The sequence below is a fragment of the Bacteroides timonensis genome (assembly GCF_000513195.1).
Classification (GTDB): Bacteria; Bacteroidota; Bacteroidia; order Bacteroidales; family Bacteroidaceae; genus Bacteroides; species Bacteroides timonensis.
Genome location: NZ_CBVI010000016.1, coordinates 1 through 115,343 on the forward strand (window position 1 = coordinate 1; position 115,343 = coordinate 115,343).

Consider the following 115,343-nt stretch of genomic DNA (forward strand, 5'->3'; position numbering starts at 1 on the left):
ACTCTTAAAGGAAACATAAATATGGATGCTAAGTTCTTAATTAGAGCAAGAGAAAGCAGATGAAGCATTTGGTTATAAAGCAGGCTTATTTTACCTTTGCGGCAAAGAGACAATAGAATGAACACAACCAATGAAATAACCGCCACTTATCAGCGCATCGCTGAAGAAGGACGTTCGGAATTAAATAAAGTACAAAACAAGATTTACCGCATAGGCTCACTGCGATTATTGTTATTTGTTGCAGGAATTGCGGGAATTATATATTTCTGGTCATCAGGCTGGATAGTATTGATAGGGATCATTGCCGTTACACTTCTGCCTTTTATCCTGTTGATAAAGTATCACAACCGGCTGTTTCACCGGAAAGATTATCTGGAAAAAAAGATAGCAATCAATGAACAAGAACTTTCGGCGCAGAATTATGACACATCCTCTTTTGAAGACGGAACAGAATTTATCAATCCGGCACACCTGTACAGTTATGACCTGGATGTGTTTGGTCCACATTCTCTTTTTCAGTATATAAACCGTACCTGTACGCAACTTGGAAAAAGCTTGTTAGCCAATTGGCTGGGTACGCATCTGGTAAATAAGAAAGAGATAGAATCCCGACAGGAAGCCATTCGCGAACTGGCATCGGAATTGAACTTTCGACAAGAATTCCGTATTCTGGGACTGCTCTATAAAGGAAAAGCTGCTGATGAAGATGAATTAAAGGCATGGGCTAAGAGTCCCAGTGTCTTCCGGAAGAATATTTTCTTTCGCATGCTACCGCTATTGGCGGGTGGAATAAATATCTTATGTATAGCATTGGCTATTGCAGGCATTATTCCGCTCACAGTTTTCGGTATTCTATGGTTATGCTTTGTTTTTGCTAGCTTTTGCTTCACTAGTAAAATCACTAAAATGCAAGCTGTCTACGGAAAGAAGCTACAGATATTAGCAACGTATGCCAATCTGCTCCGACTTATAGAGAACCAACCCATGAAAAGTCCGATATTGAAGGAAGTGAGAGAGTGGATCGGTGATGAAAAACAGACGGCTTCTCACTCCATCCAGCGTCTAAGTAAGCTTATGAACGAACTCGATCAGCGAAACAACGCCTACATATATGCCACCCTCAACGGATTATTCTTCTGGGAAATCCGCAAAATCATACAAATTGAAGGATGGAAAGAGCAATATGCTTCTGAACTGCCACGCTGGCTGACAGCTATCGCTCACATGGATGCACTGTGTTCACTGGCCACATTCGCCTATAATCATCCAGATTACTCCTACCCTATTATTAGCACCCGGTCTTTCAGCCTCCGCGCCGCATCTATGGGACATCCACTGATGAACCGCGACAAATGTGTACGCAATGACATTGATATAGAAAAACGGCCTTTCTTCATTATTATCACCGGAGCAAATATGGCAGGCAAAAGTACGTATCTTCGTACGGTAGGCATCAACTATTTGCTAGCTTGCATCGGCACCCCCGTTTGTGCCCGGAGTATGGAACTGTATCCTGTTCAGCTCATCACCAGTCTGCGCACCAGCGACTCCCTGAATGATAACGAATCCTATTTCTTTGCAGAACTGAAACGTCTGAAACTTATCATCGACAAACTGCAAGCCGGTGAAGAGTTTTTCATCATCCTTGATGAGATTCTAAAAGGCACCAACTCCATGGATAAGCAAAAAGGCTCGCTCGCCCTTATCAAACAATTCATGACTTTACAGGCAAATGGTATCATCGCTACTCACGACCTGATGCTCGGCACGCTTGCCGACATTTATCCTGATGACATCCATAATTACCGATTCGAAGCCGACATCACAGGTAATGAACTGACCTTTTCTTATCGTCTGCGCGAAGGAGTAGCTCAGAATATGAATGCCTGTTTCCTGATGAAAAAAATGGGGATAGCCGTTACCGACTGATCCCCATAACTTCAAAGTTAAGTCCAGAAACCCTGAGGGTTAGTTCACTTTGCACTTCGCCAAGAAAGCCGATATGGTTGCTGCGTCATTCCCTGTATAATAATGTACAGAGGTTACTGGAGTGTATGTATAAGGCACAAACTGGAACAGCTGAACGGCTGCAAATTTATTATCTTGAGAAAGTATAACATCCAAACGTACATTACCGCTTCCTTCACTCTTTACACCTTCTTCAATAGAAAGTTGGCCTTTTTCAATCATCTCTTTCAACTTACCCATGTGTTTCAAATCGAAGAACACACTGCGTTCCTTAGTAATACTTCCTGTCGGAATATATACCACTTCTTTAGATTTCCAGAACAAACGGAATATTCCTAAGAGGAAAAATGCCGTACCTAACACCATCAACAACATACTAAGCGTAGATGAGCGGTCAGTTACTTCAAAAGTTGATACGAATACAAGGATACCTAACAGCAGCATTGCCACTGAAAGAATTAGTCCGGAGACACTTGTGCGTTTTGCGATATCGGGGTGTGTAGACGCAAAAATAGTTGCGTCAATTGCTTGAGTTGCCATAATTTAAATCGTTTAAAATGAATAAAAGTTTAACTGATAAAACATACCAATAATCACCTCGTACAGTCTATGACCATATAAGGCAAAAAAATCTAAATTCATTAAACGTCTAAATGATAATTCGCCTGAGCGTAAATACATAATATTCACACGCAGGATGGCAGCGATAAGAGGTACTGGTATCAAATAACTTCGAGCGATGCAATGACAATACATCGTCACGATGAGCCAGCCGCTCTATCATGTCTTTTAACGAAAGGATATATTCTGTTGTATACGAACGTTGCGCACGTGAAAAGGTGAGCAACTGAGTAGTTCCAGCGGAACTTGCAAGTTCTGCATCTGACAAGTATGGCAGTTTAGGAGCCGGAATATAACTTCCTTGCCGAACATCATTTCGCTGTGTATTCCCCTCTTCTCCTAAACTAACTTGAGCGGCAATAACCATTTCATCTACCGTCTGTACGGTAAATGCATCACTCACACTTCCACAAAAGGCAGTAGCAAGGACCAGGAATAATATCACCTTTAGAAACTTTGCCATATCTATCTGCAAAGATAACAGTTTGTTTCATTTAATTGTTTAATAGTAGAACCTTTTAATGAATGTTTAGGAAAGATATATCTTCTTTCCTCCCAAAATATCCGAATGCAGAGTAAAAAAAGCCGTCCCTTTCACAAGAGACGGCTTTTATATTGAAAAGAATAGTCGATTTATTCAGCTTTAGCTTCTTCAGCTTTTGCCTCTTCAACTGCCGGTGCTTCAGCAACCGGAGCTTCTGCCGGAGCAGCAGCTTCAGTAGCTGCTTTCTTAGAACGGCGGGTACGAGTAGCTTTCTTAGCAACCTTTTCCTTAGCCATGTTTTCGTTGTAATCAACGAGTTCAATAAAGCACATTTCAGCATTGTCACCTAGACGGTGTCCTGTCTTGATGATACGAGTATAACCACCCGGACGGTCAGCAATCTTCACAGAGATTTCCTTGAACAGTTCCGTTACAACTTGCTTGTCTTGCAGATTGCTGAATACAACACGACGAGAGTTAGTCGTGTCATCCTTTGACTTTGTAATCAAAGGCTCAACAAACTTCTTCAGAGCTTTAGCCTTTGCAACAGTCGTAGTGATTCTTTTGTGCTTAATCAAAGAACATGCCATGTTAGATAACATCGCGTTTCTGTGAGAAGCAGTACGACCTAAATGATTGAATTTCTTATTATGTCTCATTTTTTATTCTTTATCTAATTTATATTTAGAAATATCGGTTCCAAACGAAAGATTCAGACTTTCCAGCAAATCATCAAGCTCAGTAAGCGATTTCTTTCCGAAGTTTCTGAATTTCAGCAAATCCGTCTTATTGAATTGTACCAAATCACCCAATGTTTCTACATCGGCAGCTTTCAAGCAGTTGAGGGCACGAACCGATAAGTCCATATCAACAAGTTTAGTTTTCAACAATTGACGCATGTGCAATACTTCTTCATCAAATTCTTCATTGCCATCCACATCATTGCTTTCCAATGTAATCTTCTCGTCAGAGAAGAGCATGAAGTGATAAATCAGAATCTTTGCAGCTTCTTTCAGCGCTTCCTTCGGATGAATAGAACCGTCGGTAGTAATCTCAAGTACCAATTTGTCGTAGTCCGTCTTTTGTTCAACACGGAACGGTTCAATCTGATACTTCACATTACGTATCGGTGTATAAATGGAATCGATAGGAATTACGTTAACATCCGTGCAATATTCGCGGTTTTCATCAGCCGGAACATATCCACGACCTTTGTTAATCGTAATATCGATTTGCATAGTTGCTTTAGAATCTAAATGACAAATAACTAATTCAGGATTTAACACTTCAAATCCAGTCAAATACTTACCTATGTCACCTGCTTTAAATTCACTAGAATTTTCGATTGTAATACTTACTTTCTCACTTTCGAATTCTTCAACTACTTGCTTGAATCTCACCTGTTTCAGATTCAAGATAATGTTAGTAACATCCTCTTTAACTCCCGGTACGCTAGAGAACTCATGCTCAACACCATCTATTTTGATAGTAGTGATAGCAAAACCCTCTAATGACGAAAGCAGGATGCGGCGTAGCGCATTACCAACGGTAATACCAAAACCGGGCTCCAACGGACGAAATTCGAATTTACCGAATCTAGAATCCGCTTCCAACATTAATACTTTATCAGGTTTTTGAAATGCTAATATCGCCATGAAATTAATTATTTTATTTAGAATACAATTCTACGATCAAATGCTCTTTAATGTTTTCAGGAATGTCTGCTCTTTCAGGTACATGCAACAATTTACCAACCTTAGAGTTATCATCCCATTCCAACCAAGGATATTTGCTGTGGTTAAAGCCAGCCAGTGAATTAGCAATTACTTCCAAAGATTTAGATCTTTCACGAACACCAATTACCTGACCCGGTTTTACTGCAAATGAAGGAATATTTACCACTTCACCATCCACAGTAATATGCTTGTGACCCACCAACTGACGAGCAGCTGCACGAGTAGGAGCAATACCTAAACGGAATACAATGTTATCAAGACGACCTTCGAGCAACTGAAGCAGAATTTCACCGGTAATACCTTTAGCTGTTTCTGCCTTTTCAAACAGGTTGCGGAATTGTTTCTCTAAAACTCCATAGGTGTATTTGGCCTTCTGTTTCTCACGAAGTTGAACACCATACTCAGAAGTTTTTCTTTTTCTGGAATTACCGTGTTGTCCGGGGGGATAGTTCTTCTTTGACAATACTTTATCTGCTCCGAAGATACCTTCACCGAATTTACGGGCTATTCTTGATTTTGGTCCAGTATATCTAGCCATTTCTTTTAAATTTTAATTGTTTTATTCATGAACTCAATTTGTTGCAGCCGCGATTACAGAGAGAAATTAATGTAATCCAAAAACAAAATCAAGATCATTTTTATTAAAGGTAAATCTTAAACTCTACGTCTTTTCGGAGGACGACAACCATTATGTGGAAGCGGAGTTACATCAACGATTTCAGTAACTTCGATACCTGCACCGTGAATAGTTCTAATAGCAGACTCACGTCCGTTACCTGGACCCTTCACATATGCTTTTACCTTTCTCAGGCCAAGATCAAATGCTATCTTCGCACAATCCTGGGCAGCCATCTGTGCTGCATAAGGAGTGTTCTTCTTAGAACCTCTAAATCCCATTTTACCAGCAGATGACCAAGAAATAATCTGCCCTTCACTGTTTGCAAGAGAAACAATAATATTGTTGAAAGATGAATGAACATGCAACTGTCCATTAGCGTCAACTTTCACATTTCTCTTCTTTGCTGCAACTGTTTTTTTTGCCATATCAACAATTATTATTTAGTAGCTTTTTTCTTATTTGCAACGGTTTTCTTTCTACCCTTACGAGTACGAGCATTATTCTTTGTGCTCTGTCCTCTTACAGGCAAACCGATACGATGACGTACACCACGGTAACAACCAATATCCATCAAACGTTTGATGTTCAATTGAACTTCCGAGCGAAGGTCACCTTCTACTTTAAATTCTGCACCAATGATCTCACGAATCTTGGCAGCTTGATCGTCCGTCCAGTCTTTCACCTTCAGGTCTTTATCTACACCAGCTTTATCCAAAATCTTTGCTGAACTACTACGACCTATTCCATAGATATAGGTCAACGCAACTTCACCTCTCTTATTCTGAGGCAAATCGACACCAACTATTCTTATAGCCATATACTAAATTATTTTTTTTGCAAAAATAATAATATTATCCTTGACGTTGTTTATACTTAGGATTTTTCTTGTTAATAACATACAAACGGCCATTGCGTCTAACGATCTTACATTCTGGCGTACGTTTCTTTAAAGATGCTCTTACTTTCATATCTTAATTTTATTTATATCTAAATACAATTCTTCCTTTCGATAAATCGTAAGGAGACATTTCGACTCTTACTTTATCCCCCGGCAGGATTTTAATGTAATGCATTCGCATCTTACCGGAAATATGTGCAGTAATCTCATGTCCGTTTTCTAATTCAACACGAAACATTGCATTAGACAATGCTTCAACAATAACTCCATCTTGTTCTATTGCAGATTGCTTAGCCATATTATTTTTTTAAATTGCTTTATCTCCTAATACTTCTTCTATGAACTCAAACGATGATAAGATATCAGCTTTACCAGTGCCAACAGCCACTGTATGCTCAAAATGAGCTGCATACTTCCAATCCTTAGTTCTCACCGTCCAACCATCACGCTCCATTACTATTTGGCGACTACCTTGCGTAATCATTGGTTCAATAGCAATACAAAGACCTTTCTTTAACATAGTTCCATAACCACGTTTTCCATAATTAGGAACCTGAGGATCTTCGTGCATCTCTTTACCTATACCATGACCAACAAACTCACGCACTACACCGAATGAATTGGACTCACAATGTTCTTGTATTGCATATCCAATATCACCCAACCGTTTTCCTTGAACGGCATTTTCTATTCCGATGTATAATGCCTCTTTAGTAACCTTCAGTAATTTGCGAACTTCCTCATCTACTTCTCCTACACAAAATGTATAGGCAGAATCACCACAAAACCCATTCATATAAGTACCACAATCAACCGATACAATATCACCTTCTTTCAGTACTATATCTCCAGGAATACCATGTACCACCTGTTCATTGACCGATGTACACAACGAAGCTGGAAATGGATCACCATATTGATTTGGAAAACCTTTGAAAGTAGGAACAGCACCATGATCTCTGATAAACTCTTCCGCTACTTTATCCAGTTCCTTTGTAGTAACTCCCGGCCCTACCAGTTTTGCAACTTCAGCCAATGTCCTCCCGACAAGCAAATTACTCTCACGGAGCAGCTCTATTTCATCTTCCGTTTTAAGAAATATCATCTTATAAAAAGATTAATATGCAGCTACATTACTACGTCCTTTAATACGACCAGATTTCAACAGACCGTCATAATGTCTCATCAACAAGTGACTTTCAATCTGCTGGAGTGTATCAAGAACCACACCTACAAGAATTAACAAAGATGTACCGCCGAAGAATTGAGCAAATTCAGCTTTCACACCAAAAATACCAGCAAACGCTGGCATAATAGCTACCAAAGCCAAGAAGAAAGAACCAGGCAATGTTATACGAGACATAATATCATCAATATATTCGGCTGTCTTCTTTCCCGGCTTGATACCCGGAATGAAACCATTATTTCTCTTCATATCCTCAGCCATCTGAGTCGGGTTAATCGTAATTGCAGTATAAAAATACGTAAACAGTATAATCATTATTGCAAATACGAAATTATACCAGAAGCTTGTATGATCAGTAAATGCACGTACAAAACCGCTCACATGATCTACATTTGAAAAACCAATAAAGGTGATAGGGATAAACATAATTGCCTGAGCAAAGATGATAGGCATTACACCAGCTGCATTCACTTTCAAAGGAATGTATTGTCTTGCACCACCATATTGTTTGTTTCCTACAATTCTTTTAGCATATTGTACAGGAATTTTTCTTGTACCTTGCACCAACAAAATTGCAGCTGCAATTACCAGCAACAGGAATACGATTTCAATTAAGAACATAACCAAACCACCTGTCTTATCAGTCATACGGGAAATTAATTCCTGGAATAAGGACTGAGGCAAACGGGCAATAATACCGATTAAGATGATAAATGAAATACCATTACCGATACCCTTATCAGTGATTCTCTCACCAAGCCACAAAATAAACATACTACCAGCTGCCAAGATAATGGTAGAGGTAATCATGAACAGAGTCCAATCTAATGAAGCATTTAAGGAAGGACCGGCCTGCATTTTAAGATTGAGCAAATAAGAAGGAGCCTGAACCAACAAAATAATAATCGTCAAATAACGAGTATACTGGTTCATTTTTCTTCTACCACTCTCACCTTCACGTTGAAGTTTCTGGAAATACGGAACCGCAATCCCCAACAACTGAATAACGATTGAAGCAGAGATATAAGGCATAATTCCTAACGCAAAAATAGATGCATTAGAGAATGCTCCTCCCGAAAACATGTTTAATAAGGCTAAGAGGCCCTCGCTTGTTTGTTGATGCAATTGTGTCAACATAGCCGGATTAATACCAGGCAGTACGACATACGAGCCAAAACGGTAGATTGCCACAAACAATATGGTAATGAGGATCCGTTGTCTCAGATCCTCAATTTTCCATATATTCTTTAATGTTTCAATAGCTTTTCTCATCGAATTAGAGTTTTACTACACTTCCACCAGCAGCTTCAATGGCAGCAATAGCAGTCTTAGAGAATGCATGAGCTTGCACATCCAACTTTGTAGTCAAAGTTCCATTACCTAATACTTTCACCAACTGATTTGAAGAAATAAAACCAGCAGCGATAAAGTCATTAATTCCAACTGATTCCAACTTCTTAGCTTCAGCAAGTTTCTGAATTGTATCCAAGTTGATAGCCTTATACTCTACACGATTAATGTTCTTAAAACCAAATTTAGGAACACGACGTTGGAGAGGCATCTGACCACCTTCAAAACCGATCTTCTTAGAATAACCAGATCTTGATTTAGCTCCCTTATGACCTCTGGTAGAAGTACCTCCCAAGCCAGAACCTGGACCGCGTCCAATTCTCTTTCTTGTTTTAGTAGATCCTTCTGCAGGTTTTAAATTACTTAAGTTCATATTGTAATTCGTTTTATATTCAACAAATAATTACTTAACAATGGTAACCAAGTGTTTAACCTTATCCACCATTCCAAGAATTGAAGGAGTACACTCGTGTTCAACCACACGATTCAACTTACGAAGTCCCAGTGCATCGAGAGTTCTTTTCTGATCAGCCGGAGCACCAATTCTACTTTTAACTTGTTTAATCTTTATAGTCGACATATATTCCTCCTTATCCTCTAAATACTTTTTCAATACTAATTCCTCTGTTTTGAGCAACCATACGTGCGTCACGCATTTCACCCAACGCCAGAATAGTAGCCTTCACCAAGTTGTGTGGATTAGAAGATCCTTTTGACTTAGCCAAAACGTCTGTAATACCAACACTTTCAAGTACTGCACGCATTGCACCACCGGCAACTACACCTGTACCATGAGAAGCAGGCTTGATGAATACTTCCGCGCCACCAAACTTAGCGGACTGTTCGTGAGGAACAGTACCTTTCAGTACAGGTACTTTCGTCAGATTCTTCTTAGCTGATTCAACACCCTTAGCAATAGCAGCGGTAACTTCACCAGCTTTACCAAGACCCCAACCGATGATACCTTCTTCGTTACCTACAACAACAATTGCAGAGAAACTAAAAGTTCTACCACCTTTGGTTACTTTGGTTACACGATTGATAGCAACCAAACGGTCTTTTAGTTCTATATCGTTTGTAATCTTAACTCTATTATTAATTGCCATAATGATTAAAATTTAAGTCCACCGTTACGAGCAGCATCAGCTACTTCTTTTACTCTCCCATGATACAAGTAACCATTACGGTCGAAAACAACAGTAGTAATACCTGCTTCCTGAGCTTTTTTAGCAATCAACTCTCCAACCTTTGCAGCTTGTTCTTTCTTTGGCAACTTCTCAGTTATACCCAAAGAAGAAGCAGCAGCCAAAGTCTTACCACCCAAATCGTCGATAAGCTGGACATAGATTTGCTTATTACTTCTAAATACACTCATACGCGGACGTTCAGCAGTACCTGAAATTTTATTGCGTACTCTATATTTGATTTTAATTCGTCTTTCTATTTTTGTTGTCATAACATTCTTATTTTATGTAAATTACTTAGCGCCGGCAGATTTACCTGACTTTCTACGAATTTCTTCACCAACAAACTTAACACCTTTACCTTTATACGGTTCGGGCTTACGGAAAGAACGTATCTTAGAGCAAACTTGACCCAGCAATTGTTTATCGCAAGACTCTAAAATAATAAGAGGGTTCTTATTTCTTTCAGATTTTGTCTCTACCTTAACTTCAGGAGGCAACTGTATGAAGATACTATGCGTATAACCTAAAGACAACTCAATAATATTGCCTTGATTAGAAGCACGATAACCTACACCTACAAGTTCCAATTCTTTTTTATATCCTTCAGATACACCAACAACCATGTTGTGAACCAAAGAGCGGTACAAACCATGGAATGCATGCTTTTGTTTGGGATTATCCAACATTGCATTTTCATTCTCACTCAAAGTCACATGACCATCTTCGATGGCAACATTGATAGCAGGATCTATATATTGGCTAAGTTCGCCTTTGGGTCCCTTCACGGTAACCACATTTTCTTTCAGAGTAATTGTTACTCCAGCGGGAATACTAATGGGTAATTTTCCTATTCTTGACATTGCTAATTCCTCCTATTAATATACATAACACAAAACTTCACCACCTATTTTCAGTTCAGCGGCTTCTTTGTTGGTCATTACACCTTTGGAAGTAGATATTATAGCAATACCCAAACCATTAATAACTCGCGGCATGTCCTTGTAGCCGGTGTACTGGCGCAAACCCGGAGAAGAAATTCTTTCCAGTTTCTTAATTGCGTTTACCTTATTAACCGGATCATACTTCAAGGCAACCTTAATTGTACCTTGAGGACCATCTTCTACAAACTTATAATTAAGGATGTAGCCTTTCTCAAAAAGAATCTTAGTGATTTCTTTTTTCAAATTTGAAGCGGGAACTTCTACAACTCTGTGCTTTGCTTGAATAGCGTTCCGCAACCTCGTCAAATAATCTGCTATTGGATCAGTCATATAATAAAAAATTAAATTAATCAGGCCTACCCTGACAATATTTAAAACAAAAATTACCAGCTTGCTTTCTTAATACCGGGAATAAGACCGTTAGAAGCCATCTCACGGAATTGAATTCTGGAGATACCGAATTGACGGATATATCCTTTAGGACGACCAGTCAACTTGCAACGGTTATGCATACGAATCGGATTAGAATTCTTAGGCAACTCCTGCAATTTCTGTGCAGCTTCAAAAGCTTCAGCAGGGTCACCAATTCTAACGATTTGCTTCAATGCAGCTCTCTTCTCGGCATATTTGGCTACTAATTTAGCACGTCTTACTTCACGTGCTTTCATTGATTCCTTTGCCATATTATCAATCTTTTTTAGCGTTTTTAAACGGTAAACCGAATTCTTTCAACAAGGCATAACCTTCTTCATCTGTTTGTGCAGAGGTTACAAAGGTAATATTCATTCCGAGAATTCTGGTAATACTATCGATATTAATTTCAGGGAAAATGATTTGCTCCTGAATACCAAGAGTATAGTTACCTTTTCCATCAAACTTACTTTCAATACCCTTGAAGTCACGGATACGGGGAAGAGCTACACGAACCAATTTTTCAAGAAATTCGTACATTCTCTCACGACGCAAAGTTACCATAACGCCAATCGGCATTTTCTTACGCAACTTAAAGTTAGCGATATCTTTACGAGAAATGGTTGCAACAGCTTTCTGACCTGTGATAGCAGTCATTTCATTAATTGCCACTTCGATAATCTTCTTATCAGCAACAGCCATACCCAAACCCTGATTGATAACAATCTTCTTAAGTACGGGTACCTGCATCGAAGAAGAATACTGGAACTGTGATTTCAATGCAGGCGCAATACGCTCTACATATTCTTTCTTAAGGCTTGCAGTATTACTCATTACTTAATCTCCTCTCCTGATTTTTTAGAAACACGTGCAATAGTCTTCTTACCGTTTTCACCAATAGTTACTTTACGACTGATACGCGTAGCTTTACCCGTCTTAGGATCTACGGGATTCAAGTTAGACAAATGGATAGAAGCTTCCTGCTTCACAATACCACCCTGAGGGTTCTTTGCATTAGGCTTAGTGCTCTTGGACACCATGTTGACACCTTCAACAATTGCACGATTTTTATCAACAAGAACCTTCAACACACGACCAGTTTTGCCTTTGTCTTCACCAGCATTTACGTAAACTGTATCGCCTTTTTTAATATGTAATTTACTCATTACTTAAATCTTTTACAAAATTAAAGTACTTCAGGAGCGAGTGACACAACTTTCATGTTGGTAGCACGAAGTTCACGAGCTACCGGACCGAAAATACGACTACCTCTAATCTCGCCTGCATTGTTCAACAATACGCAAGCATTATCATCAAAACGTATATAAGAGCCATCGGGACGACGGATTTCTTTCTTAGTACGTACGATCAAAGCTTTAGACACTGCACCTTTTTTAATATCACTTGAAGGAATGACGCTCTTTACAGAAACAACAATCACGTCCCCCACTGAAGCATAACGACGACCCGTACCGCCCAAAACGCGAATACAGAGGGCCTCTTTTGCTCCACTGTTATCACATACTGTAATTCTGGATTCTACTTGTATCATAATTACTTAGCTCTTTCAATTATTTCTACCAATCTCCATCTTTTAGTCTTGCTCAAAGGACGAGTCTCCATAATAAGTACAGTATCACCGATATTGCACTCATTATTTTCATCATGAGCATGGTACTTCTTAGTCTTGCTAACGAACTTACCATATATGGGGTGTTTTTCTTTAAACTTAGCTGCCACTGTAATGGTCTTCTCCATTTTATTGCTCAGCACAACCCCAGTTCTTTCTTTTCTTAAATTTCTTGCTTCCATCAAGCTCATCATTTATTGTTAAGTTCTCTTTGGCGTAATTCAGTTTTCATACGCGCAATAGTCCTGCGTAATTGTTTAATCTGAGCAGGATTGTCCAAAGGAGAAATAGAATGATTCAGAACCATTTGATTATAGTTTGTCACTTCTGCCTCTACTCTTTCTACCAGATCATTGGTAGGTATTTCTTTAATTTCTGCTATTTTCATATCCATTACGCATTTTGATTTTGAATATCATAATCACGTCTTACAACAAACTTAGTTGTAATAGGAAGCTTCTGTGCAGCTAAGCGCAAAGCTTCTTTTGCGATTTCATAAGATACCCCTTCGGCTTCGATAATAATTCTTCCCGGAGTAACAGGGGCAACAAAGCCCTCTGGAGCACCTTTACCTTTACCCATACGTACATCAGCTGGTTTTCTGGTAATAGGTTTATCCGGGAAAATACGAATCCAAATTTGTCCTTGACGTTGCATATATCTTGTCACTGCAATACGAGCAGCTTCGATCTGACGGCCTGTAATCCATTTTGTTTCCAAAGCCTTAATTCCAAAAGAACCGAAAGCCAACTGATTACCTCTCTGGGCAATACCTTTTTGACGGCCTTTTTGTTGTCTTCTGAATTTTGTCTTTTTCGGTTGTAACATAATTCCTAAAAATTCAAATTCGTTTAGCGATTATTTTTCTTTCTTTTGAAGTTCTTTCCGCCATTGTTTCCGCTATTGCTTCCACGACCGCTTTCTTTGCTTTGCGTAAAGTTCGGAGCTAATTCTCTCTTACCGAAAACTTCACCTCTACAGATCCAAACTTTAATACCGAGAAGACCAACCTTAGTCAATGCTTCTGCATGACAGTAGTCAATATCTGCTCTGAAAGTGTGCAACGGAGTTCTTCCTTCCTTATACATTTCAGAACGAGCCATTTCAGCTCCATTCAAACGTCCTGAAATCTGAATTTTGATACCTTCAGCACCCATACGCATTGTATTAGCGATAGCCATTTTAATGGCACGGCGATAGGCAATCTTTCCCTCTACCTGACGAGCGATGTTGTTTGCAACTATAACAGCATCCAACTCTGGCCTTTTCACTTCGAAGATATTGATCTGAATATCCTTATCGGTAACCTTCTTCAACTCTTCTTTCAACTTATCAACTTCTTGGCCACCTTTACCGATAATAATACCCGGACGTGCAGTACAAACGGTAATAGTCACGAGTTTCAGTGTACGTTCAATTACGATTCTTGAGACACTGGCTTTTGCAAGTCTAGCGTTCAAATATTTACGAATCTTGCTATCTTCCAGCAGAGAATCGCCGTAATTATTTCCACCATACCAATTGGAATCCCATCCTCTGATAATTCCTAAACGGTTGCTTATTGGATTAACTTTTTGTCCCATTTACCTTAATTTTGATCTTCGTTATTACTTTTAGAACCAACGAACAACGTTACGTGATTTGAACGCTTACGAATTCTGTAACCTCTACCCTGCGGAGCCGGTCTCATTCTTTTGAGTGTAGCACCACCATCAACAAAAATCTTCGTTACAAATAATTCGCCACTTTCAGCTTTACGTTCGTTTTTCTGCTCCCAGTTAGCAATTGCAGAGCGCAGTAATTTCTCAACTCTGGCAGCTGCTTCTTTTGAAGAAAACTTCAAAACGCCAAGTGCTCTATTCACTTCCATCCCGCGAATCATGTCAGCCACGAGACGCATTTTGCGAGGGGAAGTAGGAACATTCTGCAACTTTGCAAAATACATGGTCTTAAGGGCTTCTTTTCTTTTTTCAGCCGATATTTTTTTTCTTGCTCCCATTATATTTATACTTTATTATTTCAGATAAATCCTGTTATCTTTTCTTATTACCAGCGTGTCCTCTGAAAGTACGAGTTGGAGCAAATTCGCCCAACTTGTGCCCTACCATATTTTCGGTAACGTATACAGGAATAAATTTATTTCCGTTATGAACTGCAACTGTATGGCCTACGAAATCAGGCGAAATCATTGAAGCTCTGGCCCAAGTCTTAACAACAATTTTCTTGCCTGATTCATTCATAGCAAGAACTTTCTTCTCAAGCTTAACGTTAATATACGGACCTTTTTTTAATGAACGACTCATAGTTTACTCAATTAATCAGATTACTTCTTTCTTCTCTCAATAATATACTTAGACGATTGTTTCTTCGGAGCTCTAGTCTTAAGTCCCTTAGCATACAATCCCTTACGAGATCTTGGGTGTCCTCCTGAAGCACGTCCTTCACCACCACCCATTGGGTGATCAACCGGGTTCATCACAACACCACGGTTACGTGGGCGACGGCCCATCCAACGAGAACGTCCAGCTTTACCTGAACTTTCCAATCCATGATCTGAATTACCAACACTACCGATAGTAGCTTTACAAGTGCTAAGTATTTGTCTAACTTCACCTGAAGGCAACTTGATAACACAATATTTACCTTCTCTTGAAGTTAGCTGAGCAAAATTACCAGCCGAACGAACCAAAGCAGCGCCTTGACCCGGACGTAATTCAATGTTATGAATTACAGTACCAACCGGAATATTCTGAAGAGGAAGTGCATTACCAATTTCCGGAGCTGCATTTTCACCTGACATCAAAGTCGCACCTACTTGCAATCCATTGGGAGCAATTATATATCTTTTTTCTCCATCTGCATAAAACAACAAAGCAATACGAGCTGAACGATTCGGGTCATATTCTATTGTTTTAACCACTGCAGGCACACCGTCCTTATTTCTCTTGAAATCTACAATTCTGATAATCTTCTTATGACCGCCACCGATGTAGCGCATAGTCATCTTACCTTCGCTGTTACGACCACCTGAAGACTTCTTGCCATAAACAAGAGATTTTTCTGGTACCCGCGCAGTAATTCCCTCAAAGGTACCAATAATTTTATGTCTTTGCCCCGGTGTTGTGGGCTTAAATTTACGTACTGCCATTTCTTTTAAATATTGCTATAAAAATCAATAGTATCTCCTTCTTTCAACGTAACGATTGCTTTTTTATAAGCACTCGTACGACCATTGATGATACCAGCTTTTGTATAACGGCTTTTATTTTTGCCTGCATACTTAACCGTATTTACATCAACTACCGTAACGTTATATAAGGCTTCAACTTCACTCTTAATTTCCAGTTTGTTAGCATCAGGACGCACAATAAAGCCGAAACGGTTGTTCGCCTTATCAGTAATTGCTGTCATTTTCTCTGTTACTAACGGTTTAATAATAATTCCCATTATTTAAGCCTCCTTTTTACATTAAGATATTGTCAATAGCCGAAAGAGCGCTTTCAGTAAACACAACAACCCCCGCATTCAATACTCTGTAAGTATTTAATCCTGAGACCGTCTGTACATTTGCACTTTCCACGTTACGAGCCGACAAATATACGTTTTTATTTGCTTCTGGTAAAATTACAAGCAGCTTTTTGTCAGAAACTTTAAGTTTTTTTGTCATAGCAACAAAATCTTTCGTTTTCGGAGCTTCAAAATTAAAGTCTTCTACAATAACAACTGCATTGTTCTGAGCTTTATATGCCAAAGCTGACTTACGAGCTAATGTCTTTACTTTTTTATTCAACTTGAAGTAGTAATCTCTAGGTTTAGGACCGAAAGCACGAGCACCACCAACAAGTACCGGTGAATTCATGTCACCACGACGTGCACCGCCACCGCCTTTCTGACGACCGATTTTACGAGTAGAACCACTTATCTCACTTCTTTCTTTTGATTTGTGTGTACCCTGACGCTGATTAGCCATAAATTGTTTTACGTCTAAATAGATAGCATGGTCGTTGGGCTCAATTCCGAAGATAGACTCGTTTAACGTAATCTTTCTCCCAGTGTCTTCACCTTTAATGTTATATACGTTAACTTCCATTATTTTTCAATTATTACGATTGAACCTTTGCAACCGGGAACAGACCCCTTAATCAAAAGAAGGTTGTGATCCGGAAGAACCTTTAATACCTGTAAGTTTTGAACAGTCACTCTGTCGCCGCCAAGTTGACCACCCATACGCATTCCTTTGAATACTTTTGCAGGGTATGAACAGGCACCGATAGAACCCGGTTTACGAGCACGATTGTGTTGACCGTGAGTAGCTTGACCTACACCACCAAAACCATGTCTTTTAACTACACCTTGAAAACCCTTACCTTTAGAAGTTCCGATAACATCAACGAACGTTACATCATTGAACAATTCTACGGTAACAGTGTCACCCAGATTTAACTCTGTTTCAAATTCTTTGAACTCAGCCAAGTGTTTCTTGGGAGTTACTCCAGCCTTCTTAAAGTGCCCCATCAACGGTTTAGTCGTATGCTTCTCCTTCTTATCCTGGAAGCCCAACTGAACAGCTGCATAGCCATCTTTTTCGACACTTTTAACTTGAGTAACAACACAAGGACCTGCTTCGATAACAGTGCATGGTACATTCTTACCCTCGGCACTGAAAACGGATGTCATTCCGATTTTTTTTCCTAATAATCCTGGCATTTCACTTAAAATTTAAATACTAAACTTTGATTTCTACTTCCACACCACTCGGTAACTCCAACTTCATCAGAGCGTCTACAGTCTTAGCAGTTGAGCTATAGATGTCGATCAGTCTCTTATAAGAAGAGAGTTCAAACTGTTCACGCGACTTCTTGTTTACGAAAGTCGAACGGTTCACGGTAAAGATACGCTTGTGCGTAGGGAGAGGAATCGGACCGCTAACGATGGCACCCGTTGCCTTCACCGTTCTTACAATCTTCTCAGCTGATTTATCAACCAAGTTGTGGTCGTAAGATTTCAATTTAATTCTAATTTTCTGACTCATTAGTTTGATTAATTATTAATATTATAACAAGATAAAATTCCGTAGGCTAAGAGTCATTCGCTAGCCTACGGATTCTAAATATTTTAGATCAAATCAGCACGCCCTTTGACTTCTTCCAACACTGCCTTAGCAATAGAGTTAGAAACTTGAGCATGATGAGAATAAACCATTGATGAAGTAGCTCGACCAGAAGTAATTGTACGTAATGCAGTTACGTAACCAAACATTTCTGACAACGGTACCATTGCCTTCACGATACGAGCACCTGAACGACTGGACTCCATACCCTCTACCTGACCACGGCGCTTATTCAAGTCACCGATTACATCACCCATGTTTTCTTCCGGAGTTACAACTTCCAGTTTCATAATAGGCTCCATAAGCACAGGACCTGCCTTAGCGCAGGCACTTTTATATGCCTGGATAGCACAGATTTCGAATGATAACTGATCAGAGTCAACAGGGTGGAAAGAACCATCAAGCAAAGTAACCTTCAGTGAATCCAAAGGATAACCTGCCAACACACCATTCTTCATTGCAGTAGTAAAGCCTTTCTGAACAGACGGAATAAATTCTTTAGGAATATTACCACCTTTTACTTCATCTATAAACTGCAAGCCGCCTTGAGTAAAGTCTTCATCTACAGGGCCAATATTTACGATAATATCCGCAAATTTACCACGTCCACCAGATTGTTTCTTATAAACTTCACGCAAGTTAACTGTCTTCGTGATAGCCTCTTTGTAATTTACCTGAGGTTTACCCTGATTACATTCTACTTTAAACTCACGTTTCAAACGGTCAATAATGATATCCAAGTGAAGTTCACCCATACCAGAGATAACAGTCTGACCTGTTTGTTCGTCAGTCTTCACAGTAAACGTCGGATCTTCTTCAGCCAATTTAGCCAAACCGTTAGACAGTTTGTCCATATCCTTCTGAGTCTTCGGCTCTATTGCGATACCAATAACCGGTTCAGGGAAGTCCATAGACTCCAATACAATCGGTGCATCTTCATCACACAATGTATCACCAGTATGAATATCCTTGAATCCAACACCTGCACCAATATCACCAGCACCGATTACTTCAACAGGATTCTGTTTGTTTGAATGCATCTGGAACAGACGAGACACGCGTTCTTTCTTACCAGAACGAGAGTTATAAATATAAGAGCCTGCTTCAATCTTACCAGAGTAAACTCGGAAGAAAGTCAAACGACCTACATACGGGTCAGTAGCAATCTTAAATGCCAATGCAGAAGTCTTTTCATCATCACTGGGCTTACGATCTTCTTCAGCACCGGTATCAGGATTTGTTCCAACTACATTTTCAGTGTCCAATGGAGAAGGCAAGAATGCGCAAACATAGTCAAGCAGCGTCTGTACACCTTTATTCTTAAATGAAGAACCACACAGCATCGGAACTACAGCCATCTGTACAGTAGCCTTACGAAGAGCTCTCAATACTTCTTCTTCTGTAATAGTAGAAGGATCATCGAAATATTTCTCCATCAAAGCATCGTCAAACTCTGCCACCTTTTCGAGCATCTTATCTCTCCATTCGTTAGCTTCGTCAACCAAATTAGCAGGGATTTCCTCTGCAGTGTAGTCAGCACCCATAGTTTCGTCATGCCAATAGATAGCTTTCATCTTGATCAGATCAACCAGACCTTTGAAAGACTCTTCAGCGCCTATAGGAATAACAATCGGGCAAGGATTAGCACCCAAAACGGCCTTCATCTGGCGAACGACCTCAAAGAAGTCAGCTCCAGAACGGTCCATCTTGTTCACATAAGCAATACGCGGCACATTGTACTTATCAGCCTGGCGCCATACAGTCTCAGACTGCGGTTCAACACCACCCACTGCACAATATGCAGCAACAGCACCATCCAAGATACGCAAAGAACGCTCTACTTCAGCAGTAAAGTCAACGTGTCCCGGAGTATCAATCAAGTTGATCTTATAAGTATCACCTGCATATTTCCAACGAGTTGTAGTAGCAGCAGAAGTAATAGTAATACCACGTTCCTGTTCCTGCGCCATCCAGTCCATTGTAGCAGCACCATCATGTACTTCTCCAATTTTGTGAGTCAAACCCGTATAAAACAGGATACGTTCAGAGGTTGTTGTTTTTCCGGCATCAATGTGAGCCATGATACCAATATTACGCGTCAAATGTAAATCTTGCTTAGCCATTTTTAAATTCCTTTTACTTTAAGTTTTTAATCTATCGGTTATTCTTATAGTATTAGAATCTGAAATGAGCAAATGCACGGTTAGCTTCAGCCATTCTGTGCATATCTTCTTTACGTTTGAAAGCACCACCTTGTTCATTATACGCATCCATAATCTCAGCGGCCAATTTATCAGCCATTGATTTACCACCACGCTTGCGAGCAAAAAGGATCAAGTTCTTCATAGAAACTGACTCTTTACGATCCGGGCGGATTTCAGTAGGAACTTGGAATGTAGCACCACCTACACGACGAGACTTAACTTCAACCTGCGGAGTTACATTATCCAATGCCTTTTTCCAAATTTCAAGGGCTGATTTTTCTTCGTTAGGAAGTTTTGTTTTTACTGTTTCCAGAGCGGCGTAGAAGATTTCATAAGAGGTATTCTTCTTTCCGTCATACATCAGATGGTTTACGAATTTTGAAACCTTTTGATCATTAAACACGGGATCCGGCAGGATAACGCGTTTTTTGGGTTTTGCTTTTCTCATTTGTTTGAAAGAATAATGTTTTTCGTTCTTGGTTGTTTACTTCTTGACTTCTTCAACTCTCCCTCTGGAGAATTTACTCAACCTTTAGCATTTCCAATAAACTAAAACGTAAGTTATTACTTTTAATTTAACTGCTTACAGTGTAAGGCTACTATTTATTTTTTCTTCTTAGCCGGTGCAGCCTGTTGTCCCGGTTTCGGACGTTTAGATCCGTATTTAGAACGTCTTTGAGTACGACCTGCAACACCCGCAGTATCCAATGTACCACGAACAATGTGATAACGTACACCCGGAAGGTCTTTTACACGACCACCACGTACTAATACAATAGAGTGCTCCTGCAAGTTATGTCCTTCTCCCGGAATGTAAGAGTTCACCTCTTTGCCATTGGTCAAACGTACACGCGCAACTTTACGCATTGCAGAATTCGGTTTTTTCGGAGTGGTTGTATACACTCTCACGCAAACGCCACGTCTTTGAGGACATGAATCAAGAGCCGGTGACTTACTTTTCTCCACCAACACCTCGCGTCCTTTTCTTACTAATTGCTGAATTGTAGGCATTTTAATTGTTTTTAATTATATATTATTGTTATATTAATTTCGTAGCTATACACTTTTGGGCTGCAAAAATACGAATAATATTTGAATAATCAATGCACTACAAGTTTTTTTTTGATTTTATGCCTCCCCTTTGAGGTTCGTCATAGGTGGAATTGATTGTTCATCCAACAATCTGATGGAGCCAAATGTACGTTCATATTTACCTATATTTTCTTCCAAAGCACGCAATAATCTCTTTGCATGTTCCGGAGCCAGTACAATACGAGACTTCACACTGGCTTTAGGCATTCCCGGCATTACACGTACAAAATCTACTATAAATTCAGAACTGGAATGTGTGATCACAGCTAAATTAGCATACGTACCTTGCGCAACATCTTCTTTCAGTTCTATTTGTAACTGATTATTCATTTCTCTGTTTTCCATTTTCGTTTTACGATTAAGCTTTTGAGTATTCAAAGGTAAGAATAATATTTTATTCCAAAAACAAAAGAGGAGACATCCTAAAAAAGACACCTCCCCTTTCCTATTTAATAATCAACTGACTGTATTTATTACATTTTATTCTTCAACATCCATTGAATTGTAATCCAGTACCGTCTTCTTATTAGCAAGAATACGGTCATACTCTTCTTTGGAGCCAACAATAATCTTTTCAAACTCACGCTGACCAGTACCTGCGGGTATCAAATGACCACAAATAACGTTCTCCTTCATACCTTCCAATTTATCAACCTTACCGTTGATAGCTGCTTCGTTCAAGACCTTAGTAGTCTCCTGGAATGAAGCAGCAGACATAAAGCTTGAAGTTTGCAGAGCTGCACGCGTAATACCCTGAAGAATCTGAGTAGAAGTTGCAGGGACAGCATCACGTACTTCAACAGGTTTCAAGTCGCGACGTTTCAACATACTATTTTCATCACGCAACTTACGAGCGGTTACAATCTGACCTGGTTGCAGATTCTGGGAATCACCAGCATCAACCACAACTTTTTTACCCCAGATACGATCGTTTTCTTCCATGAACTCCAACTTGTCCACTACCTGTTGTTCCAAGAAGCGTGTATCGCCAGGCTCATCAATTTGAACTTTACGCATCATCTGACGAACAATGATCTCAAAGTGTTTATCATTAATCTTCACACCCTGCAAACGGTATACATCCTGCACTTCGTTCACGATATATTCCTGCACAGCCGTAGGCCCCTTAATAGCAAGAATATCAGCAGGAGTTATAGCACCATCAGACAACGGAGTACCGGCCCGCACATAGTCATTCTCTTGTACCAGAATCTGTTTAGATAACGGTACCAGATACTTCTTAACCTCACCAGTTTTAGAAGTTACAACAATTTCGCGGTTACCACGCTTCACCTTACCCATTGTAACCTCGCCATCGATTTCAGAAACAACAGCAGGATTAGACGGATTACGAGCTTCGAACAACTCAGTTACACGCGGAAGACCACCCGTGATATCACCGGCTTTACCAACGGCACGAGGTATCTTCACAATAACCTCACCAGCTTTCACTTTTTGTCCGTTTTCCACTACTACGTGACCACCCACAGGGAGATTATACGTACGAATCAGTTCGCCATCCTCTGTCATGATATGAGCAGTCGGAACTTTCGTCTTATCCTTGGACTCAATAATGATGATTTCACGCAAACCGGTAGACTCGTCAGACTCTACTTTATAAGTAATATTTTCAATTACGCCTTCAAACTCAATCTTACCTGTAGCTTCCGTTATAATAACAGCGTTAAACGGATCCCAACGGGCAATCATTTTACCTTTTTCTACGACTTCGCCATCAGCAGCATAAAGTGTAGAACCATAGGGCACATTATGAGTAGAAAGAACAATCCCAGTATTTACATCTACAAAACGTACTTCAGCCAAACGGCCTACCACAACTTTTGCAGGTTCACCAGCTTCGTCCACAACGTCTACAGTACGGAGTTCTTCAAATTCCAGGCGTGCCGGATTCTTAGCCATAATACTTGCATTGGCTGCGATATTGGCAGCCGTACCACCGGCATGGAAAGTACGCAACGTCAACTGTGTACCCGGCTCACCGATAGACTGTGCAGCAATTACCCCAACAGCCTCACCTCTTTGAACCATCTGGCTTGATGCAAGGTTACGTCCATAACATTTCGCACAAACACCCTTCTTCGATTCACAAGTCAATACCGAACGTATTTCAACACTTTCTATCGGAGAATCCTGTATCTTCTTAGCTACTTCTTCTGTTATTTCTTCACCACCGGCAACCAACAATTCACCTGTTGTAGGATGAACAATATCATGTACAGATACTCGACCAAGGATACGTTCATACAGCGTAGCAATGATTTCATCATTATTCTTCAAGTCTGTACAAACCAACCCACGGAGTGTGCCGCAGTCTTCTTCATTAATAATCACATCATGAGATACGTCAACCAGACGACGAGTTAAATATCCGGCATCAGCCGTCTTCAACGCTGTATCCGCCAAACCTTTACGGGCACCGTGGGTAGAGATAAAGTACTCCAACACCGAAAGCCCCTCTTTAAAGTTTGAAAGAATCGGGTTTTCAATAATCTGTCCACCTTCTGCACCTGCCTTCTGCGGTTTTGCCATCAAACCACGCATACCAGACAACTGACGGATCTGCTCTTTAGAACCACGGGCACCAGAATCCAGCATCATATATACAGCATTGAATCCTTGGTCATCACTCGAAATGGTCTTCATCAATATATTAGACAGCTCTGAGTTAACATGTGTCCAAATATCAATTACCTGATTATAACGTTCATTGTTGGTAATGAAACCCATGTTATAGTTGTTGATAACTTGCTCAACTTCATCATAACCTTTCTGTACCAATGCCTCTTTTTGTTCCGGGATGATAATATCACCCAAGTTAAATGACAAACCACCCTTAAAGGCCATCTGATAACCTAAGTTCTTGATGCCATCAAGGAAATCAGCAGCTTTAGCCACACCACATACCTTAATTACATCACTAATAATATCACGAAGTGATTTTTTAGAAATAATAGTATTGATATAGCCAGCTTCAGGGGGAACAATTTCGTTAACAATTACACGACCTACTGAAGTATCATGCATCATTACGTCAACTACATTGCCATTCTCATCCACATCCTTTACAACAACGCTGATCGGAGCATGAATATCAACCTTACCCTCATTGTAAGCAATCAAAGCTTCTTCCGGGCCATAGAATATCAAGCCTTCGCCTTTTGCACCCTTACGTAATTTAGTAATGTAGTACAAACCAAGAACCATATCCTGAGAAGGTACAGTAATAGGAGCACCATTCGCCGGATTCAAGATATTATGAGATTGAAGCATCAACATCTGAGCCTCCAAGACAGCTTCATTACTCAACGGCAAGTGAACAGCCATCTGGTCACCGTCAAAGTCGGCATTGAAAGCCGTACATGCCAACGGGTGCAACTGAATAGCTTTTCCTTCAATCATCTTAGGCTGGAATGCCTGAATACCCAAACGGTGCAATGTCGGTGCACGGTTCAACAGTACCGGATGACCTTTCATTACATGTTCCAGAATATCCCAGATAACAGCTTCTTTGCGATCTACAATCTTCTTGGCACTCTTCACGGTCTTTACAATACCACGTTCAATCAGCTTACGTATAATGAACGGTTTGTACAGTTCAGCTGCCATCAATTTAGGAATACCACACTCCCCCATTTTCAGTTCCGGACCTACAACGATAACCGAACGCGCAGAGTAGTCAACACGTTTACCCAATAAGTTCTGACGGAAACGCCCCTGCTTACCTTTCAAACTATCAGAAAGAGATTTCAAAGGACGGTTAGCATCCGTTTTTACTGCACTGGATTTACGTGAATTATCGAACAACGAGTCAACCGCTTCCTGTAACATACGCTTTTCATTACGCAAAATTACTTCAGGAGCCTTTATCTCAATCAATCTTTTCAGACGATTGTTACGAATAATTACGCGGCGATAAAGATCATTCAAGTCAGAAGTGGCAAAACGACCACCATCCAACGGAACCAATGGACGAAGTTCGGGCGGGATAACCGGTACGATACGTACAATCATCCATTCCGGCTTATTGCGTCCGCGAGATGCACGGAACGATTCAACAACCTGGAGACGCTTTAAAGCCTCATTCTTACGCTGTTGAGAAGCGTCGTTACCAGCACGGTGACGCAAATCATAAGACAATGCATCCAAATCTAGACGAGCCAGCAAGTCATAAATGGCTTCGGCACCCATCCTAGCTATGAACTTATTAGGATCTGAATCTTCCAGGAATTGATTGTCTTTCGGCAACTTCTCCATCAAATCCAGATATTCTTCTTCCGAGAGCAAGTCATATTCAGCAATCTCACCAGCCATCACACCAGCCTGGATTACCACATAACGCTCATAGTAAATAATAGAATCAAGTTTCTTTGTAGGCAGACCCAGCAAATAACCAATTTTATTAGGAAGTGAACGAAAATACCAAATATGAGCTACCGGCACAACCAGCTGGATGTGTCCCATACGCTCACGACGTACTTTTTTCTCTGTCACTTCCACACCACAACGGTCGCAGACAATACCTTTATAACGGATACGTTTATATTTACCGCAATGGCATTCATAATCCTTGATAGGACCAAAAATACGTTCACAGAACAAACCGTCACGTTCAGGCTTATACGTACGATAGTTGATAGTTTCAGGCTTTAAAACTTCACCACTCGAATTCTCAAGGATTTCTTCCGGAGAAGCCAAACCAATAGAGATCTTCGAGAAATTACTCTTTATCTTGTTATCTTTTCTAAAAGCCATACTTTATTATATATAATTGAAAATTGACAATTGAATATTGAGAATTAATAGCCGGGAGCAAATAGATTATCACTCCCAACTATCAATTTTAGATTTATTCCAGGTTGATGCTAAGGCCCAAACCTCTCAACTCATGCAACAATACATTAAGTGATTCAGGAATACCGGGTTGCGGCATCGGTTCACCCTTCACAATTGCTTCATAAGCTTTAGAACGACCTACAACGTCATCGGATTTGATAGTCAAAATTTCCTGCAGGATATGCGCGGCACCGAATGCCTCAAGCGCCCAAACCTCCATTTCTCCAAAACGCTGACCACCGAATTGTGCCTTACCACCCAACGGTTGTTGAGTAATCAGAGAGTACGGACCAATAGAACGTGCGTGCATCTTATCTTCAACCATGTGCCCCAACTTCAACATATAGGTAACACCAACCGTAGCATGTTGGTCAAACGGTTCACCCGTACCCCCATCATACAACTTAGTCTTGCCATAACGTGGCAAACCAGCCTTGTCAGTCCACTCATTCAAGTCATCCAATGTAGCACCGTCAAAAATAGGAGTCGCAAATTTAACACCCAGATTCTTACCGGCACGACCTAATACAGCTTCGAATATCTGACCGATGTTCATACGAGAAGGCACACCCAACGGATTCAATACAATATCTACCGGAGTACCATCAGCTAGGAATGGCATATCTTCCTGACGAACAACGCGTGAAACAATACCCTTATTACCATGGCGACCTGCCATCTTATCACCTACACCGATCTTACGTTTCTTAGCAATATAAACTTTCGCCATCTGAATGATACCAGCCGGAAGTTCATCACCAATGGTAATAGCAAACTTTTTACGTTTCAGTTCGGCATCCAGTTCTTTATATTTCTTGATGAAGTTCATCACCAAATCACGAATCATGCCGTTGATACGGTCATCATTCGTCCAGTTGCTCAATTGTATTGAAGTAAAGTCCAGATCACCAAAATCAGAAGGAGAGAATTTGGCACCTTTTGAAATAATATCAGCACCCATATAATCTTTTACACCCTCTGATACGTGATTTTCAGTCAACTTCAACAGTTTTCTAATTAAGACACCTCTTAAATCAGCAACCTTCGCATCAAACTCATCATCAATCTTCGGCAACAAAGCCTTATCAGCCAATTTGGAACTACGGCTCTTGATTACACGTGAGAACAAACGCTTATCGATAACAACACCTTTCAAAGAAGGAGAAGCTTTCAAAGAAGCATCTTTCACATCACCTGCCTTATCACCGAAAATTGCACGAAGCAATTTTTCTTCCGGTGAAGGATCAGACTCACCTTTCGGTGTAATCTTACCAATCAAGATATCACCCGGCTGAATGCGAGCACCCACACGTACAATACCATTTTCGTCCAAATCTTTAGTAGCTTCTTCACTCACATTCGGAATATCGGAAGTTAATTCTTCCATACCGCGTTTCGTTTCACGAACTTCCAGTGAATATTCTTCTACATGAATTGAAGTCAATATATCTTCACGAACCACACGTTCGTTCAATACGATAGCATCCTCATAGTTGTAACCCTTCCACGGCATGTAAGCAACCAACAAGTTTTTACCCAAAGCCAACTCACCTTTCTCCGTAGAATATCCTTCTGTCAAAATCTGGCCTTTCGTTACACGCTGACCAATTTCACAAATAGGACGAAGATCAATCGTCATATTTTGATTCGTACGACGCCACTTCGGAATACGGTATTCCTTCAATGCCGGTTCGAAGCTTACAAATTCTTCGTCCTCCGTACGATCATACAAAATACGGATAACAGTAGCGTCCACAAATTCGATTACACCATCACCTTCAGCGGTAATCTGCGTACGAGAGTCGCGAACCAACTGTCGTTCGATACCTGTACCTACAATAGGAGCTTCACTCTTCAACAAAGGAACTGCCTGGCGCATCATGTTTGACCCCATCAACGCACGGTTAGCATCGTCATGTTCCAAGAAAGGAATCAGAGATGCAGCGATTGAAGCAATCTGCTGGGGAGAAACGTCCATCAACTCTACTTCATCCGGAGTTACCACCGGATAGTCAGCATCCTGACGAGCTTTTACTTTATCGCGGATGAAAGTACCATCATCATTCAACGGTGCATTACCTTGAGCAATAATCTTAGCTTCTTCTTCTTCCGCAGTCAAATATGCCAAACCTTCATCAGAAAGGTCAACCTTACCGTTTTCAACCTTACGATATGGAGTTTCAATGAAACCAAGTACATTGATCTTAGCGAACACGCACAAAGAAGAAATCAAACCAATGTTCGGACCTTCCGGCGTTTCAATTGGACAAAGACGACCATAGTGAGTGTAGTGAACGTCACGTACCTCAAATCCGGCACGCTCACGAGACAAACCACCAGGACCGAGGGCAGACATACGACGTTTGTGCGTAATTTCAGCCAACGGATTCGTCTGGTCCATAAACTGCGACAAAGCATTCGTTCCGAAGAATGAATTGATTACGGAAGAAATAGTCTTGGCGTTGATCAAATCAATCGGAGTAAACACTTCATTATCGCGTACGTTCATACGTTCACGAATCGTACGTGACATACGGGCCAAACCAACAGCAAACTGATTAGACAATTGCTCTCCTACAGTACGTACACGACGGTTACTCAAGTGGTCAATATCATCCACATCAGCCTTCGAGTTAATCAACTCTATCAAGTACTTAATGATTTCAATAATATCTTCCTTCGTCAGAACACGCACATCCATATCAGTCGTCAGATTCAACTTCTTGTTAATTCTGTAGCGACCTACATTACCCAAGTCATATCTCTTTTCAGAGAAGAACAGGTTATTGATAACCTCACGTGCACTGGCATCATCGGCAGGGTCTGCATTACGCAACTGGCGATAGATATACAATACAGCTTCCTTCTCCGAGTTACTCGGGTCTTTCTGGAGCGTGTTATATATAATAGAATAGTCGGACTGATTCGGCTCTTCCTTGTGTACAAGAATGTTCTGAACACCCGACTCTAAGATAATATCAACATGTTCCGGTTCGATCACAGTTTCACGATCGATCACAACTTCGTTACGTTCAATAGAAACTACTTCACCGGTATCTTCGTCTACAAAATCCTCAATCCATGTTTTCAAAACACGAGCCGCCAATTTACGTCCCAACACTCTCTTAAGATTAGTCTTATTGACTTTAATATCTTCGGCCAGATTGAAAATTTCAAGAATATCCTTATCATTCTCAAAACCGATAGCTCTCAACAAAGTAGTAACGGGCAACTTCTTTTTACGGTCGATGTACGCATACATGACATTGTTAATATCAGTAGCAAACTCAATCCAAGAACCTTTGAACGGGATGATACGGGCAGAATAAAGTTTGGTACCATTAGCATGTACGCTCTGACCGAAGAATACGCCTGGAGAACGGTGAAGTTGGGATACAACAACACGTTCCGCACCGTTGATGACGAAAGTCGCCTTATCCGTCATATAAGGAATAGGGCCAAGGAATACGTCCTGAATAACTGTATCAAAATCCTCATGATCGGGATCTGTACAGTATAATTTCAATTTTGCTTTCAAAGGCACACTATAAGTAAGCCCTCGCTCTATACAATCATCAATAGTATAACGCGGCGGATCAATATAGTAGTCCAAAAACTCAAGAACAAAATTGTTTCTTGTATCGGCAATGGGGAAGTTTTCAGCAAATACTTTATACAGTCCCTCGTTCTTACGCTTTTCGGGTGGGGTATCCAGTTGTAAAAAGTCTTTGAATGACTTCAATTGTACTTCCAAAAAATCCGGATATTCAAGTGGATTTTTAGTCGAAGCAAAATTAATTCTTTGGTTTACAGTATTTGAAGACATCTGTTAATGGATTTGTAGAACTTAATTTTAAATATATACACAAAAAGGTTAAGAACCCTCTTCAGAAGGGTTCTTAACCGAATTACCTGATTTACAGGCTAATGTTATTTAAGTTCAACTTCAGCTCCAGCTTCTTCCAATGTTTTCTTCAATGATTCTGCTTCGTCTTTAGCCAAACCTTCTTTTACTACGCTAGGAGCACCGTCTACCAAGTCCTTAGCTTCTTTCAAGCCAAGACCACAAGCTTCCTTCACGGCTTTAACAACCTGAAGTTTAGCTGATCCAGCGCTCTTCAATACTACATCAAAAGAAGTTTTTTCTTCAGCGGCAGCAGCACCACCAGCTGCAGGACCAGCAGCAACAGCTACAGCTGCAGCAGCAGGTTCAATACCATATTCTTCTTTAAGGATAGTTGCAAGTTCATTAACTTCTTTTACTGTCAAGTTAACTAATTGTTCTGCAAAAGCTTTCAAATCTGCCATTTTTGTATGATTTTAATTGTTTAATTACTAATTTGTTTATGAAAAATTGATTCGGGACGTTACTCCCAAGGTCGTGACACCTTTCCCATTTTTACGCTTCGGTACGTTCACCAAGAGTTTTGAGAACTCCGTGAAGAGTGTTTCCACCTGATTGGAGAGCAGAAATAACATTCTTGGCCGGTGATTGCAACAAAGCAACGATATCGGCAATAACTTCATTCTTACTCTTAATACTAACGAGAGCATCCAACTGGTCAGCACCAACATAGAAGCTTTCTTCTGCATATGCAGCTTTCAGTCCGGGAATACCGTCTTTAGCTTTTGCTTTAATCAACTTAGCTGGTAAGTTGGCAGTATTACAGAACATAATAGCTGTAGTACCCTTCAAGCAATTATAAAGCGGAGAATAATCTTCTTCCAGACTCTCCAATGCTTTGTGAAGCAATGTATTCTTAATCAGCATCAATTTGATGTCTGATTTGAAACATTCTCTTCTCAACGCGCTTGTAGCGGCAGCGTTCATTGCAGTGATGTCTATCAAATAGAAGTGATTATATTCCTTTACTGTAGCAGCAATCTGCTCAATAATCGTACTTTTATCTTCCTTTCTCATTATTACTCCGTTTTATTAGATTTCTTCTACTGATTTCGGGTCAATCTTGATACCTGCACTCATTGTGCTAGAAAGATAAATACTCTTAATATATGTACCCTTGGCTGCGGTCGGTTTCAATTTATTCAAAGTAGAGATGAATTCTTTCGCATTATCACGAATTTGATCAACGCTAAATGAAACTTTACCAACTGAAGTATGAACAATACCACTCTTGTCAACCTTGAAGTCGATCTTACCTTGTTTTACTTCTCTTACAGCTTTAGCAACATCCATAGTTACAGTACCACTCTTCGGGTTAGGCATCAATCCGCGAGGACCGAGCACACGACCGAGTGCACCAATTTTACCCATGATAGAAGGCATAGTGATGATTACATCCACATCTGTCCATCCACCTTTGATCTTTTCAATATATTCGTCAAGACCAACGTAGTCAGCTCCGGCTTCTTTTGCAGCAGCTTCAGCATCCGGTGTACAAAGCACCAAAACGCGCACAACTTTACCAGTACCATGAGGAAGTGATACAACACCTCTCACCATCTGGTTCGCCTTACGCGGATCAACGCCCAAACGCACGTCGATATCCAGTGAAGCATCAAACTTGGTATAAGTAATTTCCTTTACCAAAGATGCAGCTTCTTTCAGTGAGTATGCTTTCCCTGCTTCAATTTTTTCTGCAGCCAACTTTTGTTTTTTTGTCAGTTTACCCATTCTAATTGAAGTTTATTAGTTATTAACCGGGAACTCCCCTTTTACAGCGATACCCATACTTCTAGCTGTACCGGCAACCATTGACATGGCAGCTTCTACAGTGAAACAGTTTAAGTCAACCATCTTGTCCTGAGCAATCGCACGAACTTGTTCCCAAGTAAGCTCGGCAACTTTCTTGCGGTTAGGCTCAGCAGAACCACTCTTTACCTTAGCCATTTCAAGTAATTGAATAGCAACGGGAGGAGTCTTGATTACAAAATCGAAAGACTTATCTGCGTAGTAAGTGATAATCACAGGAAGGATCTTTCCTGCTTTGTCCTGGGTTCTGGCGTTGAATTGCTTGCAAAACTCCATGATATTAATACCCTTAGAACCCAAAGCGGGGCCTACGGGAGGTGATGGGTTTGCCGCGCCTCCTTTAATCTGTAATTTGATTAGTCCAGCAACTTCTTTAGCCATTTTTTTATTGATTTATATATAAACATTAATAAAGAATACCACAGCGTAACACCTGCATTATTCTTTTTCAACTTGCATAAAGCCCAATTCGAGCGGAGTTTTCCGTCCGAATATCTTTACCATAACCTTAAGTTTCTTCTTCTCGGTGTTCACTTCTTCAATGATACCACTGAATCCGCTGAACGGGCCGTAATTTACTTTCACAGTTTCACCGACTATATACGGGATGTTCAGTTCTTCACCGGCATCCTGCAATTCGTCCACCGTACCAAGTATACGATTCACTTCCGATTGTCTCAGAGGAACAGGTTTATCCGATCCACCCAAGAATCCAATCACATTAGGAGTATTTCTCAAGTGATGAGCGACCTCACCTACCAGAGCAGCCTCCACCAAAACGTAACCAGGGAGATAACTTCTCTCTTTCACAATTTTCTTTCCATTGCGAACCTGATAAACCTTTTCGGTAGGAATCAATACCTGAGATACATAATCACCAAGGTCGCTGTTTTTAATATCAGCTTCAAGGTATTCCCTTACCTTAGCTTCTTTTCCGCTAATAGCACGCAAAACGTACCATTTTTTCTCAATCTCAGACATTTTCCCTCGTTTTTAGTGTGGATAAATAATTTTCTCCATTACGTTCTGGAAACAGAAGTCCATCGCAAATACTACCAGAGCAATAAGCAGGGAAGCATATAAAACAACTACTGCACTGTTAGTAAGTTCAGAATACGTAGGCCACGATACTTTATGTACAAGTTCGTCGTAAGTTTCTTTAAAATAAGCTACAATCTTCTTCATTTCAAAAATATTAGCACGGGAGGAGAGGCTCGAACTCCCGACACCCGGTTTTGGAGACCGGTGCTCTACCAACTGAGCTACTCCCGTGTGAATATAATCAGTTCCCGATATAAACCGGGAACTGATTAATATATTTGGTAATTAGTCAAGGATTTCAGTAATCTGACCAGAACCTACCGTACGACCACCTTCACGGATAGCGAAACGCAAACCTACGTTCAAAGCTACCGGATAGATCAATTCTACGTTGATTTCTACGTTATCACCAGGCATTACCATTTCAGTTCCTTCCGGAAGAGTAATTTCACCTGTACAGTCCATAGTACGCAGATAGAATTGAGGACGGTATTTGTTGTGGAATGGAGTATGACGACCACCTTCTTCTTTCTTCAAAACATAAATAGAAGCTTTGAATTTAGAGTGAGGTTTAATCTGTCCCGGTTTACAAAGAACCATACCACGTTTGATAGATTCCTTATCGATACCACGAAGCAACAAACCTACGTTATCACCAGCTTCACCCTGATCCAGCAATTTGCGGAACATTTCAACGCCAGTTACAACAGATTTCTTATCTTCACCCAAACCAAGGATTTCAACTTCATCACCTACGTGAATGATACCAGCTTCGATACGACCAGTAGCAACAGTACCACGACCAGTAATAGAGAATACGTCTTCAACCGGCATCAAGAACGGTTTGTCGATATCACGCGGAGGCAACGGAATCCAAGTGTCAACTGCATCCATCAACTCCATAACTTTATCTTCCCATTTTTCTACACCGTTCAATGCACCAAGAGCAGAACCACGGATAATAGGAGTATTGTCACCGTCAAATTCGTATGCAGCCAACAGTTCGCGCATTTCCATTTCAACGAGTTCCAACATTTCCTCATCGTCAACCATATCGCACTTGTTCATGAATACAACAAGCTTCGGTACGTTTACCTGACGAGCCAACAAGATGTGCTCACGAGTTTGAGGCATCGGACCATCAGTAGCAGCAACTACGATGATAGCACCGTCCATCTGAGCAGCACCAGTTACCATATTCTTTACGTAGTCGGCGTGACCCGGACAGTCTACGTGAGCATAGTGACGGTTAGCAGTTTCATACTCTACGTGAGAAGTATTAATAGTGATACCTCTTTCTTTTTCCTCAGGAGCGTTATCGATCTGATCGAAAGACTTAACTTCTGAAAGACCTTTTTTTGCCAACACTGTAGTGATAGCAGCAGTCAACGTGGTTTTACCGTGGTCAACATGACCAATTGTACCAATGTTTACGTGCGGTTTGGTACGTTCGAATTTCTCTTTAGCCATAGCTTTACTTGTTATTTATTTGATTAATAATCAGCATTTACATCCTTACGAGCTGTTACCGGGATTTGAACCCGGGACCTCTTCCTTACCAAGGAAGTGCTCTACCACTGAGCTATAACAGCAAGGAGAAAAAGAGGTGTGGGCAAAGATGGATTCGAACCACCGAAGGCGTAAGCCAGCAGATTTACAGTCTGCCCCATTTGGCCACTCTGGTATTTGCCCTTACATTTAAACAAAGAACTCTTTTTTCCTTATTTTTTTTTCGAGCCTCTTGTCGGATTCGAACCAACGACCCCGAGATTACAAATCACGTGCTCTGGCCAGCTGAGCTAAAGAGGCAATTACTCAAAAAATGCAACCGTTACGTTCTATCGTGAGCGAAACGGCTGCAAATTTAGGCATTTATTTCTTTTCCGCAAAATTTTAGCGAATTTTTATTTGCTCCGTTGTTTTTCCTTGTGTTTAACCAGCTGTTTTTCCAAGGCTTCAACACTCAAATCAATCGCCTCTTCAAACGTATTGCAGATTTTGCTTGCATAAAACTCCCCATTGGGAATAATCACTTTTATACCTGCTTCTTTATTTTCTGCAGTCTCCGGCTTCACAACCTTTAATGACACCTCTACTTTCTTTATATCATCGTAATACTTTTCCAATTTTACTGCTTTCTTCTGAACAAAAGCCTGCAATTGCTCTGACGCATCAAAGTGAATTGACTGAATTCTTACTTCCATACTTACCTCCTTACTTTTAGGCTCGAGGATGAGCCTGGTTATACACTTTTTTAAGTTCTTCAAAAGTAGTATGCGTATAAACCTCCGTTGTCGCCAAACTCTCGTGACCAAGAAGTTCTTTTATCGCCCCGAGTTCTGCATCATGATTCAGCATCGTCGTAGCAAAAGTATGCCTGAGCACATGAGGACTACGTTTTTTCAACGTCACTACCTTCGAAAGGTTTCGTTTCACTAGATTTTCTACAATACTGCGGGAAAGTCGTTCTCCACTCTCACGAACAAAAAAAGCATCCGTACGAGCCAGAACAGTCTCATTCCTTACATTGACATACTCTACCATTGCATCCTTCAACTCTTCGCCAAAAGGTATCAAGCGTTGTTTATTTCTTTTCCCCGTTACTTTAATAAGCAAAGAAGAGAAATCTACATTTTTATTATCTAATCCTATCAATTCTGAAAGTCTCATGCCTGTAGCATAAAACATTTCAATAATCATATGATCACGACACCCCTTAAATCCTTCACCGAAATCCACTTCGTCCAGTAATTTATCCATCTCACTTTCCCTTAGAAAAGTAGGTAACGGCTTCTTATTTTTAGGCCCCGTTATCTTTTGCAATGGATTCACGCACACTTCACCTTTCCTTAAAAGGAATTTATAAAATGACCTGAGCGAACTTAACTTCCGATTAATTGAAGTAGAAGTATATCCCTTGTCCATTAAAGAAACAATCCATTCACGAACAAGTTCAGCCTTTACTTCCGATAGAGCAGAATCTCCAATTTCTTCTCTTGCAAATTTCTCAAATTGACGTAAATCCTCCCGATAAGACTTTATAGTCTCTTCAGAATAATTCCGTTCATACTGGAGATAGTCAAGAAAAGAGTTTGTCAACCACATATATCGCTACATCAAAAATCATGCAACGAATGTATGAAAAGAATTCAATAATTCAAAGGAAATTACGAATTATTAATCTTCTACTTGCTGAAGTTGTTGTACGTAAACTGCACGTTCTTTCTTAAGTCTTTTAACAACAGACGGTTTATCAAACTGCTGTCTGCTTCTTAATTCCTTAACGATACCAGTTTTCTCAAATTTTCTTTTAAACTTCTTCAGCGCTTTTTCAATGTTTTCGCCTTCTTTTACAGGTACTACAATCATTTTCTTTTTATTAAAATGTTAATGGTTTAAAAATCTCACGATTAAATTGAGCGGCAAAATTACACATAGTTTCTTTATTCACAAAACTTTCTGCCGAAAATTCTGCAAAAAGAAACAAGATTAGACCTACAGAAAAGTAAATCCGAGTCAATAAAAGAGGAAACAGGTAAAGAATAAGCTGCAAAATGCCAAATTAAATCACCGCACCGTCACTTTTATCTCTTTCTCTTGTGACAACTAAGCGCGACCGTAGCAAATACTTATTCTTTCTCCGTGATAGAAAGAATAAATCCCTACTAATAAAAAAACTAAAACTTATAAGAAAAAACTATAGAAACGCCGAAATCACTCGTTACGGGATAGTAATGAATTTGCCACCACAGTAACACAGAGTCTCACAGAGTTTAATCAATGTAAAATCAGAGAAATAAAATTCTGTGGAAATCTGTGGTGAATTAATTCATAACCCGCCAAAAACGAATTGCTGGTACAGATAAAGTGTAGCTATCCTTCGAAAAAATTCAGAGAAAGTGAGTATCTTTGAAGAGTGAATATTACACCTTATTATATATAGTATATGAGTCAAACTATCAATGATCGGCTACAAGACCTACGGGCATTGTTCAGCCAGGAAGGCATACAAGCCTTTATTATCCCAAGTACCGACCCTCATCTGAGCGAATATGTTGCTCCCCACTGGAAATCCCGGGAATGGATTTCTGGCTTTACTGGTTCGGCAGGAACCGTTGTTATTACTACAAGCCAAGCAGGACTATGGACTGACTCTCGCTATTTTCTCCAGGCTGCCCAGCAATTAGAAGGCACGGAAATAAAACTTTATAAGGAGATGCTTCCCGAAACACCCAGTATTTCAGCTTTTTTAAGTACACAGCTAACTCCTGGCGATGCTGTCGGCATAGATGGAAAGATGTTTTCTGCAGAAGAAGTAGAAAGGATGCAAGCCGAGTTGCAGAAATGCCAGATAGAAGTAAAAAGCATTTCAGATCCCTTAGATAAATTATGGACGGATCGTCCGCCAATGCCGGAAACTCCTGCTTTTATTTATGAAACCCAATATGCAGGAAAAAACAGCATAGAAAAGATTGCCATTATTCGAAAAGAACTAAAAAAGTGCAATGCGAAGGCATTGTTCTTATCCGCTTTAGATGAAATCTCATGGACTCTTAATCTGCGTGGAAACGATGTGCATTGCAATCCCGTGCTTGTCAGCTATCTACTTATCGAAGAGAACGAAACTCACTATTTCATTCAACCTCAAAAGATAACCGCTGAGGTTGCTACTTATATGAAAGAAACAGGAGTAAACCTGCACGCCTACGAGGAAGCAGAAACATACCTCAGCCGAATCAATGTTGAGAGCCTACTTCTTAATCCGGCTAAAACAAATTATGCTATGTATTCGGCTGTCAACCCTGATTGCAGGATTATTCATGGCGCTTCTCCGGTCACCTTATTGAAAGCCGTCCGCAACGAACAGGAAATAGCTGGAATACATGCTGCCATGCAACGGGATGGAGTAGCTTTGGTTAAGTTTCTGAAATGGTTAGAAGCATCTGTTCCCACAGGTAAGGAAACTGAAATCAGCGTAGATAAAAAACTGCATGAATTTCGTGCGGAGCAGGATTTATATATGGGAGAAAGTTTCGATACGATTGCTGGATACAAGGAACATGGAGCCATCGTGCACTATGAAGCCACTCCCGAAACAGATGTCCAGCTAAAACCGGAAGGTTTTTTGTTATTGGATTCAGGTGCACAATATCTGGATGGAACAACAGATATCACACGTACCATTGCTTTAGGAAAACTGACAGAAGAAGAAAAGACAGATTATACATTGATATTGAAGGGGCACATTGCACTGGCAATGGCTGTATTCCCTGCCGGCACACGGGGTGCGCAACTGGATGTGCTGGCACGTATGCCGATATGGCAAAGAAGAATGAACTTCCTGCATGGCACAGGGCATGGTGTAGGCCACTTTCTGAATGTACACGAAGGACCTCAGAGTATTCGTATGAATGAAAATCCGGTAACATTGCAATTGGGTATGCTGACTTCCAATGAACCGGGAGTATATAAAGCCGGAAGTCATGGGATTCGTACGGAGAACCTGGTTTTAGTAGTACCAGCCGGAGAAGGAATGTTTGGCAACTATCTACAATTTGAAACAGTAACCCTTTGCCCTATTTGTAAAAAGGGAATTATCAAAGAATTGCTCACATCAGAAGAAATCAATTGGCTTAACCAATATCATCAGACTGTATATGAAAAATTATCGCCCGGCTTGAACAAAGAAGAGCAGGCATGGTTGAAAGAAGCAACGAATCAATTATAATCAAAAAATTAATCACTATATAAAATGGCATTAATTAAATCAGTAAGAGGTTTTACTCCTGAGTTTGGCGAAAATTGTTTTTTAGCTGATAACGCAGCCATCCTCGGAGACGTAAAAATGGGGCGCGATTGCAGCATTTGGTTCAGCACAGTATTGCGCGGAGATGTAAATTCTATCCGTATCGGGAATGGAGTCAATATACAAGACGGAAGTGTGCTACACACATTATATGAAAAGTCAACAATTGAAATAGGTGACTACGTTTCTGTAGGACATAATGTTACTATTCACGGAGCCACTATCAAAGACTATGCATTAGTGGGAATGGGTTCTACAATCCTTGACCATGCAGTGATAGGTGAAGGAGCTATCGTTGCCGCCGGTTCACTAGTCTTAAGCAATACAGTTATTGAACCAGGAAGCATCTGGGGCGGTGTACCTGCCAAGTTCATAAAAAAAGTAGATCCGGCTCAGGCTAAAGAACTGAATCAGAAGATAGCACATAATTATCTGATGTATTCTAACTGGTATAAAGAATAAAGCCAGATGAACTTCCATATACGACAGCGGACGAATAGAAATCTATCCGCCCGCTGTTCTTATTATTTCGTATTCCTTAGAAATTAATCATACTTAATATCTTATCCGTAGCCCCAGCATTACTAGTGACGTAGTATCCGGCATTCATTCCGGTTTCGCGCAAGAAAACCTCATCAGCCAACATACGGTCCAACAATTCTTTCAGTTCTTCATAATTCTTGATAGAGAATGCACCCTGTGCTTCTAAAAGTTGAATTGCTTCCATAAACTTCTGGTACTTAGGTCCGAATATTACAGGAATACCATAAACAGCTGCTTCCAACGTATTATGAATACCGACCCCGAAGCCGCCTCCGATATACGCAATTTCACCATAACGGTAAATAGAAGAAAGCAGGCCGAAACAATCTATAATCAGACAATCCGCTTTCAGCACATTCTTTTCATCCGCACGCGTATAACGAACATATGGGCGTTTCAACTTCCGGATAATCTCTACCAGATGATTCTCATCTATCACATGTGGAGCAATAATCAATTTCACTTCCGGATGATTATTGAAATATTCAATAAACAGATCTTCATCCGGTTGCCAGGAACTACCTGCTACGAAGGTCATGGTGTTATTCTTAAAGAGTTTCACCAAAGGCAAATCTTTCGCCTCCTCACGTATCTGCAACACCCGGTCGAAACGCGTATCGCCGACCACTGTCACACGGTTGATGCCAATCTTACTCAAATAACGTTTGGAACGTTCATTCTGTACGAATAAGTGGTCGAAATTACGAAGAACATGGCGATACGTACCACCATACCACTTAAAGAACACCTGGCCACGACGAAATATAGATGACACACTGTACACCGGAATACGACGCTTATGTAATTCATCGAGATAATTCTTCCAGAACTCATATTTAATGAAGAATGCCATGCAAGGATTGGCTATATCCAGGAATTTCTTCACATTCCGAGGCTTGTCGAACGGTAGGTAGCACACTACATCCGCCCCGCGATAATTCTTGCGTACCTCGTATCCCGAAGGAGAAAAGAATGTCAGCAATATACCATAATCGGGATATTTGGCACGAATTTTTTCAATTAGGGGACGCCCCTGTTCAAATTCGCCTAAGGAAGCGGCATGAAACCAAATATAACGTACATCTTTTTCCAATTGCTGCCTGAGAAGTTCATACACTACCCAATGCCCCTTCATCATTTTACGGGGCTTGCGGCTAAATGGAGCCGCAAGATGCACCAAAAGGTCATAGATACCTATCGCAAGGTCGTAAAGCATACTTATTGAATTAAGAAAGTACTTCAATTGCACGCTTCATACGCGCCAGTGTCTCTTCTTTGCCCAGCACCCAAGAGATGTCGAACATATGCGGGCCTTTCCCCTCGCCTACCAATGTCAGGCGGAAAGCATTCATAATGTTTCCGGTATGATATCCTTTTTCGGCAATCCAGTCCATTACAATCTTTTCCTGATTCTCGATGCTAAAATCTTCAATTCCTGCCAGTACCTCCATCAATTCAGTCATACACTGGGCCGAATCTTCTTTCCAGCGTTTCTTCACAGTTTTCTCATCATATTCCGTTGGAGCAACAAAGAAGAAACTGGATGCTTCCCAAAGTTCCCGCACGAAACTTACACGATTCTTCATCATGCCTACCACCGTTACTACTTTCTCGAACGGAACTTCTACTCCATGTTCTTTCAGAACTGGAACAAAATGTTCCGCTATTTCTTCATCAGGCTTCAACAATATATATTCATGGTTGAACCAGATGCCTTTTTTATAATCAAATTTAGCGCCAGACTTGCTACAATGACTCAAATCGAACAATTTGATCAACTCATCCATTGACATCAGCTCTTGATCATTACCCGGATTCCAACCCAGCAAAGCCAGGAAATTAATTACAGCTTCAGGTAAATATCCCGATTCGCGATATCCAGAAGATATTTCACCGGTTTTTGGATCATGCCATTCCAACGGGAATACAGGAAAACCGAGGCGGTCACCGTCACGTTTGCTCAATTTGCCGTTACCTTCCGGTTTCAACAGCAAAGGCAGATGAGCAAAAGCCGGCATTGTATCTTCCCACCCGAAAGCACGGTACAACAATACATGCAGAGGTGCAGAAGGTAACCACTCCTCACCACGAATCACATGGGAAACTTCCATCAAGTGGTCATCTACAATATTGGCAAGATGATAAGTTGGCAGTTCGTCAGCTGATTTATAAAGTACTTTATCGTCCAGAATGGAAGAATTGATTATTACCTCACCACGAATCAGGTCGTTTACATGTACATCTTCATTGGGTTCTATCTTGAAACGAACTACGTACTGCTTACCTTCAGCAATCAATGCATCCACTTCTTCTTTCAAAAGTGTCAATGAATTACGCATTTGCATACGAGTAGAAGCATCATATTGGAAATTGGCTATCTCGGCACGTTTCGCATCCAGTTCTTCAGGAGTATCAAAAGCGATATAAGCTTTATCATTCTCCAATAATACCTTCACATACTTCTTGTATATTTCGCGACGTTCGGACTGACGGTACGGACCATACTCCCCACCAAAGCTGACACCCTCATCAAACGGAATGCCCAACCACTTGAAAGACTCAAGGATATATTCTTCTGCACCCGGTACAAAACGGTTACTATCAGTATCTTCAATACGGAAAATCATGTCTCCCCCATGCTGGCGCGCAAAGAGATAATTATATAATGCTGTACGCACACCACCAATGTGCAAAGCCCCCGTAGGACTCGGGGCAAAACGGACTCTGACTCTTCTTTCTGTCATATTTTGCATTACTTATGAGATAATTAGACGGCAAAATTAAACCTTTTTTTCCACACTAATGTTTTTTTTTGTACTTTTCGCAAAAAATTCAACCGATATGAATAAATCCAAGACTAAAAAAAGCTTTTCTTACAGAGATTTGCTATACAAAGCACTCATTTTTATCGGCACGGTAGCCATCATAGTATACTTCTTACCGCGTGACGGCAAGTTTAATTATCAGTTCGATATTGACAAACCGTGGAAGTATGGGCAACTTATGGCCACATTCAATTTCCCCATATATAAAGATGATGCTGTAGTAAAACATGAACAAGACAGCATGCTTGCTAGTTTCCAACCCTACTATCAGTTGGATAAAAGTGTAGAAAAAACCGTGCTTAGCAAATTAAAAACAGATTATCAAAGTCACTTGCGCGACATTGTTCCGTCTTCTGACTATATGCGCTATCTGGAGAAAAGGTTATCCGAAATTTATAAAGCAGGTATACTTTCTACCGAAGAACGCAGCAAATTACAAAAAGACAGCACCGCTGTCATCATGGTGATTGATGATAAGCTGGCCAACCAGCGGGGGACCGAACAGCTTTTTTCCGTAAAAGATGCATATGCCTACCTGCTCACTGCGGACACGGCACATTATTCTCCGTATATCCTGCGTCAGTGCTCACTCAACGAATATTTGTACCCGAATCTGACTTACGATGAGCAACGCACCGAAACAGCCAAAAAGGAAGCGCTGGATAATTATGCCTGGGCCAATGGCGTTGTACAAAGTGGCCAGAAGATTATTGATCGGGGGGAAATCGTAGATAAGGAAACTTACAATATCCTTGAAAGTCTGAGAAAGGAGTCTATCCAACGTAGTGAATCCATCGGACAAAAACGTTTGATACTGACCGGACAAATCTTGTTTGTCAGCATTTTCATGCTGTGTTTTATGCTGTACCTCGATTTATTCCGCAAGGATTATTACGAACGCAAGGGGAGTTTATCCCTACTATTTACACTGATTATGTTCTATTGTGTAGTGACAGCACTCATGGTATCGAATAACATATACAATGTTTATATCATTCCGTATGCCATGCTGCCTATCATTATCCGCGTATTCCTCGACTCACGCACAGCATTCCTTACGCAAGTGGTCACTATACTGATCTGCTCCATTTGTTTACGCTACCCACACGAATTTATATTGCTGCAACTGGCTGCCGGTCTGGTCGCTATTTTCAGTTTGCGCGAATTGTCACAACGTTCGCAACTCTTCCGTACGGCATTATTAGTGATACTGACCTATGCTGCTCTTTACTTCGCTTTCGAACTAATCACCGAAAACGATTTATCGAAATTAAACGGAAGTATGTATAGTTACTTTATAGTCAATGGTGTACTTCTATTGTTCACCTATCCGCTTCTGTTCTTGTTGGAGAAAACATTTGGATTTACTTCCAACGTTACTCTGGTAGAACTTTCCAATATCAACAGCCCGTTGCTGCGCCGTTTGTCAGAGACTGTTCCGGGAACTTTCCAACATTCCATGCAAGTGGCTAATCTTGCCGCAGAAGCTGCCAACCGTATTGGAGCTAAAAGCCAGCTGGTGCGTACCGGAGCTTTGTACCACGACATCGGGAAAATGGAAAATCCGGTATTCTTTACTGAAAACCAATCAGGAGGTGTCAATCCGCATAAAAATCTTAGTTACGAGCAAAGTGCACAGGTGATAATCAGTCACGTGACGGACGGACTGAAACTGGCGGAAAAAAACAATTTGCCTAAAGTGATAAAAGACTTCATCAGTACCCATCACGGTAAGGGAAAGACTAAATACTTCTATATCTCTTGGAAGAACGAGCATCCCGATGAAGAGCCGAACGAGGAATTATTCACTTACCCCGGTCCAAACCCGTTCACCCGCGAAACGGCCATTCTAATGATGGCGGATGCAGTAGAAGCTGCATCCCGTAGTCTGCCCGAATATACGGAAGAAAGCATCAACAACCTGGTGGAAAAGATTATAGACTCTCAGGTAGAAGAAGGTTTCTTCAAAGAATGTCCTATTACATTCAAGGACATTGCTATCGTGAAATCGGTGTTCAAAGAGAAACTGAAAACAATTTATCATACCCGCATCAGCTACCCCGAACTTAAAAAATAAAAGATATGAAAACAATCGCACAAGACCAGAAACGTACCGAAAGCCTGCTACAACGCAAAGGTATCCGGATACACGACATCCAAAGTTTCAGTTTCATGAAACGTTTTCATGAAGTTCCGCGCAAGAGCAACCTGAAGGTCAAAGATAAATATGGCGCGGGCATATTAACATTGCGTCTGAAACAGGGTATTCAAAGAGCTTTTTATGTCCATCCGTTTCAAAAGCCGTCATCTGTTATCCGCTATCTGATTTCACAAGATATACCTTTTGAGAACCATATCAACCGAAAACGGACAGCAGCAGAGATTCCTACCACGACCTATCAGCGCCCATCACTCTATATGTTCTACTTCTTTGTGCTTTTCATCACGTTTATGATATTGGGATATCAGGCTGTAGCATTCGGAAGTTGGTGGGCATATATTCTCGGAATCATTTCATTCGGCCTGAGTATCTACTTTATACACATGTTGATGACACGTTTCTGTTATCTGAAAGTAGATAACGAAAGCCTTAGGATATACAGCGTAGGACGTGAAATTAAGTATCCTTACGAAGATATACTCAAAGCCAATTTTGACTTTGCACGCGAACAGGCTTTTACGCATGTTATGGAGATATTGGATAAAGACTATCACTATCGCCTCTATTATATAGGAAGAGTATCGCGCCGAACCCTGAATGATATTGCCGAAGTACTACAAAGTGCAGGAGTGGATGCAACATGCAGCCTGAATGAAGACAAGAGGTTCTATCAAGACACCACGCACTGACGAACCCGATTATTTCAGATATTCCAACAGCCCGGCACAAGCATCCTCCAGCAAGTCGAGCACATACTCAAATCCTTCCGCCCCACCATAATACGGATCGGGCACGTGGTCGGCATGCGTAAAGCGAGTACAGAATTCCGTCATACGGTGTATCTTCTTCCATTCTTCAGGGGAGGGCGCACGGTCTTTCAAATCTTCAATATTCCGGTCATCCATCCCTATTATCAAATCGAAGTTATAAAAGTCTTCCGTCTGTACGGGACGCGAACGATGTGTGAGTTCGTAACCTCGACGAATAGCGTGAGCACGCATCCGACTGTCAGGTAACTCTCCTCGATGATAAGAGAGAATACCGGCAGAATCTATCACAAACCGATCTTCCAGTCCGGCTTTTGAAACCAAATGATTCATCACACCTTCCGCAGAGGAAGAACGGCAAATATTACCCAAGCAAACAAACAGTATTCTACAAGGCTTCATAAGCACATTTTTTTATTTAGGAACGCAAATATAGAAGTTTTCTACATTCTCTTAAAATATTTCTTCTTCTCAGTTGTCAGCATATACAGAGAACGTTTTCAAAGTAATATGTAAATCTATAAAATTAGAACATCATGAAAAAAAGACTTTTTATTATATCTTTGTTTTGGATATTAGCCATTGCGGCTTTTGGAGCAATAGTCATGCTATTATGGAATTTCGTAGTGCCCGGAGTCTTAGGACTGGCAGCCATCAATTTCTGGCAAGCTTTGGCATTATTCGTACTTGCACGCATTTTCTTCGGAGGTTTCCCTGGTAGAGGAGCTTTCCCCGGTCGAAGAGGAATATCCGGTGGTAAAGAAGGTAACCCATTCCGCGCTAAATGGGAGAAGATGTCTCCGGAAGAACGCAAGGATTTCATTAATAAAAGAAAGAAGTTCGGATTCGGTGGTCCTTTCGGAAGAGACGGATTCTTCAACGAGAGAAACTTTGATAGAAACAACGGTAGCGAAACTCCCAAAGAGAATGAATAATCTGACCGGCAAAAGCAACAGTTTGGAAGAACTGATTGTAGAACATCAACCCCGCTTGAAAGCATTTATCCGCAAGCGGGTTTCCACTAAAGAAGATGCCGAAGATATTCTGCAAGATGTACTGTATCAATTGGTGAAAACCATTGAAAGCACTTTCAATCCTATCGAACAGGTAACAGCATGGCTATATCGCGTAGCACGAAATACGATTATCAATAAAGGCAAAAAGATGCAGGAAGAAGAACTACCCGCTTCGAGCTATGATAAAGAAGACAATGTACTGAGCGAGTTTTCGGAAGTGCTGTTCAGCGATGCTCCGCCTACTCCGGAAATAGAATATATGCGGTCACTCGTGTGGCAAGAGCTTGAAACAGCTCTTGCCGAGCTACCGCCCGAGCAACGGGAAGCATTCGAGCTACTGGAAATGGAAGGATTGTCAGCCAAAGAAGTTGCCAGTGCCACCGGAATGTCAGTCAACACTTTATTATCACGAAAACATTATGCCGTCATCCACCTTCGCAAACGATTGAAAGGACTGTATAACGATCTTCTAAATTACTAATCTCATTTTTAACTCTCTGTTTACCCACCGGATAACAGCTATTTCCACAAATATTTATGAAAACAACAGTGTCAATTTTGACCATACTACTGTGTATGGCCAGCTCTTCCTATGCCCAACTCATTGCTAAAGATTCCACTGGAGTCATGGCTATTTCTCTGGATGAAATAACCATCCAGGCACAGTCTGTCATCGAAAAAGGCGACCGGAAAGTCATTCTTCCGACCCAGAATCAACTGAAAATGTCATCCAGTGGCATAGACTTATTAGGCAAACTACAACTTCCCCGAATCACAGTTGATATCATGTCGGGCGAAATAACCACCTCCGGCAACGGAGAAGTACAGTTACGGATTAATGGCGTTCAAGTTACTTATACCGAGATATCCTCCCTCAATCCCGAAAATATTCTTCGTATAGAATATCACGATACTCCGGGGGTACGCTACGGAAACGCTGCTGCCGTGATAGATTATATAACCAAAACCGCCAAAGTAGGAGGTAGCATCAGCGGAGCTGCCATCCACAGCATCAGCGGAAAGCGTTCTTCCATCGACGACGTATTGGCTGGCAGATACAACTACGGAAAATCCGAAATATCAGCCAACGTGCGATACATACAACGGAGAGGAGATTGGACACGTGAGTACGATGAACGCTTTATTTTTCCCGACAAAGAATTACATCGTCTGGAAGTCGGAGAACCGACCTTGTTTAATAAAAAGCTACTCACCTCCAACCTTAGCTACAGTCTGCAGGAAAAGGGAAAATATCTCTTTAATGCACAGTGCAGATATATCCTGCAAGATAATCCCGCCGGATATGAAGATCGGAAAAGTAAACTTTACATCTCCGATTCCGACATTCCACTATCCATCTACGACCACACCAAGGAACGAAACCACCTGCCTGCCCTCGACTTTTATTATCAGCAAGAACTGAAAAACGACCAACGGCTTATATTCAACTTTGTAGGTACGTACATCAAGAGCAGCAGCACACGCATTTATCAGGAAAAGCAAGAAAACGTAAGTTATACAGAATTAGACTCCGATATCACCGGACAAAAGTATTCGCTGATAGCCGAAGGAACCTATGAGAAGAAGTTAGGACAAGGAACATTGATAGGAGGTCTCAGGCACATACAATCGTACACAGACAATCAATACAAGGGAGAAGAATGGATGGACGTGGTCTTGAAACAAGCGGAGAGCTATGCATATGCCGAATATAAAGGCAAAACGCAACATTGGGGATACGTGGCCAATCTTGCACTCAGTCGCTTCTACTATAGCCAAAGGAACAATCAAAATGAAAGATACGGCCTGCAACCTTCGCTCCTGGTATCTTACACTCCTCTGGACAAACTACATTTCCGCTATCACATTAACCTGAAGAACAATGCTCCTTCCATAGCTTATCTGAATAATGTGGAACAAAAAATCGACAATTTACAAACGCGCAGAGGGAATCCGTCATTAAAATCATTCCGTAGTACCATACAGGATTTCAATGCAGTATTTAGTGCAGGCATTTGCAGTATCGACGCACTGATCAGTTATACATACGAAAAGAATCCAATCATGCAATCCGTACTTTATGAAGAGGCTATGTTTATTCAGACCTATGAAAACCAGAAGTCTTTCCAATATTTAGCCGCCGAGGTCACATTCAAGATAAAGCCCTGGAAAGATCACATCAGTCTTTCCGTCACACCGGGTATTAACCGGTACATCAGTACAGGAAACAATTACCTCCATACCTATACCCTGAAAGAACTGCGCATCAACCTGGACGCTTCCTATAAGAACTGGCTCCTGAATTTTATGACTATCACACCGCCTAACCGATATGTATATGGCGAACAATTAATGAAGGGCGAGTTGATGCATACCTTGATGGTAGGTTATAAACAGCCTGCATGGTCCATTATGGCAGGAATACTCAATCCCTTTATGAAGACCTATCGCTCCGAAAACGAAAACTGGTCAGCATTGACACCAGTTAAGTCGGACATACACAACAATAACATGTCAAATACCTTTGCCGTCAAGCTCAACTTCAACCTAAACTTCGGACGACAATACAAGGATGCCAATAAGAGAATTCAGAATATGGATACAGATTCCGGTATTCTGCAAGGAACCAAAGAGTAGCCGTTACATTGGATCTACATCATAATAGACGATTAAAGATTTAAAACGATCCTCCGCCACCATCTCTTTCTGAACCTGCACCAGCAGTTCACGGGCGCGAGCCATCGGAGCATTATACTCTATCTTGACAATAATCTTTCGGATAAATAATGTTTGTATCCGAGCAACAGGCGGTTTATCCGGTCCCAATACACGATTACCGAAGACTGCACGCAACTTGCCTGACATGGTTTGTGCCATCAAGTCAAGCAATTGCTCATTGCGGTTTTTCAGATAGACATACACCAGACGATAGTAAGGCGGGTAGTGGAACATCTGACGTTCAGCAAGCTGTCCCGCCACCATCTGGTCAAAATCGTTATGGATGACCTGAGCTATAATAGGGTGATCGATACTTTTTGTCTGCAAAATTACACGTCCGCGTTTATTCTTCCGTCCGGCACGTCCTGCCACTTGTGCCATCAACTGAAAAGCACGCTCATACGAACGGAAATCAGGATAATTCAACATCGTATCTGCGTTCAGAATACCTACCACACTGACATGATCAAAGTCCAATCCTTTAGAAACCATCTGTGTACCTATCAATATATCCGTTTTCCCCTGCTCAAAATCTGCAATAATACGTTCATAAGCAGAACGGGTACGAGTGGTATCCAAATCCATACGGGCAACAGCGGCTTCGGGAAATAAAATCTTGATATCATCTTCTATCTTCTCTGTACCAAACCCACGATTACGCAAGTCAGTACCCTCGCAAGCTGGACACTTATGGGGCAGTTGATAGGTATAACCGCAGTAATGGCAAGTCAACTGATTCAATCCTTTGTGAAATGTCAGGCTCACATCACAGTTTTTGCACTTCGGCACCCACCCGCATGTATTACACTCAATCATCGGAGCAAAGCCACGCCGGTTCTGAAACAAAATGACTTGTTGCTTTTGATCCAAAGCCTCATGAATATATTGAAGCAACAGTGGCGAGAATGGTCCGTTCATACGCTTCTTGCGATGCAACTCATGGATATCCACGGGGATAATTTCCGGTAATTGAATTTCTTTATACCGCTCTTTCAGCTCCACCAGTCCATACTTTCCGGAAGAAGCATTATGCCAGGTTTCAATAGAAGGGGTAGCTGTGCCCAGCAAGGTCTTGGCACCATACATGGCCGCCAATATGATTGCCGCATTTCGGGCATGATAACGGGGAGCCGGATCCTGTTGTTTATAGGTATTCTCATGTTCTTCATCCACAATCACCAACCCGAGGTTACGAAAAGGCAGGAAAACAGAAGAACGAACTCCAAGGATAATATCATATCCTTTTTCCGTCAGCTGCTTCTGCCAGATTTCTACACGCTCGGCATCCGGAAATTTAGAATGATAAATTCCTAAACGATCTCCGAACACCCGTTGCAGACGTTCGGTAATCTGAGTGGTAAGAGCTATTTCAGGTAGCAGGTACAACACTTGTTTTCCCTGCCGGATAGTTTCTTCTATCAAATGAATATAGATTTCTGTTTTCCCGCTGGCAGTTACCCCATGGAGCAGACACACATTCTTGGATTGGAAGCTTCGTACAATCTCATCGTGTGCCATTTGTTGATGTTCATTCAAAGGATTAATGGGAAGAATTTCCCGAAGAACGGAATTCAGCCGTCCCACTTCCTGTTGGTAAACTTCAAAGATATGTTTATCTACCAAGCCATTGAACACAGCTGGCGAAGCAGATACCCGCAGCAATAGTTCTTTCTTATTAACCTCTTTGGGAAAGCTTTTCAGCCCGTCACCTCCCAAAATACCGGATAGTTCGATGTATTTCATCAGTAAATCCAGTTGCTTCGGAGCACGCGCCAATTCATCAAAAAGTTCTTGCAGCCGTTTTTCATTCCGTACTTCGTCCGCCAGTCGCACGCGCGTTTCAGTCTTTGGCTTATAAGTCCGGCGAAGTTCTTCTTTTACAAAGATGGCCTCCTTATCCAATAAGGATTTAATTACGGAAAGTATATTCTTGAGACCGCTGTCTTTTTCCAGTTTTGTCACACACTGTTCGGGCTCCGCAGAGAGCAAATCCAATATCTTCTGCTCACGCTCCGGCAAACGAACTTCCGATTCAAAATCCGGATTATACTCTACCATCGTCTCGCTCTCCAATTTCAGACCGGAAGGCAGAGCAGCCTTATAAACATCGCCTTGTGTACAGAGATAATAATCTGCCAGCCACTCCCAAAACTTAAATTGTTCCGGCAATAAAATCGGATGAGCATCCAATAATGCAGATACTTCTTTTACCTCATAATCCGTCGGCTCACAATAATGTACGTTACGTACAATCGCTGTATAGTACTTCTTGCGCCCGAACGGAACTACTACCCGACATCCCATTTTCACCTCATCCGCCCATTCCTCAGGCAAAGAATAGGTAAAATAGCGGGGCAGAGGCAAAGGCAATATGACATCCACAAATTTCTTCATTGCAGCGACAAAGATACAATAAAAAAATAGCGTTGCCAATCAAAATCAGCAACGCTATTATATCGCAATAGATTCTACTTTCTTAGAAGAGATAAGCAGCGGATATTTGCCAAGTCTTATTCTTTGCACCGATGGCATGACCTACCTCTTTCCATTTAAAGCTATCGCCCATCGGGAACTGATAGTTTACGCCTACTTGCAAGTGCTTGATCAGCTTCACACCGACTCCCAGATTAAGCCCTACCTGAGTTTTCTTCCGGTCAACGTTGTCCTTCTTGTCAAAATCAAAGAAGAAATCAGGACCGGCAGCAAAATAAACACCCAGCAAACTACCCAAGCCAATCGTATATTTCAGATTGATTGGAACTTCCGCTCCGATTTGTTTTACGTCACCCTTACCTCTCTGCGAGAATAACAAAGCACCATCAACACCCAGGCCTACAATAGGAATCGTAATTTCAGCCATCGGACCAATAAAGAAACCGGCAGAGTTGTCCTTGTTACCTTTATATCCGCCATCCCAGTCTATCTTTGTCAAGTTGACACCACCCTTTACACCCCATTTAATGAGTTGGGCCTGAGCAGGCATAGCCATAAACATACAGCCTACAGCTATAATGAAAGCACTAAAAATCTTCTTCATACTTCTTTTTTGTTTAAATTATCGGGACAAATATATGGATTTATTCTTAAAAAGAACAATAAAGATTCATTTTTGTTCAACGGCGTTGTCGTCGTACTGACGCCTTCGGGGCTGCTGCTTCCCGCTTAGATACCGATTGAGACTTACCTGCGGAAGCTTTTAACTTTGATGAGGAAGAAGATTTACTTTTGGTTGTAACAGCATTGTCACGCCCCCTTTTCTTCGAATTAGTCTTCGCTGTTTTTATTCCCGAAGCTGTGGAAACCGAATCCGTTTCTTCTATAAGGTCCCTGCCATACAATGTATTTTCAAAATCCACCAGTTCTTTTTCAATCCGCTTCTGCTCTTTCACCATGGCGCTATCCGTAGGGCAATATTGTGACAAAGTACGATTTTGCAGATTGGTTGTTTTATAAATATCTCCTTTATACAAGCGTGCCGTAAAGAAGTCATCCCAAGTACTGTTTGCCGCATTATTATAATTGCTAACGGAGACTTTTGTCTGAGTCAGATAGGGAACCAAGTCTTTATAGTTCACCCAAAACATAGGTAACTTCACTTTCTCCGAACTGAATTCTTCCGAACGATGCAGCACCGGACAGATAGCCGTTATCACCGAACCATAAGTAGAAGTGCGCTGGTCAAAATACCAGACCTCCTTCACAAAGTAACTCAATACATCCGCTGAAGGTATATCGCTATTACTGATAGACAAAACACTGTCACGGCGATTTGCCACTTTCTTCAGTTCATAATAAATTTGAAAGCGATCCAGCACATCACGGAAAGTCACCTCAGCATCTTTCTGAAAGCGCTCCGTACCATCCAGCTGATATTCATAAGCCGGAATTTTCTTTTGCGCCAACAAGCGGAACATGGTAGCGAAAAGATTCATCTTATTTCCCTGCGGTTCCACCGGATAGTATAACGCACCATTGGTATCCTTTGTCAAATCCAGCGTACGATAGATTTCACGCATCCACACCACATCCTCTGGCAAGCCAGGCGAACCCGGATATTGCCTTTGCGCCCACCCCACTGAAAGATTCAGTGCACAGAGTGCGACAGCTATCATGAGTTTCAAGGAAAGTTTCATAGTCTTATACCTTATTATATTCGATTTCTAATTTTAATTCACAATCACTTCCAGTGTAGTAGGCAGCAAACGCTCCACCCCATCCGGCCCCACCGCACGAACTCGGGAAATATAGAAACGTTTACCTCTGGATAAACGGCGGAACATATCTTTCTGACGTGTAGAGAATGAAGCCCCCGAAGACACTTCCGGCACGGCATTTCCCATATTATCAAAGAAAACAGTTTCAAATCCCAGCACCCGGAAGTTGATATTCAACAAACCATCATCAATAGCAGCTACAATGCCGGGAGTATTCATCAAAATTGCTTTAGACAATCCACGCTCCCCCCGATATCGTTTAGGTGTCCCGTCTTCCGTATATTCTATAAACGGTGAAGGATCAGGCAACTGGCGTACACGATAAGTATAATCCCCCATCGACTGCGTACGTCCGCCAACGGATGCTGTCACACGAATCACTACATCTTTACCGATAGTCGTAGGATGAGCAATATACCCATTTCCGGAACGGTTCAGAGTTCCGTTTCCATTCACAATACTTGCCTGTACCTGTCCCCCCGGCACTCCGGGAACAGAAATACTGATCGGATTATCATATCCGGCATAGAGTACATTCATCATTGTAGCAGAAACCGTAGCAGTAGGTTCAACCACCGTATATTTCTGTGAGAACTCTCTGCGAAGCACTTCGCCATTCCCTTGCGCCAACTCCAAATAACCATCCAAAAAGAACTCCCCTGTACGGTTGCAAACGGTTTCGAACCATCCTTCGGCATTATCCGGTTGCTTTTCACCGGCTATGTAAATAGAAGGGCGCTGAGTAGAGTCCACAGCAGCCAGAATGACACGGGCACTGTACGTACCACCGCGCACCACATTCTGAGAGGTAGGAATGACATAAGCTTGAAGTTGATTTACACGTACATCCTGCACATCGGTATTCTGCGTCAACAAATGCAATACTTCACCTTCAGCATAGCGCACATCACTTTGCAGCTTGGTTAACAGCGTGACAGCTGCGGCCACCGGAGTATTTTCAAAGATATATTCCTGCCAGTTTTTTCCTGCTGCTGACGCCTTACGCGGTACTTCAGTACCCAGATTATCACGGATGATCTTCTGTTGTATCGGATCGGTAACAAGAGTCAGAATATTTTCCCGGTATTGATTGATGCGGTTGAACAGCGCTTTGCCCTGTCCGCTACCAGGTGCAAGCATCACAAAAGAAGCAGCTTCCAAGTCTTCTTTATTGGAGATATTGGCAACATCCCCATTCTTGCCATCCGCTTCCTTCACAATGCGTAGTTTCAATTCATCCACATAGGTATAGAGCGAATCGGACATATTCTTCACACGTACCGCTTTCTCAAACCACGGTCCTATTTTCTCAGGATTACGTTCATTGGCACCGGCAAGCCCGTCATATAGTGATTGATTCTGCACGGTAGAGTTTGCCGTTGTACGGGAAAGACTTTCATCTACCAATGAAAAACCATTCAGCACATCCGACGAAACATTGAGTGCCAGCATCGCCATCAGGACGATATACATCAGGTTTATCATCTTCTGACGCGGAGAATCCGGGTTAGTGTTCAGAGACATGGGGTTATTTACAATTTATAATTTACAATTTGGCTGCGCGATAGCTTTAACTCTCGTTCTATCGCTTCACCACTTTATCACTTAACCTGCACGGCTTGTAGCATACGGGCATAGACAGCATTCAGTTCTTCTATCTGACGCGCCATCTTGCGGGTTTGTTCATGCACCTGATCGATTGTATTGATCTGAGTGCTGGCACTACGAAGCTGCATTTCATAGATGGCGTTGATACCTGCCAAATTACGGTTTAAAGCGCTCATCTGCTCAGCATCATGTGAAAGAGATTCGGCCTGTGCCGTAAAGCGCGAAAGCATTTCTGTCATTTCTTTCAGTTGGGCAATGTAAGCCTGCGTAGTTTCTTCCATTTCAGGAGTAAAAGCAGGGGCCGGAGTTCCGGGTGAATAATGATTCGCTCCTACAGTCACTGATACCGGCTGATTTGAAGGGACGGATTGTGTCTTCGGCAAATCATTTGTCCATCCACCGGCACTGCCGATTGTGCCATCTCCCACCACAACGATACCACCGGATGTAGCCGTCTCCGTCTGCCTTCTCGGCAAATCAAATGCAGAAATAAAAAACACCAGCACCTCTGTTCCCATACCAATCCACAACATCAGGTTGGCACCAGGCAAGTGTGTCAGCTTGAACAATGTACCTGCAATGACAATAGCAGCACCCCAGCTATAGGCATAGTTCATAATGACCTTACCACGGTAACTCGCCATAAAATCCTGCAACTTTTGTCCAAAATTCCTCTTTTTATTTACAGTATCTTTTTCCATCATCTTACCATTTTACCATCTTATCATTTCCCCTTCTTATTATATCCCACTTGTGTACGTACGCAACGGAACCCCACATACGAACGTTGCTCATTCTGATACTCCGCCGTGCGGGCATCCGAACGGATAAACGCGTTTACATCTTTCCATGAACCGCCACGCACCACTTTCTTCTTCATCGCATACGGATCATCCGGCGCGGCATTATACTGAATATCCGGATTGATATCACTTGCTTGCAGAACTCCCGACTCAGTATAAGCCGTTGAAGTCCACTCCGCCACATTACCTGCCATGTCATACAATCCGTTCGAATTGGGTGTGTAAGCTCCTACACGGGTTGAAATCAGATTGCCGTCTTTGGTGTAATTTCCTTTACCCGGCTTATAGTTCGCATTGTAGCATCCACGGTCATCTTTGGTTTCTTCACTCTCTTTCCAGGGATATTTATTATCCTCCCTTCCGCGTGCGGCAAATTCCCATTCGGCCTCGGTCGGCAGGCGATAGCGCTGGATATATTTAGCCTGTCCACGTAGACCTGCAAGTAAATAATTGGTACGCCATGCACAAAACGCATTCGCCTGTTCCCAGCTGACACCCACCACCGGATGCTCGTTGTAACTGGGATGGTTGAAATACAAACGCATATATTGTTCATTATTCGCGTTCGGAAAGTCATTCACCCAACAGGTTGTATCGGGATAAACATTTACTATATAGCTGTTTAGAAAATCCCATTCGCTGGATAACGGACGTGTAATAGTACGGTTCACAATCCGCCCTTCATCATCAATGTATGCCGTATCCTTCGTTATCATAATCACCTCTTCCGGATTCACCCGTATATCGGTATTCTTAACACGTTCAGCGGGATTCAGGCGATTATGACGCTTGGCAGCCTCAGCATAGTCATAAATCTCATAATAATAATTCATCTGACCGGCATCCAGCATCAGCGTACCATCGATAGGATGATGCTTATATACGCTTTCGATAGCCATCTGCTCATCCTCTGTCGCCCGCTTCCAGGGAATGGGCTTCGACCAGTTCAGATAAGGTTTGATAGGATTTCCTTCCCGGTCTTCTTCTATCTTATATAATTCATTACCGCCATAAGCAGGATCTGCCAGACGTTCACGGATAATGGAATCGCGTACCCAATTGACAAACTGTTTATATTCGGCAACCGTCACTTCCGTATCATCCATCCAGAAAGACTCGACTGAAATTTCCCGTGAAGGAACGATTGTTCCCCACAAGCTGTCTTGCTTGTCGGGTCCCATTTTCACCGAACCACGTTTCACCAGCACCATACCGTAAGGCGCAGGCTCATTCCATGCCACGGCACTGGCTCCTATCACTTCGCCACCTCTCATGGAACTGTTTCCCACCGTCCCCATGCACGAAACCAACGAACCGAACAGCAATAAAGCCGCCCCGTACCACGCATGAATTGTTTTCATTCCTTTATTCTTTCCCATTGTTCGTATATTCTCTTACAAAATCCGTACACTCTTATGCAAGTTCCGGTTTTTCTTAAATACATTCAAGTCCAATGCATACCTCACTACCAGATCGTGGCTACCACTTGCGACACCTATCTTCGAAGTAAAACACTCATAAGCATATCCTAACGTCACGCCCCGCACCGTCAATCCGAAGCTGAATGTCACCGAGGTATCCGGCGAATAAGTCAATCCTCCACTAAGCACCCGGGAATGATAGGTATAAAACAATCGTCCCGTTACATCCAGCCTTGTAGAAGTAAAATCACTTTGCAACTGCATAGAAGGTTGTATGGAAATTAACGGATTACGCGTCTGAATATTGTATCCACCTGTCAAATAAAAGATAGGATGTATTTTTATCTGGCTTTTGTCTCCCAGAGAGACACGGGGAGCTGTCAGGTGATGGGCAGAAAATCCTGCATAAAACTTAGGGTGCGAATAGTATCCACCCAGTCCGAGATCAACGGCCATTCCACTCTCCGCAGCAGTCGGAAAAGCTTCATCATCCGTTTCATCTCCAAGATTGATATCAGATGGATCAAACGATACGGTCAGCATCCCCACTTGAAGTCCAATGCCCAACTTACCTTTCCGGATTTTCATCTGATAGGCATATTGTCCCCAGAAACGTTGGTTACGGAACAGGCCGATCCCCTCATTGAAAAAGCCTACACCCACACCATGCTGTTTATTGAACAGAGTAAAAGGCATATCAGCCCCAAAGTACATTACGCGCGGAGCATGTGTAAAACCCATCAACTGCATACCGTACGAACCATAAATATTCATTTTATTATCTGTCTGCCCCGCCCAGCCGGGATGATAATATCCCTTCACCTCCCAGTATTGACTGAAGCGTGCATCAAATTGCGCCTGACCTTTTGCCGCACAAAAGAAAAGACAGATAAAAATTATATATTTCAGGATACGGCTACATTTCATCAATATAAGAACTGATAAAACGAGAAAAAATTGTGTAAAACAGAATCAAAAAGAGAAAGACAAATCACAATTCTGTTCTACCCCACTTATAGTAGCTCCTAGCTTCTTATAAAAACCAATAGCAGGCTTGTTCCATCCTGACACTTGCCAGCGCAATCTGTGGCAGCCTGAAACTTTTGCGTATGTTATAATTTTATGTATCAACAGTGAGCCTACCCCCTGCCCTCTGAAAGCCGGCCTTACATACAAATCGTCCATATACAATGACTTGCCGACCCATGTATAATAACCAAAAAAGTAAGTAACATAACCGGCAATCTCTCCATCCGGTGTTTCCGCAACGAAGCAATTGAAATATTCTTTCTCCTCCATCATCTGATCTACCGTATTTGTCATTCTCTCAGGCAAATTCTCAAATTCAGCAAACTCTCTGAACAAAGCATTAATCTGATTGAAATCTGAGGTAGTAGCTTCCCGTATATTAATCTCCATACTTTTTTTTGAGGTTCCTACTGTATAAGACTTTATTTTTAGCAAATATATATCACATATATGAGATATACAATCATGCATCTGAAAGTTTACGTTTAAACAATGACCTTTTTGATTCTTTACATTTTCACCGCTATTCCTTTACCTTCAGCCCGGAAAAAATACACAAAACAGGATGAAAGGAAACATCTTTTTTGCCTCGCTTGCAGAAGATTAAGACTTGTTTTAAGTGCCTGTCCGCATTTTAGGCATGGTTTGTGTGAATAATCATGCCGTTTTTCACTTTCATCTTTTTCATCGGCTTTCAGACTGTTGCCGTATCAATATCCCTTGCTTCGTCTTCCTGCGTATTTTTGGTCTGTGTACGTTCGCACTCCAGCGTTTCGGGGCGTAGCGGTTCTTGGGTGTAGCGTTTTGTGGCCCAACATGCAATCCGGAGGGGGGCTATGCTTCTCAATGTCAGTAGCATAGGGACATGACACTTGGAACTTATTACCTTGAGAACCGGGACTCCCTTTGCTTTGCTGCTCAAGATGGCATCTTGTGTAGCACAACATGCCATCTTAAACAACACAAGATGGCATCTTGAGCAACAAAGGTAGTCATGCTTCAGTAGATATGCAAGCTTTTTGCGGGGGAAAGGTAATAGTGATGTACATGCTTATCACTCTTTGTTCATATCCCGTCAATAATGAACTAATTCCGCCAATTATTTGTATATATAAAAAAGAAAGCTATGACGCAGATAAAAATCAAACGGGTCTATGAAGACCCCGAAGCAGAAGACGGTTACCGCGTATTGGTAGATCGTCTATGGCCTCGCGGCATGAAAAAAGAATATCTGAAATATGATGTCTGGGAAAAAGACATCACGCCTTCCCCCGAACTCAGGAAATGGTTTCATGAAGATGCGGCAGGACATTGGGAGGCTTTCTCAGATATGTATCGGAAAGAACTGGAAACATCTGAAGCCACACGGAACTTTCTGGCATCAATCAAACCTTATAAAACGGTTACTTTGCTATATGCCTCCAAAGAACCTGTCCGTAATCATGCCCGCATTCTGCAACAGTTTCTGGAAGCCAACCTTGGGCAATCGTGAATATTCACTATCTTTGCAGCAGTCATCCCCTCAAAAGAGCCGGACGGCCTAACTATTTTCTGAAAGGACAATCATGATAGAGTTGCGAACAGTCAATCTGACCCGTTACATCACTCCTTTGCGCGAAGGCGGTTCACTGCCAGCACTGGCGGAAGCTGATGACGAATTCAAATACGTCGTAAAGTTTCGTGGTGCCGGCCATGGAACAAAGGCATTGATATCCGAACTAATTGGCGGAGAGGTTGCGCATATACTTGGATTCAGAGTGCCGGAGCTGGTGTTTCTGAACCTCGATGAAGCATTCGGACGGACCGAAGGAGACGAAGAAATACAAGACTTATTGCAAGGCAGCCGCGGACTGAACCTGGGGTTACACTTCCTTTCGGGTGCCCTGACATTCGATCCTGTAGCAACCAAGATAGAGCCGGAACTTGCCTCACGTATTGTCTGGCTGGATGCCTACCTAACCAATATAGACCGTACTTTTCGCAACACCAACATGTTGATGTGGCACAAGGAACTTTGGCTGATAGACCACGGTGCTTCTCTTTACTTTCACCATTCATGGGAAAACTGGGAGAAACATGCGGTAAGTCCGTTCACCTATATCAAAAATCACGTGCTGCTACCCGAAGCATCCCGACTTGAAGAAGCCGATACCGTCCTTCGTCCCATGCTGACTGATGAAAAGATACAGCAGATCGTCGCACTTATTCCTGACGACTGGCTGCACTGGGAAGATACCCATGAAACGCCCGAAGAAATCAGAGATATCTATACCCGCTTTCTGACCGAAAGACTGGCCCATTCCGAAATATTTATAAAAGAAGCACAGAATGCAAGGAAAGCACTTATATGAGTACGCAGTTATTCGCCTGGTTCCCAAAGTAGAACGTGAGGAGTTCTTCAATGTGGGAGTAATCCTTTTCTCGAAAAGAGCAGGTTACATCAAGTCCGTTTGTCAGGTAAACGAGGACAAACTGAAGCTATATGTTTCCGAAGTAGACCGGGAATTGGTATTTGCCCATTTGGATGTATTTAATAAAATATGTTCGGGAGCCAAAGACGGCGGCCCCATCGCCCAACTTGATGTACCGGAACGTTTCCGCTGGCTGACTGCCGTAAGAAGTTCCTGTATTCAAACGTCCCGTCCGCATGCCGGTTTCTCCGACGATCTGGACAGGACGTTAGAAAGATTATTCAAAGAATTGGTTTTATAGTGGAGCAGCATACTTCGCCTTCAGCTCCTCTACTCCCATTCCGGTAAAGTAGTCTTCAATAAAATCCCAGCGTTTCGTATCATCCATTCCATCCGTTCCGAAGAAGAAAGAGAACAGTTCGATCTGCTCCTGGAATATCTGCTCATTATTCTCAAGTATCAGATTGTGATATTCATCGGAGGACGCGATCTGCTGTAAGCTCTCAGGGTCATCGAAACACACCTGCACACAAGGCGTACCGCCACCTTCTACACTGAATGAAAGACAATCGAGCATGGAAAGGAGATTAAGCAGCATATTCAAATCAGAGAACGGAGTGCTATAGAACAATAACCGGTCACCTTTTTTACCCACAATGCGCTGACTAAAGAGTTTCTGATAGCGCGACAGCAACAAGTCAAATCCTTTCGTCACCGTGAAAGAAAGTTCATTGGAGTCTTTCTTCTTCACACTACTGATATAGCTCACACTACGCCCTTCTTCCGTACGTGACTCCAGCAGTGAACCAATGAAACGTTTCGCTGACGGCACATCCATACCATGCTCGGCAAATATCGCACGCAATTCTTCTTCATCAAAACGCCCTTTAGTCTTCCGCAACTTATCAACAAGCAAAGTCTTCAAACTATAGAACAGTCCATCCATTCGTTGGCGAATTACGGCTGCATCTTCTTTCAGCAATACTTCATGCTTACCCACAGACACTGCACGGGAACCTTCCCACAACGTACCACCATTCAATTTCTGTTTAAATTCTCTATATCCCAACTCTGCGAAACGTTCTTCCCACAGTTTCTCCAAACGTGCCGTGTATACATCTTCCGTGCCCTTCACCTTCGTAAGATAATCCTTGAACTCATGAATAAAAACATCACCAGTCTTATCCTGAATATATCCTTCCGTCAGCAGGTTTTGCGGACTCACTTCCAACAATTTCTTTCCATAACGATGGCTCAAATCATCTTCCAACCATAGCAGAGCAGTCTTAATCAATTGCCCAAGTTCCGCTTCATATTCCAGCTTGTTCTTCATTCTTGGCAATTTCACCACAAACTCAAAGTCGGACAAAGACACCAGCATTTCCTGTTTTTCGCCTTTCATCCGGTACACTTCCATCAGCTTCTTCAAAATCAGCGACAACTGTTCCTGTGCTATATTGCCCGCCATGTGCAGGCGCTTCATATAATAGAAATCCCTTTCATGATAATCCGTTGCCGAAATACCATGAATCTCCGTATCACGGGCTGCACGTCCGATCTCCTGTATATAGTCCACAAATGTGCTGGAGGGCGCCACATGATACACCCGGTCAATATCACTGATATCCACCCCCATGCCGAATGCCTTTGTAGCCACAATCATGCGCTTCTCGCCTTCTTTGAACTCCTGTACAATAGCAGCTTTTTGTTCTTTGTCCTTCTTACCATAGTAGGAGGCGACCAGGTGCCAATCCGTCGATTTCACCCACGTTTTCAGACGCATGTCGATACCACCTGCAAAAGGATAATAAAGAATAGTCTTATGCCCGTCGAGGAAATCCTCTACACGGTCAGCCACAACACGCTGTTTGGCTTTATCATAGGTTTCTCCTTCCTCTATCTCCATCTGCCGGATATCAAAGCCGATGTTCCGGCGTTTCACTGTACCTGCATAAAGCACACATGGCTCCATTTGCAATGAACGAATGGTTTCGAACACCATGTCATTCCCTCCTTTCGGATTCCATACAGCCGTAGCCGTCAGTGCAAAGAGCGGGAATGCATATCCAAGGCTTTTCTTCAAGCCTTGCAGATAACGCCCCAGAAACCAATAATCCACACGGAATTCCTTGCCCCATGTAGTTACCGTATGGGCTTCGTCTACTACGACCAGACCGATACGCCGTTCACCTGCAAAGTGCTTGATATCATACGAGAGCAACAACTCCGGTGAAAGATAGAATAGATCCACCTCACTTTCACGCACCTGCCTGTACACTTCGTTCTTCTGTTCAGGCGACAAATCGGAAGAGGCATACGCCACACGCATGTACCCCAATTCCTGCAAGCCTTCCACCTGGTCTACAATCAATGCTTTCAAGGGAGATACGACAATGGTAAGCATCCCGTATTCGTTACCCAGATAGATGGCAGGCAACTGGAACAACAGAGATTTTCCCGCACCGGTAGGTGCTGTAAGCAAGATGTTATCCACATCTTCTCCTCCATTCCGGGCTTTCTCTGCTTCGACAATAACACTTTCTATCAATTGTCCCTGTGAAATTTGAAGCGTGTCCTTCCCCTTGAACAAATCGTCGTACACTTCCAGATCACGAAATTGTTCGTAACCGTAAGTCTCTTTTAAAAGCGTGTATACCGCTTCCCGGCAATCTCCGGGTAAGTGCCGTTCTTTTAGTTCCGGCAGGCGGCATGCCGTTTTTTCTCGTGTTTCAGTCATAAATGGAATAATATAAAAAAGAGGCAGTCCTCCTAACCTGTTACAAACAGATCTAACGGACTACCTCTTTCTATGTGTTAACTACCTTGTATTTCTCCAACCGGAGCAAGGCTTAAAAAGCATGCTAATACTCCTCTTCGTTAAAGAAGAAATCCTCTTTGCTGGGATAATCGGGCCATATATCTTCAATACTTTCATAAATATCGCCTTCATCTTCCATTTCCTGCAAATTTTCAATCACTTCGAGCGGAGCGCCCGAACGAATGGCATAATCTATTAATTCGTCCTTGGTTGCCGGCCAGGGAGCATCTTCCAGTTTAGATGCTAATTCCAATGTCCAATACATAAGTCCTAAGTATTAAAATTGTGAATATTAAGTCCTACTTTCTATTTTTCGGCAAAAGTATAATAAAATCTCTCACTTACAACTATTATCCCAAAATATTTCATCTTTTTTCTCATCCCAGTTGATTTTCCGTGACAAGACAAACAAATAATCGGACAAACGGTTCACATAAGCAAGCAATTCGGGAGCAACTGCGCATTGTTCAGCCAAGGCCAGAATACGACGTTCCGCCCTGCGGCAGACCGTGCGGCAAACATGACAAACAGATGCTCCACGACTACCGCCGGGCAATATAAACGCATGCAATGGAGGCAGCAGATTATCCAAACGGTCTATTTCATGCTCAATACGCTCTATTTCTTCGGGATGGATAACACTGGCACAATTCAATTCTGTCTTTTCAAGATCGGTAGCCAGATTGGAACCTACTGCGAAAAGACGATCCTGAATATGACGGACTAATGTTTTATCTCTTTCATCGGACAGATAAGTAATGAGTACTCCCAGATTGGCATTCAATTCGTCTACTGTACCGTAAGCTTCCAAGCGAATATGAGTTTTCGATACGCGGGTGCCGCCCACCAATGAGGTAGTACCTTTATCACCGGTTTTGGTATATATCTTCATAAGTGATTAGTGTTTAGTAATTAGTGTTTAGCAGTTAGTAAGTGACGCTAATCACCAGTCACTAACCGTTAATCACTATTGAAACGCCTAAAGATAATCAAAAGTTGACAATATAGTTCTGTTTTATCTTAGTTTTATCGAAGAAGAGAATTCCAAGGTCATAAAGGTCGAACGTAATGCCCACATGCTCATCTTGTTGCATACGTTTCCAAAGCGCTTCCATTTGCGAAGTATAGCGGATTCCTTCGATGACGAAAACCGACTTTCCACAGGCACGTGCTACACAGATACGGAATACTTCTTCCATAAATTCCGGGTGACGATAATCATGCAGATAAAGGAAACCTACGGGTACGCCGGCTTCCAGAAATAATTCGGAAAGTTCGGATGCCGCTGTATAGTCCGCTCCCTCCTTTCCTGCTTTCAGATAGAGGGACGAAGCAGCAAGCCTGCCGGCATCCACTATCGTATCCGGCTGGATGTAATTTACCAACCGGAACAAGAGGCGTTTCACTTTCTTCGATTCATACTTCCAATAGTTGTCTTTCTGTGGGGCCAGTTTTTTCTGCTCTACTGCCAGATCTTTATATTTATAATAAGGAGTAGATTCGTAAATCACCTGCGTAATCAGATTGAAAGCAAAAGGCGAATGTACCCCATAGCCGCAACGATGGCGAAAACGGCTCAACCAGATAAAAGGGCGTTTCAGGGTTAGTGTGATACGGTTCATAACATATAAATTCTTTTATTGGGCACAAAGATAAGTAACACTCTGCTTAGTCGCATACCTTTCCTTTGATAACTTTCGGCTCCGACGAGTAGTTCTCCTTAACCGTCAACTGCACATTCTCCCCGTCAAAGCGGAAAGTAATATTGAGAGCTGTAATCCAGTTAACATAATGTGCTTTGAGTTCCAACATCGCAGCCGATGGCCAGGCATAACTGCCCGCTACATAAAACGGCCCCTCTATTCCATTAAAACGTCCTTTCGCTTCTATCGAATAGGGAGGATGGACATCGGTTGAAGTTTTTTTCCATTGCTTATAACCGAATGAGAGATTATATTTTGTACCGTCAGTCTCTGTTACGGTCATGATTACTTCCTTCTGCTTGAACTGGAGGTCCAGAGATTGCCAGTCGAACTTGTTCGGTTCGAGAACTATACTTTTTCCTGCATAATCACGGGCAAGAGATGAACTCGCTTTTCCCTGTACAAAAGGCAACTGATAAGAAGATTGCTTTTTCAACAAGCGTTTATAATCCTTTCCCGGTGTCAATGTATCATCGCCGACGGCAGGCAACAGGCGATTCCACACCAAACGGCGCTGTGTAGCTCCATCTATCAAAGTACATTCAGTGATGACCACTACCATATCTTTGTCCGGTATGAGAAGTGCATATTGTCCCAGGGCACCGTCTATGCGGACAGCACCCGGATATTCACAAAGCCACATCTGATACCCATAACCGTAGCCAAAACTACCGGTATCCGACTGTTTAGTCATCATCCTGTCCACCCACTCTGCCGGAAGCAACTGCTTGCCTTCCCATACTCCACGATTCAGTAACAGCTGTCCGAACTTAGCCAACGATTCGCTCTGCAAATACACACCCCAACCTCCGGTATTGATTCCTTCAGGGCTTACTTCCCAGGATATATCGGTGATATGCATCGGTTTGAACAGTTTCAGCCGCAGGTAATCCAATACTTTCATTCCCGTCACTTTCTGCACAATAGCGGAAAGCATATACGAGCTCATGGAGTCATAGTCGAAATGTTTGCCGGGAACTTTTATCGTTTTTCCCAGATACCCTCTGATCCAGTCTGTACGACCATTACGCATATTCCAGTCAGGAGTGACACCGGAAGTCATATTCAGCAGGTTGCGGACGGTCATATCGGCAAGATTTGCAGAAATAGTATCCGGAAGTTGGTCAGGGAAGAAAGAAGCTACCCGATCTGTCAGCCGCAAGCGATTTTCAGAAATAGCGAGGCCTACAGCGGCACCAACGAAGGTCTTGGAGCAAGAATATACGGTATGTCGATATTCCGGGGCGAAAGGTTCAGGATAAATCTCCGCGATTACCTTTCCATGACGTAGTACCATTACACTATGTATGTCCGTTTTAGGCAAGCCCATCAGGGAGTCCATCAAAGCTATAAGTGCTCCGGAAGGAACACCTTCCACTTCGGGTATCGAACGTTCCAGTTCGCGAATCTGTGCACTGGTCGTTGCAGGTATCAACAGGCAGAGCACAAGGAGAAATAAAGTAATTCTGTTCTTCATATTCATGTTGCAGCAAGCAATTAGGTTTAACCGCATGCAAAAGTAAGGTATTCACATAGGGCAGGCAAATCTTTAAGAGATAATTTACTCAAACGATAACATACATTCTCCCTTTTCAGGCAATGACAAAGAAATCGTTTTACCTGTGTAGTTATTACTTTGCCCGTCTATAATCGCCTTTGCCCGAGTGACACCTTCAGGCATTTTCACATGAAATATTCCCGGTATAGTTGCCGTAAGTATAGCCTTCACAGCCTTTCCATCTTTCCACTCCAAATCAACGGAGATCCCGCCACGGGCCTTCATTCCATGAAAGTTGCCAGTATGCCAGCTTTTCGGCAAAGCAGGAAGCAGATGAATAAAACCCTCATGACTTTGCAACAACATCTCGCCAATTCCTGCGGTCCCCCCATAATTCCCATCAATCTGGAAAGGGGGATGCGAACAGAACAAATTAGGAAACGTTCCGCTGCCATGACGCTTTGTCTGAGGATCAACAGCCGGATAAAGAAGGCTCTTGAACAGTGTCCAGGCCCGATCCCCATCACCGAGGCGAGCCCAGAAATTTACCTTCCAGGCACGACTCCAACCGGTTCCTCCATCACCCCGACGGTTTAGCGTCTCACGACAGGCATTGGCAAGTTCAGGAGTAGCATCAGGAGAAATCAGATTACCCGGATGCAAACCATACAGATGGGAGACATGGCGGTGGTGTACATCTTGCTCTTTATAATCTTCCAACCATTCTTGCAGATATCCTCCTTTACTGATCTGCATAGGTGGGAACTTATCTAATGCCTCCCGCAACTTCGCGGCATAGTCAGCATCACATTCCAGTATGGAAGTTGCTTCAATTACATTTGTATATAGCTCAGTCAGTAATTGAACATCCATCGTAGGCCCCATGCATACACTGACGGGAGTCGGATCATTGCCGACAAAAAAAGCATTTTCAGGAGAAGAGGTAGGGGCTGTTACAAGCCAACCATGTTTAGGTTCCCGCACCATTGTAGAGTAAAAGAACTCAGAAGCACCTTTCAGCACAGGATAAATTCGTTTCAGAAACTCAATATCCTGAGTATATTGATAATGCTCCCAAAGATGAGCACAAAGCCAGGCACCACCGGTATTGGTAGCCCCCCAGGAAGGATGTTCACCGGGAGCGGTATAGTTCCAGATATTCGTCATCATGTGAAGCACCCAACCTTGAGCATGAGTACCGTAAAAAGTACGGGCAGTCTCTTCTCCCGAGGGGATAAGACGTTCTATAAGCGCAGTCAAAGGCTGGTAAAGTTCCGAAAGGCCGGCTTGTTCAAGCGGCCAGTGATTCATCTGGATATTAATATTGGTATGATAATCGCCATTCCAAGGCGTTTCTACTCCATTTGCCCACAATCCTTGCAGATTAGGAGGCAAGCTACCCGGACGGGTGCTGCTGATAAATAGATAACGACCATAATTGTAATAGAGAGCGGCCAAAGCTGGAGACTCACGCTCCGTGAAACGAGTAATGCGCTCGTTAGTGGGTAATACATCATCTTCCGTAAACGGAAGAGTTAGAGATACACGATCATAAAAGGTACGATGGGAGGCTATGTGGGACTCTTTAATTTGCACATGTTGAGTAGCGGCATTCAGCAAACTATCACAAACTTCTTTATAACGGTTTCCTGAAAAATCAGTACCGGAAGCAGCATAAGAAGTAGTGGCAGAAAGCACCAGCCATGCTTCCCTCCCTTGAGTCAGGGTGATACCCCGCTCGGCAGAAATATTCTGTTTACCACCTTTAGATATTAATCGCATGGCAACACGATACTTCATACCTTCCCGTCCGGGCTTTCCACTATCTAAAGCACCTTCCAACAACAAAGTTCCTTCTTCCTTCCCAATGCCCGGAAGCACAGAGACCGCACCTTGTTTGGGACGGGAAAGTTGAGCCGAGAAGGACAGGGCACGGCGACGACTGGCAGTCAGGTGTATGATCATAACGTCTTTATCGCGTGAAGTGAAATATTCACGTTGATAGTCAATACCTTCTTTCGTGAATGAGGTATAAGCAACTGCATCACGCAGATCGAGCCAACGGCGGTAATTGGTTACCGCCTCCCTATCACCGGAAACAAATTTCTTCTTGACCGGAATACTGAAATTCAGGATAAGGTCAGCCAACATCTGATAATTGCCGTAAGTACCACCTGATTCGGGTTTCTTTGGGACAAAACTGTTATACATCAACTCTTGTGCCTCTTTATTCTTACTTTCAAACAAAAGTTGTTGAATGGCAGGCAAACTACGGGATGCATCGGGATTACCGTAATCGGCCTCCATACCGCTCCAAAGTGAAATTTCATTCAGTACAATATGTTCCTTGTCAATACCTCCGTCGGGCATCATACCCAAACGACCGTTACCCAAAGGCAGGGTTTCTTCCCAAATGGTAGCCGGAGCAGTGTAATAAAGCTGATGGTTATAGTTATCCGCCAACGTATCAGCCACTGCGATTAGTGAAGAAGCAAAAACTAGAAAAAACAAAATTAGTGCTCTCATACGTAAAATATAAATATGCCTCGCCTTATCAGAGAAGCGTTATTAAAAACATTCTCATCCATATCAATGTCACGGACAAAGATACAAGAAAATAGGACAGGAAGAAATTTTTTCCATTTTCTTCCTGTCCAAACTTATTTAGTTGTTATCCATAAAATTAATTATTCTACATCAGATTCCAAGGGCAGTAAAAGAAATGAGAATTCATAATCCTTATAAGGAAGACGATACTCTTCCAACGGCAATGCTCCCCAACTATTAACACCTCCGACTCCCATCTGAGCCTTATCTATACACAAATTGACATAATCAACACGGGGAATAAATTCTGAATGTCTTTGATCTTTTTGCTCACCGTCATCCAAAGATTCAATGGTATAGTGCAAAGCCGACATCGAACAAGGAGTATCTGCTACAAACTTCAGTCCATTCCCTCCCCAGTCCGTCTGTTTCCACCAGCGGATATCTGTTTTCGTCCCATTCTCCTGCGGACGGATATAGAAATAGAACTGACTACTAACATTCTGCTGATATTTACCCAGGAAAGTTGCATGATTGCGGTCCGAATAATTCTCACCCGGTCCCCTGCCATAATAACTGATCTGTTCCAATTCCTGAGGTAACTGCATCTGCATGCCAAAACGGAATAAATCGGAAATTTCCGCCGACTGGTCAACAACCATCCTTTGAGTCACCTTGACCGCACCCTCGTTATTAATGACATAAGTCAGATACAATTTAGCTTTCACTGCATCCATTGTATATTCCGCATCTATCCGGACAAGATTATCCGCTACCATATGTTCCAGTTTATTCAAGTAGATTCCTGTGTTTTTCCAGGCAGCATATTTCATTTGCAGTCCGGCACCCAAATCATTGTCAGTCGGAGCCCGCCAGAAATTAGGTTTCAGTTTGCCACCCTCTTCCATCAACCGCATGCCTTTCATCTCATACCTGCACAAGTAACCATCGTGTTTATCAAAATCCAGGCGGAAGTTTTCGCCTTCCACTATCAGGAAATTCACATCATTATCCCTGATAGCCGGAGCATCTGTTCTTGTTTTGCTTCCCTTCACATTATCAATAGAGCATTCTGGATTCTTATAATGTTGGACAACCAACTGATTTCTTGACACGATATGTCCTGCTGGCAGTAAAGTCTCAGCTTTCCTTAGTTTAAACAAGATATTCAGCAGTACCTCCTTATCCCGGCAAATATCATCCGCAGCATATCCCAACCGGACTATTCCGGTTTGTTGAGGAGCAACATCCAGATTATCTACAACACCTTTTCGAATAGCTTCTCCATCCGCCAAAAATTCCCATTCTACATAATATGCACTTAGGTCACGAAAGAAATTTTCATTATAGACATTAATTATGCCACTTTCCAGGTCTGCTGGGGTCGCCCAAATGGACTGATAAAAATGACCGACTTCATACATATGGGGATTAGGTTTCCGATCCGGGCTAATCAACCCGTTATCCATAAAATTGTTATCGGATGCATCATACGGACTCCAGTCACCACCATAAGCATAGAAAGAAATTCCTTCCTTGTTTTTCCAATGCAGTGACTGATCGACAAAGTCCCAGATAAAGCCCCCCTGATACTTCGGATACTTACGAATCAAATCCCAATACTCTTTGAATCCCCCTACAGAATTCCCCATCGCGTGGGTATATTCACACTGAATCAAAGGTTTTTCTATATCTCCTTCACAATACTTCTTGTTGCCCTCGTAATCCTGATACATAGGGCAATACACATCGGTAAATTCATTTGTTCCCGCCTGTTCGTACTGTACAGCCCGTGTCTTATCTTCATTCTTTATCCACGTGTAGCATGCCTCGAAGTTCGGACCGAACCCGGCCTCATTTCCTAACGACCAAAAGATTATGGAAGGATGATTATAACTGCGCTGCACATTGCGCTGATTACGTTCCAGATGAGCTTTCGCAAAGAGCGGATTCTTAGCTAATGTTTTATGTCCCCCTATTCCATGTGACTCAACATTCGCCTCGGCCACCACATAAAGTCCGTACCGGTCGCATAAGTCATACCACAGATTATCATTGGGATAGTGGCTGGTGCGGACAGCATTGATATTGAAAGCTTTCATAATCCTGATATCCTGAATCATCCGTTGCGGAGAGACGTAGTATCCATTATCCGGATCCATCTCATGACGATTGACTCCCTTAAACAACACGGGTTGCCCATTTACCCATATCTGTGAGTCTCTCAGCTCTATTTTACGGAATCCCACATTAACGGGAATCACTTCCAGAACATTATCCTTATCTTTCAAGGTAGCAAGCAGTGTATAAAGCACCGGAATCTCTGCCGACCATTTCTCCGGATTGAGAACTTCCATAACAGTCGAAACTTTGCCCGAACCTTTTACAGACATCGTCACTACCTCCTTACCCGATGCATCCAGCAACTTCAAGTCGACACTACCACTTCCTTTAATATCCACTGTTACATCCAACGTCGCATCCTTATATTGAGCATCCAGATTAGGCGTTACGCGGATATCCCTGATATACTTTTTATTGCGGGCATACAAATAGCAATCGCGCCCTACCCCGGCAAGCCGCAAAAAATCCTGATCTTCCAAATAAGAGCCGTCACACCAGCGAAATACCTGAAATGCAATCAGATTTTTCCCTGGTTTGAGGTGCTTCGTCAAATTAAACTCAGCCTCCAGCTTACTGTCTTCACTATAACCGACGAATTGTCCGTTCACCCACAGGTAGATATTGGAAGACACAGAACCAAAATAAGCAAAAATCTCCTTCTCCTTCCAATCAGCCGGAACAATTATTTCCTTACGATAGGAACCTACCTGATTCCCTTCGACGGGTATAGCCGGAGGATCACCCGCAAACTGATTCCTCCACGGATAACCATAATTGACATAAAGGGGAACTCCATATCCATTCAATGCCCATAGTCCGGGCACTTGCATGTTATTCCAACTTTTATCATCATAACCGATCTTATAAAAATCCGTCGGACGCATATCAGCATTTTTCACCCAAAGGAATTTCCATACTCCATTAAGTGACATGAAGTTTTGTGAGGTTTCTTTGCATCTACCCAATGCACTGCCTTCATCCTGGTAAGCAAAATAATTTGTATGCATAGGTACCCTGTTTACTTCGTTCACCTCAGGATCTCTCCATTCATTAAAGTTTTGTGAAAACAGAGCAGTACACAATAGCAGTAAACTGCCGGTCAATATATTTTTCTTCATAAATACAATTAATTATGTGAATTCACATCATCGGGAACTCCCCATCCGGATGGATGTGCTCCCATCGTTAAAACCAATCTTCCACCCCGGACTATGTCATCCTGCATCAAATAGCACTTATCATAAGGCCTTCCATCAAGAGTAGCACTCTGGATATAAACATTCTCAGGAGAATTGTCAATCGTCTCAATGATAAATCTCTTCCCGGATGCAATCATCGGGTCCAGACAGATTTCGACCTTCTCAAAGACCGGGCTGGTAATCTCGTAGCGCAAATCTCCCGGACATACCGGATGAATGCCCGCAGCAGTCAGGACATACCAGGCAGACATCTGGCCTACATCTTCATTCCCAACCAATCCCTTCACCGAATTATGATAAGCATTCCGGCAGATATCACGCGTCCATTTCTGAGTCAGCCAGGGAGTGTCCAAGTGGTTGAATAGAAAGGGGACATGATGTACCGGTTCGTTAGCATGATTATAATAAGCGTTCCAAAGATAATCTCTAGGTGTTTTCTCAAACATATCCTGTAACTCGGCCAGAGCTTTCTCACGTCCTCCCAGCAACTGAATCAAACCTTGCACATCATGAGGCACAAACCACCCTTGCTGATAGGCATTACATTCCATACAGCCATACCATTCTTCCAAACGGCCGGCTTCCGGCAGAGGCATGAAATTCCCTTCCTCGTCGCGTGGTCTGAACCAGCCAAATTCAGAATCGAATACAGTGGCATAAGAGCGGGAACGTTTATCAAAATAATCACGATCTTCCGTCTTTCCTAAAGCCTCAGCCAAACGGGCCATACACCAATCCGTATAAGCATACTCCAGCGTCAGCGATATTCCCGTCTTTCCGGGTGAATATCCCTGGTCGTTATTCTGAAACATCCGGGAGGTGTTCAAAGCATACCGGTAAGCCTTCTCAATATCATATCCACGTATCCCCTTGGCATAAGCATCACATAAAATTGAAATGGCAGGATTGCCCAGCATGCAACCGGAGAAAGCATTCAATATCTCCCAGCGTTCCAGATACTCATTCCCGCTTTGTTCGGCTATTTCAACCAAAGAATTAATCAGGTCGTTCACCATCACAGGATTTATCAATGTCTGCAACGGCATCTGGCTGCGGAATACATCCCAACCACTGAATATCGTCCGCTTATTGAATTCAGATGTCTTATGAATCTGATTATCAGCTCCCAGATATTCACCATTAACGTCACTGCATATACGAGGATCAATCAGTGTATGATACAGAGCGGTATAAAAGACCGTTTTTTCATCTTCCGTACCACCTGTTACAGTTACTTTTGCCAATTCCTTATCCCATAGTTGCGCACAAGTTTCATGCGTTTCGTCAAAATCCCATCCTTTCATCTCTGCATACAGGTTCTCTTCGGCATTTTTCAGACTGGTAAATGAGATTCCGCTTTTTAAAAGAATCTGTTCATCCTTCCGGGTATCAAAATCTGCATAAAAACCGAGATGCTTTCCCTCATAGGCAGTCACCGAAGGGATAATATCAGATTGACGTATCCAATCCCGATAACTTTCGCTTTCGATATTCTCACGTTTACGTCCGCACTCATCGGGTATGTTGGCCGACCATATGCCGTGAGCCTTGAAAGGACGTGAAAACTCCGCACAGAAATAAACCGTATAATCGGCTTTACCATCGCCATTTCCCCAGCCACCGCCTTCGGGAGTACACTTCATCCACCCCCGGATTTTATTGTCGGCAACGACCTCGATAAACTGCCGTACAGAAGTGCCACCCACACGCCGTGCCAAATCGATCTGTATATGCGCTTCATTGCTTTCCGGAAAAGTAAACCGTAACATTCCACTATGCGGCAATGCCGTCGCTTCCGCACGAATCCCATAATCCTCTAACTGCACAGAATAATATCCGGCAGAAGCATACTCACTTTGTTTATCATAGCGGGAACGGTATCCTTCATCCGGATTCTCCAAAGTCCCGGCAAAAGTTTTCAATGACCCAATAGTTGGCATTACCAGAAAATTTCCCAAATCGCCATACCAGCCAATTCCCGACATCTGCGTGAAAGCAAACCCTTCAATAGATGTATGTTCATCACTGTATCCGCTCCCGTTGTCACCTCCGGTGATTGTATTGGGACTTACTTGTACCATTCCAAACGGTGCAGTGGCACCGGGAAATGTCTTTCCAAGTCCGTGATAACTTCCGGCCGCCTCCGTATTGGTAGTGGCACCGATGAAAGGATTCACATAGGATGACAGACGAGGAGCGTCAGCCGACTTTTCTTTCATATGGGTACAGGATATAAGAAGTAAAGCCAGATATAATATTGAAATTCCTTTTTTCATTCAATTTATGTTTTTCTTAAATAAGCCGTAACCTACCCTGAAATACACCTGCTCCATACATTGGAACAAAGAACGTACGGAGCAAGTAAATTTCAGGCAGGTTTCAGATGTGATTTCAATCATACAAGGATACCTTATAATGCCCAAAGTCTGAACTCAGCCAAAGCAAAGCTACCACTGGGTGACTCATCCACCGTCATTCTTATATGCTTAATCTTTTCCCCAGTTACCAAAACAGGTGACGTATACGTCTGCCCTACATCATAAGGTAGTTCACTACTCAAAACAACAATCTTTTTAAATTCCACCCCATCCGCACTACCATAAAGTGAAACTCTATGAGGTACTACATGCGATCCCGCATTACGAGTTACGTACTCGAAACGGAAAGCTGAGATCTCACCTGAAAGTGCAAACTGGAGCCAATGTGGCAAAGCTACCCCTACCGAATAATCACTGTGGAAATAAGTACCCGGATCACCGTCAATCAATTCTGCAACAGATCCCTCGCAGATGCTGTTTGGATGATAAGAAATCATACTTTCAACCAATTGTATTGAGGGCAGATTACCAGCATCCGGTACATAAGATACGCCTAACAAACAAGATTTTTTTGCCGGATCTACATCAATCGTTTCAAAAGAAGTACCGGTCAATGCTAGTGGCAGTACATAATTACCGTAACTTAATCCTTCCCGCGTCACTCTTACATTCAATTTATTTTCTCCATCGGGGGCCATTTTAACAATTCCGTCCTGATTCATTGTATATGAAGACGGAGGAAGCAACATCAAGTTGACTCCTTGCTCACGGTTATACTCATCCAGTAAAGTTTCATCCACTTTCGTATAGCAATCAAACGACCATTTATTTTCAATTGAAAGGCCCAACGGCAACGTCAGATCAATGTGATTACCACCCGTTTCAGGAAAAGAATTCATCACATAGCCAGTTTTCTCAAAACTAACCACAGGTGTTATCACTTCCGGCTTAATGAACATATATTTTTTCTCAGCATTAATAGAGTCTGCCGAGTTGCACAAAAACAAGGGAACGATATATTCATTTTCTTGTTCTTCTCCCTGCAACGTATTAATAGCTTCCGTATAAAATGACAAGTCTATCTTCTTATACATCTCCGTAGCCGCAAAAGTCAGATTTCCGGTTTCTATCGAGTAACAGCCAGACGGCAGTATCTTATAGTGTGTCCCCTGATTCTCATTATATTCAGCCAGCATACCTTCATCCATTACTTTCATTTCTACGGTAGTCTTTGCACTTTTATCAGACCCAGCCTTAGCAATGGCAACGGCATATTTAGTCATCTCCTCTGTCTTATAGATTGAATACTCTATCTCACCACTGTTCCGAAAATAAAGAATTGTACTATAGTCGTCCAGATATTGTTCCCTGTTATCCTCACAAGATATCTGCAAAACAGAAAACAGGCCAAGAGCAATATATAATATACTTTTTTTCATACGTAAATAATCGTTGTGCTCCATACTAAACAAGAGCGTTTGTAATCTATTCATAACTCATTTACACATTCAGGAATATATCCTGTCCATTACCAACCATAGTTTTGAACCAATAACTTATTGCGGTCTATTTCGCGCTGGGCAAAAGGATACAAATAATGATTCCTATTAAATACACGAGTTTCAAATGGCACTCTCTTCCAAAATCCGTCAGGAGTTTCTGTCGGACTCATATTCCCGATAGGATAAGTAGTATCCATACCATACATTTTTCCACCATCTGTCTTTTCAGCAATCATCCAGGTACGTGTGTCGAAATAGCGATGTCTCTCAAATGCCAGTTCCACACGACGTTCCTTACGACAGAGTTCTATCAGTTCTTCGACAGATGCATCCGGATAAACTTCCAGAATGGGAGGGACTCCGGCACGGTTACGCAAATCGTTCCACTTTTCCATTGCTTCTTCATAATATCCAGTAGGTAGTGTGACAGCTCTCTTTTTACATTCCAATACTGATTCTATGAAATTCAGATAAATCTCTCCCAAACGGAATACAGGGAAAGTGATATTTCCCCAGTTGTCACTGGCAGAATTCTGATAATGATCGTAGAAGCGGTTACACAGATATCCGCTCTTCGGATAATCGTGCGCCTTATTACCATTGCCACCTTTAGCAAAAGAGATAGAGGTTTTAGCTTCACCGTGCAGCCATGTATTTCCGCTAAAGAAAACCGTGATATAGAAACGTGGTTCTCTGTCTTTATACATATTGGGAGCCTTAATCCAATAATTGTCAGAAGTGGACCAGCCCTTTGCCGGATATTCCCAATCGGTTTTCACTAATTCATTCTCCAGATTATATCCAGCTTCTTCATCCACAATGGGTTTGCCTGCAACACTGTATCCTGTAATCGGATAGCGTCCTGTATTCATGGCATAAGCATCCACTAATTGCTGAGTAGGACCGATCCCCCCATAGGCCGTGCCCGCCACTCCGGTCGGTACAGTCGTAACACTCCAGCCGAAACGCTTAAAATAACCATCTGTCCAAATTAACTCACTGTTCCACACTTTATAACCAATACCATAATAATCTTCATAGGGATTTCCATTTCCGGCCCGATAAAGTCTGTAGCTGCCATCTTCAAAAACCTTATGTGCAGCCTGGGCTGCAACAAGCCACTTATTTGCATCATAAGTCTGCGGGAAGAGAGGTTTTCCCGACTGTTCAGGAAATTCTTCGCAAACAGGATTGCTTATGTCTCTGTAAAGAGAATTTCCATTAAATAAATCACGGGCAGAATACAATGTCAGACGCGAAATAACAGCATAACATGTACCTTGTGTGGCAAATCCCCACTCACTATTACTGAGTTCCGTCTGTTTCTGCATTGCAGGGTCTTCGGCGCAAGCGGTCATTTCGCTGACAACATAATCTACACATTGCTCCCAAGTAGCCCGAGGACGATACAGTTCTTCCGTACTTGCCATAAAGTCCAAAAGTTCGTCTCCAAGCAAAAATACAGGACCAAAGTCGCGCATCATCATAAAATAGTAATATGCCCGGGCAAAACGTGCCTGAATCTTCCATTTAGCCAGTTCATGTCTGTCTAACAGAGGATCCGAACATTTATCTGCATTTTGCAGAAAGATATTACATTCACGGATACCTTTATAATAATAGTCCATCTTGTAATAAGGAATACTGGAAGGATTCCACGAGCCGAAATTCATTGCACGGAAATCACGTTCGAAAGCAATGGTACCTTCATCCGATGCCCCGATATATGGATCATCATTACCTATTTCCCGCGAATTCTCTTTAGGAAGGAAAGACATCGCATTTAACCAATACTGCTTAGTCGTATTCCTCGACTCCCATATTTTCTCAAATGTCAGCTTCTCATCCTCTTGTCTGTCTAGAAAATCTTCACAAGCAATCAAAAGAAATCCCGACAATGCAACAAGAGATAAACTATAAATATATTTCAATAAATTCATCATGGCACAAATTATAAGTTGATATTAAATCCTAAGGTTATTACTCTATTCAATGGATAACCGGAACCATCGGAACTGCCCTTTTCCGGATCCCACAGTTTGAAGCTACTGAATGTCAGCAGATTATTTGCTGCCACATAAAAGCGCAAAGACCTAATAAAATTCTTACCCAACAATTTCTTGGGTAATGTATAACCGATCTCCAGATTCTTCAGACGTATAAAACTACCATCTCTCATCCACCAGTCGGAAGTCTGGTTATTGTTGGAAGAACCTGCCTGGTTTGACAGACTTAAACGCGGATAAATAGCGCGGGCATTCTGCTCCGGAGTATTGGTAGACATCCATACATTGCCGTATATATCTTCATTGACCGCTGAACGCTCCATGCTACCGCTACTGAAAGGGCTACGAAGGGAAGCACCTGCCAAGAAAAAACTGGTATGAGCCACTCCTTGGAAGAATACGTTGAAGTCCCAATTTTTCCATTGTGCTGTCGCTCCAAAACCATATATTATTTCCGGCATATTAGTATATCCCAATGCCACTTCATCCTGAGAGTCTATGACACCGTCTCCATTGATATCCTGATATTTAATGTCACCTACACGATATTCACCATAAGTCTGTCGCGGACTGCAATCTATTTCTTCCTGGCTGGTGAACAACCCCAGTGCTTTCAGACCGAAAGGCTGCACGGAACCGTATGACCCGAAGGGTTTGCCTATACGATTCTGATATTTATATTCCCAGTCCGGATCATCATTATTAATCATCTTATTACGGTTATAAGTAAAATTACCGCGTGCCGTAACAAATACATTATTAATTTTCTGTGAATATTCGAGATTAGCATCAATGCCTTGGTTCAAGGTTTCACCGACATTTATATATGGAACTGTAGAGATACCCACAATAATCGGAAGTCCGGAACGCTGCAAGAAGATTCCGCTGCGTTTTTCACGAAAATAGTCTACTTGCAGTTTTGCTTTCTCAAACAAAGACAATTCAATACCCACATTGAGTTTCAACGCCTCTTCCCAGGAAGCTGATAAATTTTCCACTTCACCTACAATGATACCTTGTCCACCTTGATTTCCACTTTCACCATAGTTCCAGCTACCACCATTAACAATGGTCGATTCGTATACCCAGCGACGTTGTCCGCCTATGTCATCATTTCCTACCAAGCCGTAAGAAGCTTTCAATTTGAGCACATCAACGACTTTAGTAACCGGTTCAAACCACTTTTCATTGGAGACCATCCAACCTATGGCACCGGCAGGGAAAAAACCAAAACGATGACCACGGGCAAAATTCTCCGAACCGTTATATCCCATATTAAATTCCGCAAAGTAAGTATCCCGGAAAGCATATGTCAGACGTCCTGCCAAGCCTTGATTCTTATAAGGCAAAGCGTCATCCCCACTTTCAGCCTGCGTATTTGTACGTATTTTCTGATTATACAAAAACAGCCCTCCTACGCGGTGTTCCTCTGCAAAAATACGGTTATAAGTCAACGAACCTTCCAAATAAGTAGTCATCGTTCCGCTACGTCCCACCGTATAGCCTAATTTTTCATCTCCCGTATGAACAGGGTCCCATATACCATCATTATTATTATCATCATATATCAGACTCCCATCTTCTGCCCTTCCGTGTGCATGATAAGTAGTAGGTGTCTTGTAGCGTCTTTGCGAAGTGGTATTCCACGCATCCCATGAAAATTTCACATTAGCGGTCAGACCTTCCAGCGGCTTCCAGAGTTTACCCATATCCTGTGTCAGACCAATCAAAGACTGAGCAGAATTCCAGAATTGTTCCCTATAGCCAGAATGTACAAGCAAGTTCCAGGGATTCTGTCCCGCATCAGTCGACGGGCCTGATAAAGTTCCATCCGAATATCTCACCGGGAAAGCATTCGGTGATGTAGAAAGCGTATAGCTCCATATATCATCGTCATTACTTCCATAGCCAGGGCCAAATGATTTCTCATAAATATTAGCCAAATTAACATTCAGCAAAGTACTGGAAGTTACATTAATATCCACATTAGCACGGAAATTGAATTTATTGTAACGCAATGATGAATTATATCCATAAATGTTACCTGCATTCTTATAGATAGAGTTCTCATGATAATATGAACCGGCAACGTAATACTTTACGACATCTCCACCTCCTGTAACACTCAAGTTAACACGCTGATTTTCTGCCACATTATCAAACAAAGATTTTGTCCAGTCCACATTCGGATACAAATCGGAATCACTACCATCCCGATATTTCTGAATTTCATCCTGAGAATAATAATTGGAGGCAGAAGCTTCATTATATAATTCTGCCCACTCAGCAGCTCCCAACATAGAAGGACGGCGTGTAGGATTGGTAAAGCCAAACTCGGCACGAGCATTAATTCTGGGCTTCCCTTCTTGACCTTTCTTCGTCGTTATCAGAATAACACCATTAGCACCACGAACACCATAAACGGCTGATGCGGCAGCATCCTTAAGAATAGAGAAAGAAGCAATATCTTCCGTATCTACCAAATCAAGATCACGTTCAATACCGTCTACCAAGACCAGCGGAGTAGAAGTTCCTTTGAAAGAAGACACACCACGGATATAAAATTCGGCAGCACTGTTTTTTCCCGGTTCACCAGAACGTGACATAGAAACCACACCAGCCAACTGCCCGGCCAAAGAAGTAGAAAGTGAAGCACCGGGAACTTTCAACGCGGCTACATCCACAGTTGAGATAGCACCAACTACACTTTCCTTTTTCTGACGGCCATAACCTACCACAACCACATCAGCCAGTTCGTTCACTTTTTGCTCCAGACGAACAACTATATTCTGCTGATTGCCTACAGTGATAATTTTATCCCCTAATCCGAGAAAAGATATTTTCAACTTATCTGCAGCAGCCACTTCAATCTCGAAAGTACCGTCCAGGTCGGTAGTAACACCACGTGTACTACCCACCACCACGATTGTGGCGCCTGGCAACGGTTCTCCCAAGTCATCCATAACTTTGCCCCGGAACATCTTTTTACTCTCTTGTGTTACTCCCGGAACAACAATGTCCTTCTTATCATTCTTTGATATGAATATCTGGCGGTCCTTAATAACATATGAATTATCCGTACCGGCAAAGACCTGTCTCAGTATTTCTTCCACAGTCTTATTTTCGGCTTTGATATTTACCCTACGATTAATGTCCAGCACATTATCATAGTAAAAGAATACATATTCACTTTGTCGTTCTATCGCTGCAAAGACATCCTTCACTGTGCCCTTATTCACATTCAATGATAATAATGTTGACTGTGAATATACCTCATTGGCAAATCCGACATTAATTCCTATCAGAAGCAATAATATAGTGAATTTTATCTTGTCATATTTTTCCTTCCATAAACTACATTCCTTTTTCATGTTTTCATTATTGGATTTAAAGAATAATTATTGTATAAGATTAAAATTAAAGATGAGATAGAAGCAGTCTTACTGCTATGATTATTTGGGTGTTTTTCAATTTTTTATCTTCATAAGCACTTTACTCTTTTGAGGTTGATTATCAATTTCTTTTTCTAAACGTATACTTTTCATCCGAATGCGTGTAATCCACGGGAACCGTATGTGTCAGCCCTTCAAGCAGACTGTCCAAATCCTCCAGTAAGTTCAGTTTACCTGAACACCTGAACATTGCCACATCCGGATCATAGCTGATTTCCTTTCCGTAGTAACGCGAAATACGGTTAAGAATAGAAGAAAGCGGTTCGCTATGATAGATGTAGATGCCATCTTTCCATGATATATAATCCGCCACTACCACTTCTTTCACCCGACTACCGCGTTGCTCACTGTAAGAGAGCATCTCATTAGGTACCAATTTAACCTGTTCATCCTTGGTGCTGACGCGGACAGAACCCGATGCCAGTACAACTGAACTTTGTGCATCATCCTTATAGGCTGTTACATTAAACGAAGTACCCAGTACCTGCACGTCCAGCATATTTGTAGCCACTACGAAAGGACGCTTTTCATCACGAGCCACTTCCATATATACCTCACCATCCACAAAAATCTCCCTTCTATTTTTCTTGAATTTATTGGGATAGATTACACGGCTACCCGCATTAACCCACATCTTTGTCCCATCCTCCAGAACCAGAGTAGAACGTTTACCATTTGGTACAATCAGCTGGTTAAAGCCGTATCCCTCATCGGTGTCCGTCTCCTGAAGTTTCTTGGAATTGACTGTCACATTACCCTTTGAGTCATATTGAATCTTTGAGTTCTGCCCCTTGATTGCTACGGATTTCTTCGGCAAGATAAGCTGTATCTCATCTCCTTGCGTCGTCACCTCTCTTTGAGAAAGCAACTGCAACGATTTGTCGATGGTAATACGGTCATACATATCAGTAATGTTCAGCAATAAAACGATCAGTATAGATGCAGCCGCAGAGACAAACGCACTCATACGGAGGAGGCGGGATCGTTTGACACGCCGGTTAGCATCTGTTATTCTTTTCCAAAGCTCTTCTTTTCCTGACGGAGTTATCCGTTCTTTCTTCATGCGGAAAGCGTTCAGCACAAAACAAGCCTGTTCATATTCCGTACGGGCTAACTTGCCTGAACGCAACCATTCATTCCAAAAAATATCGGACTCCGGCGTTCTTTCTTTATGCGATTGGATGAAATAATCATCATCCAACAACTCTTTAGCAGAAAAGCCTGCATAATTTTTCATCTCAGTTTCCATACTTCTATCTTCATTTCAATAGGTAAACACACACTTTTCAGGAATATACTCACTTTTAGGAGAAAATTATAAAAAAAATGTCTTACCCCTAATTAAGTTGGCCAACTACTAACTTAATCCAGGGTAAGACAAGAATATTCCGATAACTACTTAAAGCTTGGTAAAAAACAGCAAGAAAAGGAAGAAGTCTTCAGCAGAGAATGTCTCACGAAGTTTTTTGAGAGCACGCTGGATTATATTCTGGGCAGATTGAGCCTTCATATCCATCAGCACTCCTATCTCTTCATAACTCAGTCCTTCTTCAAAACGATAATAGATAATTTCTTTCTGGTGCGGAGTCAGCGTCTTCAGCATCTCAAGTATACGCTCATTCTTGGAAGCATCATGTTCCCGCTCTATCATCCTGTCTTCAACTGTATATTCTATGGAAAATACAGGTCCGGCATCTTCGATGGAAACAGACTCTACCTCATTCCTGATAGAATTAAACAACTGACGCTTCAATGCCACGAACAGATACAGTTTTATATTGTTCGTTTCCCCAAGATTCTTACGGTTCTGGTAGATTTTGATAAATAAATCCTGAATACAGTCTTCAACCAAGCACTTATCATTTATAAAGCAAGAAGCATAGGAATAAAGTGAGTCTACATGCTGCTTGTAAATGCAGGCATATGCTTCCTCATCTCCTCCTATAAAACGTTTCCATAATAGTAAATCAGTTACCGGCATATACTAATGAAATATCAAGTTAAAAAATCTTTTTATAATGGTTTCAGTACAATTGTCTCATTCACCGAAGTGGAAAATATAAGTTCCTCTCCTTGCAATTGTTTATCCGGTTTCCCATTACGCACCAATAAAACCGTCTTTCCTTTCCAGGGATTTACAACCGTACAGAAACGCCCTTTTTCACTAAACACCGTAACATCGCATACTGTTCCGTCCTTAAAACTTGCCGAGACAAGAAAAGCCCCCCACGTTCTGATTTTCTCAAAACTGGCATCGACCGCTTTGGGCCATACTGTGAATAATCGTATCTTATTTCCCACACTCATACAAGCCATTTCATTCAGCGTATTGGCCACCGTACAACTATTCTCTATGCCATGAGGATTGTCCAATTGAAAACCATTAGGATAGGTATGAATCGCATACTTACGTAACTCCTCCATAATTTTCTTCGGAGCATAGCCAACTCTTACAGCAGCGGGATAAAAACTACTGGTAGCATTATGATGCTGCCATTGCTGGATAGCATCCACTGTATTCAATCCAGTAACAAGCAAAACCGAATCGCTGTCCAAAGTTACTCCATTGGCAGGGTATATCATTGAAAAACTTACTCCGGACACTTGCCTCCCATGCTCATCCTCTTCAGCCCCCCGAAGGAAACGCTTCCCTTTTCGTTCCCACGTAGGCAGCTCCCTTAAATGGTTTATAATATCCTGCCACTTAGTCTGTCTATATTCATCCCGTTTAAGTTCTTTGCTAAGTTCTATTGCCAGTTCCAAAGCATTCTTCAGTAAGGCAATAGACATTCCAGGGTTTTTACTGAACCCGGACTTTTCATTCTCTGCATCTCCATATATCTGATACTGTCCGTCTTCAAACTTCAGAAAGTCCTCCCAAAAGTCCGCAATAGCCAGTACATAAGGATAGATTCGTTTCCCATAGCTCAAATCATAAGTATGCCGCCAGTGTTGAGCCATATTTACGGTACCAAACAGAGCGTGGGAACGTTGTTTATAAAACAATCCTCCGAACTCCACATCTCCCTCTTCAGTATAACCGTTGTCCGTTAATACAGGAAAATCTCTAGTCACCTCGACTCCCAACGGGCCGATACCTACCGGATACAGAATTCCACGTGTTCGTGTCACATGCTCGGCATACCATCGTCCTCTTGGCATAAAATCAAGCAACGGTGTTTCTTGTCCGGTAGCCTGCTCTATGCGATTGGCACCGTACAACCCATAAAAAGGAGCATAGAAATTATAGTTCAGATGATAATCGCCATTCCAGGTCGGTTTATCTGTCGTCACCCAACCAAACAGAGCAGGTGGAAACTTTTTGTCACGGCTACAGGCACCCATAGTATACAACCCTTGATAATAAGCTTTCATCAGCACTTTATCGCCTATTGTGAAAGAGGATTTATCCCAATAAGATTTCCACCACATATTATGTGCATCCCACAAGCGTTCCATCATTGCGGGATTCATGTTACGAACTTCCTTCACCACATGCTTCAACGGATTTTTTTTCTTAAACTTGCTCTCAAGAGCAATAAAGAGAGTGATAGGTTCGCCGGGATTCAAAATCACTTTCCTGGAATCAGCCGCAGTTGTCCGTACAGCAAAGGCAATCATTGTAGGAATATCTGTTTCCTTTATGAAGCTTCGTGTCAGATAGATTGTTCCGTCAGACTCTCCTTTTTCTACTAAAGCCACTTCATTCTGAGGTGCATTCAATTCCAATTCCACCCCTACAGGAGCTTCTAAGGCGGTTAAAGTAACAGTTATCAGATTTTCAGTGGCCGAAACCCAGGAAGAAGCCTTAACCTTGCAATCATTCTGTTTCAAGAAACATTCTGTCTTACCATTCATTAATGACTGCTCCGCCCTGAACGTTGCATCCACAAGACTCTTCATCTTAATATCTACATAACCGCATACTCTGGGACCGGAAAGGTGTTCCGCTTTCGACTGTAAACGCCAAAAATCATTTTTTGTCAGATAATAACGCAATATTCCCTGTTCAAATCCGACACACATTCCGATATCCCCGTTTCCCATCAATGGGGCATCTGTCGATGGTTCATTAGGAACATGCAAAGGAGCATGCTCCCATACATTCTTAAAATCAGACGGTTGCGTGTATCCGTTGTATACCCAGAATAAGGCTGCAATTATTAAAAGAAAGTTTTTCATTTATAAGAATACTAATTATAAGATATAAGGTCTGATATGATATCACCGGGCAAATATACAATAAAAAAATACCAGAGAAATCTATGACCAAGAAAAAGTTGTCTTTAACATATAGTTGTTTAAAACCCCAATGGCATGAATCCAACTGCATAACAGTGGATTCATGCCATTTCTTTTGATAGTTCCGATACGATATATTTATCCCTTCGCATCAGAGGCTAAATTCATTATCCCAAAGGATTCTCGTCCAAGCCTCCTTGACCGGAACCACTGCCGTCCGGTTTCGGATTAACGACTGCATCTTTGACCACAGTACCCTTACCCAATTCCAGTCTTTCTACACTAACCTTACTCAGCATTTCCTTGAAGTAGACTCCTGAACTGAAAATTATTTTACGACGATACACCGTATTGGCATCCACATCCTTCACTCCCGCCTGACTTTTCGCATTCAACCCGGGACGGAAGCATCCGAAATCCCCCAACTGTACGGAATATCCTTTATCCAAATCCATATTCAAGGTATCAATCAGCCCGTCAATCACCATCTTCACTACGCCACGCGGAGCCATACTCACCTTCTGTACTTCTTCGCAGAGTGTCTTAAATTCTACCATTCCCAATACTTTAGCTTGAGCCACAAATTTCTCAGTTTTAGTTTTGTCAAAACCAAATACTACCTTCTTCACTTCATACTTAATTGCCATAATTTTTTCTGTTTTTAATGATTTAATAATAATAGGTATAATACTTTTCTCCTATCTGATCCGGAAGCAAGAAACATTTTACCGTGAGGCCTCAACAGTCGGACGTTCTGTTTTCTCAGATTCGATGTTGCAAAGTTAGGGTGAGATGCATCGGAAAGCAAGAAAATAGCATCTACCAACAATTTAAGTAAATCACTATCAAACAACACATTACAATATCATCATCTCTACAGGGGATAGAATGAAGGAAAAACGAGAGAAGACGGGAAAGAAGAAGATTTGGCAATAGGCTCTACAAGAGAAAGAGCTAAAGAGCTGATAATGAATGGGTGCTTTAGAGAGCATCTCTACAAGCAGACTTTCTCTTGATTACGTGAGCCTTATTGAATCTTGCAGTCATTACAACAAACTTATTGAATCGCTCATTCACTATTTATTTCATATCTTTTTAATAACGCGTGCAGGATTTCCTGCTACTATAGTATTTGACTCAACATCGCGGGTAACCACACTTCCCGCACCTACTACGCTATTTTCTCCAATAGTTACACCGGGAAGAATAGTAGCACCTGCTCCTATCCATGCCCTACGACAGATATGCACTGGTTTACAAGTAATAACCATTCTGTTTTCAAGATCATGATTATTTGATATAAGTTGTACATTGGCGGCTATCTGTACTTCATCATCAATAGTAATGCCACCGGCAGACATCATCAGGCATCCATTCATTATAATGACACTTTTCCCGATTTTCACATTATGGGCACGTACCACTGTTAGCGGGGTATTAATCCGGCTTCCCGCCCCCATATCAGGGAAAAGCTGGTGAAGTAGTTCGTCATATTCTTCTGTCATCGGCATAGTGTGGTTCAACCGGAAAAGCAGTTGTGCCTGCTCCTTTGCCAAGAGTAAATCCTCTTCACTTTGGTGGGCACAGTCTATTCTTATTTCTTCCATTGTTCTGTTTCTATTTTTTTGCAAAGATAGCCTGTCATTTTCAATGTCATAATAGATAAATTACGGATTTAATAACCAAATTTCCGGTTTTATGATTTAATTAGCAGACTATTTATTCTTCATATACACCACATTCCTCCCCGCTCCGTACCTCTTCAGCAGCCCGTCCTCAATAAACAAGTTCAAGTCCGTAACCGCCTGTTTCACGCTGCGTCCTGTCAGACGGGCATACTGTGCACGATTGATGCAGGGCTGTTCCTGCTGCAAATACTCATCAAGTAACCGGAAACGTTGCTCCACGGACAGAAACGGAGTAGAAGATTCGGGCTTGGATGACGACTGTGGATGGCGTTCCAACCGCATCTTTTTATCCAATTCTTTATAGAATTCCTTCCCCAAACGGAAGTTCAAACCGCGAAGCGTCACCGAAGCGGCACGCAGTTCTTTTTTTTCCATTGCTTCACGCCGACAATTCAGTGAAGGGGTGAAATAGCCAAGTTCGCCCAGTTCCACCGTCCAACCATCAGCAAGGCAGTCACGCAACTCATCCATAAAGGCAGCCATCGCACCTTCCAACATGCTGCGGCTGATGCCGGTAAAAAGATGGACACGGTCTATAAATTCTTTCCGTTCTATGGTTCCTTTAGGTATGAAACGGGCATAAAGGGGTTGCTGTTCACCGGTTTGGCGAATGTCAGGCTTCTCAAAAAGATCATAATATGCACTCATCTATATGCTTTTTATGGGGTACTCCACGTCAGAAGACATGAAGTGCCGGGGTTAAGTGGTCGCGCCGCCATTTCTATCTCTTTCTCCTACGACAGCTAAGTAAAATCGCAGTAAACACTTATTCTTTCTATCATGGAGAAAGTTTCTTTCCACCACGGTGATTTTTTCTTTCCACCATGGAGGAAAGAAAAAATCACCGTGGTGGAAAGAAATAGTATTCGTATACAAATGTACTAAGCTCCCGCAACAAAAGCAATAGAAATACCTAAGAAAATAGATAAAGATTTGCAAAACATCCCCAGTAGTAGACATACTGTGGCAGACGAATCCGTGAGTTTGTGAAACATATTGCCTGATAAACTGATTGATTTTGCAGAAAAATAAAAAGAAATTTCTAACTGTAGGTTCGATAGATATTATCGTAAAAAAGCCCTGCAAAGGGCTTGTAATAAAGGGGAATATAATAAATGGAGAAGAAATGCGAAAAACACTCCACAAATCTTCCCCATTCAGCAATCACTATCTTATTTCAACTCGAACGGAACCGTTCCACGAATATCTGCGGAAGAGGCTCCGATATAAGCCTTAAACTTACCCGGTTCTGCCGTCCATCTGCCAACAGTTTCATCATAGAACTTCAAATCATCCGGAGTGATGGTGAAGGTTACTTCTTTTTCTTCACCCGGTGCCAAAGTTATCTTTTGGAACGCCTTTAACTCTTTCACAGGACGCAAAACACTACATTTTTCATCTCCTACATATAGTTGCACGACTTCCTTTCCGGCAATACTACCCGTATTCTTTACAGGAATGGTCACAGTCAGAGAGTTGTCAGCAGTTATTGTTTTAGCTGAAGCTACTGGTTTGCCATAGGCAAAAGTCGTATAACTCAAACCATACCCGAAAGGGAATAAGGCGGGAATCTTCTTGGCATCATGCCAGCGATAACCTACCAGAATATCTTCTTTGTAGACCTGCTTGATACTATCACCCGGATAACTCAATTCGTCAAATGCATGCGCACCGCAATCCGTCAATTTCACAGGGAAGGAGAAAGGAAGTTTTCCGCTGGGATTCACCGCACCACTCAGTACATCAGCAAGTGAATTGCCACCCATAGATCCCAGATACCAACCTTGTAGGACGGCCGGAACTTTATTCAGCCAAGGCATTTCCACGGCATTACCACTCAACAATACCAATACCATATTTTTATTGACTCCCAACAGAGATTCAATCAGTTCATTTTGTCCGAATGGCAAACCGTATGTCACACGGTCGCCGGCTTCACAATCCTGGAAATGATTCTTATTCAATCCACCGAACAAAATCACAAGATCGGCTTCTTTGGCAAGTTCAGTCGCTGCTGTGCGCAAGGAATCCATCACCGACTGGGGAATTTCTTCTGCACGCCCATACATCGGACGTCCGGCAGCGTAACCTTTCGTATAAACTACCTTGTCACCATAAAGAGCGCGCATGCCATCGAGTGGAGATATCATATCTCTTACCTTCAGTTCAGAAGAACCGCCTCCTTCGTTCAACAAGCGGACAGCATTGTCACCTACTACCAGTATACGTTGGTATTTGGAGCCATCAAGCGGCAGCAAAGGGGTACCTTTTTTCTGGACAGGTGTATTCTTCAGAAGCACAATACCTTCGTTGCCAATCTCACGGGCTGCCTTGTAATGCTCTTCGGTAGTCAATGAGCCGTATGGTTTCTGACGATTCATCGCTGTACGGAATATCAGGCGGAGGATACGGGAGGCTTTATCATCCACCGTACTCACAGGCACTTTACCATCCTTCAGCATCCGGAGATAAGGATCCGCCAGATAATAATCGTTATAAGTAAATGCGCTTTCAGAAGTCAGACCGTTGGTATAAGAGCCCATTTCAATGTCCAGGCCGTTCATGGCAGCTTCGTAAGTATCGTGAGCACCACCCCAGTCGGTTACGACTACGCCATCAAAGCCCCAGTCGTTTTTCAATATCTTATTCAGTATCAAGTCATTGTGACAGGCATGCTGACCTCGTATCTTATTGTAAGCACCCATCACCGTCCAAGCACCGCCTTTCTGCACAGCAGCTTTAAAAGCGGGCAGATAGATTTCGTGCAGGGCACGGTCACTAAGTTCCACGTCGATATGCCCGCGCCATAGCTCCTGGTTGTTCAGCGCATAATGTTTCACACTGACGGCTACACCGTTTTTCTGCACTTCCTGAATATAAGGCACACACATTACTCCCGCCAGATAAGGGTCCTCCCCCATATACTCAAAGTTCCGGCCATTCAACGGAGTTCGATAGATATTAACGCCGGGTCCGAGAAGCACATCTTTTTCGCGATAACGCGCTTCTTCACCGATGGCCTTGCCGTAGGTGGCGGACATTTCCGGATTCCAGGTGGCTGCAAGACAGGTCAGGGCGGGAAATGCGGTGATGCTATCGTTAGTCCATCCGGCATACCCCCAGTCATTCCAGTTGATTTCGGCACGAACGCCGTGAGGGCCATCACTCATCCAAAGTTCGGGAATGCCGAGCCGGGGAACACCAGGGCTGCTGAATTTACTCTGAGCATGGCAAAGAGCTACTTTTTCTTCCAGCGTCATGCGGCCGAGAGCATCCTTCACACGTGCTTCGATGGGTTGGGTATCATCTAGATATACAGGAGTCTGCGCAGTCAGAGTTCCCACTGAACAGGCAAGCAAAAGGGTTGCAAAGAGTTGTTTCTTCATACTATCATTTTATAAAAGGTTCTATTAATTATTTGATTTTATCGATCAGCTACTAAGATAGTACTGCCTATCATTCGCCCTGCTAAATTATCATTTCGCTTTAATTGCTGTCACAGCCGTCTTTAGTCCTTCAGAGTTAGCGGTCAACTTTATACCACCGGACTTTCCGTCGTTCTGAATCACCACCAGGCACTTCCCATAGAAAGCCTTGCGACGGTCGGCCTTGAATTTCTCCATAGAAATGGGACTGCCATTATCCACACCGGCAATGAAGCCCGCGCCTTGCACATCAAATACGACCTGATTATCCGCATCCGGACAAAGATTACCATCCTTATCCAGTATCTCTACAGATATGAAACTGAGGTCTTTCCCATCCGATTTTATTTCACTCCGGTCAGCCGTCAGCCGAATCTGCACAGGTTCACCCGCAGTGCGGATTTCCTGTTCGAGCACCGTCTTTCCATCTCGGCGGGAAACAGCACGCACCACACCCGGTTCATACTTCACACGCCATACGACATGAAAATCATCCTTACCTTTCGTACGCACGCCTTGTGACTTGCCATTCACAAAAAGCTCCACTTCATCGGCATTATTATAATAAGCCCACATATCGATGTCCTGACCCGGCGTCCAGTTCCAATGTGGAAAGAGATGTAATACTTTCTTTTCGGGATTCCATTCGGACTGATAGAGGTAATACACATCTTTCGGGAAACCAGCCAGGTCTACAATTCCAAAATAAGAACTGCGTGCCGGCCATCCGTAGGGAGTAGGTTCTCCGATATAGTCGAATCCCGTCCAAACGTATTGCCCGCTGATAAAAGCATTGTTCTTCACATGACGCATGGTTCCTTCATGGCTGTTCCCCCAGGGGACATGGCAATTATCGTATGAAGAACAAGAGAATGAAGCATCATAATAGGGCTTATCCCAACGTTCGGGACAAACCACCGTTTCATCACTTGGCATATGGTAATAACCACGTGTCATCAGTGCCGACACACTCTCCGTCACAATAAACGGCTTACCGGGAAAGTTTTCGGGTACGCCTGCAAACCAATCGTCATGATAATTAAAGCCAATGATATCCAGCGCTTCCGAACGGAATAGATGATTGTTCGGGTTCGGCTCATTGCAACCTGCAGTCACGGGACGGGTGGAATCCAGGTTCCTCACCATATCCGCCAACTTTTTCGTCAGCAAGGAATTGACACTCATCTCGCCTTCCTTTGCCAGCATGCTTTTGTCATGCCCGAAATTCAGTATCAGGTTTGCCTCTTCAAGGGTCAGCGTATCCGCTTTAGCGTCCGACCATTGTTCAAGCACTTCATTGCCAATGCTCCACATAAATACGGAGGGATGGTTACGGTCGCGGAGTATCAGGTCGGTCAGATCGCGTTCGTGCCACTCGTTGAAGTAACGGGAATAGTCATGAGCCGTTTTTCTTTTGCGCCACATATCGAATGTCTCGTCCATTACGATAAATCCCATACGGTCACAAAGATCGAGCAATTCCGGTGAGGGAGGATTATGAGAACAACGAATACCATTACATCCCATTTCTTTCAATATCTCCAACTGCCGCTCGATGGCGCGGACGTTAACCACCGCTCCCAGACATCCCAAGTCATGGTGCATACAAACGCCGTTTATCTTCACTTGTTCTCCATTCAGAATAAACCCTTTCTGTGCATCAAAACGGAAGGTACGGATACCGGTATTCGTACAGTAATTATCCAGTACTTTACCGGTTGTCTTATCAATAAGGATACTGTTCACCTTATATATATAAGGAGTGTTTACACTCCAGAGATTAGGGTTCTTCACTACAATTTCCTGTTCTACCTCGTTCGGACAGGCAGGTATCACTTGCAGTTCCGATGCAACCTCACCCACAACATTCCCTTCTGCATCCATCAGCCGTGACTGCAACACAACATCTGCCAAAGAAACAATTTCCGAATCAAAAACAACATACGTACCATCCGCCTGCTTCACGGAATCTTGCAGCTGAGCTGCCGCATCATACTGTATTTTAGTACGTATGTTTAGTCGGGCACTGTTCTTCGACACATCTTCCGCCGTGATAAAAGTGCCCCATTGCGCTATGTGCACAGGATTAAGTTTCGTAAGCCATACATTACGGTAGATGCCACACCCCGAATACCAGCGGGAATTAGGTTGTTCCGCATTGTCCACACGCACGGCAACTACATTCTTTCCGCCCCACTTGATATGGGGAGTCAGATCGTAACTGAACGAGACATATCCATAAGGACGTACACCAAGGGAATGACCATTGATAAAGACTTCCGAATTCATATATACACCGTCAAAATCAATATACAGGCGCTTGCCTTCATCCGCTTTGTCAACAGTAAACGTTTTGCGATACCAACCGATACCACCGGGTAATGCCCCGCCTCCTGTTCCGGAAGGATTATCCCTGCTGAACTCTCCCTCGATGGCCCAGTCATGTGGAAGATTGAGGATCCGCCATGCCGTGTCGTCATAATCGGGACGGGATGCCGCAGAGTCATCTCCCAGATGAAAAGTCCAGTCAGCGGTGAAGTCCTGCCGACGGTTATCGGTAACCTGTTCAGCGGAGGTGCAACCTCCCAATGCTAAGAAGAGGAGCAAACAGGATATTGGTATTATTAATAGTTGTTTCATGATATTGATTGTATAAATGATAATTTATCGCGCTTTGCACGATAAGTAACGAGCTACAAGCGACAAGTGACAAGTACCTTTCGGCGTGATAGCCGGGCGAATTATTATTCACCCACGAGTACAGCGCAGCAACTCGTTACTGGTAGCTCGTAGCTCGTAACTTAATTTAGCGGCTTCGCCGCTAAATTATCATTTACTCGTTTTACAATTTTACACTCTGCCGCTTCCCATCAAACTTCACCGTCACCCCCTTAGCCTTCGCGTCAAAAGGTTGCGGCTTATCCTTACTTACCTTTACAACGTTGAATATACGTTCTTTCAACATACCGGGAAATTCTCCTGCACGGTCACCAATAGTCAGAGTACCCTCCGCATCATTGTAAGTAAACGGGATGGTGGCATACTGTCCTTTTTCGTAGTTGTAATTCACACCTTCATCCTCGTACAAAGTGAACTCACCATCTTTACCCGCATATACATACAGTGTAATTTCTTCCGCAGGCTTCTCATCACTATACTGCATTTCCGGTCCGTAAGGCACAATAGCCCCTTCGCATACATAGAGCGGCATGCGTTCATAGGGAGCGTCCACTTTCAACTGTTGCCCACCGGCCATGTACTTACCAGTATAGAAATCATACCAACCGCAAGTTGCCGGGAAATAGACTTCCCGATTGCGTGCACCATACTCATACACCGGAGCCGCCATCAACGCCGGACCAAACATAAACTGGTCACTGATATTATTCACCTTTGTATCTGCCGTAAAGTCCATTACCAGCGGACGCATAATCGTATAATCATCAAAATAAGTCATCCCGGCCAATGAATAAATATAAGGCATCATCGTATAGCGCAACTTCGTATAATACACTATAGAACTATAAGCCGGATGTCCTTCGGGAGCTATATTCCACACCTCACGGAACGGATACTGTCCATGTGCACGGAACAACGGGCAGAATGCGCCAAACTGATACCAACGCGTATTCAACTCGCGCCATTCCTTATAGTCCGCATTCTCTTTTCCGGTCCTGTTGAATTCCTTTTGTCCGTCTTCATAGCGTTTTTCTACGCAGAATCCGCCAATGTCCATTGTCCAGTAAGGAATACCGCTGACTGCAAAATTCAGTCCGGCAGAAATCTGTGCCTTCATATCTTCCCAACGGGTAGCGATATCGCCACTCCACGTTGCGGTAGAATAACGTTGCAATCCGGCAAATCCCGAACGAGTCAGCAAGAATACACGCTTGTCATTGTCTACGGCACGTTGCCCGTCATAAATAGCCTCAGCATTCATCAACGCATACGCATTGAAATATTGATCGGACGGACCGAGAGCAGTCGGACCACATAAAGCTTTCCGGTAAGCCAAATCCGTGCAGTCGCGTACATTCGGTTCACTGGCATCCATCCACCAGGCATCAATTCCGAGGGGATAAAGATGATCTTCCATCTGTTTCCAGAACAGCTTCCGTGCACCCTCAGCATAAGCATCATAGAAAGAACCGACGTAGCCGGGGCCAATCCAGTCACGGATGCTGTCTTTAACGGCCTGCTGATACATCCAGCCTTTTTCATCAAACTCTTTATAATGTTCCGTAGTCATATAGAATTTCGGCCAAACGGAAATCATCATCTTGGCATTCAGGGCATGAATAGAATCTACCATTCCTTTCGGATCAGGGAAACGAGCTTTGTCGAACTCATGACTACCCCAGGAATTTTCCGGCCAGTAGCTCCAATCGAGCACAATATTATCAATGGGAATCTGACGTTTACGGAATTCCTTCAAAGCATCCAGTATTTCTTCCTGCGTCTTATAACGTTCGCGGCTCTGCCAGTATCCCATCGCCCACTTCGGCATGATTTGTGATTTTCCGGTCAGAGCACGATAGCCACTGATTACCTCGTCCATATCCTCGCCATAAACAAAATAATAATCAATTTCATTCTGCATTTCTCCCCACCACGACTGTTTATTCTGTTCTTCAGCAGATACAGGAGACAACGCACGCAAACCGCAATAGGATACATATCCGTCAGGAATCCATTCAATTTTCAATGGAACACGTTTACCGGCTTTCAAATCGACGGCAAACTTATAACTGTTCGGGTTCCAAGCCGTACGCCAACGTTCGGGAACCACCAGTTCATTGTCAATATACACCTTCATATATCCTGCATAATAGAGGATGAAACGGAACCGGCCACTCTCCATCGGCTCAATTTCTCCTTCATACGTCACCTGTGAACCCATGAAAGGAAATCCTTCTGGTAAGTTCACGACTTTCGACAAATCTTCCGATTTCAGATGTTCAAAATAAACAGAATCTTCCCGGCGTACCAGTGTTTCCGCTGTTGATTTCTGAGAGGGTACGTATGTTCCTGTCAAAGCACCTTCCTTACCCTCCTTATCATAGAGTTTGAAAACTGTGCTTAACTGTGCATAATCACGCGGATCGCCGAAACGGCAAAGCGAATAACTATCCCACAGAATACCGTAATTCTTATTGGAAACGATAAAAGGTACGGAAACCTTTGTATTATACTGGAAAAGTTCCTCGTTCTTACCTTTATAGTTGAATTCATCAGCCTGGTGTTGTCCCAGTCCGTAGAACGCCTCATCATCGGGTGACTGGAATACCTGACGTACCGTATACGCCTTTGTTCCCTGCACTTCGATAGGCTGGAAACTCCTGCCTTTCTCATCTTCCGCCAAAATCAGGTTACCGGAAGCATCGGTAAAACGTACTTCACCCGTAGATTTGGATACGATGGCGCACACCTCTGAGGTTTTTACCGAAACGACATCTTCACTTTCTTCCACGCTGAAATCCGTCTTATCTTTTTGAGGAACTATAATCAGGCTTTCCGCCTTTGAAAAGTTTTTTTCGGGAGTGGCCGACACATGAATCAACTTCTCTCCCATTACTTCAACCTTCACCTTTCGCACATCCGTCGGTTGCTGTTGTTCGACATTTACAATAATGCCGTTACTCGTCTTCTCATACCCGCCTCCGGAGCATGCCATCAGCATCCATCCTGCGAGCAAACAAACTGAAGTGTTTTTCAATTTCATATCTTTGTTTTTAAAGTTATTTTCTCCGAGTGTAAAAGTAGGAAATCATACAGTAAACAAGCCCTCCCGATGTTGAAAGGAAAGGGCTTATTTGATTTATAGAAATATCAGATGTTTCAACAATGGGTACTTTTTGTTATTTACCCTCCTTTTCCTGATATACAGAGGGTAAAACACCAAATTCATCCTTGAAATACTTACTGAAATATTTGGGGTTATTGAAGCCCACCTGATAGGCAACCTCCGACACATTCTGCTGGCTCTCGCGCAGAAGTTGTGCCGCACGTTTCAATCGGATAATACGAATAAATTCTATCGGAGTTTTACCGGTAATCTGCAACAGCTTTTTATAGAGATGCACCCGGCTCATGCCCAGTTCATGACTCAATTCTTCCACAGACAAATCGGGACGGGCAATATGCGTCTCCACATACTTTATCGCATTCTCAATCAGCTTTTCGTCCATCGAAGTGATAACGATTTCACTCGGTTCGGGATCAATACGGGTGCGAAGTTTATTTTTGCTACTCAAATCTATCAGTTTGCGCATGCGCAAAATTAGTACCTCCATATTGAAAGGTTTCGTCACATAGTCATCCGCACCAATCGTCAGACCTTCCACCTTATTCTCTACGGATTGCTTGGCCGTAAGCAACACAAACGGAATATTACTTGTACGCTTGTCAGCCTTCACCCAACGGCACAGTTCGTTCCCGTCCATTTCAGGCATCATCACATCACAAACGATGATATCCGGCATCAATTCCGGTATCATCTGCCAGGCTATCTTTCCGTTTCCGGCAGATTCTATGCGGAAATACAGACTTAATGTATAGCGCATGAAAGAAACAAAATCTTCATTATCATCCACAATCAGTGCAAGTGGCTTCTTCCATTCTTCATCATTCAATTCTTCCACCGAAGCAAGTGCCACCGCATCCTCTTCCGCAGCTTCTTCCGAGAGTGGAGTCGCTACGTTCACCACCGAATGTTTCACCGGAATATCTACCACAAACACACTGCCCGTACCCACATTGTCGAACACGCGCACCACACCGCCATGCAGCGTAACGTAATCGCGCACCAGACTCAAACCGATACCACTCCCCGTACTGGGGTTACCATCGCCTTTACGCTCCGATTGATAGAAACGTTCGAATATACGTTCTTTATCAAGGTCGCTGATACCTACCCCCGTATCGGATACTTTGATTTCTAATGTTTCCGTAGTTCCTTTTATCAGTTCAAGAGAGACATCCACCCTCCCTCCATCCGGAGTAAACTTAAACGCATTAGAAAGCAGATTCATCACTACCTTACCTATCTTATCCTCATCGAACGACATATTCAGCGATTCGATTGCCGAGAAAAAAGTAAGATGCACGTTCTTCTTTTCCGAAAGCATCAGGAATGAGTTGCATATAGAGTGAACATACGACACGATTTCTCCTTCGGAAAGGCTGAGATGCAGGCCTGCCACCTCATTCTTGCGGAAGTCCAGCAGCTGATTCACCAAATTCAGCAAGCGCGAGGCATTGCGGTGCATCAACTTCAGCTGACCCAGTTTCCTTTCATCCTTCGTCTCTTTTATCATGCTCTCCAACGGTGAGATAATCAGCGTCAACGGAGTACGCAACTCGTGGCTCACATTGGTGAAGAAACGGAATTTCATTTGGTTCACCTCCTCATTCCTCTCCGCCTCATGCTCCATCTGCTGTATCTTGAATTTATTACGCTCACGGCGCAGCACTGCATTGCGGGCAAGTATCAGTAGCCCCATCAGCAACAGAGCATAAATGACATACGCCCAAGGGGCCATCCAGAAAGGCGGCCGGATGATAATCTTAAGGCTCGCTTCCTCCGTCCCTGCATATCCGTCACCATTGACGGCTTTTACTTTCAGCTGGTAAGTACTGGGCGCCAGATTCGTGTAAGTGACGCGGTGCATATCGGCCGTACCCGACAGCCAGTCTTCGTTAAAACCTTCCAGCTTGTACAAATACCGGGTCTTATCAGGCACGATGTAATTGTCCGATGCAAACAGCACGGTGAAGACATTCTGTTTATAGTCGAGCTCTATCTCCCTGACTTTATTCAACGACTCGCGCAGCAAGACGCGCCCTCCGTACTCCTTCCCGATTTCAATCTCTTCATTGAACAGCTGGAAGCCGGTAAACATCACCTTCGGCAGCGTAAGGTTATATTTGATGCCGTTGGGACTGAACGTATTGAGTCCGTACATGCCCCCCATCGCAATCTCCCCCGAAGTGAGCCGCTTGATGGAACGCTGATTGAACTCCGACCCTTGCAAACCATCCTTATCATCATATACATAATAATGGAATGCATAATCTGCGGTTTTAGTATCGATGGAAGGGATAATATTCAGTACCCCGTTCCCCGTGGTCACCCACATATTTTTGTTCTCATCCTCCGCGATACCGGCAATGTATTCCTTTGCTTCGTCCCGACCGGAAGAGACAATCTGCAAATGGTCGTTCTTCGGGTTATACAGATTCAGCCCATTGCGCGTTCCTATCCATATCAGTCCCCGGCTATCTTCATAAACCTGGTTTATACTTTGATTGGAGAAACGCTGGCTCCCCGACAGGTTACCTACCATATTGGTTATCTTCCGGGTGTTCAAATCCATAATGGCAACACCCGTAGAAGCGGTGCCGATAACAAGCCGATTGTCGCGGGTGATGCAGATAGAAGAAATATGATTGGAGATGAGGTCGGAATTAGCCATGGTATAGGTGATAAATTTCCCCGTCTTCGGATTCAGGCATTGCAGGCCTCCGCCTAACGTACCAATCCATATATTTCCATCCTTGTCTTCCGCCAGTGCCCAGACATTATTGTTAGCCAGTGAATTCTCATCTCCGGGACGGTTGCAGTAATTCACGAAGCGTTTACCGTCAAAACAGTCCAGACCTTCCCAGAAAGTGCCTATCCACAGTTTGCCGTCGGTTGCCTGCAACAAAGTGACCACTACATTGGAGGCTATGGAATTTCCCGTCCGTGAGTGGGTATATATTTTCTTTTCGTCCGTCCGTGAGTTCCAATGGATTAATCCGGCATCGTTGCTACCCAACCACAGGCAACTATTGCCACACTCTTCCAGGCAGTTGATATCGCCCAGGCGGTTGATGGAAAACTTAAAAATGCTCTCATTATAATAGGCCACACCTTTCTTATAAGTCCCTATCCACATCACCCCGCTGTCATCCTCATAAAACACGTTAATGGTATTGTTGGGCAATCCGCGTTCATCATCCACATTATAAGTAAGTGAAACGGTTTCGCCTGTCGCCTTATTCCAGATGTCAATGCCATCCTGGTCTTTTCCAAACCAGATGCGCCCCTGCCTATCCTGGGCAATGGCAACCACATGTGCCTGTCCCCTGTCGTTAAAGTCCCATTGCGACTGCCATTTCTTTTCCGGCAGATTATACGCCCACACGCCGGGAGAGCCGTATATCCATAAATCCTCGTCCTTATCCACATACAAGAAGAAAATATCGGTGCGGTTTCCCATCTTTTTCATTATATCCGTCAATTCCCACTTCACCTTTACTTCTTCACGGTCGATGCAGAACACGTGCCCGTTCTCATATACCAATACAACGCCATCCTTGCACTCAATCATATCGATAATGATACCTTCGGGTATTCCTTTCTCACCGAAAGGCAGGACATCCGCCTTTTTCTCTCCGGGACGGTAGCGATAACACCCCTTCCCGTCCACGGCAAACCACATATTCTTCAGGCTGTCTACAAATACATGCCGGGGAGTCCCGTCTATTCCGATGTTCCACATCCAGGAACGCACATCACGCACAAAGTTTTCCGTATCCCAATTATATATGATATATCCATTCTCTCCGGTACGTATCCACAAACGGCCTTCACCGTCTTCCACTATTTTCTCGATGTAGCTGTCGGGCAAAGATGTGGGGTCATTATCCGAACTATAAAAGACTTTGAAACGATATCCGTCGTAACGCGTCAGGCCGGATGCGGTTCCGAACCACATAAAGCCTCTCGAATCCTTATAGATAGCATTAATTTGGTTGCTGGGCATCCCGTCCCTGACTTCCAGGTGCTTGAACATGAAATTGTGCGCAACGGCAGAGAAGCACATTACAACGACCAGTACAATAAGTAAAATCAATCTCTTCATGGCATTAGGTATAAGGTGGTAGCTAACACATTACAAATGAAACAAAAAATTACTGTATAAACAAAGTTTTCCATAGAAAATAGGGAAGCCACTTCCCTCACAGAAGCCGCTTCCCAGAACCAATCAAAAAAAAACCTGTATTAAAAACCTATCTCTCAGCTAAGAGAACCTATATTTATGAAAAACCTATCTTTCCCAATTAGTTTGCAATCCCCTCTATCAGAGCATCCAGTGCTTGCTGGTCATAAACCTTACAGGTATTGCGGTTAAAGAGAGCCATCGTATTGTCTCCATTATATCCATTGTCCCAGTAGAAAGGAACAAGACCATACTTTCCGGCATTGGCAACCACCGTTTTCAGATAGTAAGCGCGCGAAGCCAAATGCTTGGTCAGCTCATCTCCGGTTAGGGAAGAACGCCTGTTGGCACCAAACTCACCCAAGATCACCGGAATGCCCTGGCTTACATATTTCATCTGCATCTTTTTGAAAAGAGCTTCCATTTCCGCTTCCGCACTTGCGTAACCGCCGGGTTGGTAGTTCCTGTCAGATCCGTCCACATGATATTCGGTTCCCCAGAAGTAGGCCATCTTTCCCCAGCTTTCATCTTTTTCCATTCCGCAGAAGTTCCACGGGGTGTAGTAGTGTATCTCCACCATCAGGCGGTCAGGTACATTATCCACAGGCAGCTGGCCATAATCCGAAGTATTCGTGATATCAGTATTGGGTCCCTGCACAATCAGGTTGCGAAGTGCATTGTTCCCACCTGTAGCACGCACGGCATCTATGAAGGTCTGTTCGTATGACTTCAGCACTTCCATTTCAGTGGCATTGGCAGCATTGGGTTCGTTACATCCGGCAAATAGCAAATGTTCGTCATAGTCCTTGAACTTCTCGGCAATCTGCGTCCACAAAGCCTTCTGCACCTTGTTCACATTATCCTGTACGGCTGCTTTACAATTCTTTTCCAGCCAGCCTCCGTCATAGTGGATATTCAGGATGACATACATATTCTCGGCATAACAATAATCCACCACTTCCTGCACACGGTTCAGCCAGGAAGCTTTAATTGTATAGTCCGTCTCATTCTCCATATATCCATACCAGGCACAAGGAATGCGCACTGCATTGAAACCGGCAGCTTTTACAGCACTGATCATTTTCTGTGTAGTTACGGGATTTCCCCATTTGGTTTCTCCCGGATCCATGTCACTCAGCGAGTTCGTTCCCCACACAAAACCGTCTGCGTAAGTCACATTGCACGCTTCCAAAGAATTCCCCAGATTCCACCCGAGTTTTATCTTCGCAGCCAAAGTCATGGCATCACTCTCCATACCGACATCAGGCAACTCACCGGCAAGCTGCTTTACAGTAACAGTCTCTGTAAAATCTCCCAGAGTAAAGGTGATGGTTCCTTCGCGAGCCTCACCATAATGGGCGGCAATGCTAAAGGTTTTAGTCACCGCAGACATTGCACGGGTATTAGTCTCACGTATCCAGCTATCATGAATAGTGACCGTGACATCGCCATTCGCTTTCAGATTCACCGTAAAGATTCCACCTTCGGCAGCAACCGCTTCAGGAGAACAAGATTCTACAATCAGTCCGTTGGCTGCCACCTGCACAACGTTGAACGTTTCCGTCAAACCACCGCCGTTCACGGTAATAGTGGCAGTGCGTTCCACCGCATCAGGATTTTCTTCCACCGTCACCGTATATTTAAGGACTGTAGCCGAAGCGGAAGCAGCGGGAGTTACCGTACACCAATCCTGATTGCTGGTGACTTCCAGTGACACATTCGACTTGATAGAAAGTGTGCTCGCTCCTCCTGTTTTGGAGAAATTCATTCCATTCGTCAGAATGTTTTCGGAAATTACGATTTCCGGCGCAGCCGGCTCATCATTACTGTCAGAACAAGCTGTCAAGACAGGAAAAAGGGACAGTACGGACAGTACCAGGCAAATCCCCAGTTGTTTAATAGTATTTTTCATCTTATTTCTTTTTTATCATTAGCCTTAATTTATTGCGGAGCATTGTTATAAACAGACTGTAATGTATAGGAAGCATCTTCCGTGAAAACAGCCTTCTTCATTACTCCTACTATTTCCTCCGCATTATTCAGATAATCACCCGTAGCATGATTGAACAGACCGGACTCTTCCTTTCCTGCTCCTGTTCCACCGTTGTCCCAGTAGACCGGTGCCATACCATACTCTTTCGCCGCTTTGCACACATATTCCAGATAATACTTGCGGAAGGATTCTTCACGGGCAGTCGCACGATGCACACAACCCATCTCTCCAATGTATACCGGGATGCCTTTATCCACGTAAGCCGCTTTCAGTTTTCCGAATATATCCTTCACATTGTCTTCATCTCCTCCGCTGACTTTCTTGCCCGCAGCCCCGGTATGTCCCCATTCAGAATAGGCAGCATTCAATGTATACTCGTAAGGGTCGTAGAAATGCACAGCTACCATCAGACGATTCTGCACCTTATCCGTGGGCAGTTTGAAAGAGCTTATCGTAAGCTCCGGATTGGTGCAGTAGCCCGGCACACCGAGAAAACGGTCGGCATTCTCACCACCAACGGCACGCACCGCATCCACAAACACCTGGTTCCACTCGTTCAGTACCGCATATTGTTTTCCACCGTCCGTGCGGTTCCCGCCCCAGCCCCAGCCGCCGTCATGTATTTCGTTCATCGACTCGAATGCCAGGAAGTTTCCTTTATCTTTAAACCGTTCTGCAATTTGCGTCCATATAGCTTCCAACTCGGCCTTGACGGCAGTATTCTTGCTTTCACTCTTGGCAGCCTCTTTTATATTCAGCCAATAACTGCTGTCCGCCCCATCATGATGAATATTGACAATAGCATTCAAGCCTGCCTTCTCCGCATAACCCACTACTTCGGCAACACGGTCCAACCATGCTTTCTCAATTTCATAGCCGGGAGCGGCTCCGATATGTCCCATCCAGGTGACCGGAATACGTACGGTAGTGATTCCTGCGACAGCCAGTTTGTCAAACAAGGCTTGCGTTGTCTTCCGGTTGCCCCAGATTGTTTCATTAGCTATGCCATTACTATATGCATCCAGTTGATTTCCCAGATTCCAACCCAAACCCAGGCTTTTGGCTACAGCCCAGGGGGTCTCTCCTGCTATTTCATTCGAACCGGGTTCAGCGGGCCCACCGGGTTCATCAGGTTCATCAACCTCACCGGCCGACTGCACGATGTTGAACTTCTGTTCCGCCAAGTTACCACCTTTCACGCTAATAGTAGCCGTGCGCTCATCCGTACCGGTATTAGGTTCTACATCTATCGTATATTTAAGGACTGTGCTCGAAGTAGAAGAAACCGGGGTCACCGTGCACCAAGTCTGACTGCTGGTAACTTCCAGCGACACATTCGACTTGATAGAGAGCGTATTTGTTCCTCCGGTTCCGGAGAAGTTCAGCCCGTTCGTCAGAATATTTTCGGGGATCACGATTTCCGGCATAACGGTTTCATCGTCATTGCTGGAACAAGCCACCGCAAAAGCGGAAAGCGCAATCGTGAAAAGAAAGACAAGACAAGTTTTAATTTTATTCATGACCGTAATGTTTTTCGTTCTTAAATGTCAGGTTAAGGATAGAAATCCGTGTTGGCAAAGATAGGGCAAAACGGACATACAGTTGATTCAGGATGTTATATGGAACGGTATAATTTGTTATCCCTCCGGGATAAAAGGTTTCCAATAACCGACATATCGTCCGGAGGCTTTGCTGGAACCGTGTAAAGCCCTATCTTTGAGAGTAAATGTTACTCATATCTGACTTATAAAAACACTTTTAACATGAAGAAATTCCTTTTATTCTTATGTGTGATGATGGGCATGAGCTGTTTCTCACACGCTCAACAAGGTTATCAGAATCCCGTCATTCCCGGTTTCCATCCCGATCCCAGCGTTTGCCGGGTAGGTGAAGACTACTATCTGGTGAACAGCAGTTTCTGTTATTTTCCGGGTGTTCCGTTGTTTCATAGTAAAGACTTGATTCATTGGGAACAGATAGGCAACTGCCTGAGCCGCCCGTCGCAGGTGAAACTGACCAATGCAGGAACGTGGGGCGGCATCTACGCCCCTACCATCCGCCACCACGAAGGTGTATTCTATATGATAACCACCAACGTCTCGGACAAAGGAAATTTCCTGGTACACGCCACCGACCCTCGCGGAGAATGGTCCGAACCTGTATGGATAAAGCAAGGAGGCATCGACCCGTCCCTCTATTTTGAAGATGGTAAGTGCTACCTGGTGAGCAATCCGGACGTAGGCATCTATCTATGTGAAATCAACCCCATGACCGGAGAACAGCTTACAGCATCCAGACGCATCTGGAACGGCACGGGAGGACGCCACCCGGAAGGACCGCATATTTATAAGAAAGACGGCTGGTATTACCTGCTGATTTCCGAAGGTGGAACGGAATACGGGCATAAAGTGACCATCGCCCGCAGCCGCGACATCGACGGCCCGTATGAAAGCAATCCGGCCAATCCTATCCTGACGCACATAAACAAGAACGCGCAGAACAGTCCGATACAAGGCACGGGACATGCTGACTTCGTAGAGGCTGCCGACGGTTCGTGGTGGGTGGTATGCCTCGCATTCCGTCCGCAGACAGGAAGTCACCATTTGCTGGGACGTGAAACGTTCCTTGCCCCCGTTCGTTGGGATAAGGATGCCTGGCCTGTGGTGAATGGAGACGGAACGATGGCGATTCAGATGGATGTGCCCACTCTGCCACAATATCCTGTTTCTCCCAAGCCTGTACGAACGACATTCGCAAACGGAAAGTTGGGGCCGGAATGGGTCTATCTCCGCAATCCGAAAACAGAGAATTACAGTTGCAGTCCGCAAGGTATGCTCCGGCTGAAGATGACTCCGGTCAGTCTGAACAGTATGGACAGTCCGACGTTTGTAGGCCGCAGACAGCAGCATATTGATTTCACGGCAAGTACTTCGGTAGAATTACAGAAAACCCGTCCGCAGGATGAAGCGGGGTTGACGGTATTCATGGAGAATCATTCGCATTACGATTTGTCTGTCAGGCAGGATGCTGACAAGAAGCAATCGGTAATCCTCCGTTATCGGTTAGGGGAACTGACTCATGTAGAAAAAGAAATCAGCATCCCTGAAGGTAAAGTGCAACTTCGGGTGAAGGGTAATAACGATATTTATTTATTTGAGTACGCCACGGACGGAACGAATTTCCGGGAACTTGGTAAGATGAACGCCCGGTATATCAGTACGGAAACAGCAGGCGGATTTACAGGGATCATCTTAGGAATGTATGCCGTGTCCGGTTCCGCCTCATCAAAGGGGCATGCGGAATTCGGGTATTTTGAGTATCAAGGGGAATAAATATTGCACTTCAAAAAGCAGAAGAGTCCATAAGAAAATGTGATAGAAACCCAGCTTTGTCCATCGAAAAATGTGATAAAATAGGGTTTTCGTCCATAGGAAAATGTGATTTCCCTTGCATAAGCTTCTTATTATAAGCATATTTGCGTATAAAAGCAAAAAAGAATGAAACGATTACTGATAGAAGAACTTATCCAATGGAAAAACAAACAGGGACGCAAGCCCTTGATACTTCAAGGAGCACGGCAGGTTGGCAAAACCTGGTTACTGAAAACATTCGGTACGGAATGCTTCGAAGACATCTGTTATATCAACTTTGAACAGAACAATTCCATTAATAATATATTTGAGGGAAACATCAGTCCGGAGCGCATCATTGAACAACTTTCCGTATTCCATGGCAAACGCATTCAGCCCGGGAAGACACTTATCATTTTCGATGAGGTGCAGGAAGTTCCGCGCGCATTGACTTCTTTAAAGTACTTCACTGAAGAGGCGCCCGAATACGCCATTTGCTGTGCAGGTTCCCTGCTGGGAGTAGCACTACATCAGGGAACTTCTTTTCCTGTAGGTAAAGTAGAATTCTTAACTCTGCAACCTCTCTCTTTTCGAGAATTTCTACTTGCCAACGGAGAAGAACTGCTACTTGACTATGTGATGAACGGCAATTTAGATACCAATGCTTTCACCGAAAAATTGCAAGAGCATTTAAAACGCTATTTCATCATCGGTGGAATGCCTGCTGCCGTGCAAAGCTGGCTGGATACACAAGACTTTTTTGAAGTGGAAAAGATACAGGAACAACTGTTGAGCGCTTATCAAAGTGATTTTTCGAAACATGCTCCTTCTAATCTGATAGCCAAAATCAGATATGTGTGGCAGAGTATCCCCTCTCAACTGGCAAAAGAAAATAAGAAATTCGTTTATGGCATGGTACGTGAAGGAGCACGTGCCCGCGAATATGAGGACACATTAATGTGGCTTCATGACACCGGACTTATTCGCCGGACTTACCGTGTACGTAAACCGGATGTACCATTGAAAGCATACGAAGACTTACAATCTTTTAAAGTATTCCTGCTTGATGTCGGGCTCTTGCGGGTCATGAGTGGACTGTCGCCTAAAGTATTCATCGAAGGAAGCCGGATATTTGAAGAATTTAAAGGAGCACTGACGAAGCAATATGTTCTACAAGAGCTCTCTCTTTTTCCTCAACTCAATGCCAACTATTATTGGACTTCCGATGCAAATGCCGAAGTTGACTTTCTCTTCTCCGATGGTCTTCGGGCATATCCGTTGGAAGCTAAAGCCGGCAATAACGTACATGCTAAAAGTCTGAAAGTGTACGATAAAGAATACAATCCGCAACTTCTTTTCCGTACCAGTTTACTGCCGTATGAAAAAAATGGGAAACTAATAAACATCCCGTGTATCTGTTGTTTGCTCTACCGAAAGTACTTACTCTTTAATATAAGCAACTGTTCAGTTCATTCATTTCACATCAATTTTTATCCACAAACAAAACTTACACAAGTGAGCTTTTACTGTTGACTATTAAGGTATTACAAAAAGCCAATTTTCTGTTCACAAAAAGTTAGAAGTTTGTCAACAAGAAGTTAACTTCCTGTCGACAAACTCCTAACTTCTTGCTGACATGAAACAGAACGTTTTTCTATTATTTTACAGGTAAGTACATTTTGGGAGGAGACAAAAAAAAGAATGCATCCCTTTCCACATCCAACGGGCAGAGTATTCTGCACCGAATCCTAATTGGGAAATGATATAATAATAGACCTGAACATCAACTCCCGCAGCAAAGCGGGTGAAAGAAAAGTTCTCTTCGCCGTAATAGTCCTCTTTTTCACTATCAGCCAGTTCATCTTCCGACAAATCTCCTCCTCTATAAATATATATCCAGTCATTCCATCCAAGCGTGGGTCCGATACCCACGGCAAAATGCTTCCAATAAGAAGTGTGCAACAAATTTATGTTGTAATATCGAGCATCACGCCCCAATCCGAAGGTTCCATAGACAGAACATAACCAGTTAGACCAACTTCAGCTGTCAGAGACAAAGTCCGGTTCCGGCAGTAGGCGTATTCTAATCCGGCACCAGTCCCCAATATTGCCGTAGAAGAGCGATTTCTAACTTGCGAAACTTGAATAAATGATATATTAAGATGTAAGCTAATTCTAATCCCATATAACAGCAAAAAAAATAACAGAGAATATAAGAACTAACTTATCTGTTTTTTGCTAAATATTGTGCCATTTTCGAGAATAATCAATATCTTTGCATAAAATGTCAAGTTAAATCAGTTAGAATGAAGCATATCAATAGATTAAAAGTCGTTTTAGTAGAGAAGCAAAAGACAGGAAAATGGCTTACCGAGCAATTGAGAAAAGATCCTGCTACAGTATCGAGATAGTGCTCCAATTCTATCCAACCATCCGTTGAAACTTTCGCTAAAATAGCCGAGTTGCTGAATGTTGATATGAAAGAGTTGTTTAATAGTAGCAAGTAGAACATATTATGCAAAGTAAAGATATAGAATATAATATCAAACATATTTTTGAGAATTTCTCTAAAAATGAATTTATATTCGACTTTCTAATAGCATACGGAATATCAAAAACGTCAGTAACCCGATTAAAGAAAGGTGACTTCAATCTTTCTAAAGTTCAGGGAGAGGTTTTGTACAAAAAGAAAGTACTCTTCAAGGAAGAGAAATCTGATAAACTGCTTATAAGCATCGAATCACTCTCTACCGATGAACGCGTATTGAAGCATTCTCCACGTTTTGTTATTGTCACTGATTTTAAGACCTTACTTGCTAAGGATTTAAGGTTAGGTACAACAAAGGATATTCAGTTTAGCGAACTTCCAAGGCATTATGATTTTTTCCTGCCGTTAGCCGGTAGTGAGGTTTATGTAACCAAAAACGATAATAAAGCTGACCGTGATGCTGCTTATAAGATGGCGGAATTATACGACTGCCTAATTACAGTTAACCATGATATATACACATCTAAGGAAAGCATACATAGTTTGAATATATTTTTATCCAGACTGCTGTTTTGCTTTTTTGCCGAAGATACAGGAATATTTGAGGAGAATAGTATTTTTACAAACTCTTTGGCTCAACATACCCAACCGGATGGAAGCGATACGCACTTGTTTTTAAATGAGCTCTTCAAACGATTAAACTCTAAGAGTAGTGATGAATTTCCGGTGTATTTGGCTGAAAAATTTCCTTATGTAAACGGTGGGTTATTTAGAGATTCGATTGAGTCTCCAAAGTTTACGTCAAAAGCGAGAAAGATCTTAATCGGACTTGGCGAGTTACAGTGGCAAGAGATTAATCCCGATATTTTTGGCTCCATGATTCAAGCGGTTGTGCTACCTGAGTATCGTAGCGATTTAGGGATGCACTATACTTCGGTTGAGAATATTCTAAAACTTATCAGACCCCTATTTTTAGATGAGTTGTATGAAGAGTTTGAGAAACATCGGGATAATGTGGCTCAATTACGCAAGTTAATTGCGAGGATGTCAAAGATGAATTTTTTTGACCCTGCTTGCGGTAGTGGAAACTTTTTGATTATTACATATAAAGAGCTTAGAGCATTAGAGATAGAAATTCTACAACGTATCATCGAGATACAAACACCTACTTTGCTTGAATATACAGAAATTAAATTATCTCAATTTTACGGTATAGAGCTTGACGACTTTGCTCACGAAATGGCGAGACTCTCTCTATGGTTAGCAGAGCATCAAATGAATAAGATCTTCGAGGAGCAACTTGCAGGTTATGGCGAATCAAAGCCCATACTTCCACTTAAAGAGGCGGGACATATTGTCCAAGGAAACTCTTGTCGGAAGGAGTGGAAAGAGATTTGCCCTATTGAGAAAGATGATGAGGTTTATATAATCGGTAATCCCCCATATTTAGGTGCAAGGTTACAAGATGCAGAGCAAAAGAAAGATATGGGCTTTGTGTTTAATACAATTCGTGGCTATAACAATATGGATTATATCGCTTGTTGGTTTTACAAATCAAAAGAATATATATCAGGATTAAATGCAAAGGCGGCTTTCGTATCAACTAATTCAATTTGTCAAGGTGAACAGGTTGCGTTATTGTGGCCTCATATTCTTAGTGATTTAGTAGAAATAGATTTTGTATATCATTCGTTCAAATGGACAAATAACGCAAAAGGGAATGCAGGCGTTACTGTGATCATTGTAGGGCTGAGAAATGTATCAAAATCTGCAAAATTCATATTTGATGGTGATATTAAACGATTCGCAAAAAACATAAATGCATATTTATTGGATTCTGCAAATGTTTATATTAGTAGTCGGAGTAGGCCTATTTCTACATTTCCAGAAATAGACTTTGGAAATATGGCTAATGATGGAGGTCATTTGCTTTTATCGAGAGAAGAAAAGGATGAGTTGTTATTAGCTGAACCTGAAACTGGTAAATTTATAAGAAAGTTGGTTGGTGCATTAGAATTCATCAGAAATGTAAAAAAATATTGCTTATGGATAGAGGATTACCAGTATGATGAAGCACGTTCTTTTCCAAAACTTAGAGAAAGATTTGAGAAGACAAGAGAGATAAGGTGCAAAAGTAAACGTTTATCGACTAACGAGCTAAGTGGTGTCCCATATAAATTCGCTGAGGTCAGATACCGAGCCACAGAATCAATTATAATACCAAGCGTTTCTTCTGAAAAAAGGGAATATATACCTATTGGATTTCTCAATAGCGATAACATTATTGTAGCTCCAAATTTTGCTGTATACAATGCTTTACCTTGGCATTTTGCAGTAATAACCTCCCGTATGCATATGGTATGGGTAAGGGCTGTTGGTGGTCGGTTGAAAACAGATTATAGATATTCTGCAAAACTATGCTATAATACTTTCCCTTTTCCAAATATCACAGAGAAGCAAAAAGAAAATCTAAATCTATATGTATTTGCAATACTGGATGAGAGAGCAAAATATCCGAGTAAAACAATGGCTCAGCTCTATGACCCCGAAACAATGCCGGTGGGACTTAGACAAGCCCATAAAGAGTTAGATGAGGCTATTGAGCGATGTTACCGTCTGCAACCATTTACAAATGATACAGCAAGATTAGAGTATCTCTTTAGACTCTACGAAGAGATGACGACAAAAGAGACACTCTTTGCTAAACCTACAAAACGTAAAAAGAGACAATAATTATGGTAAACCTTATAGAAGTAACATATAACCAAACAGGTAGTAGTAAAAAAACGAATGAAATGGGTATGCGTGAGATGCAGCAAAAAGCATATTCCGCAAACTCAGCTCAATATCTGTTGATTAAAGCTCCACCGGCATCCGGTAAATCGAGAGCTTTGATGTTTATTGCACTTGAGAAACTACATCACCAAGGCATTAAGAAGGTGATAGTAGCAGTTCCCGAAAAATCAATCGGTGCATCTTTTGCATCAACGGAACTTTCAAAATATGGTTTTTTTACTGATTGGAATCCAAACCCGCGTTATAACCTTTGCACTCCGGGTGAGGATAAAAGTAAAGTTACAGCGTTTTTGAACTTCTTGGAGAGTGACGAACAAATATTAATTTGTACGCACGCCACACTGCGATTTGCTTTTGATGGTTTGGACGAAAAAAAACTAAATAATACCCTGATTGCAATAGATGAATTTCACCATGTTTCTGCCGATGGCGACAACCGGTTAGGAGAAGTAATGAGGAGTATTATGGCAAAATCGAATGCTCATATCATTGCAATGACTGGTTCATATTTTAGGGGCGATAATATTCCTGTACTGTTGCCGGAGGATGAAGCGAAATTCACAAAAGTTACATATACTTATTATGAACAACTTAACGGATATGAATATTTAAAATCTTTGGGTATAGGCTACCACTTTTATCAGGGTCGATATTTCAGAAAACAGCCGGATAAAGAGATGTCTGCTTTAGAAGAGGTTTTGGACGAGAATAAGAAAACAATCATTCATATCCCAAGTGTGAATTCTGCTGAATCTTCACGTGAGAAATTAGAGGAGGTAGGGCACATTATTGAAGCCTTGGGCGAACTTGAGTATCAGGATGAAACAACAGGAGTACTATATGTCAGGAGTAAACGTTCAGGCAGAATGTTGAAGATTGCAGACCTTGTAAACGATAACCCACGTGCAAGAGATAAGATTACAAACTATCTGAGAGAAGAAAAATCGCAGGATGCCATAGATATTATAATAGCATTAGGAATGGCAAAAGAGGGTTTTGACTGGCCATATTGCGAACACGCCTTGACAATAGGTTACAGAGGTTCGCTAACCGAAATTATTCAGATAATAGGTAGAGCAACCAGAGATAGCGAGAATAAGACTCATGCCCAATTTACTAATCTTGTAGCAGAGCCTAATGCAGAAAATGACGAAGTAAAGGTTGCGGTAAACAATATGCTAAAAGCAATCACTGCATCTCTGCTAATGGAACAAGTACTAGCCCCCAACTTCAAATTTAAGCCGAAGTATAATGAGGATGAAGATGATGATTCAGTAGTTGATGAGAACACAATAAAAATTAGAGGTTTTAAACTTCCGACGTCTCAAAGAGCTAAAGATATTATTGAAACAGACTTAAATGATTTAAAGGCGAGGATACTGCAAAACGACCAAATGCTAAAAGCAATGCCCGGTAATATAGAACCGGAAGTCATTAATACTGTATTAATACCCAAAATTATTAGAGAGGTTTACCCGGATTTGAACGAAGAAGAGGTTGAGGCTGTACGTCAGCACGTGGTTGTTGATTCTGTAATCAAAAACAGTGTTATTGAAGAGCAAGGCGGACGAAAGTTTATAAGAATGGCTGGCAGTTTTGTCAATATTGATGATATTCATATAGATTTGATAGATACGATTAACCCATTCCAAAAAGCATTTGAGATACTTTCTAAATCAGTAACGGCACAAGTGCTTAAATTAATTGATGAGCATATTCAATCAACCAAGTTCGAAATGACCGAGGCGGAAGCAATAATTTTGTGGCCTCAAATTAAAGAATGGAGAAGAAAAACCGGCGAGGCTCCCAATCTGCAATCATTCGATCCGAAAGAGAAAAGAATGGCTGAAGCAATTATATTTTTGCGAGAACTAAAAAGACAGCGAGCATTAAATGAGCAATAAAATAACAATAGATGATATTTTTGCAGATGATGAGTTTGGGTTACTGAATTCATCGTCAAAGGTTACTCGACAAAAATCAGCAGATGATCGACTTGTTGATTCTTTCGAAGAGATAAATCTGTTTATCGATAAAACGGGACGTGAACCGAGTACTTCAAGTATGTCGGAATATAGCCTTTATGCCAGGCTCAAAACATTCAGACAAGATGACTCAATGAAACGTACTCTCAAAGAATTTGACCGCCACAACTTATTAGGGGATGTTGAGATTGAGGAATTAAGTATTGATGATATTCTTAATGATGAGGAAGATTATGGCCTATTAGATACTGATAAAGAACTATCTATCTTCAGACTAAAAAATATCCCCAAAGATACAGATAGAGCGGAAACTGATATTGTTGCCCAACGAAAATCGATGAAAGAGAAAGATTTTGTTAAATATGAGGCAATGTTTCAACAGGTTCATAGAGAGATTAAAGCGGGCAAACGAAAACTCTTGCCAATATATGATATTGAAAAAAATCTGATAGAAGGTCAATTTTATGTGCTAGATGGGGTATTGCTACTACTTGAAAAGATAGAATTTGGTAAAAGAGACGTTGAACTATCAAAAGAAACCATTCGCAGAAAAGATGGTAGAACAATGACCATTTTTGAAAACAGCACTTATAGCAATATGCTATATCGGTCTTTGGGGAAACAAATTCAGAAAAAAGGGAAACTTATTACTGATATAATTGAAAATGTTGAACGGAATTTCTTCAAAACATCAAATCAGCTGAATAAAGAGGATTCCCAAACAGGCTGGATTTACGTTGTAAAATCAAAATCAACTAATCCCACAATTGCTAATATTAAAGACTTATACAAGATCGGATTCTCGTCCACACCTGTGGATAAAAGAATCAGTAATGCAAAAAATGAAGCGACCTACCTGTTTGCAGATGTTCATAAAGTTGCATCGTACGCTTGTTATAATATTAATGCAAACAAACTTGAAGAACTATTAGATCGTTTTTTTGCATCGGCGTGTTTAAATGTGGATGTATTTGACCCAAAAGGGATGCGAATAACTCCACGAGAGTGGTTTGTGGTTCCTTTTAGTGTGATTGAAGAGGTTATAGAACTGGTCTTGAATGAATCTATAATACACTATAAATATGATTTAGAGACCAAAACAATAGTTTTAAAATAAATAATAATCAAGGAGTGAAGGGCAATTCCAACATTTAGAAATATACATGGAACAACAAAATGAAATAATCATATATCAGTCTCAGGATGGTACGATAAAAGTCGATGTACTATTCTCGGAGGAAACAGTTTGGCTAACACAGACGCAGATTGGGTCTCTGTTTGGAAAGGCTAAATCTACTATAAGTGAGCATATCAAAAACATCTTCGAAGAAGGAGAGCTGAATGAGAATATGGTTGTTCGGAAATTCCGAACAACCACTCAGCATGGTGCGATTGAAGATAAGACACAAAGCCACGAGGTTAATTATTACAACTTGGATGTAATAATCTCAGTCGGTTACAGGGTGAAATCTATGCAAGGTACACAGTTCCGTATCTGGGCAACGCAACGTTTGAGGGATTATATCATCAAGGGGTTTGCTCTGAACGATGAGCGATTCAAGAGCGGTTCATCCATGAACTACTTCCGGGAACTGTTAGACAGGATTCGAGAAATTCGCTTGTCAGAACGGCTTTTCTATCAACAAATCAAGGATATTTACGCCACTAGTATTGATTATGATCCGTCCGATGAAATGACCCTTGCCTTTTACAAAGAGGTACAAAACAAACTTCTTTGGGCGGTTAGTGGCAAAACTGCAGCGGAGTTGATTTATTATCGGGCAAATGCCGCATTGCCGCAAATGGGGCTGACATCAACATCTCTGCCTAACAAGGTTCGTAAAGCCGATGTGGAA

Annotated in this window: 101 protein-coding genes, 4 tRNA genes and 1 pseudogene (1 of these 106 running past the window's edge); 18 read left to right on the forward strand and 88 right to left on the reverse strand. The window is 42.4% G+C overall.

Annotation, left to right across the window (positions count from 1 at the left end; genetic code table 11):
- Window positions 1-117 precede the first annotated feature (117 nt).
- A complete protein-coding gene (locus tag BN161_RS04985) occupies window positions 118-1,929 on the forward strand; it encodes a MutS family DNA mismatch repair protein (protein ID WP_044263521.1) in 1,812 nt (603 codons plus the stop codon).
- Between the two features lie 39 nt (window positions 1,930-1,968).
- Here BN161_RS04985 and BN161_RS04990 read toward each other — a convergent pair whose 3' ends face one another.
- The 52 genes from BN161_RS04990 to rpsU all read right to left on the reverse strand — a co-directional run bounded on the left by BN161_RS04990 (window position 1,969) and on the right by rpsU (window position 36,414).
- Entirely contained in the window at window positions 1,969-2,508 is a 540-nt protein-coding gene (locus tag BN161_RS04990) for a hypothetical protein (protein WP_044263523.1), read from the reverse strand.
- Between the two features lie 109 nt (window positions 2,509-2,617).
- Complete coding sequence (locus BN161_RS04995) at window positions 2,618-3,052, reverse strand: hypothetical protein (protein WP_044263524.1); 435 nt, start codon at window positions 3,050-3,052, stop codon at window positions 2,618-2,620.
- A gap of 170 nt (window positions 3,053-3,222) precedes the next feature.
- Window positions 3,223-3,732 (reverse strand): 50S ribosomal protein L17, encoded by a 510-nt coding sequence (gene rplQ, locus BN161_RS05000; protein WP_044263525.1) that lies wholly within the window; start codon window positions 3,730-3,732, stop codon window positions 3,223-3,225.
- Window positions 3,733-3,735: 3 nt separating this feature from the next.
- Window positions 3,736-4,728 carry a DNA-directed RNA polymerase subunit alpha gene (locus tag BN161_RS05005; RefSeq protein WP_007212090.1) on the reverse strand — a complete coding sequence of 331 codons (993 nt, stop codon included), beginning with the start codon at window positions 4,726-4,728 and terminating at the stop codon, window positions 3,736-3,738.
- Window positions 4,729-4,741: 13 nt separating this feature from the next.
- Entirely contained in the window at window positions 4,742-5,347 is a 606-nt protein-coding gene (rpsD, locus tag BN161_RS05010; protein ID WP_007212089.1) for a 30S ribosomal protein S4, read from the reverse strand.
- 116 nt (window positions 5,348-5,463) lie between these two features.
- Complete coding sequence (rpsK, locus tag BN161_RS05015) at window positions 5,464-5,853, reverse strand: 30S ribosomal protein S11 (RefSeq protein WP_007212088.1); 390 nt, start codon at window positions 5,851-5,853, stop codon at window positions 5,464-5,466.
- 11 nt (window positions 5,854-5,864) lie between these two features.
- Window positions 5,865-6,245: a 30S ribosomal protein S13 gene (gene rpsM, locus BN161_RS05020; RefSeq protein WP_007212087.1), complete on the reverse strand. Its 381-nt coding sequence runs from the start codon at window positions 6,243-6,245 to the stop codon at window positions 5,865-5,867.
- A 34-nt stretch (window positions 6,246-6,279) separates the two neighbouring features.
- Window positions 6,280-6,396, reverse strand: a complete 117-nt coding sequence (ykgO, locus tag BN161_RS28455; protein ID WP_002558051.1) for a type B 50S ribosomal protein L36 — start codon at window positions 6,394-6,396, stop codon at window positions 6,280-6,282.
- A gap of 9 nt (window positions 6,397-6,405) precedes the next feature.
- Entirely contained in the window at window positions 6,406-6,624 is a 219-nt protein-coding gene (gene infA, locus BN161_RS05025; protein ID WP_002558052.1) for a translation initiation factor IF-1, read from the reverse strand.
- Window positions 6,625-6,633: 9 nt separating this feature from the next.
- A complete protein-coding gene (map, locus tag BN161_RS05030; protein WP_044263528.1) occupies window positions 6,634-7,431 on the reverse strand; it encodes a type I methionyl aminopeptidase in 798 nt (265 codons plus the stop codon).
- A 12-nt stretch (window positions 7,432-7,443) separates the two neighbouring features.
- A complete protein-coding gene (gene secY / locus BN161_RS05035; protein WP_007212085.1) occupies window positions 7,444-8,784 on the reverse strand; it encodes a preprotein translocase subunit SecY in 1,341 nt (446 codons plus the stop codon).
- 4 nt (window positions 8,785-8,788) lie between these two features.
- Window positions 8,789-9,235, reverse strand: coding sequence for a 50S ribosomal protein L15 (rplO, locus tag BN161_RS05040; protein ID WP_044263529.1), 447 nt, complete (start codon window positions 9,233-9,235; stop codon window positions 8,789-8,791).
- 30 nt (window positions 9,236-9,265) lie between these two features.
- Entirely contained in the window at window positions 9,266-9,442 is a 177-nt protein-coding gene (rpmD, locus tag BN161_RS05045) for a 50S ribosomal protein L30 (protein ID WP_005929058.1), read from the reverse strand.
- Between the two features lie 10 nt (window positions 9,443-9,452).
- Window positions 9,453-9,968 carry a 30S ribosomal protein S5 gene (gene rpsE, locus BN161_RS05050; RefSeq protein WP_007212082.1) on the reverse strand — a complete coding sequence of 172 codons (516 nt, stop codon included), beginning with the start codon at window positions 9,966-9,968 and terminating at the stop codon, window positions 9,453-9,455.
- A gap of 5 nt (window positions 9,969-9,973) precedes the next feature.
- Window positions 9,974-10,318, reverse strand: a complete 345-nt coding sequence (gene rplR, locus BN161_RS05055; protein WP_044263530.1) for a 50S ribosomal protein L18 — start codon at window positions 10,316-10,318, stop codon at window positions 9,974-9,976.
- Between the two features lie 21 nt (window positions 10,319-10,339).
- Window positions 10,340-10,909, reverse strand: a complete 570-nt coding sequence (gene rplF / locus BN161_RS05060; protein WP_044263531.1) for a 50S ribosomal protein L6 — start codon at window positions 10,907-10,909, stop codon at window positions 10,340-10,342.
- Between the two features lie 15 nt (window positions 10,910-10,924).
- Complete coding sequence (rpsH, locus tag BN161_RS05065) at window positions 10,925-11,320, reverse strand: 30S ribosomal protein S8 (protein WP_004291226.1); 396 nt, start codon at window positions 11,318-11,320, stop codon at window positions 10,925-10,927.
- A gap of 53 nt (window positions 11,321-11,373) precedes the next feature.
- Window positions 11,374-11,673, reverse strand: a complete 300-nt coding sequence (gene rpsN, locus BN161_RS05070) for a 30S ribosomal protein S14 (RefSeq protein WP_044263533.1) — start codon at window positions 11,671-11,673, stop codon at window positions 11,374-11,376.
- A 4-nt stretch (window positions 11,674-11,677) separates the two neighbouring features.
- Window positions 11,678-12,235: a 50S ribosomal protein L5 gene (rplE, locus tag BN161_RS05075; RefSeq protein ID WP_044263536.1), complete on the reverse strand. Its 558-nt coding sequence runs from the start codon at window positions 12,233-12,235 to the stop codon at window positions 11,678-11,680.
- Window positions 12,235-12,567 carry a 50S ribosomal protein L24 gene (gene rplX, locus BN161_RS05080; protein WP_044263537.1) on the reverse strand — a complete coding sequence of 111 codons (333 nt, stop codon included), beginning with the start codon at window positions 12,565-12,567 and terminating at the stop codon, window positions 12,235-12,237. The genes rplE and rplX overlap by 1 nt, the downstream gene beginning before the upstream one ends.
- A gap of 20 nt (window positions 12,568-12,587) precedes the next feature.
- The gene (gene rplN, locus BN161_RS05085) at window positions 12,588-12,953 is read right to left on the reverse strand and encodes a 50S ribosomal protein L14 (protein ID WP_007212076.1); all 366 of its coding nucleotides are present in this window, start codon (window positions 12,951-12,953) and stop codon (window positions 12,588-12,590) included.
- 2 nt (window positions 12,954-12,955) lie between these two features.
- Complete coding sequence (rpsQ, locus tag BN161_RS05090) at window positions 12,956-13,225, reverse strand: 30S ribosomal protein S17 (protein ID WP_125910754.1); 270 nt, start codon at window positions 13,223-13,225, stop codon at window positions 12,956-12,958.
- Window positions 13,222-13,419 carry a 50S ribosomal protein L29 gene (rpmC, locus tag BN161_RS05095; protein ID WP_007212074.1) on the reverse strand — a complete coding sequence of 66 codons (198 nt, stop codon included), beginning with the start codon at window positions 13,417-13,419 and terminating at the stop codon, window positions 13,222-13,224. Before rpmC ends, rpsQ begins: the two co-directional genes overlap by 4 nt.
- Before the next feature lie 5 nt (window positions 13,420-13,424).
- Complete coding sequence (rplP, locus tag BN161_RS05100; protein ID WP_007212073.1) at window positions 13,425-13,859, reverse strand: 50S ribosomal protein L16; 435 nt, start codon at window positions 13,857-13,859, stop codon at window positions 13,425-13,427.
- A gap of 23 nt (window positions 13,860-13,882) precedes the next feature.
- Window positions 13,883-14,614 (reverse strand): 30S ribosomal protein S3, encoded by a 732-nt coding sequence (gene rpsC / locus BN161_RS05105; protein WP_007212072.1) that lies wholly within the window; start codon window positions 14,612-14,614, stop codon window positions 13,883-13,885.
- A 5-nt stretch (window positions 14,615-14,619) separates the two neighbouring features.
- Window positions 14,620-15,030, reverse strand: coding sequence for a 50S ribosomal protein L22 (rplV, locus tag BN161_RS05110; protein WP_004291236.1), 411 nt, complete (start codon window positions 15,028-15,030; stop codon window positions 14,620-14,622).
- Window positions 15,031-15,064: 34 nt separating this feature from the next.
- Window positions 15,065-15,334 (reverse strand): 30S ribosomal protein S19, encoded by a 270-nt coding sequence (gene rpsS / locus BN161_RS05115; RefSeq protein ID WP_044263540.1) that lies wholly within the window; start codon window positions 15,332-15,334, stop codon window positions 15,065-15,067.
- Between the two features lie 20 nt (window positions 15,335-15,354).
- Window positions 15,355-16,179: a 50S ribosomal protein L2 gene (gene rplB, locus BN161_RS05120; RefSeq protein WP_044263543.1), complete on the reverse strand. Its 825-nt coding sequence runs from the start codon at window positions 16,177-16,179 to the stop codon at window positions 15,355-15,357.
- 5 nt (window positions 16,180-16,184) lie between these two features.
- Complete coding sequence (gene rplW / locus BN161_RS05125; protein WP_007212069.1) at window positions 16,185-16,478, reverse strand: 50S ribosomal protein L23; 294 nt, start codon at window positions 16,476-16,478, stop codon at window positions 16,185-16,187.
- Window positions 16,479-16,494: 16 nt separating this feature from the next.
- Complete coding sequence (gene rplD / locus BN161_RS05130; RefSeq protein WP_007212068.1) at window positions 16,495-17,121, reverse strand: 50S ribosomal protein L4; 627 nt, start codon at window positions 17,119-17,121, stop codon at window positions 16,495-16,497.
- Window positions 17,121-17,738 carry a 50S ribosomal protein L3 gene (gene rplC, locus BN161_RS05135; RefSeq protein ID WP_007212067.1) on the reverse strand — a complete coding sequence of 206 codons (618 nt, stop codon included), beginning with the start codon at window positions 17,736-17,738 and terminating at the stop codon, window positions 17,121-17,123. Before rplC ends, rplD begins: the two co-directional genes overlap by 1 nt.
- 19 nt (window positions 17,739-17,757) lie before the next feature.
- Window positions 17,758-18,063 (reverse strand): 30S ribosomal protein S10, encoded by a 306-nt coding sequence (rpsJ, locus tag BN161_RS05140; protein WP_002558075.1) that lies wholly within the window; start codon window positions 18,061-18,063, stop codon window positions 17,758-17,760.
- A gap of 83 nt (window positions 18,064-18,146) precedes the next feature.
- Window positions 18,147-20,264: an elongation factor G gene (gene fusA / locus BN161_RS05145; protein ID WP_044263547.1), complete on the reverse strand. Its 2,118-nt coding sequence runs from the start codon at window positions 20,262-20,264 to the stop codon at window positions 18,147-18,149.
- Window positions 20,265-20,316: 52 nt separating this feature from the next.
- Complete coding sequence (gene rpsG, locus BN161_RS05150) at window positions 20,317-20,793, reverse strand: 30S ribosomal protein S7 (RefSeq protein ID WP_007219566.1); 477 nt, start codon at window positions 20,791-20,793, stop codon at window positions 20,317-20,319.
- Between the two features lie 155 nt (window positions 20,794-20,948).
- Window positions 20,949-21,356: a 30S ribosomal protein S12 gene (gene rpsL, locus BN161_RS05155; RefSeq protein WP_007212064.1), complete on the reverse strand. Its 408-nt coding sequence runs from the start codon at window positions 21,354-21,356 to the stop codon at window positions 20,949-20,951.
- A gap of 117 nt (window positions 21,357-21,473) precedes the next feature.
- Window positions 21,474-21,782: a DUF3467 domain-containing protein gene (locus BN161_RS05160; protein WP_007212063.1), complete on the reverse strand. Its 309-nt coding sequence runs from the start codon at window positions 21,780-21,782 to the stop codon at window positions 21,474-21,476.
- 135 nt (window positions 21,783-21,917) lie between these two features.
- Window positions 21,918-26,210, reverse strand: a complete 4,293-nt coding sequence (gene rpoC / locus BN161_RS05165) for a DNA-directed RNA polymerase subunit beta' (RefSeq protein ID WP_044263550.1) — start codon at window positions 26,208-26,210, stop codon at window positions 21,918-21,920.
- A 94-nt stretch (window positions 26,211-26,304) separates the two neighbouring features.
- On the reverse strand, window positions 26,305-30,117 hold the full coding sequence (gene rpoB / locus BN161_RS05170; RefSeq protein ID WP_007212060.1) for a DNA-directed RNA polymerase subunit beta: 3,813 nt from the start codon (window positions 30,115-30,117) through the stop codon (window positions 26,305-26,307).
- A gap of 104 nt (window positions 30,118-30,221) precedes the next feature.
- On the reverse strand, window positions 30,222-30,599 hold the full coding sequence (gene rplL, locus BN161_RS05175; protein WP_007212059.1) for a 50S ribosomal protein L7/L12: 378 nt from the start codon (window positions 30,597-30,599) through the stop codon (window positions 30,222-30,224).
- A 91-nt stretch (window positions 30,600-30,690) separates the two neighbouring features.
- The gene (gene rplJ / locus BN161_RS05180) at window positions 30,691-31,212 is read right to left on the reverse strand and encodes a 50S ribosomal protein L10 (RefSeq protein WP_007212058.1); all 522 of its coding nucleotides are present in this window, start codon (window positions 31,210-31,212) and stop codon (window positions 30,691-30,693) included.
- Between the two features lie 15 nt (window positions 31,213-31,227).
- Complete coding sequence (gene rplA / locus BN161_RS05185) at window positions 31,228-31,926, reverse strand: 50S ribosomal protein L1 (protein WP_007219563.1); 699 nt, start codon at window positions 31,924-31,926, stop codon at window positions 31,228-31,230.
- Window positions 31,927-31,941: 15 nt separating this feature from the next.
- Window positions 31,942-32,385 (reverse strand): 50S ribosomal protein L11, encoded by a 444-nt coding sequence (gene rplK, locus BN161_RS05190; protein WP_044263553.1) that lies wholly within the window; start codon window positions 32,383-32,385, stop codon window positions 31,942-31,944.
- Between the two features lie 57 nt (window positions 32,386-32,442).
- The gene (nusG, locus tag BN161_RS05195) at window positions 32,443-32,985 is read right to left on the reverse strand and encodes a transcription termination/antitermination protein NusG (RefSeq protein WP_044263556.1); all 543 of its coding nucleotides are present in this window, start codon (window positions 32,983-32,985) and stop codon (window positions 32,443-32,445) included.
- 12 nt (window positions 32,986-32,997) lie between these two features.
- The gene (gene secE, locus BN161_RS05200) at window positions 32,998-33,189 is read right to left on the reverse strand and encodes a preprotein translocase subunit SecE (protein ID WP_007212054.1); all 192 of its coding nucleotides are present in this window, start codon (window positions 33,187-33,189) and stop codon (window positions 32,998-33,000) included.
- Between the two features lie 14 nt (window positions 33,190-33,203).
- Window positions 33,204-33,276, reverse strand: a tRNA-Trp gene (locus BN161_RS05205).
- A 54-nt stretch (window positions 33,277-33,330) separates the two neighbouring features.
- The gene (tuf, locus tag BN161_RS05210) at window positions 33,331-34,515 is read right to left on the reverse strand and encodes an elongation factor Tu (RefSeq protein WP_044263558.1); all 1,185 of its coding nucleotides are present in this window, start codon (window positions 34,513-34,515) and stop codon (window positions 33,331-33,333) included.
- Between the two features lie 50 nt (window positions 34,516-34,565).
- Window positions 34,566-34,637 (reverse strand) — tRNA-Thr (locus tag BN161_RS05215).
- A 17-nt stretch (window positions 34,638-34,654) separates the two neighbouring features.
- A tRNA-Tyr gene (locus BN161_RS05220) sits at window positions 34,655-34,737 on the reverse strand.
- 43 nt (window positions 34,738-34,780) lie between these two features.
- Window positions 34,781-34,854: transfer RNA gene (locus BN161_RS05225), tRNA-Thr, on the reverse strand.
- Between the two features lie 95 nt (window positions 34,855-34,949).
- Window positions 34,950-35,249: a ribosome hibernation-promoting factor, HPF/YfiA family gene (gene hpf / locus BN161_RS05230; RefSeq protein WP_044263560.1), complete on the reverse strand. Its 300-nt coding sequence runs from the start codon at window positions 35,247-35,249 to the stop codon at window positions 34,950-34,952.
- Window positions 35,250-35,265: 16 nt separating this feature from the next.
- A complete protein-coding gene (xerC, locus tag BN161_RS05235) occupies window positions 35,266-36,150 on the reverse strand; it encodes a tyrosine recombinase XerC (protein ID WP_044263562.1) in 885 nt (294 codons plus the stop codon).
- A gap of 72 nt (window positions 36,151-36,222) precedes the next feature.
- Entirely contained in the window at window positions 36,223-36,414 is a 192-nt protein-coding gene (rpsU, locus tag BN161_RS05240) for a 30S ribosomal protein S21 (protein WP_007212050.1), read from the reverse strand.
- Window positions 36,415-36,991: 577 nt separating this feature from the next.
- Here rpsU and BN161_RS05245 point away from each other — a divergent pair.
- Window positions 36,992-38,773, forward strand: a complete 1,782-nt coding sequence (locus tag BN161_RS05245) for an aminopeptidase P family protein (RefSeq protein ID WP_044263564.1) — start codon at window positions 36,992-36,994, stop codon at window positions 38,771-38,773.
- 24 nt (window positions 38,774-38,797) lie between these two features.
- The gene (locus BN161_RS05250) at window positions 38,798-39,313 is read left to right on the forward strand and encodes a gamma carbonic anhydrase family protein (RefSeq protein ID WP_044263567.1); all 516 of its coding nucleotides are present in this window, start codon (window positions 38,798-38,800) and stop codon (window positions 39,311-39,313) included.
- A 76-nt stretch (window positions 39,314-39,389) separates the two neighbouring features.
- Here BN161_RS05250 and BN161_RS05255 read toward each other — a convergent pair whose 3' ends face one another.
- The gene (locus tag BN161_RS05255; protein ID WP_044263568.1) at window positions 39,390-40,610 is read right to left on the reverse strand and encodes a 3-deoxy-D-manno-octulosonic acid transferase; all 1,221 of its coding nucleotides are present in this window, start codon (window positions 40,608-40,610) and stop codon (window positions 39,390-39,392) included.
- A 10-nt stretch (window positions 40,611-40,620) separates the two neighbouring features.
- Window positions 40,621-42,138, reverse strand: coding sequence for a glutamate--tRNA ligase (gltX, locus tag BN161_RS05260; RefSeq protein WP_044263570.1), 1,518 nt, complete (start codon window positions 42,136-42,138; stop codon window positions 40,621-40,623).
- A 97-nt stretch (window positions 42,139-42,235) separates the two neighbouring features.
- On the opposite strand from gltX, the gene BN161_RS05265 reads away from it, so the two are divergent.
- Together BN161_RS05265 and BN161_RS05270 are read left to right on the forward strand one after the other, a co-directional pair.
- Window positions 42,236-44,296, forward strand: a complete 2,061-nt coding sequence (locus BN161_RS05265) for an HD family phosphohydrolase (RefSeq protein WP_044263778.1) — start codon at window positions 42,236-42,238, stop codon at window positions 44,294-44,296.
- Between the two features lie 5 nt (window positions 44,297-44,301).
- Entirely contained in the window at window positions 44,302-45,069 is a 768-nt protein-coding gene (locus BN161_RS05270; protein WP_044263573.1) for a hypothetical protein, read from the forward strand.
- Between the two features lie 9 nt (window positions 45,070-45,078).
- On the opposite strand, the gene BN161_RS05275 is transcribed toward BN161_RS05270, so the two are convergent.
- Window positions 45,079-45,549: a low molecular weight protein-tyrosine-phosphatase gene (locus BN161_RS05275; RefSeq protein WP_044263576.1), complete on the reverse strand. Its 471-nt coding sequence runs from the start codon at window positions 45,547-45,549 to the stop codon at window positions 45,079-45,081.
- Between the two features lie 134 nt (window positions 45,550-45,683).
- Between BN161_RS05275 and BN161_RS05280 the strand changes: the two genes are divergently transcribed.
- The 3 genes from BN161_RS05280 to BN161_RS05290 are packed head-to-tail and all read left to right on the forward strand — an operon-like array spanning window position 45,684 to window position 48,800.
- The gene (locus tag BN161_RS05280) at window positions 45,684-46,082 is read left to right on the forward strand and encodes a hypothetical protein (RefSeq protein ID WP_044263578.1); all 399 of its coding nucleotides are present in this window, start codon (window positions 45,684-45,686) and stop codon (window positions 46,080-46,082) included.
- Window positions 46,075-46,644 (forward strand): RNA polymerase sigma factor, encoded by a 570-nt coding sequence (locus BN161_RS05285; RefSeq protein ID WP_044263580.1) that lies wholly within the window; start codon window positions 46,075-46,077, stop codon window positions 46,642-46,644. Before BN161_RS05280 ends, BN161_RS05285 begins: the two co-directional genes overlap by 8 nt.
- Before the next feature lie 56 nt (window positions 46,645-46,700).
- On the forward strand, window positions 46,701-48,800 hold the full coding sequence (locus BN161_RS05290; RefSeq protein WP_244436420.1) for an outer membrane beta-barrel family protein: 2,100 nt from the start codon (window positions 46,701-46,703) through the stop codon (window positions 48,798-48,800).
- A 3-nt stretch (window positions 48,801-48,803) separates the two neighbouring features.
- Here the strand turns inward: BN161_RS05290 and priA are convergent, their stop codons facing one another.
- From priA to BN161_RS30080, 9 genes are all read right to left on the reverse strand, one after another.
- Entirely contained in the window at window positions 48,804-51,275 is a 2,472-nt protein-coding gene (priA, locus tag BN161_RS05295) for a replication restart helicase PriA (RefSeq protein ID WP_044263582.1), read from the reverse strand.
- 82 nt (window positions 51,276-51,357) lie between these two features.
- The gene (locus BN161_RS05300; RefSeq protein WP_007212036.1) at window positions 51,358-51,918 is read right to left on the reverse strand and encodes a porin family protein; all 561 of its coding nucleotides are present in this window, start codon (window positions 51,916-51,918) and stop codon (window positions 51,358-51,360) included.
- A 76-nt stretch (window positions 51,919-51,994) separates the two neighbouring features.
- On the reverse strand, window positions 51,995-53,014 hold the full coding sequence (porN, locus tag BN161_RS05305; RefSeq protein WP_044263584.1) for a type IX secretion system ring subunit PorN/GldN: 1,020 nt from the start codon (window positions 53,012-53,014) through the stop codon (window positions 51,995-51,997).
- 33 nt (window positions 53,015-53,047) lie between these two features.
- Window positions 53,048-54,619: a type IX secretion system motor protein PorM/GldM gene (porM, locus tag BN161_RS05310; protein ID WP_044263592.1), complete on the reverse strand. Its 1,572-nt coding sequence runs from the start codon at window positions 54,617-54,619 to the stop codon at window positions 53,048-53,050.
- Window positions 54,620-54,696: 77 nt separating this feature from the next.
- Window positions 54,697-55,407, reverse strand: a complete 711-nt coding sequence (gene porL, locus BN161_RS05315) for a type IX secretion system motor protein PorL/GldL (protein ID WP_044263597.1) — start codon at window positions 55,405-55,407, stop codon at window positions 54,697-54,699.
- Between the two features lie 20 nt (window positions 55,408-55,427).
- Entirely contained in the window at window positions 55,428-56,885 is a 1,458-nt protein-coding gene (gene porK, locus BN161_RS05320; protein WP_125910755.1) for a T9SS ring complex lipoprotein PorK/GldK, read from the reverse strand.
- A 15-nt stretch (window positions 56,886-56,900) separates the two neighbouring features.
- Window positions 56,901-57,854 (reverse strand): PorP/SprF family type IX secretion system membrane protein, encoded by a 954-nt coding sequence (locus tag BN161_RS05325; protein WP_044263601.1) that lies wholly within the window; start codon window positions 57,852-57,854, stop codon window positions 56,901-56,903.
- A gap of 45 nt (window positions 57,855-57,899) precedes the next feature.
- Window positions 57,900-58,346: a GNAT family N-acetyltransferase gene (locus tag BN161_RS05330; RefSeq protein WP_044263604.1), complete on the reverse strand. Its 447-nt coding sequence runs from the start codon at window positions 58,344-58,346 to the stop codon at window positions 57,900-57,902.
- A gap of 304 nt (window positions 58,347-58,650) precedes the next feature.
- Window positions 58,651-58,815 carry a hypothetical protein gene (locus BN161_RS30080; protein ID WP_209441887.1) on the reverse strand — a complete coding sequence of 55 codons (165 nt, stop codon included), beginning with the start codon at window positions 58,813-58,815 and terminating at the stop codon, window positions 58,651-58,653.
- A 267-nt stretch (window positions 58,816-59,082) separates the two neighbouring features.
- On the opposite strand from BN161_RS30080, the gene BN161_RS05340 reads away from it, so the two are divergent.
- The 3 genes from BN161_RS05340 to BN161_RS05350 all read left to right on the forward strand — a co-directional run bounded on the left by BN161_RS05340 (window position 59,083) and on the right by BN161_RS05350 (window position 60,668).
- Window positions 59,083-59,448: a DUF488 domain-containing protein gene (locus BN161_RS05340; protein ID WP_044263606.1), complete on the forward strand. Its 366-nt coding sequence runs from the start codon at window positions 59,083-59,085 to the stop codon at window positions 59,446-59,448.
- A gap of 76 nt (window positions 59,449-59,524) precedes the next feature.
- Window positions 59,525-60,307, forward strand: coding sequence for a HipA family kinase (locus BN161_RS05345; protein WP_044263782.1), 783 nt, complete (start codon window positions 59,525-59,527; stop codon window positions 60,305-60,307).
- The gene (locus tag BN161_RS05350; protein ID WP_007212026.1) at window positions 60,285-60,668 is read left to right on the forward strand and encodes a DUF3037 domain-containing protein; all 384 of its coding nucleotides are present in this window, start codon (window positions 60,285-60,287) and stop codon (window positions 60,666-60,668) included. Before BN161_RS05345 ends, BN161_RS05350 begins: the two co-directional genes overlap by 23 nt.
- On the opposite strand, the gene BN161_RS05355 is transcribed toward BN161_RS05350, so the two are convergent.
- The 23 genes from BN161_RS05355 to BN161_RS05465 form a co-directional block, all read right to left on the reverse strand.
- The gene (locus tag BN161_RS05355; protein WP_044263608.1) at window positions 60,663-63,104 is read right to left on the reverse strand and encodes a helicase-related protein; all 2,442 of its coding nucleotides are present in this window, start codon (window positions 63,102-63,104) and stop codon (window positions 60,663-60,665) included. The two genes, BN161_RS05350 and BN161_RS05355, sit on opposite strands and share 6 nt — an antisense overlap.
- A 124-nt stretch (window positions 63,105-63,228) precedes the next feature.
- Window positions 63,229-63,450: a DUF2795 domain-containing protein gene (locus BN161_RS05360; RefSeq protein ID WP_007212024.1), complete on the reverse strand. Its 222-nt coding sequence runs from the start codon at window positions 63,448-63,450 to the stop codon at window positions 63,229-63,231.
- A gap of 72 nt (window positions 63,451-63,522) precedes the next feature.
- Entirely contained in the window at window positions 63,523-64,077 is a 555-nt protein-coding gene (locus BN161_RS05365) for a cob(I)yrinic acid a,c-diamide adenosyltransferase (protein ID WP_044263610.1), read from the reverse strand.
- A 97-nt stretch (window positions 64,078-64,174) separates the two neighbouring features.
- The gene (locus BN161_RS05370) at window positions 64,175-64,807 is read right to left on the reverse strand and encodes a hypothetical protein (protein WP_044263612.1); all 633 of its coding nucleotides are present in this window, start codon (window positions 64,805-64,807) and stop codon (window positions 64,175-64,177) included.
- 46 nt (window positions 64,808-64,853) lie between these two features.
- A complete protein-coding gene (bas-suc, locus tag BN161_RS05375) occupies window positions 64,854-66,365 on the reverse strand; it encodes a 3-succinylated cholic acid synthase (RefSeq protein WP_044263614.1) in 1,512 nt (503 codons plus the stop codon).
- Window positions 66,366-66,449: 84 nt separating this feature from the next.
- A complete protein-coding gene (locus tag BN161_RS05380; RefSeq protein WP_044263616.1) occupies window positions 66,450-68,912 on the reverse strand; it encodes a glycoside hydrolase family 95 protein in 2,463 nt (820 codons plus the stop codon).
- Window positions 68,913-69,073: 161 nt separating this feature from the next.
- Window positions 69,074-72,175: a glycoside hydrolase family 2 TIM barrel-domain containing protein gene (locus BN161_RS05385; protein ID WP_044263619.1), complete on the reverse strand. Its 3,102-nt coding sequence runs from the start codon at window positions 72,173-72,175 to the stop codon at window positions 69,074-69,076.
- A gap of 8 nt (window positions 72,176-72,183) precedes the next feature.
- On the reverse strand, window positions 72,184-74,532 hold the full coding sequence (locus tag BN161_RS05390) for a GH92 family glycosyl hydrolase (RefSeq protein WP_044263620.1): 2,349 nt from the start codon (window positions 74,530-74,532) through the stop codon (window positions 72,184-72,186).
- 134 nt (window positions 74,533-74,666) lie between these two features.
- Entirely contained in the window at window positions 74,667-76,013 is a 1,347-nt protein-coding gene (locus BN161_RS05395) for a BT_3987 domain-containing protein (RefSeq protein WP_044263784.1), read from the reverse strand.
- A gap of 89 nt (window positions 76,014-76,102) precedes the next feature.
- Window positions 76,103-78,019 (reverse strand): RagB/SusD family nutrient uptake outer membrane protein, encoded by a 1,917-nt coding sequence (locus BN161_RS05400; protein WP_052356186.1) that lies wholly within the window; start codon window positions 78,017-78,019, stop codon window positions 76,103-76,105.
- Between the two features lie 8 nt (window positions 78,020-78,027).
- Window positions 78,028-81,453 carry a TonB-dependent receptor gene (locus tag BN161_RS05405; protein ID WP_044263621.1) on the reverse strand — a complete coding sequence of 1,142 codons (3,426 nt, stop codon included), beginning with the start codon at window positions 81,451-81,453 and terminating at the stop codon, window positions 78,028-78,030.
- A gap of 142 nt (window positions 81,454-81,595) precedes the next feature.
- Entirely contained in the window at window positions 81,596-82,783 is a 1,188-nt protein-coding gene (locus BN161_RS05410) for a FecR family protein (protein ID WP_052356187.1), read from the reverse strand.
- Window positions 82,784-82,933: 150 nt separating this feature from the next.
- Window positions 82,934-83,515: an RNA polymerase sigma factor gene (locus BN161_RS05415; RefSeq protein WP_044263625.1), complete on the reverse strand. Its 582-nt coding sequence runs from the start codon at window positions 83,513-83,515 to the stop codon at window positions 82,934-82,936.
- Window positions 83,516-83,547: 32 nt separating this feature from the next.
- Window positions 83,548-85,716, reverse strand: a complete 2,169-nt coding sequence (locus tag BN161_RS05420) for a glycosyl hydrolase family 95 catalytic domain-containing protein (protein ID WP_044263626.1) — start codon at window positions 85,714-85,716, stop codon at window positions 83,548-83,550.
- Window positions 85,717-85,943: 227 nt separating this feature from the next.
- Window positions 85,944-86,423 carry an HU family DNA-binding protein gene (locus BN161_RS05425; RefSeq protein ID WP_044263628.1) on the reverse strand — a complete coding sequence of 160 codons (480 nt, stop codon included), beginning with the start codon at window positions 86,421-86,423 and terminating at the stop codon, window positions 85,944-85,946.
- 438 nt (window positions 86,424-86,861) lie between these two features.
- Entirely contained in the window at window positions 86,862-87,383 is a 522-nt protein-coding gene (locus BN161_RS05430) for a DapH/DapD/GlmU-related protein (RefSeq protein WP_044263630.1), read from the reverse strand.
- Between the two features lie 108 nt (window positions 87,384-87,491).
- A complete protein-coding gene (locus BN161_RS05435; protein WP_044263632.1) occupies window positions 87,492-88,112 on the reverse strand; it encodes an HU family DNA-binding protein in 621 nt (206 codons plus the stop codon).
- A 524-nt stretch (window positions 88,113-88,636) separates the two neighbouring features.
- Window positions 88,637-90,850: a glycoside hydrolase family 3 C-terminal domain-containing protein gene (locus BN161_RS05440; RefSeq protein ID WP_044263634.1), complete on the reverse strand. Its 2,214-nt coding sequence runs from the start codon at window positions 90,848-90,850 to the stop codon at window positions 88,637-88,639.
- Window positions 90,851-90,940: 90 nt separating this feature from the next.
- Window positions 90,941-93,529 (reverse strand): glycoside hydrolase family 2 TIM barrel-domain containing protein, encoded by a 2,589-nt coding sequence (locus tag BN161_RS05445; RefSeq protein WP_044263635.1) that lies wholly within the window; start codon window positions 93,527-93,529, stop codon window positions 90,941-90,943.
- Between the two features lie 202 nt (window positions 93,530-93,731).
- Window positions 93,732-96,611 carry a TIM-barrel domain-containing protein gene (locus BN161_RS05450; RefSeq protein ID WP_044263638.1) on the reverse strand — a complete coding sequence of 960 codons (2,880 nt, stop codon included), beginning with the start codon at window positions 96,609-96,611 and terminating at the stop codon, window positions 93,732-93,734.
- 136 nt (window positions 96,612-96,747) lie between these two features.
- Window positions 96,748-100,797, reverse strand: coding sequence for a hybrid sensor histidine kinase/response regulator transcription factor (locus BN161_RS05455; protein ID WP_044263640.1), 4,050 nt, complete (start codon window positions 100,795-100,797; stop codon window positions 96,748-96,750).
- Between the two features lie 199 nt (window positions 100,798-100,996).
- On the reverse strand, window positions 100,997-102,787 hold the full coding sequence (locus BN161_RS05460; RefSeq protein WP_044263642.1) for a cellulase family glycosylhydrolase: 1,791 nt from the start codon (window positions 102,785-102,787) through the stop codon (window positions 100,997-100,999).
- Window positions 102,788-102,816: 29 nt separating this feature from the next.
- Window positions 102,817-104,388 carry a cellulase family glycosylhydrolase gene (locus tag BN161_RS05465; RefSeq protein ID WP_044263644.1) on the reverse strand — a complete coding sequence of 524 codons (1,572 nt, stop codon included), beginning with the start codon at window positions 104,386-104,388 and terminating at the stop codon, window positions 102,817-102,819.
- A gap of 243 nt (window positions 104,389-104,631) precedes the next feature.
- On the opposite strand from BN161_RS05465, the gene BN161_RS05470 reads away from it, so the two are divergent.
- Both BN161_RS05470 and BN161_RS05475 read left to right on the forward strand, forming a co-directional pair.
- The gene (locus BN161_RS05470) at window positions 104,632-106,200 is read left to right on the forward strand and encodes a glycoside hydrolase family 43 protein (protein WP_044263646.1); all 1,569 of its coding nucleotides are present in this window, start codon (window positions 104,632-104,634) and stop codon (window positions 106,198-106,200) included.
- Window positions 106,201-106,365: 165 nt separating this feature from the next.
- Window positions 106,366-107,751: an ATP-binding protein gene (locus tag BN161_RS05475; protein WP_074435095.1), complete on the forward strand. Its 1,386-nt coding sequence runs from the start codon at window positions 106,366-106,368 to the stop codon at window positions 107,749-107,751.
- A gap of 129 nt (window positions 107,752-107,880) precedes the next feature.
- Here the strand turns inward: BN161_RS05475 and BN161_RS05480 are convergent, their stop codons facing one another.
- Window positions 107,881-108,180: a hypothetical protein gene (locus BN161_RS05480; protein ID WP_209441888.1), complete on the reverse strand. Its 300-nt coding sequence runs from the start codon at window positions 108,178-108,180 to the stop codon at window positions 107,881-107,883.
- Window positions 108,181-108,524: 344 nt separating this feature from the next.
- Between BN161_RS05480 and BN161_RS30370 the strand changes: the two are divergent.
- The 5 genes and pseudogenes from BN161_RS30370 to BN161_RS05500 all read left to right on the forward strand — a co-directional run.
- A pseudogene (locus BN161_RS30370) lies at window positions 108,525-108,725 on the forward strand (helix-turn-helix transcriptional regulator).
- 8 nt (window positions 108,726-108,733) lie between these two features.
- The gene (locus tag BN161_RS05485; protein WP_044263649.1) at window positions 108,734-111,439 is read left to right on the forward strand and encodes a class I SAM-dependent DNA methyltransferase; all 2,706 of its coding nucleotides are present in this window, start codon (window positions 108,734-108,736) and stop codon (window positions 111,437-111,439) included.
- Window positions 111,440-111,441: 2 nt separating this feature from the next.
- Complete coding sequence (locus tag BN161_RS05490; RefSeq protein ID WP_044263651.1) at window positions 111,442-113,406, forward strand: DEAD/DEAH box helicase; 1,965 nt, start codon at window positions 111,442-111,444, stop codon at window positions 113,404-113,406.
- Entirely contained in the window at window positions 113,396-114,604 is a 1,209-nt protein-coding gene (locus BN161_RS05495; protein WP_044263652.1) for a GIY-YIG nuclease family protein, read from the forward strand. Before BN161_RS05490 ends, BN161_RS05495 begins: the two co-directional genes overlap by 11 nt.
- A 46-nt stretch (window positions 114,605-114,650) precedes the next feature.
- On the forward strand, window positions 114,651-115,343 hold the 5' portion of the coding sequence (locus tag BN161_RS05500) for a virulence RhuM family protein (RefSeq protein WP_044263653.1). The gene runs 330 nt beyond the window's last position; the window shows 693 of its 1,023 coding nt (coding positions 1-693); its start codon is at window positions 114,651-114,653; its stop codon lies beyond the right edge, outside the window.

Bases quoted from the DNA above. Each gene is read 5' to 3' on its own strand.
- BN161_RS04985 (WP_044263521.1), top strand. From the start codon at position 118: ATGAACACAACCAATGAAATAACCGCCACTTATCAGCGCATCGCTGAA.
- BN161_RS04990 (WP_044263523.1), bottom strand. From the start codon at position 2,508: ATGGCAACTCAAGCAATTGACGCAACTATTTTTGCGTCTACACACCCC.
- BN161_RS04995 (WP_044263524.1), bottom strand. From the start codon at position 3,052: ATGGCAAAGTTTCTAAAGGTGATATTATTCCTGGTCCTTGCTACTGCC.
- rplQ (WP_044263525.1), bottom strand. From the start codon at position 3,732: ATGAGACATAATAAGAAATTCAATCATTTAGGTCGTACTGCTTCTCAC.
- BN161_RS05005 (WP_007212090.1), bottom strand. From the start codon at position 4,728: ATGGCGATATTAGCATTTCAAAAACCTGATAAAGTATTAATGTTGGAA.
- rpsD (WP_007212089.1), bottom strand. From the start codon at position 5,347: ATGGCTAGATATACTGGACCAAAATCAAGAATAGCCCGTAAATTCGGT.
- rpsK (WP_007212088.1), bottom strand. From the start codon at position 5,853: ATGGCAAAAAAAACAGTTGCAGCAAAGAAGAGAAATGTGAAAGTTGAC.
- rpsM (WP_007212087.1), bottom strand. From the start codon at position 6,245: ATGGCTATAAGAATAGTTGGTGTCGATTTGCCTCAGAATAAGAGAGGT.
- ykgO (WP_002558051.1), bottom strand. From the start codon at position 6,396: ATGAAAGTAAGAGCATCTTTAAAGAAACGTACGCCAGAATGTAAGATC.
- infA (WP_002558052.1), bottom strand. From the start codon at position 6,624: ATGGCTAAGCAATCTGCAATAGAACAAGATGGAGTTATTGTTGAAGCA.
- map (WP_044263528.1), bottom strand. From the start codon at position 7,431: ATGATATTTCTTAAAACGGAAGATGAAATAGAGCTGCTCCGTGAGAGT.
- secY (WP_007212085.1), bottom strand. From the start codon at position 8,784: ATGAGAAAAGCTATTGAAACATTAAAGAATATATGGAAAATTGAGGAT.
- rplO (WP_044263529.1), bottom strand. From the start codon at position 9,235: ATGAACTTAAGTAATTTAAAACCTGCAGAAGGATCTACTAAAACAAGA.
- rpmD (WP_005929058.1), bottom strand. From the start codon at position 9,442: ATGTCGACTATAAAGATTAAACAAGTTAAAAGTAGAATTGGTGCTCCG.
- rpsE (WP_007212082.1), bottom strand. From the start codon at position 9,968: ATGGCAATTAATAATAGAGTTAAGATTACAAACGATATAGAACTAAAA.
- rplR (WP_044263530.1), bottom strand. From the start codon at position 10,318: ATGACAACAAAAATAGAAAGACGAATTAAAATCAAATATAGAGTACGC.
- rplF (WP_044263531.1), bottom strand. From the start codon at position 10,909: ATGTCAAGAATAGGAAAATTACCCATTAGTATTCCCGCTGGAGTAACA.
- rpsH (WP_004291226.1), bottom strand. From the start codon at position 11,320: ATGACTGATCCAATAGCAGATTATTTGACGAGGTTGCGGAACGCTATT.
- rpsN (WP_044263533.1), bottom strand. From the start codon at position 11,673: ATGGCAAAGGAATCAATGAAAGCACGTGAAGTAAGACGTGCTAAATTA.
- rplE (WP_044263536.1), bottom strand. From the start codon at position 12,235: ATGAGTAATACTGCAAGCCTTAAGAAAGAATATGTAGAGCGTATTGCG.
- rplX (WP_044263537.1), bottom strand. From the start codon at position 12,567: ATGAGTAAATTACATATTAAAAAAGGCGATACAGTTTACGTAAATGCT.
- rplN (WP_007212076.1), bottom strand. From the start codon at position 12,953: ATGATACAAGTAGAATCCAGAATTACAGTATGTGATAACAGTGGAGCA.
- rpsQ (WP_125910754.1), bottom strand. From the start codon at position 13,225: ATGATGAGCTTGATGGAAGCAAGAAATTTAAGAAAAGAAAGAACTGGG.
- rpmC (WP_007212074.1), bottom strand. From the start codon at position 13,419: ATGAAAATAGCAGAAATTAAAGAAATACCTACCAATGATCTGGTAGAA.
- rplP (WP_007212073.1), bottom strand. From the start codon at position 13,859: ATGTTACAACCGAAAAAGACAAAATTCAGAAGACAACAAAAAGGCCGT.
- rpsC (WP_007212072.1), bottom strand. From the start codon at position 14,614: ATGGGACAAAAAGTTAATCCAATAAGCAACCGTTTAGGAATTATCAGA.
- rplV (WP_004291236.1), bottom strand. From the start codon at position 15,030: ATGGGAGCAAGAAAAAAAATATCGGCTGAAAAAAGAAAAGAAGCCCTT.
- rpsS (WP_044263540.1), bottom strand. From the start codon at position 15,334: ATGAGTCGTTCATTAAAAAAAGGTCCGTATATTAACGTTAAGCTTGAG.
- rplB (WP_044263543.1), bottom strand. From the start codon at position 16,179: ATGGCAGTACGTAAATTTAAGCCCACAACACCGGGGCAAAGACATAAA.
- rplW (WP_007212069.1), bottom strand. From the start codon at position 16,478: ATGGGAATTATTATTAAACCGTTAGTAACAGAGAAAATGACAGCAATT.
- rplD (WP_007212068.1), bottom strand. From the start codon at position 17,121: ATGGAAGTTAACGTATATAACATTAAAGGTGAAGACACTGGGAGAAAG.
- rplC (WP_007212067.1), bottom strand. From the start codon at position 17,738: ATGCCAGGATTATTAGGAAAAAAAATCGGAATGACATCCGTTTTCAGT.
- rpsJ (WP_002558075.1), bottom strand. From the start codon at position 18,063: ATGAGTCAGAAAATTAGAATTAAATTGAAATCTTACGACCACAACTTG.
- fusA (WP_044263547.1), bottom strand. From the start codon at position 20,264: ATGGCTAAGCAAGATTTACATTTGACGCGTAATATTGGTATCATGGCT.
- rpsG (WP_007219566.1), bottom strand. From the start codon at position 20,793: ATGAGAAAAGCAAAACCCAAAAAACGCGTTATCCTGCCGGATCCCGTG.
- rpsL (WP_007212064.1), bottom strand. From the start codon at position 21,356: ATGCCTACAATTCAGCAATTAGTAAGAAAAGGACGCGAGGTGTTGGTG.
- BN161_RS05160 (WP_007212063.1), bottom strand. From the start codon at position 21,782: ATGGAAAACAGAGAAATGAATAATCAGTTACAAATAGAACTGAAAGAA.
- rpoC (WP_044263550.1), bottom strand. From the start codon at position 26,210: ATGGCTTTTAGAAAAGATAACAAGATAAAGAGTAATTTCTCGAAGATC.
- rpoB (WP_007212060.1), bottom strand. From the start codon at position 30,117: ATGTCTTCAAATACTGTAAACCAAAGAATTAATTTTGCTTCGACTAAA.
- rplL (WP_007212059.1), bottom strand. From the start codon at position 30,599: ATGGCAGATTTGAAAGCTTTTGCAGAACAATTAGTTAACTTGACAGTA.
- rplJ (WP_007212058.1), bottom strand. From the start codon at position 31,212: ATGAGAAAGGAAGATAAAAGTACGATTATTGAGCAGATTGCTGCTACA.
- rplA (WP_007219563.1), bottom strand. From the start codon at position 31,926: ATGGGTAAACTGACAAAAAAACAAAAGTTGGCTGCAGAAAAAATTGAA.
- rplK (WP_044263553.1), bottom strand. From the start codon at position 32,385: ATGGCTAAAGAAGTTGCTGGACTAATCAAATTACAGATTAAAGGAGGC.
- nusG (WP_044263556.1), bottom strand. From the start codon at position 32,985: ATGTCTGAGATTGAGAAAAAATGGTACGTTTTGCGTGCTATTAGCGGA.
- secE (WP_007212054.1), bottom strand. From the start codon at position 33,189: ATGAAGAAGATTGTAGCTTATTTTAAAGAAACTTACGACGAACTTGTA.
- tuf (WP_044263558.1), bottom strand. From the start codon at position 34,515: ATGGCTAAAGAGAAATTCGAACGTACCAAACCGCACGTAAACATTGGT.
- hpf (WP_044263560.1), bottom strand. From the start codon at position 35,249: ATGGAAGTAAGAATTCAGTCAATTCACTTTGATGCGTCAGAGCAATTG.
- xerC (WP_044263562.1), bottom strand. From the start codon at position 36,150: ATGTGGTTGACAAACTCTTTTCTTGACTATCTCCAGTATGAACGGAAT.
- rpsU (WP_007212050.1), bottom strand. From the start codon at position 36,414: ATGATTGTAGTACCTGTAAAAGAAGGCGAAAACATTGAAAAAGCGCTG.
- BN161_RS05245 (WP_044263564.1), top strand. From the start codon at position 36,992: ATGAGTCAAACTATCAATGATCGGCTACAAGACCTACGGGCATTGTTC.
- BN161_RS05250 (WP_044263567.1), top strand. From the start codon at position 38,798: ATGGCATTAATTAAATCAGTAAGAGGTTTTACTCCTGAGTTTGGCGAA.
- BN161_RS05255 (WP_044263568.1), bottom strand. From the start codon at position 40,610: ATGCTTTACGACCTTGCGATAGGTATCTATGACCTTTTGGTGCATCTT.
- gltX (WP_044263570.1), bottom strand. From the start codon at position 42,138: ATGACAGAAAGAAGAGTCAGAGTCCGTTTTGCCCCGAGTCCTACGGGG.
- BN161_RS05265 (WP_044263778.1), top strand. From the start codon at position 42,236: ATGAATAAATCCAAGACTAAAAAAAGCTTTTCTTACAGAGATTTGCTA.
- BN161_RS05270 (WP_044263573.1), top strand. From the start codon at position 44,302: ATGAAAACAATCGCACAAGACCAGAAACGTACCGAAAGCCTGCTACAA.
- BN161_RS05275 (WP_044263576.1), bottom strand. From the start codon at position 45,549: ATGAAGCCTTGTAGAATACTGTTTGTTTGCTTGGGTAATATTTGCCGT.
- BN161_RS05280 (WP_044263578.1), top strand. From the start codon at position 45,684: ATGAAAAAAAGACTTTTTATTATATCTTTGTTTTGGATATTAGCCATT.
- BN161_RS05285 (WP_044263580.1), top strand. From the start codon at position 46,075: ATGAATAATCTGACCGGCAAAAGCAACAGTTTGGAAGAACTGATTGTA.
- BN161_RS05290 (WP_244436420.1), top strand. From the start codon at position 46,701: ATGAAAACAACAGTGTCAATTTTGACCATACTACTGTGTATGGCCAGC.
- priA (WP_044263582.1), bottom strand. From the start codon at position 51,275: ATGAAGAAATTTGTGGATGTCATATTGCCTTTGCCTCTGCCCCGCTAT.
- BN161_RS05300 (WP_007212036.1), bottom strand. From the start codon at position 51,918: ATGAAGAAGATTTTTAGTGCTTTCATTATAGCTGTAGGCTGTATGTTT.
- porN (WP_044263584.1), bottom strand. From the start codon at position 53,014: ATGAAACTTTCCTTGAAACTCATGATAGCTGTCGCACTCTGTGCACTG.
- porM (WP_044263592.1), bottom strand. From the start codon at position 54,619: ATGTCTCTGAACACTAACCCGGATTCTCCGCGTCAGAAGATGATAAAC.
- porL (WP_044263597.1), bottom strand. From the start codon at position 55,407: ATGATGGAAAAAGATACTGTAAATAAAAAGAGGAATTTTGGACAAAAG.
- porK (WP_125910755.1), bottom strand. From the start codon at position 56,885: ATGGGAAAGAATAAAGGAATGAAAACAATTCATGCGTGGTACGGGGCG.
- BN161_RS05325 (WP_044263601.1), bottom strand. From the start codon at position 57,854: ATGAAATGTAGCCGTATCCTGAAATATATAATTTTTATCTGTCTTTTC.
- BN161_RS05330 (WP_044263604.1), bottom strand. From the start codon at position 58,346: ATGGAGATTAATATACGGGAAGCTACTACCTCAGATTTCAATCAGATT.
- BN161_RS30080 (WP_209441887.1), bottom strand. From the start codon at position 58,815: ATGCTACTGACATTGAGAAGCATAGCCCCCCTCCGGATTGCATGTTGG.
- BN161_RS05340 (WP_044263606.1), top strand. From the start codon at position 59,083: ATGACGCAGATAAAAATCAAACGGGTCTATGAAGACCCCGAAGCAGAA.
- BN161_RS05350 (WP_007212026.1), top strand. From the start codon at position 60,285: ATGCAAGGAAAGCACTTATATGAGTACGCAGTTATTCGCCTGGTTCCC.
- BN161_RS05355 (WP_044263608.1), bottom strand. From the start codon at position 63,104: ATGACTGAAACACGAGAAAAAACGGCATGCCGCCTGCCGGAACTAAAA.
- BN161_RS05360 (WP_007212024.1), bottom strand. From the start codon at position 63,450: ATGTATTGGACATTGGAATTAGCATCTAAACTGGAAGATGCTCCCTGG.
- BN161_RS05365 (WP_044263610.1), bottom strand. From the start codon at position 64,077: ATGAAGATATATACCAAAACCGGTGATAAAGGTACTACCTCATTGGTG.
- BN161_RS05370 (WP_044263612.1), bottom strand. From the start codon at position 64,807: ATGAACCGTATCACACTAACCCTGAAACGCCCTTTTATCTGGTTGAGC.
- bas-suc (WP_044263614.1), bottom strand. From the start codon at position 66,365: ATGAAGAACAGAATTACTTTATTTCTCCTTGTGCTCTGCCTGTTGATA.
- BN161_RS05380 (WP_044263616.1), bottom strand. From the start codon at position 68,912: ATGAGAGCACTAATTTTGTTTTTTCTAGTTTTTGCTTCTTCACTAATC.
- BN161_RS05385 (WP_044263619.1), bottom strand. From the start codon at position 72,175: ATGAAGAAAAATATATTGACCGGCAGTTTACTGCTATTGTGTACTGCT.
- BN161_RS05390 (WP_044263620.1), bottom strand. From the start codon at position 74,532: ATGAAAAAAGGAATTTCAATATTATATCTGGCTTTACTTCTTATATCC.
- BN161_RS05395 (WP_044263784.1), bottom strand. From the start codon at position 76,013: ATGAAAAAAAGTATATTATATATTGCTCTTGGCCTGTTTTCTGTTTTG.
- BN161_RS05400 (WP_052356186.1), bottom strand. From the start codon at position 78,019: ATGATGAATTTATTGAAATATATTTATAGTTTATCTCTTGTTGCATTG.
- BN161_RS05405 (WP_044263621.1), bottom strand. From the start codon at position 81,453: ATGAAAAAGGAATGTAGTTTATGGAAGGAAAAATATGACAAGATAAAA.
- BN161_RS05410 (WP_052356187.1), bottom strand. From the start codon at position 82,783: ATGGAAACTGAGATGAAAAATTATGCAGGCTTTTCTGCTAAAGAGTTG.
- BN161_RS05415 (WP_044263625.1), bottom strand. From the start codon at position 83,515: ATGCCGGTAACTGATTTACTATTATGGAAACGTTTTATAGGAGGAGAT.
- BN161_RS05420 (WP_044263626.1), bottom strand. From the start codon at position 85,716: ATGAAAAACTTTCTTTTAATAATTGCAGCCTTATTCTGGGTATACAAC.
- BN161_RS05425 (WP_044263628.1), bottom strand. From the start codon at position 86,423: ATGGCAATTAAGTATGAAGTGAAGAAGGTAGTATTTGGTTTTGACAAA.
- BN161_RS05430 (WP_044263630.1), bottom strand. From the start codon at position 87,383: ATGGAAGAAATAAGAATAGACTGTGCCCACCAAAGTGAAGAGGATTTA.
- BN161_RS05435 (WP_044263632.1), bottom strand. From the start codon at position 88,112: ATGAGTGCATATTATGATCTTTTTGAGAAGCCTGACATTCGCCAAACC.
- BN161_RS05440 (WP_044263634.1), bottom strand. From the start codon at position 90,850: ATGAAGAAACAACTCTTTGCAACCCTTTTGCTTGCCTGTTCAGTGGGA.
- BN161_RS05445 (WP_044263635.1), bottom strand. From the start codon at position 93,529: ATGAAACAACTATTAATAATACCAATATCCTGTTTGCTCCTCTTCTTA.
- BN161_RS05450 (WP_044263638.1), bottom strand. From the start codon at position 96,611: ATGAAATTGAAAAACACTTCAGTTTGTTTGCTCGCAGGATGGATGCTG.
- BN161_RS05455 (WP_044263640.1), bottom strand. From the start codon at position 100,797: ATGAAGAGATTGATTTTACTTATTGTACTGGTCGTTGTAATGTGCTTC.
- BN161_RS05460 (WP_044263642.1), bottom strand. From the start codon at position 102,787: ATGAAAAATACTATTAAACAACTGGGGATTTGCCTGGTACTGTCCGTA.
- BN161_RS05465 (WP_044263644.1), bottom strand. From the start codon at position 104,388: ATGAATAAAATTAAAACTTGTCTTGTCTTTCTTTTCACGATTGCGCTT.
- BN161_RS05470 (WP_044263646.1), top strand. From the start codon at position 104,632: ATGAAGAAATTCCTTTTATTCTTATGTGTGATGATGGGCATGAGCTGT.
- BN161_RS05475 (WP_074435095.1), top strand. From the start codon at position 106,366: ATGAAACGATTACTGATAGAAGAACTTATCCAATGGAAAAACAAACAG.
- BN161_RS05485 (WP_044263649.1), top strand. From the start codon at position 108,734: ATGCAAAGTAAAGATATAGAATATAATATCAAACATATTTTTGAGAAT.
- BN161_RS05490 (WP_044263651.1), top strand. From the start codon at position 111,442: ATGGTAAACCTTATAGAAGTAACATATAACCAAACAGGTAGTAGTAAA.
- BN161_RS05495 (WP_044263652.1), top strand. From the start codon at position 113,396: ATGAGCAATAAAATAACAATAGATGATATTTTTGCAGATGATGAGTTT.